The organism is Pseudoclavibacter sp. CFCC 13796 (assembly GCF_008831185.1).
GTDB lineage: Bacteria > Actinomycetota > Actinomycetes > Actinomycetales > Microbacteriaceae > Pseudoclavibacter_A.
The window spans coordinates 1-115343 of the sequence record NZ_WBKD01000002.1 but is presented as its reverse complement, the minus strand read 5'-3'; the positions used below and the strand labels follow the sequence as shown (position 1 = coordinate 115343).

At 65.3% G+C, this 115343-nt stretch carries 105 protein-coding genes, 2 pseudogenes and 1 riboswitch (1 of these 108 running past the window's edge); of the genes and pseudogenes, 74 read left to right on the top strand and 33 right to left on the bottom strand.

The window, feature by feature from the left end; all coding sequences use genetic code 11:
• From otsB to F8O07_RS09475, 6 genes are all read left to right on the top strand, one after another.
• Window positions 1-419, top strand: partial view of a trehalose-phosphatase gene (otsB, locus tag F8O07_RS09500; RefSeq protein WP_158031964.1) — the 3' portion only. 367 nt of this gene lie to the left of the window's left edge; only the last 419 of its 786 coding nucleotides appear in the window; the start codon falls outside the window, past its left edge; it ends in the stop codon at window positions 417-419.
• 267 nt (window positions 420-686) lie between these two features.
• Window positions 687-2471, top strand: coding sequence for an acetolactate synthase large subunit (locus F8O07_RS09495; RefSeq protein ID WP_225733271.1), 1785 nt, complete (start codon window positions 687-689; stop codon window positions 2469-2471).
• Window positions 2472-2475: 4 nt separating this feature from the next.
• A complete protein-coding gene (ilvN, locus tag F8O07_RS09490; RefSeq protein WP_158031962.1) occupies window positions 2476-2985 on the top strand; it encodes an acetolactate synthase small subunit in 510 nt (169 codons plus the stop codon).
• Window positions 2986-3061: 76 nt separating this feature from the next.
• On the top strand, window positions 3062-4102 hold the full coding sequence (gene ilvC / locus F8O07_RS09485; protein ID WP_158031961.1) for a ketol-acid reductoisomerase: 1041 nt from the start codon (window positions 3062-3064) through the stop codon (window positions 4100-4102).
• A gap of 237 nt (window positions 4103-4339) precedes the next feature.
• Complete coding sequence (locus tag F8O07_RS09480) at window positions 4340-4807, top strand: hypothetical protein (protein ID WP_158031960.1); 468 nt, start codon at window positions 4340-4342, stop codon at window positions 4805-4807.
• On the top strand, window positions 4804-5319 hold the full coding sequence (locus F8O07_RS09475) for a hypothetical protein (protein ID WP_158031959.1): 516 nt from the start codon (window positions 4804-4806) through the stop codon (window positions 5317-5319). Before F8O07_RS09480 ends, F8O07_RS09475 begins: the two co-directional genes overlap by 4 nt.
• A 26-nt stretch (window positions 5320-5345) precedes the next feature.
• On the opposite strand, the gene F8O07_RS09470 is transcribed toward F8O07_RS09475, so the two are convergent.
• A complete protein-coding gene (locus F8O07_RS09470; protein ID WP_158031958.1) occupies window positions 5346-5648 on the bottom strand; it encodes a rhodanese-like domain-containing protein in 303 nt (100 codons plus the stop codon).
• Window positions 5649-5799: 151 nt separating this feature from the next.
• Between F8O07_RS09470 and F8O07_RS09465 the strand changes: the two genes are divergently transcribed.
• The 3 genes from F8O07_RS09465 (at window position 5800) to F8O07_RS09455 (ending at window position 9028) form a co-directional block, all read left to right on the top strand.
• Complete coding sequence (locus F8O07_RS09465; RefSeq protein ID WP_225733270.1) at window positions 5800-6846, top strand: 3-isopropylmalate dehydrogenase; 1047 nt, start codon at window positions 5800-5802, stop codon at window positions 6844-6846.
• Window positions 6847-7062: 216 nt separating this feature from the next.
• Window positions 7063-8166 carry a branched-chain amino acid aminotransferase gene (locus tag F8O07_RS09460; protein WP_225732976.1) on the top strand — a complete coding sequence of 368 codons (1104 nt, stop codon included), beginning with the start codon at window positions 7063-7065 and terminating at the stop codon, window positions 8164-8166.
• A 91-nt stretch (window positions 8167-8257) separates the two neighbouring features.
• Window positions 8258-9028: a fumarylacetoacetate hydrolase family protein gene (locus F8O07_RS09455; protein ID WP_158031956.1), complete on the top strand. Its 771-nt coding sequence runs from the start codon at window positions 8258-8260 to the stop codon at window positions 9026-9028.
• Between the two features lie 33 nt (window positions 9029-9061).
• Here the strand turns inward: F8O07_RS09455 and F8O07_RS09450 are convergent, their stop codons facing one another.
• The gene (locus tag F8O07_RS09450) at window positions 9062-10525 is read right to left on the bottom strand and encodes a glutamyl-tRNA reductase (protein WP_158031955.1); all 1464 of its coding nucleotides are present in this window, start codon (window positions 10523-10525) and stop codon (window positions 9062-9064) included.
• A 64-nt stretch (window positions 10526-10589) separates the two neighbouring features.
• Between F8O07_RS09450 and hemE the strand changes: the two genes are divergently transcribed.
• From hemE to hemL, 6 genes are all read left to right on the top strand, one after another.
• Entirely contained in the window at window positions 10590-11702 is a 1113-nt protein-coding gene (gene hemE / locus F8O07_RS09445) for a uroporphyrinogen decarboxylase (RefSeq protein WP_158031954.1), read from the top strand.
• The gene (locus F8O07_RS09440; RefSeq protein ID WP_158031953.1) at window positions 11681-13261 is read left to right on the top strand and encodes a protoporphyrinogen/coproporphyrinogen oxidase; all 1581 of its coding nucleotides are present in this window, start codon (window positions 11681-11683) and stop codon (window positions 13259-13261) included. The genes hemE and F8O07_RS09440 overlap by 22 nt, the downstream gene beginning before the upstream one ends.
• Window positions 13258-14271, top strand: coding sequence for a hydroxymethylbilane synthase (gene hemC / locus F8O07_RS09435; protein ID WP_158031952.1), 1014 nt, complete (start codon window positions 13258-13260; stop codon window positions 14269-14271). The genes F8O07_RS09440 and hemC overlap by 4 nt, the downstream gene beginning before the upstream one ends.
• Window positions 14268-15209, top strand: coding sequence for a uroporphyrinogen-III synthase (locus F8O07_RS09430; RefSeq protein WP_158031951.1), 942 nt, complete (start codon window positions 14268-14270; stop codon window positions 15207-15209). The genes hemC and F8O07_RS09430 overlap by 4 nt, the downstream gene beginning before the upstream one ends.
• Before the next feature lie 9 nt (window positions 15210-15218).
• A complete protein-coding gene (gene hemB / locus F8O07_RS09425; protein WP_158031950.1) occupies window positions 15219-16304 on the top strand; it encodes a porphobilinogen synthase in 1086 nt (361 codons plus the stop codon).
• Window positions 16305-16458: 154 nt separating this feature from the next.
• Window positions 16459-17811 carry a glutamate-1-semialdehyde 2,1-aminomutase gene (gene hemL, locus F8O07_RS09420; protein ID WP_158031949.1) on the top strand — a complete coding sequence of 451 codons (1353 nt, stop codon included), beginning with the start codon at window positions 16459-16461 and terminating at the stop codon, window positions 17809-17811.
• A 583-nt stretch (window positions 17812-18394) separates the two neighbouring features.
• On the opposite strand, the gene glpX is transcribed toward hemL, so the two are convergent.
• Both glpX and F8O07_RS09410 read right to left on the bottom strand, forming a co-directional pair.
• A complete protein-coding gene (gene glpX, locus F8O07_RS09415; RefSeq protein ID WP_192496746.1) occupies window positions 18395-19369 on the bottom strand; it encodes a class II fructose-bisphosphatase in 975 nt (324 codons plus the stop codon).
• A gap of 101 nt (window positions 19370-19470) precedes the next feature.
• Entirely contained in the window at window positions 19471-21099 is a 1629-nt protein-coding gene (locus F8O07_RS09410; RefSeq protein WP_158031948.1) for a plasmid pRiA4b ORF-3 family protein, read from the bottom strand.
• Between the two features lie 181 nt (window positions 21100-21280).
• Between F8O07_RS09410 and cmtR the strand changes: the two genes are divergently transcribed.
• The gene (cmtR, locus tag F8O07_RS09405) at window positions 21281-21613 is read left to right on the top strand and encodes a Cd(II)/Pb(II)-sensing metalloregulatory transcriptional regulator CmtR (protein WP_158031947.1); all 333 of its coding nucleotides are present in this window, start codon (window positions 21281-21283) and stop codon (window positions 21611-21613) included.
• Window positions 21613-22308, top strand: a complete 696-nt coding sequence (locus F8O07_RS09400) for a cation transporter (protein ID WP_158031946.1) — start codon at window positions 21613-21615, stop codon at window positions 22306-22308. Before cmtR ends, F8O07_RS09400 begins: the two co-directional genes overlap by 1 nt.
• A gap of 79 nt (window positions 22309-22387) precedes the next feature.
• On the opposite strand, the gene F8O07_RS09395 is transcribed toward F8O07_RS09400, so the two are convergent.
• A complete protein-coding gene (locus F8O07_RS09395; protein WP_158031945.1) occupies window positions 22388-24040 on the bottom strand; it encodes an ABC-F family ATP-binding cassette domain-containing protein in 1653 nt (550 codons plus the stop codon).
• Window positions 24041-24303: 263 nt separating this feature from the next.
• Complete coding sequence (locus F8O07_RS09390) at window positions 24304-25113, bottom strand: hypothetical protein (protein WP_158031944.1); 810 nt, start codon at window positions 25111-25113, stop codon at window positions 24304-24306.
• Between the two features lie 11 nt (window positions 25114-25124).
• Window positions 25125-25239, bottom strand: a riboswitch (SAM riboswitch).
• 162 nt (window positions 25240-25401) lie between these two features.
• On the opposite strand from F8O07_RS09390, the pseudogene rhuM reads away from it, so the two are divergent.
• Window positions 25402-25719, top strand: a pseudogene (gene rhuM / locus F8O07_RS10750) (RhuM family protein); the annotation flags it as partial.
• Between the two features lie 25 nt (window positions 25720-25744).
• On the opposite strand, the gene F8O07_RS09380 reads toward rhuM, so the two are convergent.
• A complete protein-coding gene (locus F8O07_RS09380; protein WP_158031943.1) occupies window positions 25745-26632 on the bottom strand; it encodes an NUDIX hydrolase in 888 nt (295 codons plus the stop codon).
• 127 nt (window positions 26633-26759) lie between these two features.
• On the opposite strand from F8O07_RS09380, the gene F8O07_RS09375 reads away from it, so the two are divergent.
• Window positions 26760-27764: an SPFH domain-containing protein gene (locus F8O07_RS09375; protein WP_158031942.1), complete on the top strand. Its 1005-nt coding sequence runs from the start codon at window positions 26760-26762 to the stop codon at window positions 27762-27764.
• 5 nt (window positions 27765-27769) lie between these two features.
• Window positions 27770-28675, top strand: a complete 906-nt coding sequence (locus F8O07_RS09370) for a hypothetical protein (RefSeq protein ID WP_158031941.1) — start codon at window positions 27770-27772, stop codon at window positions 28673-28675.
• A gap of 6 nt (window positions 28676-28681) precedes the next feature.
• Here the strand turns inward: F8O07_RS09370 and F8O07_RS09365 are convergent, their stop codons facing one another.
• Window positions 28682-29179 carry a MarR family winged helix-turn-helix transcriptional regulator gene (locus F8O07_RS09365; RefSeq protein WP_225733268.1) on the bottom strand — a complete coding sequence of 166 codons (498 nt, stop codon included), beginning with the start codon at window positions 29177-29179 and terminating at the stop codon, window positions 28682-28684.
• A 548-nt stretch (window positions 29180-29727) separates the two neighbouring features.
• Between F8O07_RS09365 and dld the strand changes: the two genes are divergently transcribed.
• On the top strand, window positions 29728-31443 hold the full coding sequence (gene dld / locus F8O07_RS09360; RefSeq protein ID WP_158031940.1) for a D-lactate dehydrogenase: 1716 nt from the start codon (window positions 29728-29730) through the stop codon (window positions 31441-31443).
• 115 nt (window positions 31444-31558) lie between these two features.
• On the opposite strand, the gene F8O07_RS09355 is transcribed toward dld, so the two are convergent.
• A complete protein-coding gene (locus F8O07_RS09355) occupies window positions 31559-33163 on the bottom strand; it encodes a flavin-containing monooxygenase (RefSeq protein ID WP_158031939.1) in 1605 nt (534 codons plus the stop codon).
• Between the two features lie 54 nt (window positions 33164-33217).
• Window positions 33218-34063 (bottom strand): alpha/beta fold hydrolase, encoded by an 846-nt coding sequence (locus tag F8O07_RS09350; protein WP_192496745.1) that lies wholly within the window; start codon window positions 34061-34063, stop codon window positions 33218-33220.
• A 183-nt stretch (window positions 34064-34246) separates the two neighbouring features.
• Between F8O07_RS09350 and F8O07_RS09345 the strand changes: the two genes are divergently transcribed.
• The 5 genes from F8O07_RS09345 (at window position 34247) to F8O07_RS09325 (ending at window position 41001) form a co-directional block, all read left to right on the top strand.
• Entirely contained in the window at window positions 34247-35026 is a 780-nt protein-coding gene (locus tag F8O07_RS09345) for an IclR family transcriptional regulator (protein ID WP_158031937.1), read from the top strand.
• A gap of 75 nt (window positions 35027-35101) precedes the next feature.
• Window positions 35102-35431, top strand: a complete 330-nt coding sequence (locus F8O07_RS09340; protein WP_158031936.1) for a nucleotide pyrophosphohydrolase — start codon at window positions 35102-35104, stop codon at window positions 35429-35431.
• On the top strand, window positions 35418-37214 hold the full coding sequence (locus F8O07_RS09335) for a DUF2075 domain-containing protein (protein ID WP_158031935.1): 1797 nt from the start codon (window positions 35418-35420) through the stop codon (window positions 37212-37214). The genes F8O07_RS09340 and F8O07_RS09335 overlap by 14 nt, the downstream gene beginning before the upstream one ends.
• Window positions 37215-37428: 214 nt before the next feature.
• Window positions 37429-37968, top strand: coding sequence for a (deoxy)nucleoside triphosphate pyrophosphohydrolase (locus F8O07_RS09330; protein ID WP_318655796.1), 540 nt, complete (start codon window positions 37429-37431; stop codon window positions 37966-37968).
• Between the two features lie 9 nt (window positions 37969-37977).
• Window positions 37978-41001 (top strand): DEAD/DEAH box helicase, encoded by a 3024-nt coding sequence (locus F8O07_RS09325; protein WP_158031933.1) that lies wholly within the window; start codon window positions 37978-37980, stop codon window positions 40999-41001.
• Window positions 41002-41063: 62 nt separating this feature from the next.
• Here the strand turns inward: F8O07_RS09325 and F8O07_RS09320 are convergent, their stop codons facing one another.
• A complete protein-coding gene (locus F8O07_RS09320; protein WP_158031932.1) occupies window positions 41064-41462 on the bottom strand; it encodes a rhodanese-like domain-containing protein in 399 nt (132 codons plus the stop codon).
• 257 nt (window positions 41463-41719) lie between these two features.
• Here F8O07_RS09320 and F8O07_RS09315 point away from each other — a divergent pair, with 257 nt between their 5' ends.
• The 5 genes from F8O07_RS09315 to F8O07_RS09295 all read left to right on the top strand — a co-directional run bounded on the left by F8O07_RS09315 (window position 41720) and on the right by F8O07_RS09295 (window position 47904).
• The gene (locus F8O07_RS09315) at window positions 41720-43312 is read left to right on the top strand and encodes an ABC transporter substrate-binding protein (protein ID WP_158031931.1); all 1593 of its coding nucleotides are present in this window, start codon (window positions 41720-41722) and stop codon (window positions 43310-43312) included.
• A gap of 97 nt (window positions 43313-43409) precedes the next feature.
• Entirely contained in the window at window positions 43410-44357 is a 948-nt protein-coding gene (locus tag F8O07_RS09310) for an ABC transporter permease (protein WP_192496744.1), read from the top strand.
• On the top strand, window positions 44354-45205 hold the full coding sequence (locus tag F8O07_RS09305) for an ABC transporter permease (RefSeq protein WP_158031929.1): 852 nt from the start codon (window positions 44354-44356) through the stop codon (window positions 45203-45205). Before F8O07_RS09310 ends, F8O07_RS09305 begins: the two co-directional genes overlap by 4 nt.
• Before the next feature lie 23 nt (window positions 45206-45228).
• Entirely contained in the window at window positions 45229-45981 is a 753-nt protein-coding gene (locus tag F8O07_RS09300; RefSeq protein ID WP_158031928.1) for an SDR family oxidoreductase, read from the top strand.
• A 66-nt stretch (window positions 45982-46047) separates the two neighbouring features.
• Window positions 46048-47904 (top strand): FAD/NAD(P)-binding protein, encoded by a 1857-nt coding sequence (locus tag F8O07_RS09295; protein WP_158031927.1) that lies wholly within the window; start codon window positions 46048-46050, stop codon window positions 47902-47904.
• On the opposite strand, the gene F8O07_RS09290 is transcribed toward F8O07_RS09295, so the two are convergent.
• The 4 genes and pseudogenes from F8O07_RS09290 to F8O07_RS09280 all read right to left on the bottom strand — a co-directional run bounded on the left by F8O07_RS09290 (window position 47856) and on the right by F8O07_RS09280 (window position 51267).
• A complete protein-coding gene (locus tag F8O07_RS09290) occupies window positions 47856-49457 on the bottom strand; it encodes a dipeptide ABC transporter ATP-binding protein (protein ID WP_225733289.1) in 1602 nt (533 codons plus the stop codon). The two genes, F8O07_RS09295 and F8O07_RS09290, sit on opposite strands and share 49 nt — an antisense overlap.
• Before the next feature lie 45 nt (window positions 49458-49502).
• Entirely contained in the window at window positions 49503-49904 is a 402-nt protein-coding gene (locus F8O07_RS10745) for an FCD domain-containing protein (protein WP_225733288.1), read from the bottom strand.
• A 159-nt stretch (window positions 49905-50063) separates the two neighbouring features.
• A pseudogene (locus F8O07_RS10740) lies at window positions 50064-50327 on the bottom strand (FadR/GntR family transcriptional regulator); the annotation flags it as partial.
• Between the two features lie 331 nt (window positions 50328-50658).
• On the bottom strand, window positions 50659-51267 hold the full coding sequence (locus tag F8O07_RS09280) for a dihydrofolate reductase family protein (protein WP_158031924.1): 609 nt from the start codon (window positions 51265-51267) through the stop codon (window positions 50659-50661).
• Window positions 51268-51391: 124 nt separating this feature from the next.
• Here F8O07_RS09280 and F8O07_RS09275 point away from each other — a divergent pair, with 124 nt between their 5' ends.
• On the top strand, window positions 51392-52192 hold the full coding sequence (locus F8O07_RS09275) for a hypothetical protein (RefSeq protein ID WP_158031923.1): 801 nt from the start codon (window positions 51392-51394) through the stop codon (window positions 52190-52192).
• 360 nt (window positions 52193-52552) lie between these two features.
• Here F8O07_RS09275 and F8O07_RS09270 read toward each other — a convergent pair whose 3' ends face one another.
• Complete coding sequence (locus F8O07_RS09270) at window positions 52553-53557, bottom strand: LacI family DNA-binding transcriptional regulator (RefSeq protein ID WP_158031922.1); 1005 nt, start codon at window positions 53555-53557, stop codon at window positions 52553-52555.
• A 159-nt stretch (window positions 53558-53716) separates the two neighbouring features.
• Here F8O07_RS09270 and F8O07_RS09265 point away from each other — a divergent pair, with 159 nt between their 5' ends.
• The 3 genes from F8O07_RS09265 to F8O07_RS09255 all read left to right on the top strand — a co-directional run bounded on the left by F8O07_RS09265 (window position 53717) and on the right by F8O07_RS09255 (window position 56364).
• Complete coding sequence (locus F8O07_RS09265; RefSeq protein ID WP_158031921.1) at window positions 53717-55057, top strand: NCS2 family permease; 1341 nt, start codon at window positions 53717-53719, stop codon at window positions 55055-55057.
• A 14-nt stretch (window positions 55058-55071) separates the two neighbouring features.
• Window positions 55072-56067 carry an adenosine deaminase family protein gene (locus F8O07_RS09260; protein WP_158031920.1) on the top strand — a complete coding sequence of 332 codons (996 nt, stop codon included), beginning with the start codon at window positions 55072-55074 and terminating at the stop codon, window positions 56065-56067.
• Window positions 56068-56244: 177 nt separating this feature from the next.
• The gene (locus F8O07_RS09255) at window positions 56245-56364 is read left to right on the top strand and encodes a DivIVA domain-containing protein (RefSeq protein ID WP_158031919.1); all 120 of its coding nucleotides are present in this window, start codon (window positions 56245-56247) and stop codon (window positions 56362-56364) included.
• A 17-nt stretch (window positions 56365-56381) separates the two neighbouring features.
• Here the strand turns inward: F8O07_RS09255 and F8O07_RS09250 are convergent, their stop codons facing one another.
• On the bottom strand, window positions 56382-56735 hold the full coding sequence (locus F8O07_RS09250) for a YchJ family protein (protein ID WP_225733267.1): 354 nt from the start codon (window positions 56733-56735) through the stop codon (window positions 56382-56384).
• A gap of 71 nt (window positions 56736-56806) precedes the next feature.
• On the opposite strand from F8O07_RS09250, the gene F8O07_RS09245 reads away from it, so the two are divergent.
• The 3 genes from F8O07_RS09245 to F8O07_RS09235 all read left to right on the top strand — a co-directional run bounded on the left by F8O07_RS09245 (window position 56807) and on the right by F8O07_RS09235 (window position 61752).
• A complete protein-coding gene (locus F8O07_RS09245; RefSeq protein ID WP_225733266.1) occupies window positions 56807-57619 on the top strand; it encodes a fructosamine kinase family protein in 813 nt (270 codons plus the stop codon).
• 569 nt (window positions 57620-58188) lie between these two features.
• Window positions 58189-58419 (top strand): SCO4848 family membrane protein, encoded by a 231-nt coding sequence (locus F8O07_RS09240; protein WP_158031918.1) that lies wholly within the window; start codon window positions 58189-58191, stop codon window positions 58417-58419.
• Window positions 58420-58431: 12 nt separating this feature from the next.
• Window positions 58432-61752, top strand: coding sequence for a DEAD/DEAH box helicase family protein (locus F8O07_RS09235; RefSeq protein ID WP_158031917.1), 3321 nt, complete (start codon window positions 58432-58434; stop codon window positions 61750-61752).
• A 36-nt stretch (window positions 61753-61788) separates the two neighbouring features.
• Here F8O07_RS09235 and F8O07_RS09230 read toward each other — a convergent pair whose 3' ends face one another.
• On the bottom strand, window positions 61789-63222 hold the full coding sequence (locus tag F8O07_RS09230; protein ID WP_158031916.1) for an MFS transporter: 1434 nt from the start codon (window positions 63220-63222) through the stop codon (window positions 61789-61791).
• Window positions 63223-63409: 187 nt separating this feature from the next.
• Between F8O07_RS09230 and typA the strand changes: the two genes are divergently transcribed.
• Entirely contained in the window at window positions 63410-65317 is a 1908-nt protein-coding gene (gene typA / locus F8O07_RS09225) for a translational GTPase TypA (protein WP_158031915.1), read from the top strand.
• A gap of 537 nt (window positions 65318-65854) precedes the next feature.
• Here the strand turns inward: typA and F8O07_RS09215 are convergent.
• From F8O07_RS09215 to F8O07_RS09200, 4 genes are all read right to left on the bottom strand, one after another.
• Window positions 65855-67141 (bottom strand): citrate synthase, encoded by a 1287-nt coding sequence (locus tag F8O07_RS09215; protein ID WP_192496742.1) that lies wholly within the window; start codon window positions 67139-67141, stop codon window positions 65855-65857.
• A gap of 318 nt (window positions 67142-67459) precedes the next feature.
• Window positions 67460-68566, bottom strand: a complete 1107-nt coding sequence (gene dapC / locus F8O07_RS09210; protein ID WP_158031913.1) for a succinyldiaminopimelate transaminase — start codon at window positions 68564-68566, stop codon at window positions 67460-67462.
• A gap of 3 nt (window positions 68567-68569) precedes the next feature.
• Complete coding sequence (fdxA, locus tag F8O07_RS09205) at window positions 68570-68896, bottom strand: ferredoxin (protein ID WP_158031912.1); 327 nt, start codon at window positions 68894-68896, stop codon at window positions 68570-68572.
• Window positions 68897-69012: 116 nt separating this feature from the next.
• Window positions 69013-70368 carry a PIG-L family deacetylase gene (locus F8O07_RS09200; protein WP_192496741.1) on the bottom strand — a complete coding sequence of 452 codons (1356 nt, stop codon included), beginning with the start codon at window positions 70366-70368 and terminating at the stop codon, window positions 69013-69015.
• A 350-nt stretch (window positions 70369-70718) separates the two neighbouring features.
• On the opposite strand from F8O07_RS09200, the gene efeU reads away from it, so the two are divergent.
• From efeU to efeB, 3 genes are all read left to right on the top strand, one after another.
• On the top strand, window positions 70719-72350 hold the full coding sequence (efeU, locus tag F8O07_RS09195; RefSeq protein ID WP_192496740.1) for an iron uptake transporter permease EfeU: 1632 nt from the start codon (window positions 70719-70721) through the stop codon (window positions 72348-72350).
• A 71-nt stretch (window positions 72351-72421) separates the two neighbouring features.
• Window positions 72422-73645 carry an iron uptake system protein EfeO gene (gene efeO, locus F8O07_RS09190; protein ID WP_158031909.1) on the top strand — a complete coding sequence of 408 codons (1224 nt, stop codon included), beginning with the start codon at window positions 72422-72424 and terminating at the stop codon, window positions 73643-73645.
• Window positions 73646-73839: 194 nt separating this feature from the next.
• Complete coding sequence (gene efeB / locus F8O07_RS09185; RefSeq protein WP_158031908.1) at window positions 73840-75186, top strand: iron uptake transporter deferrochelatase/peroxidase subunit; 1347 nt, start codon at window positions 73840-73842, stop codon at window positions 75184-75186.
• Here the strand turns inward: efeB and F8O07_RS09180 are convergent.
• A complete protein-coding gene (locus F8O07_RS09180) occupies window positions 75165-76058 on the bottom strand; it encodes a PHP domain-containing protein (RefSeq protein WP_158031907.1) in 894 nt (297 codons plus the stop codon). The two genes, efeB and F8O07_RS09180, sit on opposite strands and share 22 nt — an antisense overlap.
• A 92-nt stretch (window positions 76059-76150) precedes the next feature.
• Between F8O07_RS09180 and F8O07_RS09175 the strand changes: the two genes are divergently transcribed.
• The gene (locus F8O07_RS09175; protein ID WP_158031906.1) at window positions 76151-77614 is read left to right on the top strand and encodes an aminopeptidase P family protein; all 1464 of its coding nucleotides are present in this window, start codon (window positions 76151-76153) and stop codon (window positions 77612-77614) included.
• Between the two features lie 78 nt (window positions 77615-77692).
• On the opposite strand, the gene F8O07_RS09170 is transcribed toward F8O07_RS09175, so the two are convergent.
• Window positions 77693-78223 (bottom strand): general stress protein, encoded by a 531-nt coding sequence (locus F8O07_RS09170; RefSeq protein ID WP_158031905.1) that lies wholly within the window; start codon window positions 78221-78223, stop codon window positions 77693-77695.
• Between the two features lie 65 nt (window positions 78224-78288).
• Between F8O07_RS09170 and F8O07_RS09165 the strand changes: the two genes are divergently transcribed.
• The 3 genes from F8O07_RS09165 to F8O07_RS09155 are packed head-to-tail and all read left to right on the top strand — an operon-like array spanning window position 78289 to window position 81324.
• Window positions 78289-79557 (top strand): magnesium transporter MgtE N-terminal domain-containing protein, encoded by a 1269-nt coding sequence (locus F8O07_RS09165; protein WP_158031904.1) that lies wholly within the window; start codon window positions 78289-78291, stop codon window positions 79555-79557.
• The gene (locus tag F8O07_RS09160) at window positions 79535-80197 is read left to right on the top strand and encodes a DUF1003 domain-containing protein (protein ID WP_158031903.1); all 663 of its coding nucleotides are present in this window, start codon (window positions 79535-79537) and stop codon (window positions 80195-80197) included. The genes F8O07_RS09165 and F8O07_RS09160 overlap by 23 nt, the downstream gene beginning before the upstream one ends.
• The gene (locus tag F8O07_RS09155) at window positions 80197-81324 is read left to right on the top strand and encodes an Mrp/NBP35 family ATP-binding protein (protein WP_158031902.1); all 1128 of its coding nucleotides are present in this window, start codon (window positions 80197-80199) and stop codon (window positions 81322-81324) included. Before F8O07_RS09160 ends, F8O07_RS09155 begins: the two co-directional genes overlap by 1 nt.
• A 104-nt stretch (window positions 81325-81428) precedes the next feature.
• Here F8O07_RS09155 and F8O07_RS09150 read toward each other — a convergent pair whose 3' ends face one another.
• Entirely contained in the window at window positions 81429-81821 is a 393-nt protein-coding gene (locus F8O07_RS09150; RefSeq protein WP_225733265.1) for a twin-arginine translocase TatA/TatE family subunit, read from the bottom strand.
• A gap of 55 nt (window positions 81822-81876) precedes the next feature.
• Here F8O07_RS09150 and F8O07_RS09145 point away from each other — a divergent pair, with 55 nt between their 5' ends.
• Entirely contained in the window at window positions 81877-82509 is a 633-nt protein-coding gene (locus F8O07_RS09145) for an O-methyltransferase (protein WP_158031901.1), read from the top strand.
• Between the two features lie 53 nt (window positions 82510-82562).
• Here the strand turns inward: F8O07_RS09145 and F8O07_RS09140 are convergent, their stop codons facing one another.
• The 3 genes from F8O07_RS09140 to dapE all read right to left on the bottom strand — a co-directional run bounded on the left by F8O07_RS09140 (window position 82563) and on the right by dapE (window position 84927).
• Window positions 82563-82730, bottom strand: a complete 168-nt coding sequence (locus tag F8O07_RS09140) for a DUF3117 domain-containing protein (protein ID WP_158031900.1) — start codon at window positions 82728-82730, stop codon at window positions 82563-82565.
• A gap of 140 nt (window positions 82731-82870) precedes the next feature.
• Window positions 82871-83749, bottom strand: a complete 879-nt coding sequence (locus F8O07_RS09135) for an Ltp family lipoprotein (protein ID WP_158032138.1) — start codon at window positions 83747-83749, stop codon at window positions 82871-82873.
• Between the two features lie 95 nt (window positions 83750-83844).
• The gene (gene dapE, locus F8O07_RS09130) at window positions 83845-84927 is read right to left on the bottom strand and encodes a succinyl-diaminopimelate desuccinylase (RefSeq protein WP_158031899.1); all 1083 of its coding nucleotides are present in this window, start codon (window positions 84925-84927) and stop codon (window positions 83845-83847) included.
• Window positions 84928-84962: 35 nt separating this feature from the next.
• Between dapE and dapD the strand changes: the two genes are divergently transcribed.
• From dapD to F8O07_RS09115, 3 genes are all read left to right on the top strand, one after another.
• The gene (gene dapD, locus F8O07_RS09125) at window positions 84963-85940 is read left to right on the top strand and encodes a 2,3,4,5-tetrahydropyridine-2,6-dicarboxylate N-succinyltransferase (RefSeq protein ID WP_158031898.1); all 978 of its coding nucleotides are present in this window, start codon (window positions 84963-84965) and stop codon (window positions 85938-85940) included.
• Window positions 85937-86623, top strand: coding sequence for a TenA family protein (locus F8O07_RS09120; RefSeq protein WP_158031897.1), 687 nt, complete (start codon window positions 85937-85939; stop codon window positions 86621-86623). The genes dapD and F8O07_RS09120 overlap by 4 nt, the downstream gene beginning before the upstream one ends.
• Before the next feature lie 92 nt (window positions 86624-86715).
• Entirely contained in the window at window positions 86716-87021 is a 306-nt protein-coding gene (locus F8O07_RS09115; RefSeq protein WP_158031896.1) for an MTH1187 family thiamine-binding protein, read from the top strand.
• 47 nt (window positions 87022-87068) lie between these two features.
• Here the strand turns inward: F8O07_RS09115 and F8O07_RS09110 are convergent, their stop codons facing one another.
• The 3 genes from F8O07_RS09110 to F8O07_RS09100 form a co-directional block, all read right to left on the bottom strand.
• Window positions 87069-87377 (bottom strand): antibiotic biosynthesis monooxygenase family protein, encoded by a 309-nt coding sequence (locus tag F8O07_RS09110; protein WP_158031895.1) that lies wholly within the window; start codon window positions 87375-87377, stop codon window positions 87069-87071.
• A 72-nt stretch (window positions 87378-87449) separates the two neighbouring features.
• Window positions 87450-89129 carry an AMP-binding protein gene (locus F8O07_RS09105; RefSeq protein WP_158031894.1) on the bottom strand — a complete coding sequence of 560 codons (1680 nt, stop codon included), beginning with the start codon at window positions 89127-89129 and terminating at the stop codon, window positions 87450-87452.
• Between the two features lie 70 nt (window positions 89130-89199).
• Window positions 89200-89811: a class I SAM-dependent methyltransferase gene (locus tag F8O07_RS09100; RefSeq protein ID WP_158031893.1), complete on the bottom strand. Its 612-nt coding sequence runs from the start codon at window positions 89809-89811 to the stop codon at window positions 89200-89202.
• Between the two features lie 28 nt (window positions 89812-89839).
• On the opposite strand from F8O07_RS09100, the gene hflX reads away from it, so the two are divergent.
• On the top strand, window positions 89840-91366 hold the full coding sequence (hflX, locus tag F8O07_RS09095) for a GTPase HflX (protein WP_158031892.1): 1527 nt from the start codon (window positions 89840-89842) through the stop codon (window positions 91364-91366).
• A gap of 9 nt (window positions 91367-91375) precedes the next feature.
• Here the strand turns inward: hflX and lexA are convergent, their stop codons facing one another.
• Window positions 91376-92077: a transcriptional repressor LexA gene (lexA, locus tag F8O07_RS09090; protein ID WP_158031891.1), complete on the bottom strand. Its 702-nt coding sequence runs from the start codon at window positions 92075-92077 to the stop codon at window positions 91376-91378.
• A 186-nt stretch (window positions 92078-92263) separates the two neighbouring features.
• On the opposite strand from lexA, the gene F8O07_RS09085 reads away from it, so the two are divergent.
• The 6 genes from F8O07_RS09085 to F8O07_RS09060 all read left to right on the top strand — a co-directional run bounded on the left by F8O07_RS09085 (window position 92264) and on the right by F8O07_RS09060 (window position 96734).
• Window positions 92264-92614 carry a LysM peptidoglycan-binding domain-containing protein gene (locus F8O07_RS09085; RefSeq protein WP_158031890.1) on the top strand — a complete coding sequence of 117 codons (351 nt, stop codon included), beginning with the start codon at window positions 92264-92266 and terminating at the stop codon, window positions 92612-92614.
• 96 nt (window positions 92615-92710) lie between these two features.
• Window positions 92711-93802 (top strand): histidinol-phosphate transaminase, encoded by a 1092-nt coding sequence (locus F8O07_RS09080; RefSeq protein WP_158031889.1) that lies wholly within the window; start codon window positions 92711-92713, stop codon window positions 93800-93802.
• 67 nt (window positions 93803-93869) lie between these two features.
• Window positions 93870-94478, top strand: coding sequence for an imidazoleglycerol-phosphate dehydratase HisB (gene hisB / locus F8O07_RS09075; protein ID WP_158031888.1), 609 nt, complete (start codon window positions 93870-93872; stop codon window positions 94476-94478).
• Window positions 94475-95125 carry an imidazole glycerol phosphate synthase subunit HisH gene (hisH, locus tag F8O07_RS09070; RefSeq protein ID WP_158031887.1) on the top strand — a complete coding sequence of 217 codons (651 nt, stop codon included), beginning with the start codon at window positions 94475-94477 and terminating at the stop codon, window positions 95123-95125. Before hisB ends, hisH begins: the two co-directional genes overlap by 4 nt.
• Window positions 95126-95192: 67 nt before the next feature.
• Window positions 95193-95945 carry a bifunctional 1-(5-phosphoribosyl)-5-((5-phosphoribosylamino)methylideneamino)imidazole-4-carboxamide isomerase/phosphoribosylanthranilate isomerase PriA gene (gene priA / locus F8O07_RS09065; RefSeq protein ID WP_158031886.1) on the top strand — a complete coding sequence of 251 codons (753 nt, stop codon included), beginning with the start codon at window positions 95193-95195 and terminating at the stop codon, window positions 95943-95945.
• 9 nt (window positions 95946-95954) lie between these two features.
• Entirely contained in the window at window positions 95955-96734 is a 780-nt protein-coding gene (locus tag F8O07_RS09060) for an SseB family protein (protein ID WP_158031885.1), read from the top strand.
• A gap of 18 nt (window positions 96735-96752) precedes the next feature.
• Here F8O07_RS09060 and F8O07_RS09055 read toward each other — a convergent pair whose 3' ends face one another.
• Window positions 96753-97100, bottom strand: a complete 348-nt coding sequence (locus tag F8O07_RS09055) for a DUF1844 domain-containing protein (RefSeq protein WP_158032137.1) — start codon at window positions 97098-97100, stop codon at window positions 96753-96755.
• A gap of 342 nt (window positions 97101-97442) precedes the next feature.
• On the opposite strand from F8O07_RS09055, the gene infC reads away from it, so the two are divergent.
• The 17 genes from infC (at window position 97443) to tyrS (ending at window position 115009) form a co-directional block, all read left to right on the top strand.
• The gene (gene infC, locus F8O07_RS09050) at window positions 97443-98087 is read left to right on the top strand and encodes a translation initiation factor IF-3 (protein WP_158032136.1); all 645 of its coding nucleotides are present in this window, start codon (window positions 97443-97445) and stop codon (window positions 98085-98087) included.
• A 39-nt stretch (window positions 98088-98126) separates the two neighbouring features.
• The gene (rpmI, locus tag F8O07_RS09045; protein WP_158031884.1) at window positions 98127-98321 is read left to right on the top strand and encodes a 50S ribosomal protein L35; all 195 of its coding nucleotides are present in this window, start codon (window positions 98127-98129) and stop codon (window positions 98319-98321) included.
• A gap of 31 nt (window positions 98322-98352) precedes the next feature.
• Entirely contained in the window at window positions 98353-98733 is a 381-nt protein-coding gene (gene rplT / locus F8O07_RS09040) for a 50S ribosomal protein L20 (protein WP_158031883.1), read from the top strand.
• A gap of 2 nt (window positions 98734-98735) precedes the next feature.
• Window positions 98736-99539, top strand: coding sequence for a TrmH family RNA methyltransferase (locus F8O07_RS09035; RefSeq protein ID WP_158031882.1), 804 nt, complete (start codon window positions 98736-98738; stop codon window positions 99537-99539).
• A 163-nt stretch (window positions 99540-99702) separates the two neighbouring features.
• The gene (locus F8O07_RS09030; RefSeq protein ID WP_158031881.1) at window positions 99703-100482 is read left to right on the top strand and encodes an amino acid ABC transporter ATP-binding protein; all 780 of its coding nucleotides are present in this window, start codon (window positions 99703-99705) and stop codon (window positions 100480-100482) included.
• Between the two features lie 36 nt (window positions 100483-100518).
• A complete protein-coding gene (locus F8O07_RS09025) occupies window positions 100519-101394 on the top strand; it encodes a glutamate ABC transporter substrate-binding protein (RefSeq protein WP_192496739.1) in 876 nt (291 codons plus the stop codon).
• A gap of 126 nt (window positions 101395-101520) precedes the next feature.
• Window positions 101521-102168: an amino acid ABC transporter permease gene (locus F8O07_RS09020; protein ID WP_158031880.1), complete on the top strand. Its 648-nt coding sequence runs from the start codon at window positions 101521-101523 to the stop codon at window positions 102166-102168.
• On the top strand, window positions 102165-102980 hold the full coding sequence (locus tag F8O07_RS09015) for an amino acid ABC transporter permease (RefSeq protein WP_158031879.1): 816 nt from the start codon (window positions 102165-102167) through the stop codon (window positions 102978-102980). Before F8O07_RS09020 ends, F8O07_RS09015 begins: the two co-directional genes overlap by 4 nt.
• Before the next feature lie 146 nt (window positions 102981-103126).
• On the top strand, window positions 103127-104167 hold the full coding sequence (pheS, locus tag F8O07_RS09010) for a phenylalanine--tRNA ligase subunit alpha (RefSeq protein ID WP_158031878.1): 1041 nt from the start codon (window positions 103127-103129) through the stop codon (window positions 104165-104167).
• Window positions 104167-106689, top strand: a complete 2523-nt coding sequence (gene pheT / locus F8O07_RS09005; RefSeq protein WP_158031877.1) for a phenylalanine--tRNA ligase subunit beta — start codon at window positions 104167-104169, stop codon at window positions 106687-106689. Before pheS ends, pheT begins: the two co-directional genes overlap by 1 nt.
• A 15-nt stretch (window positions 106690-106704) precedes the next feature.
• On the top strand, window positions 106705-107769 hold the full coding sequence (gene argC, locus F8O07_RS09000) for an N-acetyl-gamma-glutamyl-phosphate reductase (protein ID WP_158031876.1): 1065 nt from the start codon (window positions 106705-106707) through the stop codon (window positions 107767-107769).
• Window positions 107766-108920: a bifunctional glutamate N-acetyltransferase/amino-acid acetyltransferase ArgJ gene (argJ, locus tag F8O07_RS08995; RefSeq protein ID WP_158031875.1), complete on the top strand. Its 1155-nt coding sequence runs from the start codon at window positions 107766-107768 to the stop codon at window positions 108918-108920. The genes argC and argJ overlap by 4 nt, the downstream gene beginning before the upstream one ends.
• 1 nt (window position 108921) lies before the next feature.
• On the top strand, window positions 108922-109878 hold the full coding sequence (gene argB, locus F8O07_RS08990) for an acetylglutamate kinase (RefSeq protein WP_158031874.1): 957 nt from the start codon (window positions 108922-108924) through the stop codon (window positions 109876-109878).
• Window positions 109879-109984: 106 nt separating this feature from the next.
• Window positions 109985-111160 (top strand): acetylornithine transaminase, encoded by a 1176-nt coding sequence (locus tag F8O07_RS08985; protein WP_158031873.1) that lies wholly within the window; start codon window positions 109985-109987, stop codon window positions 111158-111160.
• Complete coding sequence (gene argF, locus F8O07_RS08980; protein WP_158031872.1) at window positions 111157-112077, top strand: ornithine carbamoyltransferase; 921 nt, start codon at window positions 111157-111159, stop codon at window positions 112075-112077. Before F8O07_RS08985 ends, argF begins: the two co-directional genes overlap by 4 nt.
• 168 nt (window positions 112078-112245) lie before the next feature.
• A complete protein-coding gene (gene argH / locus F8O07_RS08975) occupies window positions 112246-113682 on the top strand; it encodes an argininosuccinate lyase (RefSeq protein ID WP_158031871.1) in 1437 nt (478 codons plus the stop codon).
• A gap of 7 nt (window positions 113683-113689) precedes the next feature.
• Window positions 113690-115009, top strand: coding sequence for a tyrosine--tRNA ligase (gene tyrS, locus F8O07_RS08970; RefSeq protein ID WP_225733264.1), 1320 nt, complete (start codon window positions 113690-113692; stop codon window positions 115007-115009).
• The last annotated feature ends 334 nt before the right edge of the window (window positions 115010-115343 follow it).

Sequence of the window (115343 nt, the reverse complement as noted above, 5' to 3'; positions counted from 1 at the left end):
GCGTGCACGGCGCCTGGGTCGAGCACAAGCCAGTCGGCGCGGTGCTGCACACCCGCAGCGTCGGCCGTGCAGAAGCCGAACGACTGCAGCGGCTGGCCCGTGAGCGAGTCGCCGCAGAGCTTCCCGTCGCACGTGTGCTCACCGGCCATGACGTGCTCGAGTTCTCGCTGCGCGAGACCAACAAAGGCGACGCGATCGAGCAGCTGCGCGCGCACACCGGCGCAACCGTCGTCTTCTACGCTGGCGACGACCGCACCGACGAAGACGTGTTCCGAGTGCTGCACGACGGCGACGTCGGCGTACACGTGGGCGAGGGACGAACAGCTGCCGAGTTCACCGTGGCGGGCCCTCGGGCGCTTGCGGGCGTGCTGCTCACCATGGCCTCGAGAAGACGACGGTACCTCGCCCTTGCCCGGTGACCGTTGCGGTGCGAACGACCCCACTGCGTGTGCTAGCGTTGAATGTCGCAGGCCTGATCGATGCAACCCATCTGATCGGCCGCTGAGACAGATCGCGTCGCCGAACCATGGCAGACGCTCTGAACAGGGGTGCACCGCAGAGACGATACGCTCGCAGGCTCATCGCGCAGCTCGCCCCTGCGTCCCCTTCCCGATGAACTCGGGTTCTTCTTCTGACTTGCCGCACGATGGCGACAACCAATGAATCATGATCGAGGAATGACAGGCATGGCTCCCACACCGAAACCGACACCCACCGTGCAAGAGCGCGATCTCACCGGGGCAGAGATTCTCATCGCCTCGCTGAAGAAGCTCGGTGTCACCGACGTGTTCGGGCTGCCCGGCGGCGCCATTCTGCCGACCTACGACCCGCTGATGGACGCCAAGGGGCTGCGGCACTACCTCGTGCGTCATGAGCAGGGTGCCGGGCATGCGGCCGAAGGGTACGCCACGGCCGGTCAGACGGTCGGCGTGTGTCTGGCGACCTCAGGGCCCGGTGCCACCAACCTGGTGACCGCGATCGGCGACGCCTATATGGATTCCGTGCCGATGATCGCGATCACGGGTCAGGTCTTCTCTGCACTGATCGGCACCGACGCGTTCCAAGAGGCCGACATCGTCGGCATCACGATGCCCATCACCAAGCACGCCTTCCTCGTGCGCAGCGCAGACGAGGTCGCACCGGCGCTCGCTGCGGCGTACGAGATCGCCAGCACAGGTCGCCCTGGCCCGGTGCTCGTCGACATCAGCAAAGACGCCCAGCAGGGGCTCGCCGACTTCAGCTGGCCGCCGCAGATCACCCTGCCCGGCTACCACCCGGCGACGCAGCCGCACGGCCGCCAGGTGCAGGCAGCGGCGCAGCTGCTCGCGAACGCCCAGCGCCCCGTGCTCTACGTCGGCGGCGGCGTCATCCGCAGCGGAGCATCCGCCGAACTCACAGCGCTCGCAGAGGCCACCCATGCGCCGGTCGTGACCACGCTGATGGCCCGCGGTGCGTTTCCCGACTCGCACCCGCAGAACCTCGGCATGCCCGGCATGCACGGCACTGTGCCTGCTGTGCTCGCCCTGCAGCAGGCCGACCTCATCGTCAGTCTCGGTGCTCGCTTCGACGACCGCGTCACGGGCAACGCCAAGACCTTCGCGCCGCTGGCCAAGGTCGTGCACGTCGACATCGACCCGGCCGAGATCTCGAAGATCAGGCACGCCGATGTGCCGATCGTCGGCGATCTGCGTCAGGTGCTCGACCAGCTCGTGCCCGAGTACGAGGCCGAGACCTCGGAGCAGGCCCCCGATCTCACACATTGGTGGGAGCATCTCAACAAGCTGCGCGAAGACTACCCGCTCGGCTTCACCCAGCCCACCGACGGTCTGATCGCGCCGCAGCACGTCATTCAGCGCATCGGCGAGCTCACCGGACCAGAGGCCGTCTACGCCGTGGGCGTCGGCCAGCACCAGATGTGGGCCGCACAGTTCATCAAGTACGAGCGCCCGAACTCGTTCCTCAACTCGGGCGGCGCCGGCACCATGGGATACGGCGTGCCCGCAGCGATGGGTGCGAAGGTGGCACAGCCCGACCGAGTGGTCTGGGCGATCGACGGCGACGGCTGCTTCCAGATGACCAATCAGGAGCTCGCGACCTGTGTGCTCGAGGGCATCCCCATCAAGGTGGCGATCATCAACAACTCGTCGCTGGGCATGGTCAAACAGTGGCAGTCGCTGTTCTACGACAAGCGCTTCTCGAACACCGAGCTGCACACCGGTCACGGCTCAGAACGAGTGCCCGACTTCGTCAAGCTCGCCGAGGCGTACGGCTGTGCTGCGCGCCGCGTCGAGAGCGAAGACGAGGTGGATGCTGCGATCGAGTGGGCGCTGTCGGTCGACGACCGGCCCGTGGTGATCGACTTCGTGGTCTCGGCCGACGCCATGGTGTGGCCGATGGTGCCGCAGGGAGTCAGCAACGACTTCATCCAGTACGCGAAAGACGAGTCACCGGCATTCGAAGGCGAGGAGTGATCTGATGAGCAAGCATGTGCTCTCAATGCTGGTCGAGGACACCCCCGGCCTGCTGACCCGAGTCGCGGGGCTCTTCGCCCGGCGTGCGTTCAACATCGACTCGCTCGCCGTGGGGCAGTGCGAGGTCGAGGGGTTCTCGCGTATGACCGTGGTCGTGAACGTCGAGCGTCAGCCGCTCGAACAGGTGACCAAGCAGCTGAACAAGCTGGTGAACGTGATCAAGATCGTCGAGCTCGAAGACGAGACCTCGGTGCTTCGCGAGCACATGTTGGTGAAGGTCAAGGCCGATCCCGGCACCCGCTCGCAGATCGTCGAGATCGTCGAGCTCTTCCGCGCCCGCATCGTCGACGTCAGCCAGGACGCCGTCGTCGTCGAGGTGACCGGCGACGCCGCGAAGAACCGCGCACTGCTCAAACTGCTCGAACAGTACGGCATCCGCGAGCTGGTGCAGTCCGGCCTGCTTGCGATCTCGCGCGGCCCCCGGTCGATGACCGACCGCGTCACCCGTGGCTGACCCCGGCCACCCTCGGGCAGTGACCCGACAGACTCACCTTCCGACCGCATCCACACAACAGAAATGGAGTAACACCATGGCAGCAGAGATCTTCTATGACGACGATGCCGATCTGACCATCATCCAGGGCAAGAAAGTCGCCGTCATCGGCTTCGGCTCACAGGGCCACGCGCATGCGCTGAACCTTCGTGACTCGGGCGTCGAGGTGAAGGTCGCCCTGCGTGAGGGCTCAGAGACGCGCTCTCGCGTCGAGGAGCTCGGCTTCGAGGTGCTCGACAACGCAGAGGCGACCAAGTGGGCCGACCTCATCGTCGTGCTCGCTCCCGACCAGTACCAGGCCGACATCTACAAGAACGAGATCGAGCCGAACCTCTCAGAGGGCAAGACCCTGCTCTTCGCTCACGGCTTCAACGTGCGCTTCGGCTACATTCAGGCGCCGAAGGGCGTCGACGTCGTCATGATCGCCCCGAAGGGCCCGGGACACACCGTGCGTCGCGAGTACGAAGCCGGTCGTGGCGTGCCGATCCTGGTCGCCGTCGAGAACGACGAGTCGGGCAAGGCCTTCGAGACCGCCCTCTCATACGGCAAGGGCATCGGCGGCACCAGAGCAGGCGCCATCAAGACCACGTTCAAAGAAGAGACCGAGTCTGACCTCTTCGGCGAGCAGGCTGTGCTCTGCGGCGGACTGTCGAAGCTCATCCAGAGCGGCTTCGAGACCCTGACCGAGGCCGGCTACCAGCCCGAGATCGCGTATTTCGAGGTCTGCCACGAGATGAAGCTCATCGTCGACCTGATCAACGAGGGCGGCATCGCCAAGATGCGCTGGTCGATCTCTGACACCGCCGAGTACGGCGACTACGTGTCGGGCCCGCGCGTCATCGACGCCAGCGTCAAGGAGCACATGAAAGAGGTGCTCGCCGACATTCAGTCGGGTGCCTTCGCCGAGCGTTTCATGGCCGACCAGGCGGCTGGCGCTCCGGAGTTCAAGAAGTTCCGCGCCGAGGGCCAGGAGCACCCGATCGAGGCGACCGGCAAGGGACTGCGCAAGCTGTTCTCGTGGTCGAACGCCGAGATCGACGCCGACTACGTCGAGGGACAGGTCGACCGCCACGCCTGATCCGCGCTGCTCACCATGTGACCTCCTCCGCGTACAGATGAGGTGACGCAGACCCTGAGGGCCGTCCGAACTCGTTTCGGGCGGCCCTCAGTCGTCTCTGCAGACGTGGTCGTCTCGGGCGCAGTGGCAGCTCGACCGTGCAGTGCCACGGATCGGTATCATTGAGGGCGGACGCTCGGGCAGATCACGCCCGACAAGATGACGTTCGCACAACCGGAGATGGCGAGGCCTGACAGCATGGGTGACAAAGAACGCGACGGCACCGACGACGAGGCGCTCGTCTGGGAGTCAGACCGGCTCGACACGTCGGCCGTCGTCCCGGGAGGCCGATCGACAGAGTATGACGAGGTGCCGGTGGTCGAAGAAGACCGCAGCGCACTCGCCGCGATCGACCAGCTGCCCTCCGGCGTGCTCGTCGGATACGGCGCGATTCTCGGCGTCTTTCTCGTCTACACGATCTCGTGGGTGACGATTCTGCTCAAGCGCCTCTCGACCCCGCCGCAGCCTCTGCTCGACGGCATCGACCGCGCGCAGATGCTGCTGGGTCTCGCCGGCCCCGCTCTGTGGGTCGTGTTCGCCTTCTTCTTCGTGCGCGGCCGCCGCTGGTACTGGCAGACGCTCTGGCTGGTGCTGGGGCTGGTGCTGCTGGCACCGTGGCCCTGGATCATCACACTGATCACCGCGAGCAACGGAGGCGCACAGTGAACACCGGCGACGAACTGAACGAGACGAGTGGTGCGAGCATGAACCGCAGCAGCGCTGACCACGTCGACACCGCTGTGCTCGGCGATGACGTCCAGCAGCTCGGCGGGCAGTCGAACGCCGATCATGCTGGGGCCGCAGCCGAACAGCCGGGCGGTCTGAGCATCCGCGTCTCAGACGCACTCTGGGGTGTGCTGGCGGCGGTGCTCTTCGCCTACCCTGTGTGGCAGGCGTTCGCGTTCGCATTCGCGAACTCAGACACCGGCTGGCAGGCCGTCTTCGGCGGGCTCGGCTGGGTCAGATGGACGCTGCTGCTGGTCGGCCTCGTCATGCCGCTCGCGCTGCTGGCCGCGTCGTGGTGGATCACTCGTGGGATGACCTGGTGGCGTCGTCTGCTGGCCTATGCGACCGGGTGGGCGATCGTGCCGCTGATCATGATCTCGGTGCAGCAGCTGGTGATGGCCAACCCGCAGGTCAACGACATCGTGCTCTCGCACCTGCTCTTCGGCGACTGAGCCGAAGCGGCTGAGGTGAGCCTCGCTCAGTCGACGGGCAGGCCCTCTGAGGCCCAGGCGAATGTGCCGCCGCTGACGTTCGCGGCGGCGACGCCCTGCTGATCGAGCCAGAGCGCGGCCTGCTGTGAGCGTCCGCCCGCCTGACAGATGATCAGCAGATCTTCGGCGTCGGGCACGTCGCCCAGACGCGACTGCAGCTCGGAGAGCGGGATGTTCACCGCGCCCGTCGCATGGCCCGCAGCGAATTCGTCGGTCTCGCGCACATCGAGAATGACGGCGCCGGCCTGCTGCCGTTCGAGTGCCTGCTGCGGGGTGATCTGCTCGACCATGGTGACTCCTCGTGTGCGAATCCGCGCGTCGCGCGCCGATTCAGTGATCTGTCTTTTCTGACACTGTACCTGCGCTGCCGCTAGGCTGGAACACGTCATGCCCGGAGGCGCTGCAGCGCCCTGTTCGCGGGTCAATGCTGAGGAGGAAACGGTGAGCACACAGATCGATCTCGGAGTCATCGCCGGTGACGGCATCGGGCCAGAGGTGGTCGCCGAGGGGCTCAAAGTGCTCACCGCGGTCGCCGCCGCAGACGGGTTCGCCTTCGCCACGACTGACTACGATCTGGGCGCACGCCGCTATGAGCGCACCGGCGAGGTGCTCGCCGACGAGACTCTGGACGAGCTGCGTCAGCACGACGCACTGCTGCTCGGCGCCGTCGGCGATCCGCGCCGTGTGCCCGCCGGCGTGCTCGAGCGCGGCCTGCTGCTCAGGCTGCGCTTCGCGTTCGACCAGTACGTCAACCTGCGCCCGGTCGAGCTCTTCCCGGGTGTGCGCTCGCCGCTCTCGAGCCCCGGCGACATCGACTTCGTGGTCGTGCGCGAGGGCACAGAGGGGCTCTACACGGGCAACGGGGGAGCGCTCCGGGTGGGCACGGAGCACGAGGTCGCCACCGAGGTCTCGGTGAACACGGCGTTCGGTGCGGCACGGGTGATCCGCTACGCGTTCGAGACGGCGGCGAAGCGCCCGCGTCATCACGTCACGCTCGTGCACAAGAAGAACGTGCTCGTGAACGCCGGCGGCATGTGGCAGCGTCTGGTCGACGAGATCGCCGCCGAGTTCCCCGACGTGACCCACGACTATCTGCACGTCGATGCTGCCACGATCTTCCTGACGACCGACCCCGCACGCTTCGACGTGATCGTCACCGACAACCTGTTCGGCGACATCCTCACCGACCTCGCTGCCGCGGTCACCGGCGGCATCGGGCTGGCGGCGTCGGCCAACATCAACGCCGACGGCACCGCACCCAGCATGTTCGAACCCATTCACGGCTCTGCGCCCGACATCGCCGGCCAGCAGAAGGCCGACCCGACCGCAGCGATCCTGTCAGTCGCCCTCATGCTGCAGACGCAGGGGCATGCCGACTCGGCCGCTCGCATCGTCGAGGCGGTACGGGCCGACACCGCGTCGCGGGCGGATACGGTGCGTTCGACTGCCGAGATCGGCGACGCGATCGTCGCGCGACTGCGCGCCTGACCACATGCACGCCCGACCGAACCGCCAGGCCGCGGTCCGACTGATCTGGGCGAGCGTACCGCGGCCTGGCGCCATGCGCGGTACGATAGAGAGCGCGGCGTCGAGGCCGCCTCGCGCGACACGATCGCGCCCCATGTGCGCCCCGCGCTCCACCATCCCCGAGCTGGCAGCTGCACCACGACAAGAACTCTGTAGACCTCTCTGAGGAAGGACGAAATGACCGAGACGAACGCGATGACTTTCGCGAAGCACCTGACCACGAACCCCACCGATGCGGCGAAGCGCAGCGAGATTCTGAAAGATCCGGGGTTCGGCGTGAACTTCTCGGATCATATGGTCACCATCGACTACAGCCAGGACAAGGGCTGGCATGATGCGCAGGTGCTGCCGTACGGGCCGCTCTCGGTCGATCCGGCGGCGAGCGTCTTCCACTATGCGCAGGAGATCTTCGAGGGGCTGAAAGGGTTTCGCCACGACGACGGCAGCGTGTGGACGTTCCGTCCCGACCGCAACGCCCACCGCTTTCAGCGCTCGGCCGAGCGCCTGGCACTGCCGCAGCTGCCGGTCGACACCTTCGTGCAGTCGCTGAAGGAGCTCGTCGAGGTCGACGCCGACTGGGTGCCCGACGCTGAGGGCGAGAAGAGCCTGTATCTGCGCCCGTTCATGATCGCCACCGAGGTGTTCCTCGGCGTGCACTCGGCGCATGAGGTCAAGTACGTGCTGATCGCCAGTCCGGCGGGGCCGTACTTCAAAGACGGCGTCAAGCCTGTCAACATCTGGCTGTCGACCGACTTCTCGCGCGCGGCCCTGGGCGGTACGGGCGAGGCCAAGTGCGGCGGCAACTACGCCGCCAGCCTGGAGCCGCAGGAAGAGGCCTACCGCAACGGCTGCTCGCAGGTGCTCTTCCTCGACGCCGAGACGCACACCAACGTCGACGAGCTGGGCGGCATGAACATCATGTTCGTGACCAAGGACGGCCGCCTGGTCACGCCGAAGCTCACCGGATCGATTCTGCACGGTGTGACTCGCGAGTCGGTGCTGCAGCTCGCCGAAGAGGAGTTCGGTCTGAAGACTGAAGAGACCTCGGTGTCGCTCGACTGGTGGCGCGACGGCGTGGCTTCGGGCGAGATCACCGAGATCTTCGCCTGCGGCACCGCAGCGGTCATCAACCCGCTCGCCGAGCTGCGCAGCCCGGACTTCACGATCGCAGCCCCGGCCGAGACCGCTGGCAAGATCACTTCGGGGCTGCGCAAGGCACTCACCGACATCCAGTTCGGCCGCGTCGAAGACAAGCGCGGCTGGCTGACGCGTCTGGCCTGAGCCGTTCAAGAGTCAGTCTCTCATCCGAAGGCGGCGGCACTCGTGCGAACTGCGCAGGTGTCGCCGCCTGACTTGACCAATGGAGTGAAGCATGAAGATCGCACGTTTCAGCCACGAAGGCGCTGACCCGGCATTCGGAATCATTGACGGGGACGAAATCGTCGTCCTCAGCGGAGACCCGATGTTCGCCGGCTACGACACGACGGGCGATCGCGTTCCGCTTGCCGAGGCGCACCTGCTCGCCCCGGTCATCCCTCGTTCGAAGGTCATCGCGGTGGGGCGCAACTATGCTGCGCACGCGGCCGAGAAGGGCAACGCGGTGCCGACGCATCCGCTGCTCTTCTTCAAGCCGAACACCTCGGTGGTCGGCCCGGGCGACCCGATCGTGATTCCGGAGTTCGCCGGAACCGTCGAGCCCGAGGCAGAGCTGGCGATCGTGATCGGCAGGGTCGTGAAGAACCTGCCACGCGAGCACTGGCAGAAGGCGGTGTTCGGCTACACGCTGGGCAACGACGTCAGTGCGCGCACGCTGCAGCAGGGCGACGGGCAGTGGGCTCGGGCAAAGGGAATGGACACGTTCTGCCCGCTGGGCCCCGTGATCGAGACCGAGCTGGATCCGGCGGCAGTGACGGTGACCTCGTCGATCAACGGCGAGGCTGCGCAGTCGGGCGAGACGAAAGACTTCATCTTCGATGTGCCGACCCTGCTGGAGTTCATCAGCCAGGCGTTCACTCTTCTGCCGGGCGATGTGATTCTGACGGGAACGCCTGCGGGCGTGCGGCCGATCGTGCCCGGAGACAGCGTGACAGTCGCGGCCACGGGCATCGGCGAACTCACGAACCCGGTGCGCGCTGCACTGTGAGGTGCGGCGGTCTGCAGGCCGCCTTCTGCCGACTCAGCTCACCGAGCGCAGCGAGCCATCGTCATCGGCACGATGCGTGTGCGGCCCCAACAGCTCATGCGCGATCGGGCAGCGGCCGCAGGTCTCGGCGTCTTCGTCAGGCATGTCGACCTGGATGCCGTAGAGCGCTTCGAGCGCATCGACGAAATCGTGCGGACGATCTTCGGCCGCCAGCTCGCGCGAACGCTGCATCGACGTGTTCAGCAGCACCCCCACCAGGTGGTGCAGAGCCTTCTCAGTGTTCGCCTGGCTCGGCTCATGGCGTCGTGACCGTTCGATCTCGGCATCGAGTTTGTCGAAGAACATCGCCTTCAGCTGGGCGAGGCCGCGGCCCACACGCTGCTGATTGCGCTGCTGGTGGAAGCTCTGTGCAGCCTCGTCGACGAGCGAACGTGCGTCGTCGCTTGATCTCAGCTCGCTCAGCGGCGCATGCAGCTTGATCGTCTCGAGATCGAGCAGCTCCACCTCGGGCAGGTCGGTGACGTCGACGGCCACGTTGCGCGGCATACCGAGGTCGATGACGAGCTGGCGCGCGGGCAGGTTCGGCACTGCTGTGACCGAACTGACGGAGCCGTGATCGAAAGGGCACCCGGTGGCGTCCGCGTCGCTGCCTGCCGCCTCGACGGCGGCCCGCGACACCCCGGTGTGGGCGGCCTCGGTGCGGCTGGCGCGCAGGAGTGCGGCGTCGATCACCGTGTGCGGCGACGTCGTGCAGGTGACGATCAGGTCGGCGCAGGCGAGCTCGTGGGTGAGGCGCTCTGGCCTCACCGCGCGCAGTTCGCGCATCTCGGCGAAGTGCTCGGCGCGGCCGCTGGCCGAGTGCACGGCGATGTCTGTGACCCCGCGGGTCTTCAGCGCGGCGACGGTGACGCGTGCGTACTGTCCGGTGCCGACCAGCAGCACGCGCAGCCTCGACCAGTCCACGATGCGGCTGTCGCTGAGGTCGAGCGCCAGCTGCACGATCGAACGGCCCATGCGGCCGAGCTTGGTCTGATTCTTCACCTCGCGCGAGGTCTTCGCTGCGGTCTGGAACAGTCGCTCAAGGTCAGAGGTCGTGGTGCCGATCTCGCGAGCGTGTTCGAGCGCGTTGGCGACTTGGCCAGAGATCTCTGTCTCTCCGACGACCAGCGACTCGAGCCCGGCAGTCACCGAGAACAGATGTTGGGCGGCGGCATCGCCGACATAGACCGCACTGCCGGTCTTCAGATCTTCGTATTCGACACCGGTGTGCGCACAGACCGCCTGCCAGGCGGCCACCACCGCGAGACGGGGATCGGACCCTTCGGGCTGGCGCACATCGAGGTACGCCTCGAAGCGGTTGCAGGTGGCGACGACGACGGCGCCACTGAAGAACTCGTTTCGAGACGTGAGGGTGCGCGCAGCGTCAGCGGCGCCGGAAAGTCCCTCGAGCAGGGAGAACGGCGCGTTTTTATGACTGGACGACACGCAGAGAAGCACGTCTGACATTCTAGGCGTTTGGTGTCAATTCTCTAAATCGTCAGATGTTTGCGAGAATGGGGTCGTGAGTCTTTCTGCCGCACATCCCCTGAACCCGGTTTCTCCGGCATCGAACCCCCCGAAGTCCACGGCTGACTCGGCCCTGGTGCGCGCTCTGCGGGGCGAGCCGGTCGACCACGTGCCGGTGTGGTTCATGCGACAGGCGGGTCGGTCGCTGCCTGAGTATCGCTCGGTGCGCGAGGGCATCGCAATGCTCGACTCCTGCCTGCGGCCCGATCTCGCCGCCGAGATCACCCTGCAGCCGGTGCGTCGCCATCATGTGGATGCCGCGGTCTTCTTCTCTGACATCGTCGTTCCGCTGAAGCTGGCCGGGGTCGATGTCGACATCGTTGCGGGGCGGGGTCCCGTCTTCGGCTCGCCGGTGCTCACCGCGGCCGATGTGGATGCACTGCCCGAGCTCACCGCCGATCAGCTTGCCCCGATCGCCGAGGCCGTGCGGCTCACTGTCGCCGAACTGGGCGACACTCCGCTGATCGGCTTCGCGGGTGCGCCCTTCACTCTCGCTGCCTATCTGGTCGAAGGCGGCCCGTCGAAAGACCATCTGGCCGCGCGCACGCTCATGTTCGCCGAACCCGAGGTCTGGGATCGTCTCGTGATGAAGATGGCCGACTACTCGGCGGCGTTCCTGCGCGCGCAGGTGCTTGCCGGCGCCTCGACCGTGCAGCTCTTCGACTCGTGGGTCGGGTCGCTGGCACCGACCGTCTACCGTGCTCATGTGCGCCCGGCATCCGCTCGCGTGCTCGCCAGCGTCGCCGATCTGCGCACTGCCGACGGACGCGGCGTGCCGCGCATCCACTTCGGTCTCGCCGGGCCTGAGCTGCTCTGCGACCTGCGCGATGCGGGCGCTGACGCAGTGGGCGTCGACTATCGCACCGAACTCGCCGACGCGATCAACCGTCTGGGCGTCGACGTGCCCGTGCAGGGCAATCTCGACCCGGCGCTGCTGGGCGCCCCGGCCGCCGTGCGCGAAGCAGCGGCCGATCGTATTCTGCGGGCCGGGCAGCGAGCCGCCGGGCATGTGTTCAACCTCGGTCACGGTGTGCCTCCGGCGACCGACCCCGACGTGCTCACACGCCTCGTCGCACACGTGCACGCATGGGAGGCGACCGAGCGGTGACCGACGAACGCGACGCTGAGCTCGACGCCGACCTGCTGGTCGTCGGCGGCGGCATCGCCGGGCTGGTCAGCGCCTGGACGGCTGCTGAGGCCGGGCGGCGTGTGACGGTGCTCGAGGCCGCAGACCACGTGGGCGGGCCGGTTGCGTCGCACGTGCTCGCCGGCCTTGAGATGGACGCCGGCACCGAATCGTTCGCGACCCGCGGGGGCCGGGTCGAACCGCTGCTGGCCGAGCTCGGGCTGGCCGACCGGGTGGTCGAGCCGAACCCGGTGGGTGCGTGGGTCGGGTACCGCTATCAGGGGCGCTTCGCCGCAAGTCGTCTGCCGCGCACGGGCATGCTGGGCATTCCGGGCGATCTCGACGAACACGGCACAGCATACGGCGAGCTCGTCGAAGCCATTGGGGTCGAGGGGGCTCGTGCTGCTCGACATGATCTGACCCTGCCGCCGGCCGTGGGCGTCGACGCGACCGATCCCGGTGCGACGACCCTCGGCGCATTGGTCGAGGCGCGCATGGGCAGTGCGGTGATCGATCGTCTTGTGGCGCCGGTCGCCGGCGGCATCTACTCGGGCGACCCCTATGAGATGCCTGTCGAGTCGGTTGCGCACGGCCTGCTCTCAGCGCTCGTCGAGGTCGGAACGCTCAGCGGCGCGGTGCGGCATCTGCAGGCGCAACGGGCTCCGGGGTCCGCTGTGCGCGGCCTCGTCGGGGGCATGCACACGCTGACCGATCGACTGCGCGACCGCATCGTTGCGGCCGGTGGTCGCATCCTGCTGCACCGAGAGGTCGATCGCATCGAACGCACGGCCGAAGGATGGCGCGTGCGGGTCGCTGCGGTCGGAGACCGCCCGAGCAGCGGGTCGCCGATGTCTCCGGGTGCGTGCCATCCCGGCTCACAGACATGTCACACCGCATCCCAGCTCGTGCTGGCGACCACGGCCGACCCTGCCCTGCGGCTGCTCGAGCTCTCAGAGGCGGGCTCGTGGACGCCTCCTGCCGCAGTCGCCCTCGTCACGCTCGTCGTCGACGATGCGCGACTCGACCTCGAACCGCGCGGCACCGGAATGCTCGTCACCGCAGATGCGCCTGATGTGCAGGCGAAGGCGATGACCCACGCCTCGGCCAAATGGCGCTGGATCGCCGACGCGGCAGCATCTGCCCACCCCGGCCGCCACGTGCTGCGACTGAGCTACGGCCGCGCGGGGCAGCCGAGCACGATGACCGACGACGAGCTGTGCGCACAGGCCGTTCGCGACGTGCGCGTGCTCACCGACGTCGACATCGCCGATCGGGCTGTGGCGGCGACGGCGGTGCATCGCTGGCTGAACGTGCAGCCGAGTGCTCGGGCTGATGAGATCCGGCAGACGGTGGATGCCGCAGCCGCGAACCTCGGAGACCTCGCGGTGGTCGGGTCGTGGCGTTCGGGAACCGGCCTCGCTTCGGTGCTTCCGTACGCTCGTGAACAGACACTGAGACTGCTGGCTCGCCACGATCGCCCTCGAAACGGCGCATCGGGTGCGAGCACAGCAGACACAACATATGAAGAGGTGGCAAAGTGACAGGCACGACCATTCGTCTCGGCACACGAGGGTCTCGACTGGCGGTGGCGCAGTCGCAGCTGGTCGCCGACGCGCTCGAAGAGGCGACCGGACGTTCCGTCGAGCTCGTGCAGGTGGTCACCCACGGCGATGTGTCCAAGGCATCGCTTGCGCAGATCGGCGGCGTCGGCGTCTTCGCGACCGCCCTGCGGCAGGGGCTCGCCGCCGGCGACTACGACGTGGTCGTGCACTCGTGCAAAGACCTGCCCACCGCGCAGGAGCAGCACCTCGACATCGCCGCGATGCCCGAGCGAGCTGATTCGCGCGACGTGATCGTGACCCGTGGCGGTGAGGGCCTGAGCGGTCTCGTGCAGGGTGCTCGGGTGGGCACCGGGTCGACACGTCGTCAGGCGCAGCTGCGCCGGGCACGCCCCGATGTCGAGATCGTCGACATTCGTGGCAACATCGACAGCCGCATCGGTCGGGTCTACGACGATCTGGACGGCGTCGTGCTGGCCGCCGCGGGGCTGGAACGGCTGCCCTCGGCGGCCGCCCACCACCACGAGGCTCTGCCCGTCGACACCTGGGTTCCCGCACCGGCGCAGGGCGTGCTCGCCGTCGAGACGAGGCAGGGAGAAGGCAGCCTGGTCGCGACCCTCGACCATGCGCCGACGCGTCTTGCTGCGACGCTCGAGCGTGCTGTGCTCGGCGGCCTCGGCAGCGGATGCGCCGCTCCGGTCGGCGTGCACGCGATCGTCGCGTCTGACCTGCGGTCGGTCGAGCTGCATGCCCGCGTCTATGACCTGTATGACGCGCAGCACGACGTCGCCGTCGACGAGGTTCTCGAACTCGGGAAGATGCTCGGCGCGGGTGCTGCACACGGCGCCCGGCAGCTCAGTGCAGCTGGTGCGGCCGACGCAGCGGCGATCGAGGCGTGGACCGCTGTGGAAGGCGAACGCGTCGCGCAGCAGCTGATCGCCGAAGGCGCCGCCCGAATCATCGCAGCGGCAGACGCACGGAGGTCGGAGTGACCGACGGCGCAGCTGTCAGCGCCGACGCACACGAGGCTGCCAGCGCAGGGCTGCGCGGATGGCGTGTGCTTGTGCCTCGCGGCGGGCCAGGCGGTGAGCGCATCGCTGCTGAGGTCGCCGCTCGGGGAGGGGAGCCTGTCGTCGCGCCGTTGATCCGAAGCATTCCGCCAGCAGACGCCTCGAAGCTCGAAGAGGTGGTCGAGCGTCTGCAGTCGGGAGACTACGCCTGGCTTGTGCTCACCAGTCAGCGCACGGTCGATGCCCTCGCCGACTGCGGTCTGACGTTCTCAGCGCCTGCCGGCACGCCGGGCTTCAGCACCGCGTGCGTGGGCGCCACGACGGCCGCAGCTGCGGAGGAGCGGCTCGGACTCAGCCCAGATCTGCTCCCGCAGAAGCAGAGTGCGCACGGCCTGCTCGACGTCTTTCCACGACCTGACCACGCTCGTGCCCGGCTTCTGCTGCCGCACTCGGCGCAGGCACATGACTCGCTCGAACGGGGGCTGCGCGCGCTCGGATGGCAGGTCGACACCGTCGACGCCTACCGCACCATCGGCATCGCACTGTCGCAGCACGCCATCGAAGACGTGCGCCGCGGAGCGATCGACGCCGTGCTCGTCACCAGCGGCACGGTGGCGCAGCAGGTCGCCATCCAGTTCGGAGCATCCGCCGCGCAGACCGTGCTCGTCTCGATCGGAGAGCAGACGACGAACGACGCCGAGACACTCGGCCTCAACGTCGCGGCGACGGCGCGCGAGCACAGCATCCCCGGTCTGCTCGACGCCCTCGCCGAGGTCGCCGCAGGCCGCCGTCGCACCGGCGCGGCCACCACCATTTCGCGTGCACCCAGCATGCGCGCACCCAGCATGCGCGCACCCGGCGCTGCGTCGGTGCACGCCGCACCTGCACGCACAACAGACATCACAGACGACAACCACTGAGGAGTCAGCATGAACGACAGCACATCTCACGACATCAGCTCTGCCCGGGGCCTGCCCGCCGGAGGATCCCACGTTCCCGGTGATCCCGGGGCCCCAGCGCTCGCGGCCTTCCCGCGTGTGCGTCCTCGGCGTCTGCGCCAGTCGCCGGCCGTGCGCCGCATGGTGCGCGAGACCCGCATCGAGCCGTCGCAGCTGATTCTGCCGCTGTTCGTTCGCGAAGACGCCACCGAGCCGGTGCCGATCTCGGCACTGCCCGGCCAGGAGCAGCACACCATCGACTCGCTGCGTCGCATCGCCGCCCGTGCTGCTGAGGCCGGCATCGGCGGCGTGAATCTGTTCGGCATTCCGGCGCACCTCGACGCCGTCGGGTCGCAGGCGGATGCCGCAGACGGCATCGTGCAGCGCGGCGTGCGTGCGATGGTCGAAGAGGTCGGCGATGCGATCGTGATCCAGACCGACCTGTGCCTCGACGAGTTCACCGACCACGGCCACTGCGGCGTGCTCGATGCGCAGGGTCGCGTCGACAACGACGCCACGCTGGAGCGCTACGGCGCGATGGCGCTGGCTCAGGCCGAGGCTGGTTCGCACATGCTCGCGCCGAGCGGCATGATGGACGGCCAGATCGGCTACCTGCGCGACGTGCTCGACGCCAACGGCTACCAGGACGTCATGCTGCTCGCCTACGCGGCGAAGTACGCGTCTGGGTTCTACGGGCCGTTCCGTGAGGCCGTCGACTCGCAGCTCAAAGGCGATCGTCGCACCTACCAGCAGGATCCCGCGAACGGTCGCGAAGGCGTGCGCGAGGCTCAGCTCGACATCGCCGAGGGGGCCGACGTGGTGATGGTGAAGCCGGCTGCGTCGTTCCTCGACGTGCTCTACCGGGTGTCGCAGATCAGTCCGGTGCCGGTCTGGGCCTACCAGGTCTCGGGCGAGTACGCTTCGATCGAGGCCGCCGCCGCGAACGGCTGGCTCGATCGCGAACGGGTGATCGACGAGTCGGTCACCGGCATCTTCCGCGCCGGGGCAGAGGCCCTGCTGACCTACTGGGCGCTCGAGGTCGCCGACCGTCTGAAACACGGCAGCTTCGGGGAGTGAACCTGCCGCTGCGCGCCCAGTCGGTTCGGGTGCGCACCGTCTGCGCGGTCTGCGCGCGGGGTGCAGCCGACCACACGACCACGTGGGCAACAGGCGGACGCGAGCGGCGCATCCGCAGAAATGACTTCATCACAATCGAGAGGTGACACAGAACATGACTACGAACGCAGAGCTGTTCGAGCGCAGTGAGCGCATCATTCCGGGCGGTGTCGACTCGCCGGTGCGGGCCTTCGGATCGGTCGGCGGCGTGCCCAACTTCATCGCCAGCGCCTCGGGTGCGCACGTGCGCGACGTCGAGGGAAACGAATTCGTCGACCTCGTCGGGTCGTGGGGGCCGGCGCTGCTCGGCCACGCGCAGCCTGAGGTCGTGGCTGCGGTGCAGGCCGCCGCAGCTCGGGGGCTGTCGTTCGGAGCTCCGACCGAAGGCGAGGCCGAGCTGGCCGAGGTCGTCGCGCAGCGTGTGCGTCGCGGCGGGGTCGCCCCCGTCGAGCGGCTGCGCTTCGTGTCGACTGGCACCGAGGCGACCATGACCGCCATTCGACTCATGCGCGGGGCAACCGGCCGCGACCTCATCGTGAAGTTCGCCGGTCTGTACCACGGCCACAGCGACTCGCTGCTGGTGGATGCCGGGTCGGGTCTTGCGACGTTCGGCCTGCCCGCCTCTGCTGGCGTGACGGCGGCGGTCAGCGCGCAGACGATCGTGCTGCCGTACAACGACATCGAGGCCGTGCGTGCGCTCTTCGCCGAGCGCGGTGACGAGATCGCCGGCGTGATTGTCGAAGCCGCTGCGGCGAACATGGGCATCGTGCCGCCGCTGCCCGGCTTCAACGCCGAGCTGATCGAGGTCGCTCATGCTCATGGCGCGCTGGTGACGCTCGACGAGGTGCTGACCGGATTCCGCGTGAGCGACGCCGGCTGGTGGGGGTTCGAGAACGCCGATGCGGCCGAGCCGTACCGTCCCGACCTGATGACCTTCGGCAAAGTCATCGGCGGCGGCATGCCGATCGCTGCCGTGGGTGGCGCAGAAGAGTACATGAACCTGCTCGCGCCGCTCGGCCCGGTGTATCAGGCCGGAACGCTGTCAGGCAATCCGCTGGCGATCGCCGGCGGGCTCGCCACGCTGCGGCTCGCAGACGCCTCGGTCTACGAACGAGTGAACGCTGCCTCTGAGGCGCTGCAGGGGGCGGTGTCCGAGGCGTTGGATGCTGCCGGCGTCGCGCATCGCATCCAGCGTGCGGGGTCATTGTTCTCGATCGCGTTCGGTGCGCACGACGGTGCTCTGGTGAACTACGACAAGGTCAAGGCGAGCGAGACGTGGCGGTATGCGCCGTTCTTCCACGCGCTGCTCGACGGGGGAGTCGCGGCACCGCCGTCGGCGTTCGAGGCGTGGTTCGTCTCGGCCGCTCATGACCAGAGCGTGATCGACCGCATTGCCGAGGTGCTGCCTGCCGCCGCTCGTGCGGCAGCCGCTGCCGAGCGCCCCGCGACTCCGCCGATCGGCGGGTAGCGGCGGCAGTCCTGGCGCTGGCAAGCCGTCCCGTCACTGGGGTACCCGGCACAGTGACGTCAAGCAGACGAAGACACTTCGGTGAAGCCACCTGCTCAGCCAGGAGCAGATTGAGCTGAGGCGGGAGACGGCAAGAGGCTTCTGGCATTTCCGCAGTGCCGGAAGCCTCTTCTGCGTTGTGCTCAGTGCACTTTCGCAGTTCCTAGGCCAGCCCACGCCCCCGGTTCACCATCCCTCTTGCGCGCCCAGTCTGTGTTCAGTGCACTTTCTCATTGGCCAGGCCGGTTCGTGCTCGCTGCACCACACGTTCTGCCCGTCCTGCCGGTACAAGCCTGCATCGATCCATGGCAAATGCTGTCCCAGCCCATCGAGTCATGCCAAGTTCCATGTCTCGATGGTTGTTGAGGTCATTTGCCATGTCTCGATGGTTTTTGAGGTCATTTGCCATGTCTCGATGGGTGGCGACGTCATTTCCCATGTCTGGGTGCGGCGTGACGGGCATCTGTGAGAGACAGAGATGGGGCCGCCGAACGAATCGGCGACCCCATCGAATTCAGCGGCTCGGCTCAATCGAGCAGAGCGATCACGCCCACTTCGAGGCGAGGTGATCGGCCTCGATCCAGCGCACGGTGCCCGACTTCGAGCGCAGCACGATGCTCTGCGTGTGGATGTAGCCGTTGCGCGGCCCCTTCACGCCCTTCAGCAGCACGCCATCGGTCACGCCCGTGCCGACGAAGTAGGTGTTGTCGCTGGCGACCAGCTCGGAATCGGTGTAGATCTTGTCGATGTCGAGACCTGCGTCGATGCCGCGCTGGCGCTCGGCGTCATCCTTCGGCGCCAGACGCCCCTGCATGACGCCCTTGAACGCCTTGATCGCCGCTGCGGTGATCACGCCTTCGGGGCTGCCGCCGCGGCCGAGCAGCATGTCGGCGTCGCCCCAGGGACTTGCCGCGTTGATGCCGCCGACGACGTCGCCGTCGAGAATCAGGTTGGTCTTCGCCCCGACCGAGCGAATGCGCTCGATGAGCTCTTCGTGACGCGGGCGGTCGAGCACGATGACGGTCATCTCGCTGACGGGCTTGCCGAGTGCCTTGGCCAGCTCGCGGATGTTCTCTTCAGGGGTCATCTCGAGCGAGACGACGCCTTCGCCGATCGAGCTGGTGACGATCTTGTCCATGTAGAACACCGTCGAGGCGTCAAGCATGCTGCCGCGGTCGGCGACGGCCATGATCGACACGGCGTTGGGGCGGCCAGCCGCAGTCTGCGTCGTACCGTCGATCGGGTCGACTGCGATGTCGGCCTGAACGCCGGTGCCGTCACCCACGTGCTCTCCGTTGAAGAGCATCGGCGCGCGATCTTTCTCGCCCTCGCCGATCACCACGACGCCGTCGAATGCAACCGTGTGCAGGAACTGGCGCATGGCGTTGACAGCGGCCCCGTCGGCCTCGTTCTTCTGGCCACGGCCGACCCACACCGACCCGCGGATCGCTGCGGCCTCAGTGGCACGCACCAGCTCCAACGCAAGGTTGCGGTCGGGCTGCTGAGACTGTTCAGTCATCTGAAAACTCCTAAAAGCTGCCGACCGCATTTCGATCGGCGCGTCAGCCTCCATCTTACCCGGTACCGGTGACAACGGCGGCTGAACGCGGAGTGCCGAAATCACCCGCGCAGCAGCTCGGCCGCGAGCGCCGCGGCAGCCGGAGAGATGCGGCTGTGTCCGACCGGCTCCGCTCGCGAGGCGAGGCGCTTCTCTCGGGTCTCGCGAACATCCCCGAGATTGGCGAACAAGGTGACGTAGCTGCTCACGTCGGCATACAGCGCCGACTCGTCGACGCCGCCGCCGCTTGCCGTGCGCCAGCCGAACGCGGTCATCTCGGCGGCGATCAGACGCATCTCGGGCTCGCGGCCCTCGGCGGCGACGTGCAGCAGGTAGAGCAGCCGGATGAACTCTCGCGGATCGTCCAGAGTCTCGGCGCCCAGCCGTGCGCGCAACGCGGTGACGAAGACCGCCGCATCGGTGCGGGCCTGGCGACCGGCGCGCGACAGCAGAAGCTGCCCGCCGCGCACGTAGAGCAGCCCGAGCCGCTGCAGCAGCGCACGCAGGTTTGCGACCGGCGGGGTCGAATCCTCGCGTGTGGCGCTGCCTGGCCAGCCGTCGCACGAGGGCAGCAGCTGCGCGACGGCCGACACGATGTGCGGGCGCAGCCGCCCGGCCTCGGTGAGCTCGGCCCCGTCGTCGCCGATCAGGTCAAGCACGGCCATGATCGGTGCGAACGCTGCGGCGAACGGGGGGTCGAGCTGCGCGTCATCGGTGGATGCCGCGCCCGCGCCCGCCGCGCCATCGTGCGCCCGCAGCAGGCCGTCGACGATCTGCGCGCGATGCAGAGTCTCTTCGGCGATCGACGCCGGTGCCAGCCGCACGAGTCGCTGCACCGCAGCGCCCAGGTGCTCGAGCCGTCGAGCTGCCAACAGCTCGATCGACGCATTCACCTCGGCGACCGAGAACCGGTCTGGGGCGAGCTCGGCGAATGCCGACGGGTCACCCGCCGTGACCAGCCCCCGCGTGTTCTCAAGCGGGGCGGCCCGGCGGCCGTCGACACAGGTTGCGGCAGGGGCATCCGCAGTCGACGCCCCCGGTGCCTCAGAGAGTTCGACGACACGCTCGAGACGCAGCGTCACCTGCCAGTGATCGCCGTAGTCATAGACGTAGAACAGTCGGTCGCCCGGCTGCTGCAGGGCCTCGTCGAGGTGCACTGAGGCCTCGGGTGTGCCTTCGGCGTCGCCCTCTTCGAGGTCGTACTCGCAGATGAAGGGCTCGACGCCTTGGCTGAGTGGCGACCCGCCGAGCGCGAAGCGATGCAGATGCGTGTCTTGCCAGGCGAACGCGGCCTGCAGAATCTGGTGCACCTGATCGAGCGTGAGGTCGCTGCGCAGATCGAGACGGCGCCAGATCTGCCGTTCATGGGGCGTGGGCTGCGTGGCTGAGGTCGCCTTAACGCTGTTGGCAACGGTCGCGTCGGGTGAGGTATCGATGTCGAGGTCGAGATCAACGCGGATGCGCAGCATCGCCGGTCGCGCAAGTCGAGGCCGGCGAAGGCTCGGGCGCTGTTCGGTGAGTTCGGACAATATGGTGTCGGGCTGCGGTGCATCGATCGCGTTGAGCAGCTGCAGGGCCTCTTCCGCAGAGAACTGACCGACGAGCGCGGCGAACCGCTGCTGCAGATCGCGGTCGCTGCGGTCTGGATCGTTCTCTTTGTCTGGGCCGTTCTCTGCGTCTGCGGCGGTCATGCGCACAGCCTACGGGCTGAGCGCCTCGCACGCGAGGGGGGACAGACACCGTTGCTGCGCAGCGGGCGTCTTGTCGGAACGGCCGCTCTGGTGCGTGGTCAGCGGCGCCAACACTGTGACACGGAATCCAGGTGTCAGCACGAGGATTGCAACAGGTCAGCATTCGCTGTATGGTCAGCATGTGCTGACCATTGCATCTCGGATTGAAGTCATGAATCGGCTGGGACGTGCGATGGCCGATCCCACCCGGTCACGCATCCTGCTGTCGCTGATGCGCAAGCCGGGATATCCGGCTCGCCTGGCGCACGACTTGGGGCTCACCCGAACAAACGTCTCGAACCATCTCACCTGTCTGCGTGGCTGCGGCATCGTGGTGGCCGAACCAGAGGGTCGGCGCACCCGCTACGAGATAGCCGACCCCCATCTCTCAGCGGCGCTCGACGCCCTGATCGACGTCACTCTTGCAGTCGACGAGGGTGTGCCCTGCATCGACGAATGCAGGCGAGCGCTGTGATGACACTTCTGACTCGCGAACGTTCGGCTGTTCTGCGCAGGCGCATCAGAGGCATCGTGGCCATAACCATCGTCTGGAATGTCATCGAAGCGGTGATCTCGTTGCTCGCCGGTCATGCGGCATCGTCGGCCGCACTGATCGGTTTCGGCCTCGACTCGGTCGTAGAGGTGCTCTCAGCAGCCGCGATCGCCTGGCAGTTCGCTTCGCCGACTCCTGAACGTCGGGAACGTACCGCTCTGCGTGTCATTGCGTTCTCGTTCTTCGGGCTTGCGCTCTACATCACGGCAGATGCGCTGCTCACGCTGTTCGGCGTGCAGCAGCCGGAGCACTCGCCGGTTGGCATCGTCATCGCAGGGCTCAGCCTCGTTGTGATGCCCGTGCTGAGCTGGTTTGAACGGCGCACAGGCCGGGAACTCGGGTCTGCTTCGGCCGTTGCCGACTCGAAGCAGACTCTCATCTGCACGTACCTCTCTGCAGCAGTGCTGGTCGGCCTGTTGCTGAACAGCCTGCTGGGCTGGGGATGGGCTGATTCGGTCGCTGCGCTGGCCATCGCCGTGTTTGCCGTTCGCGAGGGCATCGAGGCATGGCGGGGTGACGCCTGCTGCGCCTCATCGGCGGCGACTGCGATCGCTGCAGACGAAACGGAGGACGAACGTCACGACGACTGCTGCGCGCCGCACGGTGCACCGCACTGAGTGGCGATCGATTGAACGGGAGAACGACGAAGCGGCCCTGACGGCTGCACTCGCACCCGATACCTGCGTGACTCGCGCATCAGCACTGGGTCAGGACGCCTGCGCTGTCGAGCCGCAACTCGACGTCGAGGCGCAGGCGTTCGAGAAACGCCCGATCGTGGCTCACCACGATCACCGCACCGCGGTATGCGTCGAGTGCTTCGACCAGTCGGTCGACACTCGCCATATCCAGACTGTTCGTCGGTTCGTCGAGCACCAGCGCCTGCACTGCCGGAGTCGCCAGCAGCACCTGGGCCAATGCCACACGGAAACGCTCGCCGCCGGAGAGCGAGACGACCGGAGCATCCGCCATACGGCCACGCAGCAGCAGCCGAGCGAGCTGATTGCGCAGTTCGCGGTCGCCCAAGCCCGGAGCGAAGCGTGCCACGTTCTGCACCACGCTCTCGTCGTCGTGCAGCGAGGCGAGCTGCTGCGAGAGGTATCCGACGTGATCGACGAAGAGCTTGCCGTGCGCCGTCTTCGCTCGGGCACCGCCAGGCTTCGCTGCGGCGACGTCGGCCTGACCGCAGAGCATCGCACCCAGCAGCGTCGACTTGCCGACGCCATTCGGGCCGGTGAGAGCGACGCGCTCCGGGCCCTGCACCACGAACTCACGCCCGTCGGCGCCGGTCAGGCACGCGACGCGGCGGCCCACCGGCACGTCGGGGTCGGGCAGCTCGATCACGATGTGCTCGTTGTCGCGCACACGAGACTCGGCATCGTCGACGGCACGCTGTGCGGCATTCACTCGATCGTCGAGCGTGCCGCGGCGGGCCGCCTGCGACTTCTCGGCCGAATTGCGCCGGTCGTTGACCACGGCTTTGACGAACTTGCGATTCACGGCGTCTTTGCGCCCCTGCCGCGCGGAGTGCGCAATGCGCTGCTCGGCCTGCGTGCGCTGCCGGCGTTCGGCCTTCAGCTCCTGCTCGGCCGACCGCAGCGCCTGTTCGGCGGCCTGCTGCTCGTTGGTGATCTGAGCCTCGTACGCGCTGAACGCCCCGCCGTACAGGGTGATGCGCCCATCGCGCAGCTCGGCGATCGCATCGACATGCTCGAGCAGCTGGCGGTCGTGACTGACCACGATGAGGGCGCCGCGCCATCCGTCGATCAGACGATAGACCTGCTGGCGCGCGTCGGTGTCGAGATTGTTGGTGGGCTCGTCGAGCAGAGCGATGTCAGCTCGGGAGCGCTGTACCGCGAGCTGCACGCCGACGATCGCAGCGAGCATCGCCTCGCCGCCCGACAGCGTGTCGACAGTGCGGTCGAGTCCAAGATCGACGCCGACCGCGGCGAGGGCGGCGCTCGACCGCGCCTCGATATCCCAGTCGTCGCCGATGCGTTCGAAGATCTCGGGGTCGACGCCGCCGCGCTCCACGGCAGCGATCGCGTCGAGCACCGCGCGCACACCGAGCAGCTCGGCGACCGTCTGGTCGGGATCGAACCGTTGGGGCAGGCACGCGACGACGCCCGAACGCGTGATTCGGCCATCCGTCGGCTGCAGGCGACCGGCGAGCAGCGCGAGAGCGGTCGACTTGCCGGCGCCGTTGTCACCGATGAGGCCGGTGCGGCCGGTCGGGAACGCGGCGGTCACGTGCGTGAGGATGCTGCGGCCGTCGGGCCAGGCGAAGCTCGCGTCGTGCAGCGCGATGGAGGATGCGGGCGTAGAGGTACTAGGGGAGTGGTGGGTTGGCAAAATGGTCTCCAGAGTGTCAGAGGATGCTGACACGAGACCGCGCGACAGTCGGCGCAAGGGTCGGTCAGCGATGGATGCTGGAACCGAATGCCCTCAACCTGATGCCTTTGCGCTTCATCTCTTCTCACAGCGGCCGTGTGCCGCAGAGATGCTGGGAGCAACGATAGTTGAGCGGTGGCGTGCGGGCAAGGTCGCGCGGGCAGAGTCCGTCTGGTGTCGGCTCTGCCCGCGCATGGCCTCTTCTCAGCGCGCCGACGGGCCGATCAACAGAGTCGCGGCTCGTGGTCGATGACGCGACGTGGTGACCGAGTCACCGCACCGTCCATCCATTCGACGACCCAGTCGTCGTCGGCGCTGAAGTGCAGCATATGCACATTCGCACGCACCGTCGGCATAGCCATGCCGCGGTCGGTCGGTCGCGCCGGGGTGATGAACCTCGTGTCTGACGTGGTCAGCAGCCGGTCCATCTGCGGCCAGTTCCAACCGGGAAAGTGCTCGGTGACGTAGCGCTCAGTCATGCCTCGACTGAGCGGAACAGGATGGTCGAAGCGAATGAGCGCTCCCAGAGCACTCCGGTCAAGGCGGAAGGGCATGGCATGTGCGGCCTCCCGGTCGGCCTCTGTGGCGGCGTCATCAAGCTGTGGCTCACCTGACGCGTCGGTGACGGCGTGCTGGGTGCGAAACTGAACTCCGGTCTCGCCATCGTCGGCGAGCGCAAGCCCCGCTGCGAGGCGCAACGTCTCAAGCTGTGCGACGATGCGGTCGTTCTGCCTGTCGATGAAGGCCTGCGCAGACTGGCTGCTGAGCGATTCGGCGGATGCCGGACTCGCCTCGTCTGGCCCGGTGCTTCCGCCAGCGCGGGTGAGATCGGTCGACCCGACCACTTTGTTTCTATTCATCACCGTCACCCGCAGGAGTTCGGCTCCGGTGAGCTGATCCAGACGTGCAGCGATGATCAGCGGAGCCTGAGACCAGCGCACGCCAAGTCGGATTCGTGCCACACGGGGCGTGGCGTCGTGGTGGCTCTGCTCGCGGTCGCCGGGCAGGTTCGGGGAATCGGTGTCTTTGCACATGATATGCCTTCCATCAGAGCTTGCGCGCGACGTCTGTCACGTGCCCGTTCTTCTCCTGGGGCACCCGGAAAGATGGATCGGGTTGCCGTGCGGCCAGCCAGGTACTGTCAGCCACAACTCTTGAACGTGGGTCAAGACTACCGGTACCCGACGACTGCCGTGTGTCAGGCGGTTCGATCCAGATTCTGTGAAGCCGCTTTCGGCGCGGTGCGTCTGGAGGTCAGACTCGAAGGCGAGGCAGTTGTTGCAGGTTTTGCAACAACTGCCTGAGATGGCAAGACCTACAGCGTCGCTCTCTGCAACCTTGACATGGATATTTCGGTTGGCTATCGAGTGAAATCTCATGAAGGCGTGCGCTTTCGGCGCTGGGCAACCTTGGTACTGCGGGATTATCTGCTCATCGGTGTGGCGATTGATCGTCAACGCCTCGAACGGCTCGGCAAGGTCGTGCAGATTCTCAGCCGCTCGACCGATGAGCTTGCGTCGGGTATGGGCTGCTGTATCGAGATTCAGGCATCGCGATCATTGACAATGGGGCACTTGCCGCGCTCACACTTCTCGTCGCGAACTCTGACCCGCGAGAGAAAGAACTGCTGGTGCACCTGATCATCAGAGTGATCACCGGTGAAAACTAGTGCGAGCGCATCAGCGGCGGGTTCAGCACACCATCCGTGACGTCGGTGCCCGGCGCCAGTCGATAGAGGGCGGCCGGGCGGCCCACTGCCTGCGCGCGTGATGAACCGGTTGCCTCAAGAAATCCGGGTGTTCCGACCGCCTTGCGATGAAAGTTGCGAGCATCGATCGATGCACCCCAGACGGCCTCGTACACCTCGCGCAGCTCGGCGATCGTGAACTCGGGCGGGCAGAAGGCCGTCGCCAAGGGGGAGTATTCGATCTTCGCTCTCGCACGTTCGACCCCGTCGGCGAGAATCCGTGCATGGTCGAAAGCCAGCTGAGCGCCGTCATCGCCCAGCACATCCGCCAGATCATGCCACGCGACTTCAGCGGCGTCGCCGCCCGCGCTCGGCACATCGAATGCCGGAGCGAGCGCGAGGTACGCGACCGACAGCACCGGCCCGCGTGGGTCGCGATGCAGCGGGCCGTAGGTGCGCAGCTGCTCGAGATGTCCGTTGGCACGCCCACTGTCATGTCCACTGAGGTGCGCGCTCGCGTGCTGACCTGTCGGTGCGTCAGAGGTGGGAGTCTGCACAATCAGCGCACTCGGCTGTACGCCTGTTTCTTCTTCGAGCTCACGTCGCGCGGCGTCTTCAAGGGATTCGCCGGCGAGCACGAAACCGCCCGGCAGCGCCCAGCATCCTCGAAACGGGTCGAGCATGCGTTCGACCAGCAGCACCTGCAGACGTTGGTTGTGCACGGTCAGCGCCACGACATCCACGGTGACGGCGATGTCGGCGGCAGTGCGGGGAATCGCTGCCGAATCGGTCTCACCGCGGCAGTCAGCTCGGACGTCGGTGTGAGTACCAGCCGCGTCGTCAGCATCATGACGAGTTCTGCTCATTGCCCGATGGCGCGGGATCTCCTTGGCGAACATACCCACAGCATAGCACTTATCGTCATCTTGACATTTACTCGAAGTTGCGGTTATCGTCAGACTGACATAAACAACCGTAACGAAGGAGCACACCATGGCAACCATCAAGAGGCTTCCCGGCGTCCGCCGCTTTCTCGGCACCCCGACCGGCTATGTCGTCCACCTTCGCAAGGGCCAGCTGACGCACGAAGGCGTTGGGCAGGCGTTCTGGTTCTCACCCGCGACCTCGGTGCTCAGCGAGGTGCCCTCAGACGACCAAGAGCTGCCGCTCATGTTTCACGCCATCACCGCCGATCACCAGGACGTCACCGTGCAGGCCAACGTGACCTTCGGTTTCGTCGACCCGGTCACGGTGTCGCAGCGCCTCGACTTCGGCATCTTTCCGGCGAAGGCGGATGCCACCTCGACCGGCCTGCAGCAGGTCACCACGATCGTGGGGCAGGTCGCACGCAGCATCGCTGTCGACCACCTGGCCACGATGTCGCTGCAGAACGCTCTGCGCACTGGGATCAGCGAGGTGCGTGCCGCCTTGGTTGGTGGCCTGCAGGCCGATACTCGACTGCAGAGCACCGGTCTCGCCGTGCTCGGCGTGCACGTGCTGGCGATTCGGCCCGAGGCCGATGTGGAGGTGGCGCTGCAGACGCCGGTGCGCGAGCAGCTGCAGGCCGAAGCCGATCGCGCGACCTACGAACGGCGAGCTCTCGCCGTCGAGCGTGAGCGTGCAATCTCAGAGAACGAGCTGGCGAGCAGCATCGAGCTGGCCACCCGACGCGAACAGCTGGTGGTGCAGGAGGGCGCCAACGCTCGTCGGCAGGCGGAAGAGGCTGCGACGGCTGCACTCGTCGAGACTCGAGCGGCGTCTGAACGACGCGAGATCGACGCGGCATCCCGGGCGCAAGAGGTGAGTGTCGTCGGTGCGGCCGAGGCCGAGCGCGAGACAGCGAAGCTCGCCGCCTACCGCGACGTCGATCAGCAGACCCTGATGGCGCTGGCGCTGCGAGAACTGGTCGGCTCTGGTGCGCTGCCGAAGATCGACAATCTGACGATCACGCCTGATCTGCTCACCAATGTGCTGAGCGCCTTCACCGGAAGGCGGTGAGTGCCATGCGCAGCAGAGCGGTCGTCGTCTACCGGCGCACCGAGCTCGATGAACTGCTCGATCGCCACGGCACTCGGGGGCAGGCCGAGTTCTTTCTGCGCACCCGTGGTCGCACGCTCGACGAGGTGCAGCGCCGCCACGACGCGGCTGCGGCGGCGCGCGCGGCAGTCGCGGGCGGGCTGCCCGAAGGGTGGGCGCTTGCCGAGGTCGAGCGTGAGGATCTCAGCCGCTTTCTGGTGGCACCTGAGGATGTCATGGTCGTCGTCGGTCAGGACGGTCTCGTTGCGAACGTGGCCAAGTATCTCGACGGGCAGCTGGTGATCGGGGTCGATCCGGAGCCCGGTGTCAACAGCGGGGTGTTGGTGCGGCACTCGGCTGACGAGGCGCTGAGGCTGCTGCGGGCACCGGAATCGGCCGCGGTGTCCGGGCTCACCACCGTCGAGGCGAGACTTGACGACGGCCAGAGTCTCTGCGCCCTGAACGAGGTGTTCGTCGGGCACCCGTCACACCAGTCGGCCAGATACCTGCTGCAGGTGGGGGAGTACAGTGAGCGGCAGTCGTCTTCTGGGGTTATCGTCGGCACCGGCACCGGGGCGACCGGGTGGTGCGCGTCCATTGCACACGACCGCGGAGGCAGACGCCTGCCTGCGCCGAACGACGCGAGTCTCGCCTGGTTTGTGCGTGAGGCCTGGCCGTCACCGGCGACCGGAGCGAACCTCATCGAGGGGATGCTGGGCGGATCGGCCAGCCCGGGTGCCGTCGCTGGAGGCGCCGCCGAGCTGGTCGTCACCGTCGAATCTGATCGGCTCGTCGTCTTCGGCGACGGCATCGAGAGCGATCGGCTCACCGCGAGTTGGGGGCAGGAGATTCGCGTCGGTGTCGGTGGGCGCAGGCTGCGGCTCGCCCTGTGAGGCGGGTCAGGTGCGCAGAGCGGCGACGAGCAGAGTTGCGGCATCTCTGACCTGCTCGACCTGCTCGGGCGCCAGACGCAGCCGTTCGAGCATTCGCCTCGGCACCAGCTTCGCCTGCGCACGCAGAGCCCGGCCCTCAGGCGTCAGCAGAAGTCGCCGGCGCCGGTCGTCACGCGGGTCTGGCTCTCGCGTGACCAATCCCTGCGCTTCGAGGCGACGAACCAGGCCGGTGAGTGTCGCAGTCTCCATGCTGAGTATGACCGAGAGCTCCGTCGCAGTGAGCGGGCTCTCGGATGCACCCTCGTCGTGGTCATGCTGCCAGAGCGCCAGCATGACGAGGTACTGCGGATGGGTGAGACCCATTGGCGAGAGGACGTGCCGGTACTCCTGAACCAGCAGTCGGGCGGCGACAGTGACGGGGAAGCAGAGCTGTGCTTCCAGACGAAGGAGTTCGTCGTCAGAGAGCGCGTCGTCGTGCGCCGTGGGAGCATTCGATGTGTTCACGATGACGGAGTCTCGTCGCGCGGATGTACCTGCCCAGGCTGAGCCGTGGAGGTTCTGCGCCTGACCTCTTCGAGGGCACGCACATCATCGGGTGAGAGGGGAGAGACCGCCGGCGGGCCGATGAATCTCAGCAGGAACCGTGTCCACTTGCTGTCATTGGGACGGCCCTGAGAGAGAGTGCGCTTGCGTGGCTCGGCGGGAATGTCATCTGGCATGGTTGTTAGTGTACTGACAGTCAGCACACATGCGACTTTGTCTGCGAGGGGTCTTCGCTCAAGGAGTGCGCCCAGAGAGAAGAAGGGCATTCAATGGTCGTGCGACACGCGCGAACTTGCATACAACATGTATCTCACAGAAATACCTCCGTGCCCGCCTATGGTCTGGCCACAAGGCATATAGAGTGCCCGGACAGCCGCCGCCCCTGCTTGACAGCCCATGCTCAGGGCCGGAAGATTGCTAGTGGCCGTACCACGATGCACGGCAACACTCCCCTGCAATGACGCGTCGAAAGCGTCATGCGGGAGCAACTATCGACAGAAAGAATTGAGATGACTCCCTCTCAAGAGACAACGGGCGCAGAACACCAGGCGATCGGTGCCTTTAAGAGCATCGTTGGTGCCGAGAACGTGCTGACGTCAGAACGCGCCACCATGCCGTTCAGCAAGGGCTACCGTTTCGGCGGCGGCCCCATCTTCGCAGTGCTGCGACCGACCACGCTGGTTCAGATGTGGAAGGCGCTGCAGGTCTGCGTCGACAACAACTTCATCGTCATCCCGCAGGCGTCGAACACCGGTCTGACGGGCGGATCGGGCCCGGGTTTCCAGCCCTACGACCGGCCGATCGTCGTCATCTCGACTCACCGCATCAACGACGTGTACCTCATCAACGACGCTCGCGAGGCCATCTCGCTCGCTGGCACCCCGCTGACGCACCTGACCGAAGAGCTCGCCAAGCACAACCGTGAGCCGCACTCGGTGATCGGTTCGACATCCATCGGCGCCTCGGTCATCGGCGGCATCTCGAACAACTCGGGCGGCAGCCAGATTCGCAAGGGCCCGGCCTTCACCCGCGAGGCGATCTTCGCCCGGGTGAACGAGCAGGGCAAGGTCGAGCTGGTCAACCACCTCGGCATCTCGCTCGGCGACGATCCCGAGGTCGCCCTCGACCGTCTGCAGCGCGGCGACTGGTCGCCCGCAGACGTCACTCCGGCACCCGCTGACACCAGCGAGACCGAGTACGCCGAGCACCTGCGCAAGATCGAGCCGACCCCGGCCCGCTACAACGCGAACCCCGAGTACCTCTTCGAGGCGTCGGGCTCAGCCGGCAAGCTCATGGTCTTCGCCGTGCGCACACGCACCTTCCCGCTCGAAGTGAACCCCACCATGTTCTACATCGGCACCAACAGCACGCACGAGCTCGAAGAGATTCGCCGCATGTTCCTCGAGGCCGACATGCCGCTGCCCATCTCGGGTGAGTACATGGGCCGCAGCGCCTTCGACCTGGCCGAGAAATACGGCAAAGACACCTATGTGTTCCTGAAGTTCATGAGCGCCGGCCTGCAGACCCGCATGTTCTCGTTCAAGACCTGGGCAAACGGTGTCTTCGGCAAGATCCCGGGCATCGGCCCGACCTTCGCCGACACCGTGTCACAGGTCGCGTTCGACCTGCTGCCGAACCAGCTGCCGAAGCGGCTGATGGAATACCGCAACCGCTTCGAGCACCACCTGCTGCTCACCGTGAGCGCCGACCAGAAGGTCGAGAGCGAGAAGATGCTCAAGGCGTTCTTCGCTGAGCCCGAGCACAAGGGTGACTTCTTCGTCTGCACCGCCGACGAAGAGAAGAGCGCTTCGCTGAACCGCTTCGGTGCGGCTAGCGCTGCGACTCGCTACGCCAACATGAAGCGCAAGCACATCGCAGGCCTGATTCCGATCGACGTGGCCCTGCGCCGCGACGACTGGGACTGGCTCGAGGTGCTGCCCAAGGAGATCGCCGATCAGCTCGAGGTGACTGCATACTACGGTCACTTCTTCTGCCACGTGATGCACCAGGACTACGTCGCCAAGAAGGGCGTCGACCCCGAGAAGCTGCACGACCAGATTCAGGAGCTGCTCGAGGCGCGCGGCGCGAAGCTGCCGGCCGAGCACAACTACGGGCGTCTGTACCACATGCCCGAGTCGATGGTGGAGCACTTCAAAGAGCTCGACCCGACGAACACTTTCAACGCAGGAATCGGCGGCACGTCGCCCAAGAAGAACTGGAAGTAATGTAGCGCGCTCAGCGGTGCGCTGCTGAGCGGTAGCGCGCTGCCTGACTCAAGAACCCGCCCGTGTGACTTCGGTCGCACGGGCGGGTTCTCTGCGTTTTCGGCGGATGCTGCTGTCAGACCAGAGCAGGGCGAGCGTCCGAGCTCGGTTGCGCCGGCAGCTCGGACGACTGCGCATTCACCAGCGGTCGCTCAGCGCCGTCGACGCCACGTGACAGAAAGCCCTCGCCGGTGAAATGACCGTTTCGTGCTCTGAAGTCATAGGCGTAGTCAGGCCAGATGAGAGTCAGCTTGCCCGAGCGAGAGTCGACATACCAGCTGTTGCAGCCACCGTCGAGCAGCCAGACACTCGTGGCTGCTCGCTCCTGAATACGGTCGACATACTCATCCTGTGCCATCTGCGTGGGCACCATCGTCCGAATCTGCTCCCGATCGGCCAAATCGAGTGCCTCCAGAATGTACTGAACCTGTGATTCGATGATGTAGACGATGGAGTTGTGCCCCAGCGAGGTGTTCGGGCCGTTGATGGCGAACAGATTGGGAAATCCAGCGACTGCGGTGGAGTCGAACGCCGACATGCCGGTCGTCCAATGGTCGGCGAGCGAACGGCCGTCGGCATTGAAGACGACATCGGCGAACGGCGGCTGTGCTGCCTCGAATCCTGTGGCGAGCACGATGGCATCGACTTCATGCCCCTCACCGCTGGCCCCGTACGCCACTGCACCGTCGACGTGGTCGAGCGCACTCGCCTCGAGAATGACGTTCTCTCGCGTGAACGCCGGGTAGTACTCGTTCGATGACAGCACGCGTTTGCAGCCTGGGATGTAGTGCGGGGTGAGTTTCGCAGCCAGCTCGTCGTCGGTGATCGCCTTGGCGATGTTGCCGAGAGCCTGGCTGCGCACCGCATCGAGTGCTGCGGGAACCGCGCGGCGTTGGGCATACGACGACTCCGCAAACCAGAAGATGTCGTCGCGTTCGCGCTGCATGGTCTCCGGAGCCCGGGCGAACATGCGACGCGTCGCGGCCGAGTACGGTTTCACGATGCGGGGGATCACCCAGGCCGGCGTGCGCTGGAAGACGACCAGCTCATCCACCGTCTTGGCCAGCTGCGGCACGATCTGAATCGACGATGCGCCGGTGCCGACGACCGCCACACGCTTGCCCGCGAGCTCGACGTCATGGTTCCAGCGTGCCGAATGGAACACCTCGCCAGGGAAGTCGGCAAGCCCGGGGATGTCTGGCAGCGCAGGGTCTGCCAGATGCCCGGTGCCGGTGATCAGGTAACGCCCGGTGAAGGTGCCGCGTGGTGTGGTGACCCTCCACAGCTCGGCTTCATGATCCCATCGAGCTTCGGTCATGGGCGCATTGAAACGGATGTGTGGGTACAGACCCTCTGACTGCGCGACACCGATGATGTAGCTCTCGATCTCGGCCTGGGTCGTATAGAAGCCGCTCCAGTTCGGGTTCATGGCGAACGAGAACGAGTAGAGGTGGCTCGGCACATCACACGCCGCGCCGGGATAGGTATTGTCATGCCAGGTGCCGCCGACTTCGGGGTTGCGCTCGATGATGATGAAATCGGTGCGCCCGTGTCGGCGCAGCTGGGCGCCCATGCCCAGCCCGGCAAACCCTGCGCCGACGATCAGCACCTCGGCATGTTCGTCGCGCACATCGGTGTCGGTGGTAGGGGTGTGAAAAACGTGATCGGTCGTGGTGTGCATTTGTGGCTCCTTTGCCGCAGATGAGAGGTGAGGTATGGGGATGCGCTGGTCGCGCTACGAGCGCGTCTCAGGAATGATCGTGCCAGCGGGGTACCGGTTGGGTTCGCGCAGAAACAGATCAGTGATCTCCATGAGCTCGGCCGGGCGCTCCATGAAGATGGCGTGGCCACTGGACACCGAGGTCAGCCGCGCGTCGTCGATGGCGCCGAGCAACTGCAGCTGATGATGGCGGGGCACCATGATGTCGTCGGTGCAGCTCACGATGAGTGTGCGCGCAGTGATCTCGCCGATCTCGTCGGTGATGTCGATGTCAGCGTTGAGAGCCATCTGGCGCCGCACGAATTCGCTGGTGCCGAGCGTCTTCAGTGCACCTTCGAGCATCTCGGGGGTGAACTGCTGAAAGAACGACCCAGAGAATCCGCAGAACGCCGTGTATCGGCGCAGTGCATCACGGTCGGAGCCGTAAAGCACCTGCCACACCTGGTTGCGCATGGTCTGCTGCAGGTCGGTGCGGAGCCACCCTGCCACCAGAATGAGGTGTTCGACACGTTTGCCCAAGCGTGCGGCAAGGGCTTCTGCGACGACTGACCCGAGTGAATATCCGAGGAGGTCGAAAGGCGTGCCGGGGCCGAGAGCCGCATCGGCGGCGGCACGCACTTGAGCGACAAGGACGTCCAGCGTGAGGGGCGTGCCCGAGTCTGGTTCGGCCCAGTCGACCCCGATGACCCGAGTGCGTGTGGCCATCATCGGAAAGAGATGGCCGAAGTGCGTGGCGATGTCACCGCCGGTGCCATGCACGAGAACCAATGGTCGGCCGCCGGCGACCTCGTCGGCCGAATCATGAAATGTGACTTCGACACCGTCGACTGAGACGGTGCGGGTGAGTGTGTGCTCGGTCAATGACATATCGCTCCTTTGCGACGGGTCTGAATAGTGGACTTCTTCATTGAAGGCCAAATCGTTGATCGTCAGTGTATAGCGGCAGAAAGCGCCACTGCAAGCCATTCGGTGCCGACCAAGCATCGGTGTACGCGTCTCAAAATCCATATAACGAACTCTATGAAAGCCGGTAGCCTGTGAAGCATGCATCCAACAGTTCATCCGCGGGGAGTGCTGCCGAGAGCAGCGGTATTGATCTCGCTGCTGGCAGAGGCAGGCTCTGATGGTCTGCGCTTGAGCGATCTGGTCAAGAACTCAGCACTTGCGCAGCCGACGGTGCACCGTTTGCTGGCCGATCTCGTCTCAGTAGGTGCCGTCGAGCGTACGAGTGGCAGAAAGTATGTGATTGGTTCGGCCTTGGAAGAGATCGGTCTTGGGCAGCCGACGCCCCAAGCATTGCAGCACATCGAGACGACCCGAACCATTCTGCAGTCTCTGGCTGATGAGGTTGGCGATACCGTCTACCTTGCGCTGCGCGGGTATTCGTCGCTGCAGTACCTGCTGCGTTGTGACGGAGACTCTCCGGTGCGGGTGTACTCGGTGGCTGTCGGTGAGGTCAAACCCTTGGCGAGCAGCTACGCTGGCGTCGCGCTGCTCGCAGGGCTCGCTCCCGGTGTGCGCCAACGTGAGATCGAACGCATTCTCGCCCAGATGCCTGAACGATGGTTGCCCCAGAACAGCAGCATCCAGCGCGAGAGGCTCGAGACGCTGATCGCACAGGTGCAGGGACAGGGGTGGTGCGGCGGCATTCCTGTCATTCCAGATGTAGATGGTGTCGCCTGCCCGGTGCCTCGACGAACGGGTGCGCCGGTGCTCGGCCTGACGATTTCGGCCGCAGCCTCGCGGCTGCCGCCCGAGCGCATCGCCATGCTTGGTGTGCGGCTCACCGAAGTGGCCGAAGAAGTCGCTGCTGTCGGCATGTGAGCCGGGCTCGAGGAACTCACCCGGCCAGGGCGCTATAGACCGGCCTCGGGAACGTTGCCAGTAGCATTGGTATTCATGGGGAGTACCGAGTTGATGCAGAAGCTGAGGGCATTCAGAGCTGAACGTGACTGGCAGCAGTTTCACACACCCGAGAACTTGGCGAAGAGCATCAGCATCGAGGCTGCTGAGTTGCTCGAGTGTTTCCAATGGTCGACAGATTCGGCAGATGCTGACCACGATGCCGTGCGCTGCGAGCTTGCCGACGTGCTGACCTACTGCCTCTATATGGCGGATGCGCTCGGCCTCGACCCAGACACGATCGTCGAAGAGAAGCTGCAGGTGACGGCCGAGAAGTACCCTGTCGAGAAGGCGAAGGGGCGCAGCACCAAATATGACCGACTTTGACATCGAGCGCATCGCGTTCGACATCGACGATGTCCAGACGCACGCCACGCTCAATGACAAACTGACGAACTGGCCGGTCGTCTATCTGATTGACGGCGCCAATGCCGAGACCAACCAGACGTCTCAAGCCAGACGGCGGCAACGCGCCCATGGCATCCACCGGCCGCGCATCTATGTCGGCGAGACCGGCAATGCGCTCGCCAGGATGCGGCAGCACCATGAGAACGAGGTCAAGCGTGATCTCGAGCAGGTGCGCGTGATCATCGACGAGACGTTCAACAAATCTGCCTGTCTCGACCTCGAATCCCAGCTGATTGGATGGTGCCAAGGAGACGGTACCTTCCAGGTGCTTAACCGCAATGCCGGGCTGGTCGATGCCGACTATTTCGACCGTGAGACGTATCGCAAGAGATTCCACGAGATTTTCGAACGGCTGCGCGACGAGGGCGTCTTTACGCACAGCATCCCCGAGATCGAGAACAGCGAGCTGTTCAAGCTGTCGCCGTTCAAGAGCCTGACTACTGATCAGTCTGTCGCGATCGAGCAGATTCTCGAGACGCTGAGCGCCGATCGCGCAGCACAGCGGGGCAGCACCATTGTGGTCCAGGGAGATCCTGGCACGGGGAAGACCATCGTTGCGATCTATCTGATCAAACTGCTGCGTGACATCGGCAACACGAGCGACGACGACCTGTTCGAGATGAACTCTCTGTTCTCTGACTTCTTCGCCGGCGAGCACCGCGAGGCGCTGCAGCACATGGATATCGGCATCGTGGTTCCGCAGCAGTCGTTGCGGGCATCGATGCGGCGAGTGTTCAAGAGCATTCCAAATATGCGCGAGGTCAAAGTCGTCACACCCTTCGACATCGGCAGCGGCGATGACCATTACGACCTGCTGCTGGTCGACGAGGCACATCGTCTGGGCCAGCGCGCGAACCAGTCGTCCGGTATGCAGAACAAGAAGTTCATCGACATCAATACGAAGCTCTTCGGCGAAGACGACCTGCACTACACACAGCTCGACTGGATACGTGCACGCAGCACAAACCAGATTCTGCTGGTCGACGCGGATCAGACCGTTCGGCCCGGCGACCTGCCGACATCGACGTTGCGGTCGGTGCTGGATGCTGCGCGCCGCGGTGATCGGCTGCTGCGGTTGACCTCGCAGCTGCGCGTCAAAGGCGGCAACGACTACATCGAGTATGTCGGCCGTCTTCTGAGTGATGAGCCGACTGCGCCGAAGAGCTTCGGTGACTCATACGATCTGCGTTTCTTCGATGATCTCGGCGAGATGCACGAAGAGATACGCAAACGGGATGCCGAGGTTGGGCTGTCACGTCTGGTCGCCGGTTTCGCGTGGCCGTGGAACAGTAAGAATGACAAGTCAGTGCCTGACATCGTCGAAGACGGTGTGCGTCTGCAGTGGAACTGGGCACAGACCGACTGGATCGCATCGCCGCATGCGATTGATCAGGTGGGGTCGATTCACACGGTACAGGGGTACGACCTGAACTATGCGGGTGTGATCATCGGTCGTGATCTGCAGCTTGACCGGAGTACCGGCAGGCTCATGTTCAGCCGGGACGACTACTACGACAAGAAGGGCAAAGAGAACAACGCACAGCTTGGGATCACCTACAGTGACGAAGAGCTGCTGAAGTTCGTGCGCAACATCTATCGAGTGCTGATGACTCGCGGCATGCTCGGAACGTATGTGTATGTGTGTGATGCGGAGCTCAAGGAGAGGCTCAAATCGTTGGTGCCTTCTCGCAAAGAACGATGAAATGGACGCGCAGCTGCGTGGGGTTGATGCGCAGTCAGAGGCATTGTAGAAGAGGTAACAGCTCCCTGACGCCATAGTCTGCGTGTGTGGTCGTGTGTACTTGGTGCAAAGTCATTCGCGGGGCTCAGCGACATGAAAATGCGTCATCTCTCGCAGCTGATCAAGACGGACGAAAGATCCTCTAGCCGCTGCGTGTAGGGATGACAAGGCAAGGCTGTATAGGCTTCCCCTATCCTGGTATTCGTGTGGTGTCCTGCAAAGAGAGGGACCCAGTGTAGACCAGCCCAGCCAGGAGGCAGCCATCAGTAAGGTCATCACCGTCGTCGGTGCCGCTATCGTCCAAAAGGGTCGCATCCTGTGTGCTCAGCGCGGGCCGGGGCGTGCACTCGAAGGCAAGTGGGAGTTTCCCGGCGGCAAGATCGAGGCGGGCGAGACCAGCGCCGAGGCGCTGATGCGCGAGATTCACGAAGAGCTGCGCTGCAGCATTCAGGTGGGGTCGCGGATAGAGACGACGACGTATGAGTACGACTTCGGCACGATCCAGCTGACCACGTACTACGCCGTGCTCACCGACGGACACCCGACGCTCACCGAACACTCGCACCTCACCTGGTTCGGCCAAGACCAGCTGGCCGACCTCGACTGGGCCCCGGCCGACATCCCCGCCGCAGAGGCGCTGCAGCAGGCCGACCTGCACGAGATCGAGGCGAGGCTGCAGGCGGGCGCCGCAGCATCCGCCGACAACGACGACTGACGCGACTTGATGTACCCAGACAACGAACTCAGCGCGCTGCAGGCCGGCCTGCAGCATGGGTTCGTCGACGCCGATCAGGTGACCACCACACGGCTGGCGCCGACGCTCATTGCCAACCGCGACGGCAACACCATGCTGCGCGCGCTGCGGCGCGAGCTGCGCATCGCAGACTCGTTCACGTTCTCAGTCGCGTTCGTGACTCCGGGTGCGATCGCGACGCTCAAGCAGGAGCTCATCGACTTCGAAGGTCGAGGCGTCATCATCACCTCTGACTACCTGCAGTTCAACAGTCCGCGGGCGTTTCGCGAGCTGCTCGCGCTGCCGAACATCACCACGTACATCTTCCAAGGTGATCGTGCGTCGAGTGCCCGGCGGCCGTTTCACGCCAAGGGCTACCTGTTCCGCCAGGGCGACATCACGACGGGCATCGTCGGCAGTTCGAACCTGACCCAAGCGGCGCTTGACGGCAACGTCGAATGGAACCTGCGCGTCTCAGCCCTGCACCACAGCGGCATCACGGCGATGCTCGACAGCGAACTCGAGGCGCAGCTGGCCGAGAGCATTCCGCTGACCGAATCGTGGGTCGACGAGTATGCGCGCACCTTCGTGCCCAAGCGAGTCGACGTCTTCTGGCCGGGCGATGCGCAGGTCGAGATCGAGCTGCCCGAAGCTGAGAATGCGCCCGATCAGACGCCGGCGCGGATGCCGGGGTCGGCGCCGTCGGTCAGGCCGGGGGAGCGAGCAGGGCAGGTCGTCGAACGTCTGCGACCCAACGCGATGCAGGCGCGTGCACTCGATGCGCTGCAGCGGCTGCGCGACGCGGGCGAGACTCGTGCCGTCGTCATCTCGGCGACCGGCACGGGCAAGACGCTGCTGTCTGCCTTCGACGTGCGTGCAGTGCACGAACACGAGTCTACGGGCTCCGGTCGCATGCTCTTCGTCGTGCATCGCGAACAGATTCTGCGCCGCGCGATGACCGAGTATCAGCAAGTGCTCGACGGTGACGCGCCAGATTTCGCCCTCTATGCCGGGCAGCACAAGAACGCTGCGGCCAGGTACGTCTTCGCCACAGTGCAGTCGCTGAACGCGGGTGACGCGTGGAGTCAGTTCGCGCCAGATGCCTTTGACTACATCGTGATCGACGAGGTGCATCGTTCTGCGGCGGGCAGCTACCAGCGCATCCTCGATCACTTCGCCCCGAAGTTCCTGCTCGGTATGACTGCCACGCCGGAGCGCACCGACGGCGCCGACATCTTTCGAGCGTTCGACTACAACACCGCCTACGAGATTCGCCTGAACGAGGCGCTCGAAACCGAGATGCTCTGCCCGTTCCACTATTACGGCGTCACCGAGTACCTCACGAACGCCGGCGAACTGAGCGACGATCCGAGCACATTGATACGCCTCGCTGACTCGGAGCGTGCGCACTACATCCTGCGTCAGATCGAGCTGCACGCTCAGGCCGGCATCGCCCCCAAAGGCATCATCTTTTGCAGTCGCAACGCCGAGGCCGCGGCGCTCGCAGCCGAGTTCAATACGCACACCCTGGGCGGTCGGCCGCTGCGCACGGCTGCCGTGAGCGGACGCGACAATCAGCAGCGCCGCGACGAGCTCGTGCTCGATCTGCGCGAGGGACGCCTTGACTATCTGCTCACCGTCGACATCTTCAACGAGGGCATCGACATTCCCGAGGTCAAGCAGATCATCATGCTGCGCCAAACGCAGTCGAGCATCGTGTTCGTGCAGCAGCTCGGTCGCGGGCTGCGCAAGGCGCCGGGCAAGGAGTACCTGGTGGTCGTCGACTTCATCGGCAACTATCAGAACAACTACATGATCCCGATCGCGCTCTTCGGCGACCGCTCACGCAATCGTGACGCCCTGCGCAAGCAGATGCGTCGGGCGATCAGCGAGGGCACACTCAGCGGGCTCTCGACGGTGAGCTTTGACAGAATCGCCGCCGAGCGGGTGCTCGCCTCAATCGACACCGCGCGCATCGATACCAAACGCCAGCTGCTCGACGCCTACCGCGAGCTGCGTGCACGTCAGGCTGAGCCGCCGCGGTTGGCTGACTTCGCCGAGGCCGGAGCGGTCGACCCAGTTGTGTTGGCGAACGGTTTCGAGAACTACGCTCGGCTGCTGACCGCGGCGCACGAAGAGGTGCCGGTGCTGCCGCCATGGCAGGATGCCGTGCTCACCTTCGTGACGAAAGAGTTGCTCAACGGGCGGCGGCGCGCCGAGCTCGTGGTGCTGCGTGACGCGCTCGCAAGGCTGCGCCATGATGCGGATGCGGTGGTCGACTTAGCCAACAGCGTTGCGGATTCGATGGGGCCCGGTGCGTCGGCACTACAAGCACGTTCCGTGGGGCGCGTGCTCGACCTCAGCTTCTTCACGCAGGCCGAACGCAAGAAGTACAGCAGCCAGCCGTTGGTGATCGACGGCAAGGCGACTGACGACCTGACTGACGCTTATCTGGCCAACGGATTCTTCGCATCCGTCTTGGACGACATGATCGCGACCGGGCTGCTCGTCAACGCTCAGCGATATGTGAGCAGCTCTGATCTCGTGGTGGGGCAGAAGTACGGGCGCAAAGATGCGCTGCGGGTGTTGAACTGGGCGTCGAACGAGGCGAGCACGGTGTACGGGTACAAGGTCGACCCGGTGACCGCCACCTGCCCGATCTTCGTGACCTATCACAAGAGTGATGAGATCGCCGAGACCACTCGGTACGAAGACGCGTTCGTCGACGAGCGCACGTTCACCTGGTTCTCGAAGAGTCGGCGCACGTTGGAGTCGAAGGATGTGCGCCAGATTCTCGGCGGTGAGATCGCGCTGCATCTGTTCGTGAAGAAGAGCGATGCCGAGGGCACCGATTTCTACTACCTGGGACGTGCCACGACCGCGGCGGCCGAAGCACAGCAGCTCACGATGCCAGCTGAGAAGGGTGAAGTGTCGGTGGTTCGCACGACGCTGCACCTCGAGCACGCGGTCGATGCGGGGTTGTACGACTTCTTGACGTTGGGCGCGGCGGGGTGAAGTCTGCGGGCATCAGAGCGAACGATATCCTCTGCTTCGGATGCCCGCAGAGGGGCACATCGTCAAACTTCAGACGTTGCGGGTGCAGGCGTCGTCGGCTTGCCCTCGACCAGCCAACGGGTGATGCCACCGGCAATCTGGTGCACATTCTGGTATCCGTACTCCTTGAGCTGGTCGACAACCGGGTCTGAACCGAATTCGCTGCCGCAGAACACGACGACGTCTTGATCGAGGTCGCCAGTCAGCTGAGCGATGCGCTCGTCAGAATCTGGATTCAGCACCTCGGCAGTGCGTGCCTTGTCGATGACAATTGCATCGTCGACGAGCCCCTGCTTACCGCGCGTGATCGGACCGCGCACGTCGATGAGCACAGCGCCATTCGCATGCCGCTCAACCGCCTCGTCAGGGGAGATGAGGTTACCGGGATTGTGGATTTTATGTTCTTCGGTGGCGTCAGTCATCGGGATACTTTCTGTTGTGAGCGCGTGCTGCTCCTGCGAGTCACGCTCGGCGATATTTGAGCACTCCTCGTGAGACACAAGCGAAACGAACCTCACGAGTTGAGTGAGCCTATTCAATGCCACTGAGATCTATTGGTCGGTTTTGTGACGAAATAATCCAACTCATTTGGTGCAGCATAAACCCGGCTGGTGGAATGAGCCGCGGCGCTTCGGCGCAAAGAACCGATTAGTACCCGATTTCCGAGGAAGTAGCATCCATGAACTCCAGCGTGACTCGTCGCGGTCTGCTTGCCCTAGCCGGCGTCGGTGTGACAGCACTCCTGCTCGCAGGCTGCGTCACTACAACGTCCACCAATGCATCCTCATCGTCAGACGGCGATCCAGTGCCCGGCGGCACTCTTGTGTATGGCACGAAGAGCGAGCCCGGCAACGGCGGCCTCGACCCGTTCTCGACGGCGGTGTACTCGAGTACGGCCATTCAGGCCCTGATTTATGACACTCTGCTCACCAAAGACAACGACGGCACGCTGCGACCGCTCATCGCCGAATCATGGACCACTAACGACGACAAAACCGAGTTCGTGTTCACCATCCGCGACGGAGCGACCTTCGCCGACGGTAGCCCGATCACGGTGGACGATGTCGCCTTCAGCTTCAACAAGGTGCGCGAATCAACACTGAGCAAGAAGAGCTACCTCACCGATCTGAAAGGGCTGACCACAGATGCGGCAGCCCGCACAGTCACGTTCACCTTCAATAAGTCAAACCCCGCCTTCTTGAACATCGTCTCTGATCGCAAGAGCTTCTTCATCGTCAGCCAGAACTGGTACGACACGACGAGCGAGCAGGACCGACAGAAGACCGCCAACGCATCCGGTGCCTTCAACCTCGACCATTGGACGCAGGGCGTCGAGGTCGTGCTGACGAAGAACTCGAAGTACTGGGATCAGCCCAAGCCTTACCTCGACGGCATCACCTTCAAGGTCGTCCCCGACGAGAACACCCTGCTCACACAGCTGCAGAGCGGCCAGATCGATGCTGGCTGGTTCTGGAACTCCACTCTCGCGCAACAGGGCAAAGACAGTGGTCTGACCCTGGGCGAGCTGCAGAGCACCAGCACTCGCGTGCTGTACTTGAACTCTGAGGGCGCATTCAACGATGTGCGCGTGCGCCAGGCGTTCTCGAAGGCCGTCGATCGCGACCAGCTGGCCAAGGTCGGCGCACAGGGGTTCGGTGAGGTGTCCTTCGTCACCGAACCTACCCAGATCGGTGTCGATGCGCCGAACGACAGCACGCCGAACTACCAGCGTGACGTCGAAGGGGCCAAGCAGCTGCTCGCCGAGGCCGGCCAGACCAACCCTACGATCAGCCTGGTGTATCAGGCCGACTCGAACGATAAGTCCACTTGGGAACTGCTGAAGCAGCAGGCTGCCGAGGCCGGCATCACCGTCGACCTCCAGCCGGTCGAGTACTCACGCATCCAAGCGGTATTCACCTCAGGTGCTCCGTTCTTCGGCGACATCATCGCCGTACAGAACGTCGGCCGCCCCGACGTGGCTGGCGACTTCAACCAGTGGGTGCCCGAGAGCGCGAACCTGAACGCGTTCAAGGGCAGCACCCAGACCGCGCGTCTGCAGGAGCTGTTCGGCCAGCTGACGTCTGAGTCCGATGATCAGAAGCGCCTGCAGGTGGCCAACGACCTGAACCAGGAGATCGCGGAGCAGTCGTTCATCGTCGTGGCCTATGCCACCCCGCTGTCTTACAGCCTATCGACGAGCAAGGTGCACGGTTACAGCCCCGATCCCTTCGATTCACGTACTTCTCTGCTGACCACATGGATTGGTCGCTGAACCGTCTGAACCCACCGCTGAGGCCTGAGGCTGGCCGCACGTCGAGATGGCTTGCTACCGACTCGGGCCTCGGCCCACGGCATCGCCGAGGAACTTCATGAAATACATCGTTCGCCGACTGGGCTCCAGTCTGGCCGTGCTGGTTCTACTCTCACTGCTGGCGTTCGGCATCGTGCGCCTCATGCCGGGCGACCCTGCCGCGGCATTCTTCGACAGTGACGGGCAGCCGTCCGCTGAAGACATCGCAGCGATTCATGCGAAGCTCGGCCTCGACAAGCCCTGGCCTGTGCAGTACCTGACCTGGATCGGGGGCATCCTTCGTGGTGACTTTGGCACCAGCATCTCGACGCCCTACAGCGTCAGCGAGCAGCTCGCCCAGCGACTGCCCGTCTCGCTTGAGCTTGCCGTCCTCGCCACTGTCCTCGCCTTCCTCATCGGCATTCCTGTGGGGGTCTGGGCAGCGCGTCACCGCGGTGGCCTCATCGACGGCGTGCTGCGCGTCGGCACATTCACCCTCATGTCGGTGCCGGCTTTCGTGCTCGGCGCCGTGTTGCTCATCGTCAACTCGGCCACGATCAAGCTCGTGCTCATCGGTTACCAGCCCTCGTCCGTGAATCCCGCTCTGCATCTGCAGATCATGTTCGTTCCGGCTCTGCTGCTCGGCCTGCAGGCCGCTGCGGTGCTCGCTCGCTACATTCGCGCCAGCATGGTCGACGAGTATGGGCAGGACTACGTGCGCACCTTGAGAGCGAAGGGGCTGAGCGACCGGCAGCTCAGCCGCCGACATGTGCTGCGCAACGGTCTGCTGCCGGTGACGACGGTCGGTGGTCTGGAGCTGGCCAACCTGGTCGGCGGAACCGTCGTCATCGAGCGTGTGTTCGCCTTGCCCGGCCTCGGCAGCCTGCTCGTGCAATCGATCTCCACCAACGACTACCCGACCATCCAGGCATCAATTCTGGTGATCGGCACCATTTACCTGCTCATCAACTTCGCCGTCGACATGCTGCATCCGGTGATCGATCCCCGATTGGCGGTGGCTGAATGACCACGACCGCTCAGCGTCCCCGCACGCGCACCCGACGTTTCGAGATCGGCTGGGAGGTTATCGTCGCAACTGTCATCATCGCCGTCATCGCGGTGGCCGGCCTGATCGTCTGGCTGCTGCCCGGCCTCGATTCCTACGCGACGACCGCCGATCCGTTCCTCAGCCCGTCGGCCCAGCACCTGTTAGGGACCGACAACATCGGCCGCGACAGCTTCACGCGACTTGCGTCGGCATCGCTCACCAGCCTCCTGATCTCGTTGAGTGCGACCGTGATCGCGGGCGTCATCGGGGTCACAGTCGGGTTCACCGCTGCCTATCTCGAAGGGCCGGTCGCGAGTGTGATCATGCGCTTCGTCGATGTCGGCCTGGCGATTCCCGGCATCCTGCTCGCGCTGACCATCCGCGTGATCCTAGGGGCGGGAACGCCCACGCTCATCCTTTCGCTCGGCGTGCTCTTCGCACCCAGCATCGCCCGAATCGCCTACGGGGCGGCCCATGAGATTCGTCACCGCGCCTATGTGCAGGCAGCCGAACTCGACAACGTGTCGGGGTTCACGATCGTCGTGCGACATCTACTGCCGAATGCGGCGACCCCCGTCTCGGTGCAGCTGGCAGCTACCGCGGCGGCGGCGGTCGCTCTTGAAGCTGCGCTGAGCTATCTCGGCCAGGGTATCCAGCCACCGAACCCTTCGATCGGACAGATGGTGCAGGAGTTCGGTCAGTACATTCAGTCGGCACCGCTGTTGTTCGTCGGCCCGATCATCTCGCTCGTCCTCATGTCGGTGGCGTGGAACCTGCTCAGCGACGGGCTGCGCCGCGGGGCCAACGCCAGGTCAATCCGCGAGTAACTCGTTTCAGAAAGGTCATTATCATGAGCACATCCGTTGAGGTCCTCACGCGTGTGACGCCCGAGCTGGTGCAGCGGCTGCGCGAGATCGACGACCCGGTGGCCGTCGTGACCGGCGCGAGCAGTGGCATCGGGCGATCCATCGCACTGAACCTCGCCGCAGACCATGCGGTGGTCGCGATCGCGCGCAGTACCGAACGGCTTGCTGCGCTGGCAGCCAATGCCGAAGCCGCGGGGCGTATCCTGCCGCTGTCGCTCGATCTGACGCCGGTTGATGCCCTGCAAGAGGCCGTGGCCGCGCTGCCCCGCGTTGACGTGCTCGTTCACGACGCGGCGATTTCTGAGCGCAGCACCCTCGAAGATGCCACCGTCGACGACTGGCAGCGAGCCCTGAGCACGAACGTCATCGCCCCGGCCGAGCTGACCCGCGCTCTGCTGCCGCAGATTCGTGCCGCCGAGGGCACTGTGGTGTTCATCAGCTCTGGCGCGGCACGGAGAGCGGTGCCCTATCTAACGATCTACTCTGCCTCGAAACACGCCCTGCTCGCGCTCGCAGATGGGCTGCGTCGGGAGGAGGCTGCGCACGGCGTTCGCGTGGCTACCGTCGCCCCAGGGCCGACAGAGACCCCGCTCGCGCACGTGAGAGATGACTATCCGGTGGTCGAGCCGCAGGATGCTCCATCGCGTCCCGAGTCGGTGGCCGCTGCCGTTCGTTTCGTCATCGAGGCCCCCGCAGATTCACAGTTCACCGAGCTCTGGGTGCGGCCGCGACGATAGTCGTCGACCCGCACGCTGAGCACAGCACGAGAGAAAGGCACGGGCCGTTCGGCCCAGGGTACAGATATGAGAGTAGCCATCATCGGCGGTGGCCCCCGCGGAACCTCAGTGATCGAGCGGCTCATCGCCCGAGCGAACGACCCGAATTTTGCGCTCACTCGACCCGCAAGAGATGACGGGCATGCGCCCGAGCTGCACATCGACATCTTCGACCCGTATCCGATCGGGGCCGGGCAGGTCTGGCGCAACGACCAGAGTCCATGGTTCATCAACAACACGAGTGCCCGCAACAACACGCTGTACACCGACGCCGATGTACCGCTCGACGGCGGCCCCGTCGTGACCGGCCCTTCGGTCGCCGAATGGGCCGAGCAGATCGCGCCTTCACTGCCACTTGCCGACGACCCCGACTTCGCCCGCGAACTGCGTGATGTGTACCCCTGGCAGAAGCCATCACGGCGCCTGCAGGGCGAGTACTTCCACTGGGTCTTCGAGCAGGTACGGGCACAGGCACCCGATTGGGTGCACATCACCACGCATCGCGCTACAGTCACCGACGTCAGGGGCACCGGCATCGATCCGCAGGTGGTGACCTACCTCCCCACTGATGCCGACCAAACGCAGACTCTGCTCGCCGACGTGGTCGTCTCGGCACAGGGGTTCGTGCCTGACCGTCTGGCCGATGACTCCGTCGACGGCACTGCGCTCCCTGCTCGCCTGGCCGCTGACCTGCCGCTCGAACGCATCCCGGCCGGTGCATCCGTTGCCGTATCCGGCCTCGGGGCGACGTTCTTCGATTTCATCGGCACCTTCTTTGAAGGGCGCGGCGGCCGTTTCGAGCCTGACGCCGAAGGCACGCTGATCTACCACCCCTCCGGTCGCGAACCACGCATTTTCGCAGGGTCGCGCTCAGGCCTCCCGCACCGCAGCCAGCGGCTCAACGGCCCTGACCAGTATGCGGCACCGAGTATCCCGCTGTTCGCCCCGGAGGCGACGGCGGCCCTCATCGAAGAGCACCGTAATCGCCATGACCTCACCTTCGTCGACGATCTTTGGCCGGCATTCTTGGTGCAGGCCGGGATGGTGTTCCGCACCCGTGCCGAGCACTTGGGCCTCGACGTCGATTTCGATTGGGAGCGTTTGGTCGACCCCACACTCGGCCGTGACTTCGCGAACGCCGACGAATGGAACGCCTTCATCGATGAGCATTTCATCCGGGAGTTCATCAGTCTGAGCGCCCCCGATGCGAGCCCCTGGACCGGCGTTCACCAGCTCGCCGGTCACCTTCGCGCACTGACCGAGCGTGCTCGCATCGCGGGGGTATTCACCTCCGAAGCCGAGCAGCGCTACATCGAGCGCGATCTGCTTCCTGCGGCGAACATTCTGGCCAGCGGGCCGCCGTCGTTCCGCTTCGAACGACTCGCGGCGTTGCGCCGTCAGGGATTTGTGCAGTTGATCGGCCCAGAACTTCGGGTACGCGCCGAAGACGACGGCTATACGGCGTGGTCACCACGTGTGGCCGGCAGTGAGGTGCATGCGCAGTACTGGCTCGCTGGCCATCAGGCGTGGGGCACACTCAGCAAGACCGAGGACGCCCTGCTGGCAGGGTGGCTTCAGCGTGGTGAGGCCACCCTCGCCCCACTCGGGTGGCCAGCAGATGCGCGCAATGTGCATTCGCTCGCCGTCACTCCGCAGAGGCTGCATCCGATCACCGAGGATGGCACGGTGCTCACCCAGCGCGTGGTCATCGGCTGCGTGGCTGGGCAGTATCAGCCCGGCGCGGGGCAGGCCGCAGTGCCGCACTCCGGCGGGTCCTTCCTTGCAGGCACCGACACCGCGGCCCAAGTTGTCTGGGAGAGATTGATCGATCAGCCTCATGCCGCTGAGAACGCCGGAATCGCCGAGAGCAATTCTCTGGTGTAGTCGCTGCGCGGCTCGGTGAAGACGCGCTCAGTGCTGCCTGAATCAACGACGCGGCCTTGGCGCATCACCGCAGTCTCGTGGGCGATGCGACGAGCGACCGCGAGATCGTGGGTGATGAAGAGGTAACTCACACCGAGGTCGGCCTGCAGCTGGGCGAGCAGATCGAGCACCTGGCGCTGCACGAGCACGTCGAGCGCAGAGATCGGCTCGTCACAGATCACGAGCTTCGGGTTGGTGATCAGCGCCCGGGCGATCGCCACGCGCTGTTTCTGCCCACCGCTGAGTTCACGTGGGATGCGGTCGGTATGTTCCGGGCTGAGACCGACGGCCGCGAGCGCCTCGGCGACCACCTCATCTGGCCTGCCACTGGTCTCGATGCCCAGGCTGCGCAGCGGTTCGAGTAGCGAAGCAGCAACTGATCGGGTCGGGTTCAGCGACGCGCCGGGGTCTTGGAACACTGCCCGCACATCACGACGATAGCGCGCACGATCAGTGCGAGAGGTGTTCTGAATGTTCGTGCCGTCGATCAGAACCTCGCCGCTCATCGGGCCGTGCAGCAGTTGCAACACGGCGCGGGTCACCGTGGTTTTGCCCGAACCGGATTCTCCGACGAGCGCCAGGGTCTTTCCTGGTGCGATGCTCAGTGAAACCTCCCGCAGTGCTGGCGCGGAGGCCCGCGGATACGTGTAGGTGAGGTCGCGCACATCGAGCAGTGCGGGGGCGGCACTCTCGACTGCGGATGCGGCTGTCACCTCGGCGACCGGCACCTGGGTGACCGGGACATCGGTCACCGCGGCGACGAGCGCCTTCGTGTACGCCTGCGTTGGGTGATTCAACACGGTCGATGACTCACCGGTCTCAACGACGACGCCGTCATGCAGCACAACCACCCGATGGGCGCGCTCGGCGGCCAGGCGCAGATCATGGGTGATCAGTAGGATCGCCGTGCCTGTCTCATTCTGAATGGTATGCAGCCGGTCGAGGATACGGCGCTGCACCGTCACGTCGAGTGCAGAGGTTGGTTCATCGGCGATGAGCAGTTTCGGAGCGTTGGCCGTGCCAATGGCGATGAGCACGCGCTGTCGCTGCCCGCCTGAGAGCTGGTGCGGATAGCGTTCGGCGAGTTCAGCAGGCTCGTTCAGCCCAGCATTCTCGAGTGCGGCGAGCGAACGCTCACGAGCTTCGTGTGATGAGATGCGCTGATGCAGCGTGATGACTTCTTCGACCTGACGGCCAGTACGGTAGAGCGGGTCGAGGTTGGACAGAGGATCTTGCGGGACCAACCCGAGGGCTGAGCCGCGCAACTGCCGCCACTGAGTCTCCGTGGCTGCAGACAGATTTTGACCATCGAGCTCAATGCCTCCACTACTGACGGTCAGCGTGCTCGGCAGCAGACCCAGAACGGCGTTCGCGAGGGTCGTTTTACCTGATCCCGAGGCACCGACAACAGCGAGGGTCTCCCCGTGAGCGATGCTTAGCGACACCCCTCGCAAAAGCTGCTGTTCGGGGTCGTGCGTAAGAGAGACAGAAAGATCGTTGACGTCGAGCACCATGAGAATCATCGTGGTGCAATGGTCGACTTTGTGCGAGTTGATCTGTCACAATTCGTTGCGCAGCACCCATTCGAGTGTGGCGAGGTGCAACCGCTCTGTCTCAACGGCATCATCGACCCTTCGCTCTTGCAGGGCATGGGCGATACGCAGATGGACGTCATTGTTGGTGGCACGGGTACAGGTGGTGGACGGAACCTGCTGGAGCAACTCTACGACCTGGCTCCAGACCTCAGCTGTGGGGTCCACCAGATGTTTGAGGCCGCTTAGACGCACGAGGGTGAGATGGAATCGAGCATCTTCGCTTCGGCAGAAGGCAACATCGGAGCCAGCGATCTGCCTTTGGTGTTCGTACAGAGCGGCGACTCGGTTGTCGAGGTCGTGTGCTGCTGCGAGCTGTATGATTGCACCGATCTGGACTACGCGCAGCGTCGACACCAGCTCGGCCACCTGATCGAGAAGTGGCGACTCTGCGAGATTTCGCTGGGTATCGTGGTCTTGAGTGCTCTGACTGAATGCGGGCTTTGGCCCGTGGCGAGCAGCCTTGGACGAGGCAGAATGTGGTGCGGCTCGCAGTTCTTGCGGAAGATCTTCGCAGACGAACGTGCCCCCGTACCGTCCCCGGCGAGTCTCGACGTATCCGAGCTGCGAAAGTGCACGAATGGCTTCGCGCAGAGTGTCTCGACTGACCCCCATGCTTTTGGCAAGCTCACGTTCCGGTGGGAACCGCTGACCGGGAGCTATTTCGCCACGTTCTACTACTGAGAGTATGCCGCGGATCACTGTGTCACGAGTCGGCTTGACTCGATCAAATGCGATGGCAAACGGCTCAACTGCTCGATGGAGTGCCCCAGCTCCCGGCACACTGGACATGAGACTCCCCTCAACGGCTGAGAACTCTCGTACCGACATGTGAGAGATTAGCCATTACTGTACTGACAACAATGTCAGATCGGTGGCCTGTGTGTCGACATGTTCCAGCGCGAGACACGACAGTAGGCAGACAGGATAGCTGCCATCTGTCCGCACCAAGAAGCCTTCGTAGACGAACGCACCTTCTCCTAGCTCTCAAAGGGCCAGCAGACAACGGAATCAAGAAGTGCGCGCCCGATTCGGGGCAGTGAGAACGCACTGGTTCTCGACCACTCGATCGATGCGGGCTGTACGACCTCTTGACGTTGGAGCTGCGGGGTGAAGTCTGGGGCTAGCCCGGCAATGTCTCGGGGCCAGCGGTCTCAGCAGTGTCACTGCCACCCTCCCGCCGCACCGCATACCTCAGCTCCGCGAAACGACCGATCTGGCGCGTGTCCATCAGCTCGAGTTCGCGCCAGCTCAGCGCTCGCGGCAGAAACGGTTTGCCTTGCGCGAGCGTCGCCGGTGCGATGGTGACGATGATCTCGTCGAGCGCCCCGGCATCGGCGAACTGCCCGGCCAACTCGCCGCCGCCCACCACCCAGATGTCGCGATCGCCTGCGGCCTCGGAGATCGCCGCGAGATGCCGCTCGACCTCGCCCGAGATCAGGCGGATGTCAGCGCCGGGAACGAGCGGGAGCTCGCGTGACGTGAACACGAAGGTCGGGCGCTCGCCGTAGAACTCCTGCCAGCGTTCCGGATGATTCAGCAGATCATTCTCGCGCAGCATCCACTCATAGGTTGCCGAGCCCTCGACCAGCACGCCGACACGTTCCATGAAGGCGTCGGCTGCGCCGAGTGCGTCATCCTGGGGCACTTGGAGCAGCCAGTCGAGCGAGTCGTCGGTCGACGCGAGAAATCCGTTGAGCGTCGAGGCAGCGTAATAAGTGATCTGGGGCATGGATCCATTCTGCTATATCAACACATACTCAGCGTCTGATAGATTCATCACCATGCGCGACGCTTTCAGCAGTTCGCACTAGGGGGTCGAATCCGTGCCAACGTCATCGCTCAAGCTGCCGAAGATGCTGTTACGCGGAGTCCTGTGTGTGCTTCCTCTATTGAGCGCCACAGCGCTGACCTTATATCTGAATGGAGCTACACAGCCAGCAGTCATCGTCGAGCTGTTTGCTGCTGACGTCATTTGGGTCTCTATCGTGACAATCTCTCTCGTCGTCAACCGACGTGGCTTGGGAATTATTTCAACCTGGAAGCTGATATTCGTTGACGCGATTCCCATTGTCGTCAGGCGTCTTGTAAGCAATGAGATCGCTGCCTTGCTGTCGGTGACACGAACGGCGCTCAGGCTTCCTGCGCGTGTACCCCGTCGAGCTTATGTTCTTAGGCCACCAAAGACAGGGGTGGTTCTTCCGATTTTTCTTGGCATGCTGGTCGTCGAGGGCGGTATCCTACATGTCGTATTCAGCCGATGGCCTGTCGCTCAAGCTGTTTTGGCCTTCTTGCATATTTACGCAGTTATCTTTGCGCTGGGGCTCTTGGCCCTTCCCAAGCAGTTCCCACACTATGTAGATGGTCAAACACTGATCTTGCGCTCGGGGCATCGTCTGGCAACGAAGTTCGACTTTTCTCAAGTTGAATCAGTGCAACAAGTCATGGACATCTCGACATTGACAGACTCGGTCGAAGGAGGAGTTGCGCGGTTCCCCGGACCAGATGGTTGTTCAATCGCGATCAGGCTGAAAGAGCCGGTAACCTGCAGCTTGACGGGCATCTTCCAGACGACGACTCAGGAGGTCACGGAAGTGCGGTTGGCAAGTCGTGATTCGGAGGCGGTGGAAGAGCTCCTACGCTTCACGCAAAAATAGGTGAACGTATTCTGTTCTAGCCGATTCGAGATCACCCGTGCGTAAGATACATTTGGCACGAACGAGCGGCAGCAGTGCAGTCCACACAACAAGATCGGCACGGCACTGCGTCTTGATCGACAAGCCACAGAGTTCCTGAGGCGGCTCAACAGCTTACGTATGAGCTGCGCCGGCCGACTGCACAGTTGGACGAGCTCGACGCAGACAAGCTGCATTTCGGCGAAGCCATCCGCGACTCCGATTCCTCACCAGCCGCGTCCACATCCTCACGCAGACTGACATCCCCTGACCTGCTGCGCTTGATCGAGCGGAGTCTCAGGACTCTTTCCCGCAAGGCGAGCGCTGGGGCTCTGCGGTGGTTCAGGCAGTGGCTCCCGTTACGAGCGTTGTCGGCAGCACACGATGCTGCGCCACAGAAGCGCCGGCATCTTCAGCCGACTGTGTGCGCTGCGTTCTGCGGCTTGCGGCAGCGAGCTCGACAAGCAGCTCTGCGGATGTGACGCCGACCTGATACATCGGCTGTCTGATCGCTGTCATAGCGGGCAGTCCGAGCCCGAGATCGACGAGGTCATCGACGGCCACGACCGCCAGCTCATCGGGCACTCGCACGCCGGCCTGCACTGCGGCAGAGACGATCCCGCTGCCTACGAGCGCGTTGTACGCAATGACTGCAGTCGCGCCGGTCGCCCGAATCTCAGGCAGGACCTTCGCGCCGGCCACGGCCTTCGGCGGCACGGGTCCCAGGCGGGTGACCGCAGCCGCATGCTGATCGAGGTGCTGACGAATGGTCGCGTATCGGGCGTCATCGTATCGCGAGCCCGCGGGGCCACCCAGGTAGACCAGATTGCGGTGCCCGCGCATGAGCAGCCATGAACAGAGCTCGGCGAGGCCGGCGTGCACGTCCACCGCGACCGAAGCAACGCCCGGTACCTGGGCGTTGATGGCGACCAGGGGCATGACCGCCGCATGCGCTGCGATCACTTCGTCGGCTGACCGCGGGCTCGCCGTGATCACCCCGTCAACACGGCCACGCAGACGTGTGAGTATGTGTGCTTCGCGTGCGGCCTCACCGTGAGAGTCGGCCACCAGCAGCTCGAATCCCGCTTGCTCCAGCGTCGCCTGCACCGCGGTGATGATAGGGCTGAAGTAGCTGTTCGAGAGGCTGGGTACGACAAGGCCGATGAGCCCGGTCAGGCCTGTGGCAAGAGCTCGTGCCGCACCATTCGGAACATAGCCGAGTTCGTCTGCCGCTCGGATGACCCGATCTGCTGTGGCCGGGCTGACCTTATCGGGTCGTGCGAACACACGTGAGACTGTGGCCGTCGAGACGCCTGCGTGCGTCGCGACATCGTGCAGCGTCACCATCGACAGGGCCCCTTTCACAGACAGCAGACCGTCAGCAGCGCTGCCCGTAGGAGTGCAGCGTCTGACCGCGCTATCATAGCCTCATCATAGTAATGCAAGCGCTTGCATTGCGGCTCGTTCTCTTGGCAGGCTCTGCCACGAGCCGCTCGAGGAGGATCCATGCCCGGTAACACCACGAAGACCTCGACGCCCGTTCGCAGACGGTCGCGGCCACTCTTTGACATCGTCGGGAACGGGTCGACCCCCGTTCGCGAACTGATCGCAGGCCTGAGCATGTTCCTGGCCACGGCATACACCGTCGTCGTGATTCCCGGCATGTTGGAAGACGCCGGGCTGCCCGTGGCCGCAATCACCACGTGCGTCATCACCGTGATCATTCTCGGCACGGCGGCTATGGGCGTCTTCGGCAACCTTCCGATGGTGCTGGCTCCTGGCTTGGGCGGCGTGTCTCTGGTGGCCTATACCCTCGTGCTTGACGGGCAGATCGAGTACCCGGTGGCCATGGGCATGGTGTTCTGGTCGGGCGTCGTGTTCCTGTTGCTCACCCTCTTCGGCATCCGCAGCCTGGTGACGCGCATCATACCTGCCTCGATTCGACTCGCCATCGGCCCGGCGATCGGCCTGTTCATCGCATTCGTCGGCTTTCGGTCAGCCGGGCTGGTGGTTCCGGGCAAGTCATCATTGAAGCTTGGTGATCTTGGCAGCCCGGCAGCTCTTCTGACGCTTGCCGCGGTCGTGGTGCTCATCGCCCTGGTCGCGCGCAGAGTTCCGGGCGCCTTCATCATCGTCATCGTCGCCGCCACCTTGGTGGGCATTCCTCTGGGACTCACTCAGCTGCACGGCTCCGCGTTTTCGCTGCCGCAGTTCGACGGCTCGCTGCTCTTCCACATCGACTTGGTCACGTCCCTATCGCCGCACTACCTGCCCTATCTCTTCGCCTTCTTCGCATCGGAGTTCTTCTCGACCACCGGTGTGATTATGACGGTCACCGATCATCTGGGCCGTGCGAAGCATCCGGGCAGCCCAGCACTGGTCGACCCGAAGCGGGCGTTTCTCGTCGACTCGTCGACGATCATCGGCGGTTCGCTCTTCGGCGCCCCGTCAGTCACCACATATGCAGAGTCGACTGCTGGTGCAGAGGCCGGCGGTCGCACGGGTGCGTCGTCACTCTGGACGGCAGCGTGCTTCTTGGTGCTGCTGTTCGCCACGCCGTTGGCTGCGGCGATTCCCGCTGCGGCCACCGCACCCGTTGTGATCGTGGTCGGGCTCAAAATCCTCTCAGGTTTTCGCCGCATCTCGACCGACGACCTCACCGAGCTGATTCCTGCCGCCATGGTGCTCGCATGCACGATCTTCTGGGGCAACTTCGGAACGGGCATCGCAGCCGGACTGCTGTGCTTCGTACTGGTCAAAGTGCTTGCCGGCAAGTGGCGTGACGTCCACCCCGGCATGTGGGTCATGGCTCCCTTCCTCGTCTACTTCTTCATCGCCGTCGCGTAGAAAAGAGCTCTCGAATGCCGTCTCTGATCGATCTGCACATCCACCTGCCCGGCACAGTGCGTGCCGCCACGCTGCAGGAGCTCGCCGACAAGAACAGCGTCGCGCTGCCCCTCCCGGCTGCCGACCTGTACCCACGCATCAATTCCGACCCGACCGAGGCCGAGAGATCACACGGACCATGGTTTCCGCTGCTGCGCGTCTACGAGCTGATCTCTGACAGCCTCCAGACACGTGAAGACTTCGCACGTGTCGTCTTCGAAGCGCTCGAAGACGGTCAGCGTGACAGCGACCTCTGCTATGCCGAGCTGGCGTTCAGCCCGTCAGTGCACATGCAGAACGGTGTCGCCTACGGCGAGATGGCAGCCGGTATCGCCGATGGGCTGTCGCGCGCTCGTAGCGAACTCGGAGTCGACGGGCGGGCGATCGCGGCGGTCAACCGCGAAGACACGGCAGCTGTCGCCGAACAGATGGTTCAGACAGTCATCGACAACCCCAGCGATGACATCGTCGGCATCGGACTCGACTTCTACGAGCTCGCAGGGCTTCCCGAGAAATTCGCCGCAGCCTTTCAGCTGGCCGGCCGCCACGGGCTGCACCGGACAGCTCATGCCGGAGAGCATGCACCGACCGCGGCGACGGTCGCGACCGCTCTTGACGTTCTGGGCTGCGATCGTATCGACCACGGCTATCAGATCCTGCGTGATCCCCAGTTGGTCGAACGGTGCGCCGAGCAGGGAACGATCTTCAACATCGCGTTCACGACGTCGCGACGAGCCCTGCTGCAGTGGCGCCGTGAGTCTGTTGCCGGAATGGTCGCCGGGGGGCTCCACGTGACGGTGAACTCCGATGACCCATCCCTCTTTCCGACGACGCTGCGGCGTGAGATGGAGATCGCCGCCGAGGTGATACCAGACAAAGATCAGAGCTGGCTGCTGAACAACTCCGTCAATGCGACGTTCCTCGATGCAGAGGGCAAGAGCGAGCTGCGCGCTCGGGTCTTCGGCGACTGATGGTTCGCCTTCGCGGGGGATGCGACCACAAGACGGCTGAGTTGCCCGGAGGCCAAGCTCACGGCGCACGTCTGTGGGCCCGGATCGCGTGCAAGGTCGGCCGAAACGCAGGCTGGGGTCGTCCTTGACGAGCCTCTGTGCGAGCAGGTCGAACGCGGCGAGCCGGCCACGAGCGTCATGACGGTAGACCGCCTGCGCAGCGCACGCTTTCCGGTCGTGCGCTTTCAGCTCGGCTATGCGCAGGATGCCGTAGACGACTTTCTCGACGACGTCGCGGCGCGCCTGCCCCACGGCTGAGACACCACCGGTCTGAGTCAGTCGCGCACCTCGCCGTCGAGGTAGACCCAGCGGCCCTGATCGCGCACGAAGCGCGAGCGTTCGTGCTGAATGCCGCGCTCGCCGCCAGCCATGTATGTGGCGCGAAACTCCACAATCCCCTCGGAGTCGTCGGGCTCGCCGGCGACTGTGTCGACGATCTGCAGCCCCCTCCATCGAACCTCGGGATCGAATCGTAGCTCAGCAGGCCTCGTGCGCGGGTGCCAGGAGGCGAGCAGCCAGGCGGCATCCTCCTGACGGAACGCCTCGAAACGCGACCTCATCAGCGCCTCGGCGGTCTCGGGCCACGCCTCGGGCGCGCTGGTCGACGGGGCAGAGGTCTCGTTCGTCACACCATGAGTCTACGATTGCACCGCGCCCACATATGCCCAGCCCGCACAGTCTCGCGTCGTAGACTCGCCACGTGCAAGATCTCGACATCTTTCTGAAGACTAAGCGGCCTGGCGACAATCTTCCGGGCGAAGCGGCGAGTCTGCGCTGGCTGGCCGAAGCCGAGCCTGATGGGGGAGTGCACATCGCCCGAGTCTTCCGCGTCGACGAGACCGAGCTCGCGATCGAGCGGGTGCACGAGACCATGCCGACTGCGGCATCCGCGCGAGCGTTCGGACGCGCCCTCGCACACACGCATGCCGCCGGGGCTCCGTGGTGGGGGTGCCCGCCGGACGACTGGGTGGGACCGTCGTGGGTCGGCCACTCCCACACCCCGCTCGTACTCGACGAGACGCAGGCGGCCCCGAACTGGGGCACGCTCTATGCCGACAGCCGCATCGAGGTGTTCGCCGAGCGTCTCAGCGACCGCGGAGACATCGACGCTGCCCAGCGTGCGGTGTTCGATCGGGTCTGCGACCGGCTGCGTGCCGGGGAGTTCGACGTCGTTCAGCCAGCGCTCGTGCGCGAAGCCGGCCACACAGTCGCCCGCAATCACGGAGACCTTTGGGGCGGCAACGTGATGTACGACGGCGGGCCGACCGGGGTGACGCTGATCGATCCGTATGCGCAGGGCGGGCACGCCGAGACCGATCTCGCGTCGCTCGCGGTCTTCGGTCTGCCCCTCCGTGCGGATGTCGTGGCCGCCTACGACGAGGTCTCACCGTTGGCAGACGGATGGCGTGAAAGAGTCGGTCTGCATGAACTGGCCATGATCATCATGCATGCGTACAAATACGCGGGCGGGTATATCGAAGCGGCTGTCACCCTGGCCCGACGCTACTGCTGAGTTCGGGTTGCGGGCTCTGTTCGCAGGTTCTGCGCTTTCGCAGCTGGGCTCATGTATCTGTTCTGCCGAGTGTGCAGAAGGTGTGGTCATCACCGGCTGATGGCCACAGAATCTGCGCATTCGAGGCTCGGACTGCATGCGACGGCTGGTGAGTGCGCAGAACCCGTCGACTTCGTTGCGCGAGTGAGTAGAACCTGTCGGCCTCCTTGTACGGGTGCGTAGAACCGACCGATCTCCAGCGCGAGTGCGTAGAACCTGTCGGCCTTCTGGCGTGAGTGTGCAGAATGTGTGGCCATGCGCGGCTGATAGTCGCTGGTTCTGTGCTTTCGCGGTTGGGGATGTCGGAGAGAGCTCGTGAGTGCAGAGAATGTGCTGCACTAGATCTTCTAGTGCGTAAAATATGTCGACTTCCTTGTGCAAGTGCGTAGAACCCGTCGACTTCGTTGCACGGGTACGCCCTGTCTGTTGTCTGTTGTCTGTTGTCTGTTGTCGGCTGACTGCTGACTGCTGACTGCGCAGCGAGCGTCTGAACCGGAGCTCGAATGAGGCGCAGCAACTAGGCTGTGTGCATGCTCATCTTCATCTCAGTGGTTTTGCTTGTCAATGCCTTCTTCAACGTGATCGTCTGGCCGCAGTTTCTGCGCCGTGTGTCGCAGGACAAGCGCGCTCGCGACGAGAACGGCAAGGCCACGAGCTTTCTGCGGGTGCACCAGATTCTCATCGCGATCGCCTTGACTCTCGCCGCAGTGAGTGCAGTCGCCGGGGTCATCGGTCTGGTGAGCGCCGCGACCGCTGCCTAAGGTGCGACAGCTGTGGAAAAGCGAAAGAAGAAGAGGCCTGCGAACAAGCGAGTCTCTGTCGCCGCACCGCAGAACGAACCGTCGTCTGCACACGCAGAACCTGTCAGAGGAGTGCGCGCCGACTCACAGCATCCGCTGAGCGCGTGGCAGTTCACCGGCACGCTGCGCACGTATCAGCGCGACATTCTGCAGCGCATCGAGGTGGGCAGCCACGAAAGCCTGCACATTGTCGCACCACCGGGTTCGGGCAAGACGCTCGTCGGGCTCTTGCTCGCCATGCGCGATGGTCGGCGTTCCGTCGTGTTCGCGCCGACAGTGACCATCCGTCAGCAGTGGGGGCGAACGGCGAGCGGTCTGGCGACCAGCGCCACAGACCAGACGGCGTCGCCCGATCCTGCGGTCTCCGAAGACCCGCAGCACCTCGGCGACCTCACCGCCTTGACCTATCAGATGGTCAGCACCGTCGCCGACTCGAATCCGTTCGACGACGTCGCAGCTGAGATGTGGGTCACAGAGCTCGTCGAAGGCGGGCGCACCGAGCACGATGCCCGCGCCTGGCTCTCTGCACTTGAGCAGAGCAACCCTCAGGCCTGGCGTGCAGGAGTGCGCCGCCGCGCAGCTCGGGCCCGCAAAGCCGAGATCGCAGACGACCCCGCCACGATCGAACGCGCGCTGCACCCGAACGCGGTCGCGCTGATCGACCGGCTCGTCGCGCATGGCGTGCGCACGATCATCCTTGACGAATGCCATCACCTGCTCGACCACTGGGCGTTGGTCATCCGCTGCCTCGTCGCGCGCATCCGAGCCACCGGCGACACTCCGCTGCTCATCGGGCTCACTGCGACGCTGCCCTCGAGCGAAGACCCGCACTACGCGAACTACGCACAGCTGCTCGGCGAAGTCGACTACGAAGTGCCGACTCCGGCGGTGATCCGCGAGGGCAACCTCGCACCGTCTCGCGACATCGTGTGGTTCACCGAGCCGACCCCCGACGAGCAGCGCTTTCTGCGGCGTCACGACGACGAGCTGCAGCAGCTGATCGCCGACACCCTCGGCACGGCCGACGGGCACGACTGGCTGATCTCGGTGCTGCAACCGCCCGTGGCCACTTCCGTGTCGTCTGTTTCTGAGTCGTCTGCTGCCGTGTCGCCTGCTGCCGTGTCGCCCGACCCCGAGGATGCCCCCGGCGCGTCCCTTGCAGCCTTCCGGCCGCCCGCCCTTGAGACCCAGGCGGCCAGAGACGCCGCCCTCGCACGGGCGTTCGACACCGACTTCGACCTCGCCCATGCGGCGGCCGTCATGCTCGCCGACCTCGATCCGAGGCATCCGCTGGTCGGTCGCCTGCCCGCTGGATCGACTGCCGCCCCGACCGCCGAAGACCGCTTCACCGTACTCGCGAGATACGCGCTGCAGCGGCTGCTGATCGACCCCGAGCGCGAAGGCGACTGGCGGCGGATGCGACGCGTGCTCTCCGACTTCGGCTGGCGGCTGACCGATCGCGGGCTGCGGCGCGGGCGAGACACCGTCGAGCAGGTGCTGGCCATGTCCGCGGCCAAAGATCAGGCGGCCGTCGACATCCTGCACGAGGAGCTGCGTCGCGACGGCGAGCTCGTGCGTGCCGTGGTGGTCACTGACTTCGCGACGCACGGGAACTCTCGTTCGCAGCGGCGTGCCTCGGGCGTCTCAGACGTCTCGGGCGGAGCGCACCAGCGCGGTGCCGCAGGAGGTGCGGCAGAGGGGTCGACGGGTTCGGCCCAGAGCGGCGCGCTGCGCGCCTTCGAGACCATCGCGGCAGATCCGATCATCGCCGAGCTGCACCCGGTGCTGGTCACCGGCCAGCATCTGCGAGCGAGGGCTGATCAGGCCGAGGCGCTCGCGGACGCCCTGTCTCAGCTGTGCGGAGCAGCCTGCACAGTGCGCGGCGGGGCAGAGGCCGAGCGCATGACCGGCACGAACACGGCCAGGGAGACCAGCGTGACGTCACAGGCGGGTGTGGCTGACGCATCCGTCGTCGACATCGTCACCGACGCCGGCGCGGCCACCATCATCGCGGGCCTCAACCGCCTGGTCACCGAGGGGCGTGTGCGTGTGCTCGTAGGCACTCGCGGCCTGCTCGGCGAAGGCTGGGACTGCCCTGCGATGAACACGCTCATCGATCTCACCGCGACCGCGACCTCGGCGGCGACGCAGCAGCTGCGCGGGCGAACGCTGCGGCTCGACCCTGCGTGGCCGGGCAAGGTCGCCCACAACTGGACGGTCACCTGTCTGCTGCCGGCACGGTCGAAGCTCGACGGCAGCTCTGAGCTCAGCCGGCTGAACCGCAAACACGAACACCTCTGGGGCGTCGATCTCGAGAGCGAACGTGAGATCGTCACCGGTCTCGCCCATGCGCTCACGATGGAGCAGGTCGCGCGGCTCAGTGTGCGGCTCGGTCAGGGTGGCGAAGCCGGCGGCACGACCCCAGGCGGTGTCAGACCCGAGGCAGCGGCCAAGCTCACCGAGCGCAGCCTTGCAGCCCTCGAACCGCGGCCCACGACCTGGAGACGCTGGGGCGTCGGCGAACCCTACGCCGACCAAGAGGGTCAGGCCGCCGTTCTCGGCGACGGGCGCTCCGTCGCGAATCTGCACGTGCCGACGCTGCTCGGCCTCACCGCAGTGCTCTGGGCCGTTGCCGTGCTGTTCGCCGTGCTCATGGGGCGAACGTTCTTCGGCTTCGGCCTGTCAGCGGGCAGCCTCATCGCTGCGCTCGTGTACCTCGTGGTCTGTGTCTGCGTGCTCTGGCGCCCGACGCTCGAGGCTGCCCGGCGCATTCGCTACCGGGCCCGTCCCGAGCAGGTCTACGTCGGCGCCCTGCAGTCGATAGCCGACACCTTCGCCGACGAGGGCACCACCGAGCGCATCGGCCGTGCCAACCTGACGGTGGTGGCCACACGCGACGAGAAGAGGCGACCCCTCTCGTGGACGCTCGGCGTCAACGGCGGCTCCGAGGCCGACCGCCGTCTCATCATGGATGCCGTCGGCGAGCTGTTCGGCCCGGTCGAACGCCCGCGATTCCTGCTGCGCATCGATCGTGGGCCGGTCACATTGGCCAGCGTTCTGACGGATGGCCCGCTCGCCCTGCTCGATCGCCTGCTGCCCGCCTCGACGCTGCTTGCGGTGCCGAAGGAAATCGGTCGGCGTGCAGAGACCGCGAAGCGCTTCGCAGATCGGTGGAGTCGCACCGTCGGGCCCTGCGAGCTGATCGAGGCGCGTGGCATCGAGGCCGCACCTCTGATGACCGAGGCGCGTCGAGGGCAGCGTCCGTCGCCGCAGCGACGTCGGGTGTGGAGCTGAACCCCGCTCCTCGGCGAGCAGCCTGAGCAGCGCCCTCTAGCGTGCGGTCTCGCGCCGCGTGCCGGGCATCGTCTGCCGCACTGCGAGCCAGGCAGCGACGGCGCCGACGGCGGCGAACGCCGCGAAGAAGAGGGTCAGCGAGCGTGCGCTGCCGGGAATCGTCGGCCCGCCGAGATTCACCAGCAGGCCGGCCAGCGCCGAACCGACCGTGTTCGCCAGCAGCTGCACCGTGTTCACCCCGGCTGAGGCCTTCTGCGATTCCACGGGGTCGTCCGTGCTGCGCAGTGCTGCGGCGGCCGTGTGCCCGAACGACGATCCGATGCCCACGCCCGCGACGAACAGCGCGGCGAACCACAGCGCGACCGTGCCGAGCCCGGCATCCGCGGGCTGCACCAGGGCGTAACCGGCCAGACCGACCGCAAGCAGCATCGGGCCGCCGACGCGCAGGGTCGCAACCCTGCCGTCAGACACGGCGCCTGAGGTGAGGATGCCGCCGAACGTCCAGCCCCACGAGATCATCGCGCCCAGAAAGCCGGCGACGAACGGCGACATCCCGGCGAGCTCCTGGCCGAAGAGCGGAACGAACGCCTCGACCGTCGAGGCGGCAGACAGGGCGGCGATCACGATGTAGATCCACCGCAGCGGCGAACCGCCCCGGTAGACGCTGTGCGGCAGCAGGGTGCGTGACCCGCTGCGTTCGACCAGCACGAACGCGACTGCCAGCGCTGCGGCGACGCCGAGAAGGGCGAGCACCTGCCGCTGCTCGGTGAAGACGACGGTGAGCGAAAGCGCCGCCGTGACTCCGGTGAGCAGCGTGAGCGAGACGATCGGCATGCGTTCGAGCTGTTCCGCGGATGCCGTGCGCGGCAGGGTGCGCAGCGCCAGGCCGGCTGCGACGAGCGCTCCGATCGCCAGCGGAGCGAACGCCCCGCGCCAGATGCCGAACTCGGCGAAGAGACCGCCGAGCATGGGGCCGACGAAGTTGCCGACGCCCCACATGGCCGAGAGTAGGGCGATAGCGCGCGTCCAGAGTCGGGGAGCGAGGGCCACGCGCATGACCGCATAGGCCAGACCGGTCAGCAGGCCGCCGGCGCAGCCCTGCACGAACCGGCCCGCCAGGAACATCGGCATGTTCGGTGCGATCATGCTGAGCACCAGGCCGGTGGCGAAGCCGAGGAACGCGACGAGGTACGCGCGGCGGGCGCCCCAGCCGGCCAGGGCACGACCGACGAAGAGCGAGGCGACCACCGAGGGCAGCAGAAACGCGGTCGACACCCACGCATAGAGCTCTTGGCCGCCGATGTCGGCGACGGCGCTCGGCAGCAGACTCGCGGTCAGATAGACGTTGGTGCCGTAGAGCGCGATTCCGCTGGCGAGCACGATGACGGCTGCTCGGCTCGGGGCGGCGAAGAGATCGCGCCAGGACGCTGCAGTCTTCGGGGTGGTGGATGCGGTGGGTTCGGTAGACATACAGGGCACAGAATACCGGGTGCAGGTGGCTGAAGGTTCGACGCCGTCAGAATGGCGTTCGCCATGTTCACGCGTGTGAACTAAGATAGATTGGCTCCTCGTTTCGTCTCGATGGAGCCCCGGCGGTTGCCGACCGCCGTCTGTTCCGTGCCCGACCTGGCACACACACATTTTGAGGATGAACCTGATGGCCCTAGTTTCACGCGAGGATCTTCGCAACGTCGCAATCGTGGCACACGTCGACCACGGCAAGACCACGCTGGTCGATGCGATGCTCCGCCAGACGAACTCGTTCGATTCGCATGCCGAGGTCGAAGACCGCGTCATGGACTCGAACGACCTCGAGCGTGAGAAGGGCATCACCATTCTCGCGAAGAACACCACGATCTTCTACAACGGCCCGGCAAGTGACGGCAAAGACATCACGATCAACGTGATCGACACCCCCGGTCACGCCGACTTCGGCGGCGAGGTCGAGCGCGGCCTGAGCATGGTCGACGGCGTCGTGCTTCTGGTGGATGCCTCTGAGGGGCCGCTGCCGCAGACGCGTTTCGTGCTGCGCAAAGCGCTGGCCGCCCGTCTGCCGGTCATCCTGGTCGTGAACAAGACCGACCGCCCCGACGCTCGCATCGAAGAGGTCGTCGAAGAGAGCCAGGATCTGCTGCTGAGCCTTGCGGGCGATCTCGAAGACGAGGTGCCCGACCTCGACGAGGATGCACTGCTCGACGTCCCGGTCATCTACGCGTCAGGTCGTGCCGGCCGTGCCAGCTGGAACCGGCCCACCGACGGAGAGCTGCCCGACAGCGACAACCTGGAGCCGCTGTTCGAAGCCATCATGAAGCACGTTCCGGCTCCGAAGTACGATGACGAGGCCCCGCTGCAGGCTCACGTCACCAACCTCGACGCCTCGCCGTTCCTCGGCCGTCTTGCCCTGCTGCGCATCTTCAGCGGCACGCTCACGAAGGGCCAGCAGGCGGCGCTGATCCGCAGCGATGGCTCGCAAGAGAACGTGAAGATCACCGAGCTGCTCAAGACGAAGGCCCTGACCCGTGTGCCAGGTGAGAGCGCCGGCCCGGGCGAGATCGTCGCAATCGCCGGCATCCCCGACATCACCATCGGCGAGACGGTGACCGATCCCGAGGATCCCCGCCCGCTGCCTCCGATCATCGTCGACGACCCCGCGATCTCGATGACGATCGGCATCAACACCTCGCCGCTGGCCGGCCGCGTCAAGGGCGCCAAAGTCACCGCACGTCTGGTCAAGGAGCGCCTGGAGCGCGAGCTCATCGGCAACGTCTCGATCAAGGTGCTGCCGACCGATCGCCCGGACACCTGGGAGGTGCAGGGCCGTGGAGAGCTGGCCCTGGCAATCCTCATCGAAGAGATGCGTCGTGAGGGCTACGAGCTCACCGCAGGCAAGCCGCAGGTGGTCACCAAAGAGATCGACGGCAAGACCTACGAGCCGACCGAGCAGCTGACCGTCGACGTGCCTGAGGAGTTCCTCGGTGCGGTCACGCAGCTGCTGGCCGCACGCAAGGGCCGCATGGAGAGCATGACGAATCACGGCAGCGGCTGGGTGCGCATGGAGTTCATCGTGCCGTCGCGTGGTCTGATCGGCTTCCGCACGCAGTTCCTGACTGACACCAAGGGCACCGGCATCGCGAACACGCTGGCCGCAGAGTACGAGCCCTGGGCCGGCCCGATCTCGACCCGTGTGAACGGATCGATCATCGCCGACCGCGCCGGTGTGGTGACCCCCTTCGCGATCACCAACCTGCAGGAGCGCATGTCGTTCTTCGTCAAGCCCACCGAAGAGGTCTATGAGGGCATGGTCATCGGCGAGAACTCGCGCGCCGAAGACATGGACGTCAACATCACCAAAGAGAAGAAGCTCACGAACATGCGTTCGGCGACCGCTGACACTTTCGAGTCGATGACGCCGAGCCGTGAGCTCACGCTTGAGGAGTGCCTTGAGTTCGCCCGCGAAGACGAGTGCGTCGAGGTGACTCCCGAGGCAATTCGCATCCGCAAGGTCTCACTTGACGCGAATGAGCGCGCCAAAGAGGCTTCGCGTCGTCGCAACGCCTCGAAGTAGGTCGCGCGGCGTCTACGCGGCGTAGCACTCGTTTTTCGGAGTGCCCGCGCCGCGGAGCGACATTCGTCTCAAGAGCGGGTGGTCAGTGGCAGCAATGCCCACTGACCACCCGCTCTTTCTGTGTGCCTGTGTGCCTTGTACCGCAGCAGATCACACCGCCGGAACTCAAACCAGCTCGACACGTCACCTCGACACGGTTGCCGGTAGTCACGGTTTGGCTTGCGCGGTCTGGGTCTGGTTGCCAGAGGTCACGATTTCGCTGGCATGTTCACGGTTTGGCTGGTGCGATCACGGTTTTGTCAGAATGCGTGTGATCTTAGCGGAAGTGTGCACGGGCTGGCGGAGCGGTGCTGTAGCAGCGGGTAGAAGGCGGACTGCAGAGTGCAGACGGCAGACGGCAGACGGCAGAAGGCAGAAGGCAGAAGGCAGAGTGCAGAGGGCAGAGGGCAGAGGGCAGAGGGCAGAAGGCACAAAGCAGACAGCAAAAAGCCCTGACCTCAGTGTGAGCTGGAGGCCAGGGCTTCAGAAAACCGACGGTCAGATGCCGGGATAGTTGCGCTCGACGTTGCCCATGTAGAGCTGATGCGGGCGACCGATCTTCGTGGTCGGGTCATCGTTCTGCTCGCGCCACTGCGCGATCCACCCGGGCAGACGCCCGATGGCGAACAGCACGGTGAAGAACTTCGTGGGGAAGCCCATCGCCTTGTAAATGACGCCGGTGTAGAAGTCGATGTTCGGGTACAGACGACGTGACTGGAAGTAGTCGTCTTTGAGCGCGATCTCTTCGAGCTCGGTGGCGATCTCGAGCAGCGGGTCGTGCACGCCCAGCTCGTTGAGCACTGACTCTGCCGAGGCCTTGACGATCTTGGCGCGCGGATCGTAGTTCTTGTAGACGCGGTGGCCGAAGCCCATCAGGCGGATGCCCGACTCTTTGTTCTTGACCTTCTCGACGAAGTCGCCGACGCTCATGCCCGACTCGCGGATCTGCTCCAACATGGTGAGCACAGCCTCGTTCGCTCCGCCGTGCAACGGCCCGAACAGGGCGTTGATGCCTGACGACACGCTGGCGAAGATGTTCGCCTGCGTCGAGCCGACGAGGCGAACGGTCGAGGTCGACGCGTTCTGCTCATGGTCGGCGTGCAGAATGAGCAGACGTTCGAGGGCACGGCTCACAACCGGGTTGACCTCGTACTCCTCAGTGGGCATGCCGAAGGTCAGACGCAGAAAGTTGTCGACGTAGCCGAGCTTGTTGTCGGGGTACATCAGCGGCTGACCCAGGCTGCGCTTGAGTGCATAGGCGGCGAGTACCGGCATCTTCGCGAGCAGACGCACCGACGAGACCTTGACCTGGTAGGCATCCTGCGTGTCGAGCGAATCCTGATAGAAGGTCGACAGTGCGCTTACCGCGCTGGCGAGCACCGACATCGGGTGCGCTTCTTTGGGAAAGACGTCGAAGTAGCGTTTGAAGTCTTCGTTCAGCATGTTGTGATGCATCACTCGGTACTCGAAGTCGGTCAGCTCTTCGGGCGTGGGCAGCTCTCCGTGGATCAGCAGCCAGGCGACCTCGAGAAAGCTGGAGTGCTCGGCAAGCTGCTCGATGGGATACCCACGGTAGCGCAGGATGCCTTCGTCACCGTCGATGAATGTGATGTTCGACTTGGTCGAGGCGGTGTTCACGAAACCGGGATCGAACGACGTCAGCCCCGTGTTCTTGGTGAGCTTTGTGAAGTCGATCGCATCGTGCCCCGCCGACGTCTCAAGGATGGGGAACTCGGTCTCACCGTTCGGATGAATCAGCTTCACAGTTTTGTTGCGGTCGCTCACTGCTGTCTCCCTTTACTGATGTGTGACGGCGTCACGGCGTTGTAGCACGGTCAAACGCAATCCTACGAGGTGCGGGTCAGTTCATGAAATCGAGCCCGGGATTCGCCGGTGGGTGTCGGAGAACCTCGCCAAAGACTGTCAGCCCAGCACAAGGCTCTCTGTATGAGAGGCACAAAGAGTGCGTGATATGAGCGGCGCGCAGAGCGCGTGCGACGGCGCACCGCGACGATCGAGTCTCGTGGGTTCGCTGGCTTCGCGGCAGTCGGGCGTCGATGCGATCGTGAGGCATCAGGCGGATGTGCCCGTACCGCCCGCAAGTCAGAGCGACAGGCGAGCCGCGGCGGTCTCGATCGCGGCATCGGTCGCCGTGAGCGCGAGACGCACATACCGCTCGCCGGCCGAACCATAGAAGTGGCCGGGGCCGCCGATGACACCCAGCTCAGCGAGTGCGCGCATGGTGTCCCAGCCGTCCTCGCCACGAGTGCCCCACAGGTAGAGGCCCGCAGTGCTGTCAGAGATCTGCAGGCCCCAGGTGCGTGCCGCAGGCAGCAGCAGTTCGCGACGCCGACGGTAGACAGTCTTCTGCGCCTGGACGTGTTCGTCGTCGTCCAATGCTGCGGTCATTGCGGCCTGGATCGGACGCGGCAGCGAGAGTCCGAACTGCTTGCGCAGGTTGACCAGTGACTGCACGAGCTTCGGGTCACCGGCGACGATGCCGGTACGGTAGCCTGCCATGTTGGACTGCTTGCTGAGGGAGTACATCGACAGCACGTTGTGCAGGTCGCCGTCGGTGACGGCGTCTTCCAGGATGCAGGGCACGTGCGCATCCCACGGGGCCTCCCAGCCCAGCTCGGCATAGCATTCGTCCTGCACGATGATCGCATCGAGCTCGCGGGCCCTCCCGACGGCTCGACGCAGCAGCTGCACGTCGTTCACTCGGCCGTCTGGGTTGCCGGGGGAGTTCAGCCAGATCAGACGAGTGCCAGCCGGCCATTCGTCGGGATCGTCGCTGCTCACCAGCCGCGCGCCTGTCGCATCCGCGCCGACCGCATAGGTGGGGTAGTGCACGACGGGCTGCACCACGACGTCATCTGGCCCCAGCCCGAGCCAGAGCGCGAGCTGTGCGATGAACTCTTTCGAGCCGATCGTGGGCATCACCGCGTCGGTGTCGAGCTCCACCCCGCGGCGGCGGCCGTACCAGCCAGCGATGGCCTCCCGAAGGGCCGGCGAACCCGCGGCGGTGCCGTAGCCCGGCGTGTCTGCGTGCTCGGCCAGAGCGCGCTGCACAAGGTCGGGAACCGGGTCGACAGGCGACCCGATCGAGAGATCGACGGGCCCGTCAGGATGCTGTGCGGCGCGTTCACGAATCGGCTTCAGCTGTTCCCAAGGGTAGGTCGGAGTCTGCGCGACGAGATTGCGTGGCATGCGTCAGTGGCCCTCACCCTGCGGCGGCAGATCGCGAACGGCGGGATGATCGTAGCCCGTTGGGCCGACTTTGGCAGCGCCGCCGGGCGAACCGAGCTCTTGGAAGAAGTCGACGTTGATGCGGTAGTAGTCAGACCATTCTTCGGGCAGGTCGTCTTCGTAGTAGATCGCCTCGACCGGGCAGACCGGTTCGCAGGCACCGCAGTCGACGCATTCGTCTGGGTGGATGTACAGGGTGCGATCGCCCTCGTAGATGCAGTCGACCGGGCACTCCTCGATGCAGGCGCGGTCTTTGACATCGACACAGGGCAGTGCGATGACATAGGTCACAGAATCAGCCTCCGAAAGTCTTGCCGCAAGTGTACCGCCAGGTGCTGCCGTCAGACGATGAGGATGTCCTCACCAGCTGCAGCGATCTGATGCCGACGGCCTGGTCGCTTTCGGCATCAGCTCGAATGGCTGCCGCTGCGGTGAGGCAGCGGAGCCACCGCGAGAACCGCGACGGCCAGCATGCCGCCGTAGAGCCAGATATAGCCGTTGACGCCGAGGCCGCTGATGATCACACCCTGCGTCGGCGGCGAGGCGGCGAACACGAACATGGTCACCCAGACGCCGACGGCATACCAAGCCGCCGACCAGCGGCCTGCGAGCTCGAGTCGCAGCGCCAGAGCGACGCCGAGCAGCGCGACCAGCGAGAAGACGAGACCGTAGGGAATCGTCGGCGAGGCCGAACCTGTCGGACGCCAGACGGCGTTGTGGCTGAAAGTGGTGATGAACGTGACCAGCACGCCGAGCAGAATGAGCAGAATCGGCGTGAGCACCGAGTGCACGATGCGTCGTCTGCCGGTCGTGACGGCCCCGGTCGGCGGGCTGTAATAGACCTCTGATCGGCCGCTTCTGATCGGCTCCCAGCCGTTGACCAGATCGCGCTGAGCGTCTGGCGACGCCGCGTAGGCGCGCCCGCCGATCTCGGTGAAGTACTCGAAGCCGGGAACCGGGCCGCCGGTGCCGTTCGAAAGAGCGTAGTAATCGCCTTCGACGATCAGCTGGGTGCGGTAGCACTGCATGGCCCGACGAATCTGATCGTGGAAGGGCCGCACATCGACACTGGTGTCGATCTGCCGGTCGGGCACCGTCACCTGTCGGCTGTGGGGCAGCGGCTCGAATCTGCTGTTGGCCCGAGTGCGTGCGGCGTCGCGCCGCACTGCGCTGCGCGGACGCTGCACCGCGAAGAGCGTCGACGGATGCCATGCCTCGTCGTCGAGATGGGCGGCGTCGAAAGCGCGCTGGGTCGCTCGATGCACCATGACATGGTCGGGGTGCCCGTAGCCGCCGATGGCGTTGTACGTGACGATCGCATGCGGCCGCACCTGTTGGATGACCGCCTGGATGTCTTCGGCGACCTGATCGAGGGGGGCGTTTGCCAAGGCGTTCTCAGGGGAGTCATCGGCAGGCTCGGCGACCCCGCCAGGCCCCCACTGCATGCCCGAGTCGCTGTAGCGATGCAGCGAGACGTCGGCGGGCTTGGCGTGCAGACCGCCGAGCCATCGATGGTCAGTGACCCCGAGCTGTCGCACCGCCTGGCTGAGTTCGGCCTCGCGTGCCGCTGAGAACTCGGGCTGATCGTGTTCGAGGTACTTCAGCGACTCGGGAATCACCTCGCCGAGCTCGCCGCGCGTCGCGGTGAGCACGGTGACCTGAGCGCCCTGGGCGGCATATGTGGCGATCGTGCCACCGCTCCAGAGTGTCTCGTCGTCGGGATGCGCGTGCACAAAGAGCACGCGTTTGGCGGAATTCTCCATGCCGACCATTGTGGCACCAGCCGCCGACACACGGACAGCGGCTCGCTGCCCACCGCGGCGAAACTGTCGTCGAAGGCCGGCTCTGCCGCGGAATCCGAATGCTGCGTCTTCCGTCGGGGCGCAGTCTCGCCGTTCGACCGCAGAGGCGGTCTATCTGCGTGAACGGCTGAGCGAGGGCCGCCAAGAGGCGTCGACAATCGCACAGAACCCGGTTGCGCGAGACAGACAAAAAAGTACGGCTTCCCGGAGCCAGAAATTCGGATTCCCGAATAGCGCTCAACCCCGTGTGTACGGTCACTCCCGGTGCTAGTGTCAGGCGAGTCCACACTTCATCTGATGATTGGAACGGTGTGTTTCTCGGCACGTTTTTGATCGGCCTGCGCGAGGGCCTCGAAGCCACGCTGATCGTCGGCATCATCGCTGCGTTCCTGCGCAAGAACGGCAAGCCGCTCAGGCCCCTGATCGTCGGCGTCACCGCTGCGGTGCTGCTCAGCATCGCCGTCGGCGTGCTGCTGCAGACCCTCTCCATGAATCTGCCTCAGGCCCAGCAGGAGGCCCTCGAGACCGTCATCGGGGCCATCGCCGTGGTCTTCGTCACGACGATGATTCTGTGGATGAACCACCACGCCAAAAGCATGAAGCGCGACCTCGAGCACGACGCCTCGAGCGCGCTGAACGCAGGCGGCGCCTACGCGCTTGCCGGAATGGCGTTTCTCGCCGTGGTCAAAGAAGGGTTCGAGACCGCTGTCTTTCTGCTTGCCGCCATTCAGGCCTCGCAGTCGAGCGAGGCCCTCGCGCTCGTCGGAGCGGCTGCCGGCATTCTCGTGGCCGTCGCGATCGGATTCGCGATCTATGTCGGCGGGCTGCGTCTGAACCTGCGCAAGTTCTTTCGCATCACCGGCATCTTCCTCGTCTTCATCGCCGCAGGTCTGGTGCTGAACGTCTTCCGCACCGCACACGAGGCAGGCTGGATCGTCATCGGGCAGCAGCAGATCGGCGACTTCTCGGCCTGGATGCCGAAGACCTCGGTGCTGGGCGCGGTCATCACCGGCATGTTCGGCATTCCGACCGATCCTCGTCTGATCGAGGTGCTCGCCTGGCTGGCCTATCTGCTGCCGGTACTGGTCATCTACTTCTGGCCCGACTCGCACACCGTGCCGCTGCACCGTCGGCTGCGGCTGAAGATGTGGCTGGCCGGTGGCGCCGTGGTGCTGGCGGCGGCGCTGTTCGCCCTGGTGCCTCGCGTGCACACGGATGCGATGGGAGACACGCTGCAGGCCCAGCGGCCTGGTACGGCACCGGGGGCGACCATCTCGGTTCGACTGACCGAGGTAAGCGCCGATCAGATCACTTTGGCCGTCGACGGGCAGGACGACGTGACACTGCACCATGTCTCTGACGGCGTCGTCGGAGGCGTGCAGCAGAGTCAGTGGGAGACCACGGTGTCGTCGCCGACGCCGAGCGATCTGCCGACGAACCCCACGGTCGCCGATCTGCAGCGACGCAACGGCGGTCGGCTGCCGTCTGGCCTGAACTTCGAGCGCACACCTGGGCCTTTCGAGGCGCAATGGAGCCAGCGGCAGACTTACAGCGCCCGCACGAGCGGCAGCACGCTGATCAACGCCGCGCAGAGCACCACGCTGAACGCGGTGCTGGCCGGCGGCGGCATCAGCGGAACCAAGACGGTCAGCGTCAGCGGCGGTCTGGGCGCAGGCTGGGTCGTCCCCGACGACGAGGTCGCTGCGGTGACCGATCGCCTCGTCGACGCACAGCAGCAGGCGGCCGAGCGTGCTCTGTGGTGGGGATGGCTTCCCGGCGTGCTGCTGTGCGTCGCCGCCGGTCTGCTGCTCTCGGGCGCGCTCGATCATCGTCGGGCCAAAGATCAGATCGCGGAAGACGCAGAGGCCGGAGTTCATCCTGCGCGGCAGGCCGGTGCTGAGGGTGACCACGCACCGGTCGAGACCGGCGCCGCTGCGAAGTGACGGTTTTCTCTGCGCTCCGTGCAGAGAATCAGAGAGCGGAGAGATCCGCGACAGTTGGAGGGAACACACAGATGAAGAAGCATCACACTCGGGTGCTCGTCGCCGGCGGCGTCGCCGTGCTGGCCGGAATCAGCCTGGCAGGGTGCTCGTCAAACGGCGGCGATGCGGCACAGTCGTCCGGCGGCGCCGCACAGGTCAATGTCACGCTCGCCAGTGACAACGGCAAAGACACCTGCAAGCTCGACACCACCGAGGCCGCTGCCGGCCCCGTGACCTTCACGGTCAAGAACGAGAGCGCGCCGGCGATCAGCGAAGTCGAGCTGCTGTTCAACCAGAAAATCATCGGCGAGAAAGAGAACCTCGCACCAGGCCTCGACCCGGTGAGCTTCACCTCGACGCTCGACGGCGGCAAATACCGCATCTACTGCCCTGGCGCAGACACCGAGTACGTCGATTTCACCGTGACCGGTGAGGCAGCCGCCGCTCCCAGCGGCTCGGCACAGGACGTCCTCAACGCCGGTGTGCCCGCGTACGGCAGCTACATCAAAGATCAGGTCGCCCAGTTGGACTCGACGGTCAAAGCCCTCGATGCGAAGGTGCAGGCCGGTGACGTCGAAGGCGCGAAGACCGCCTACGCCACTGCTCGCCCGTACTACGAGCGTGCTGAATCGGCCGTCGACGGGTTCCTCGTACCCGGAAACGAGAACCCCGAAGACAACGCTCAGAACCTCGACTACCTGATCGACATGCGCGAGTCGAACCTCGACGACGCAGCCGGCTGGCACGGCTTCCACGCCATCGAGCGCGACCTCTGGCAGGGCGGTGCGATCACTGCCGAGACCAAGACCCTCTCGACCGAGCTGGTCAAGAACGTCGACATTCTGAACACGCAGGTCATCCCGACCTTCACCGAAGGCCTGAAGCCCGAGGATCTCGCCAACGGCGCAGCCGACCTGCTCGAAGAGGTCTCGACCACGAAGATCACCGGCGAAGAAGAGGCCTACAGCCACATCGACCTCGTCGACTTCGCCGGCAACGTCGAGGGCGCACAGCAGGCGTACGCTTCGCTGCGCGACGGCCTCGACAAGATCGATCCCGACCTGGTGAAGACCATCGACCAGGAGTTCGAGAACGTGCAGAAGATGCTCGACGGCTACCGCGATCCGTCAGCGCTCGGCGGGTTCAAGACCTACGACGAGCAGCTGAAGGCGAGCGACTCTGAGAAGCTCACCAAGGGCATCCAGCCGCTGCACGACGCGCTGGCCTCGATCGCAGAGAAGGTCGCCACCGCGTAGTCTGCTGCCAGAGGTGCACCAGCACCGCTGAGCACAGCGTCGTCTGAGTCGCTCGAGCACAGACGACGACGGCCATACGTCCGAAAGATATCGAGTACGCGATGACGCGGGGCGCCGGCACTGAGCCGACGCCCCGCTCTCGCGCAGCAGGCAGTACAGCAGCACGCAAGATCGCAGCAGGGGAAGAACGACAGATGTCAGAGAAACAGTCAGAGAGCCACGAACCCGGCCACGAACTCGGCCACGCACCCGACGCAGGCGCTGAGGCGCAGGCGACGGGGGCATCCGCCGAAGAGGCGAAGCCACGAGCCGGAGTGAGCCGCCGTGCGCTGCTGACCGGCACCGGACTCGGCGTCGTGGGAGGTGCGCTCGCCGGAGGCGGCATCACCTGGGCCACGACGAACCAGGACGGCAAAGACACCATCGAGCTGCACGATTCGGTGCCGTTCTACGGGCAGGCGCATCCGGCAGGCGTGCAGACGCCGCCGCAGCGCTACCTGATGTTCATGACGTTCAATGTGAAGACGACTTCGAGGCAGCAGCTGCAGACGCTGCTGGCACGGTGGACGGCCGCCGCCGGCCTGCTGCAGAAGGGTGACGCCGTCGGGTCGGTCGAGCCGACCAGTGAGCAGGGCGTGCCCAAAGACACCGGCGAGGCCTACGGGCTGGCCCCGGCGAGCCTCACCGTCACGATCGGGCTCGGCCCGTCGCTGTTCGCACCCGGGCGCTTCGGGCTCGAGAACAAGCGACCCTCTCTGCTGGCCGATCTGCCGGCGCTGCCGAGCGACAACTTCGACCCGGCGCTCACCGGCGGTGACCTCAGCGTGCAGGCATGCGCCGACGACCCGCAGGTTGTGTACCACGCGGTGCGCAACCTCGCGCGCATCGGGCGCGGGCTGGTCGAGACGCACTGGACGCAGATGGGCTTCGGGCGCGCGTCGGCCGGGCCGGGGCAGCAGACGCCGCGCAACCTGATGGGGTTCAAAGACGGCACGCGCAACATCACCACCGACGACGACTACGAGAAGTTCGTCTGGAGCGACGGCGACGGCCAGGACTGGTTCGCCGGAGGCACCTATCAGGTCGTGCGCAAGATTCGTATGAGCATCGAGACTTGGGACGCCGACCGCATCGGCGATCAGCAGACGATCTTCGGGCGCACGAAGGGCGAGGGCGCTCCGCTGACCGGGTCGAAGGAGTTCGACGATCCGGACTTCGCCGCCACCGACGACCACGGGGAGCGCATCATCGATGTGACCTCGCACATTGCGCTGGCGGCGCACGAGAACAACGACGGGGTGAAGGTGCTGCGGCGGTCGTACAACTACACCGACGGGCTGAACCCGCATGCGCAGCTCGACGCCGGCCTCGTGTTCATCACGTACCAGAACGACCCCGAGCACTTCGCACGTCTGCAGCGGCGGCTCGGCGCGTCAGACCTGCTGAACGAGTACATCTCGCACATCGGGTCGGGCATCTTCGCGATTCCGCCCTCGCCGAAAGAGGGGCGCTACATCGGTCAGGAGCTCTTCGAAGGCTGAGTCGCTCGGCGCTGGGGCTGCAGCACCGGCACACCGGTCGCCTGCTCGACGATGCGCTCGAGCTGATCGGGCGGCGTCAGGTTCTCACCGAGTCGGTTCGGCTTGCCCGCACCGTGGTAGTCGCTCGAACCGGTGACGATGAGGTCGTAGGTGCGCGCGACCTGCATGAGGTGTGCGCGGAACTCCGGCGGATTGAGCCGGTGCCAGACCTCAAGACCGCCGAGCCCGGCGTCGGCCATCCGGTGCATGAGGTCGTCGTCGGGCCCGGCGCCGCGCCCGACCGTCGCCGGATGCGCGACCACTGGAACGCCGCCGGCCTCGCGAATTAGCGTGATCGCTTCGACCGGGTCGGGTGCGAAGTACGGCTCGTAGTAGCCGGCGCGCGGATGCAGCATGCGGTCGAAGGCCTGGGTGCGGTCTGCGACGATGCCGCGTTCGACCAGGGCGTCGGCGATGTGTGGGCGACCGATCGCCTTCGCCTCGCCTGACTGTGCGAGCACGTCGGCCCAGGTGACGGGGAAGTCTTTGGCCAGCCGGGCGACGATGCGTTCGGCGCGGTGCTCGCGGGAGTCCCGAATCTCTGCGGTCAGCTCGGTGAGCGCCCGGTTCGTCGGGTCGAACAGGTAGGCGAGCATGTGCATCGAGCCGCTGCGGGTGATCGTAGACAGCTCCATGCCTCGCACGAGGCCGATACCCGCCTGCTCGGCGGCGCAGGCGGCTTCATCCCAGCCGTCGGTGTTGTCATGGTCGGTGAGTCCCAGGCAGTCGAGGCCGGTGGCCGCGGCCTCGTCGATCAGCTCGGTCGGCGACTGCGTGCCGTCAGACACCCGAGAATGGGTGTGCAGGTCGATGCGAGTGAATGAGAGGGCCATGTCGTCATCGTACGTGAGCCGCTGCCTCGTATAGCCGACGTGCCTCTACGGCGCGTGAGATCGCCTGTTGACACCGGTGCGAGAATGAGAGCATGAGCGATTCAGCACAGAAGCCGGGTGAGGCGCGCTCGCGCACCCCGAAGAACGAGCACTTTCGCACCTACATCTCACAGGGCTGGGCAGATCGAGAGGCGCAGGTTCCCGGCACCGACGTCGTGGCCAGGTTCGCCGAGGATCGTCGCGATCGTCTGCATGCGATGCTTCCCGAACACACACTCGTGGTTCCCGCTGGCGACGTCAAAGTGCGCAGCAACGACACCGACTTCCGCTTTCGGCCGCACAGCGCCTTCACCCATCTGACGGGTTGGGGAGCAGGCGCGGTGCCGGGCGCCGTGCTCGTGCTGCCGCCGGTCGACAGCGATGGCGAGCCAGTGCTGCTCTTCCGCAAACCCGCCGGCCGAGACACCGACGAGTTCTATGCCGACCCCGCCATCGGCGAGTTCTGGAACGGGCCGCGGCCCGGTCTCGACGAGATCGCGGCTCGACTGGGCGTCAGCACGGCCGACATCCGCCAACTGCCTTCGGTCTTGGGAGCGCACAGCGGCCCAGTCTCCGTGATCGCCGGTGTCGATGCGAATGCAGACACCGCGGTCGACGACTTGGGGGAGCGTCACGACGTCGCTGGCGACAGCCTGCTCGAACGTGATGCGAGCGAACTGCGTCTGGTCAAAGACAGCTGGGAGATCGCGCAGATTCGCGAGGCGGTCGCGGCCTCCAAGGCGGGTTTCGACGACATCCTGCGACGGATGCCGGAGATCAGCGGGCACCCGCGAGGCGAACGTGTCGTGGAAGGGACGTTCTGGGCGCGCGCTCGCGAGCTCGGCAACGATGTCGGCTACGACACCATCGCTGCTGCGGGAGATCACGCGTGCTATCTGCACTGGACCGACAACGACGGCGCGGTGCAGGACGGCCAGCTGATTCTGATCGACGCGGGCGTCGAGGTCGACAGCCTGTATACGGCCGACGTCACTCGAACGGTTCCGGTGTCCGGGCGGTTCTCCGCACGACAGCGTGAGGTGTACGAGGCGGTGCGAGAGGCGGCCGATGCGGCGTTCGCGGTGGCTCGTCCCGGTGTGCGTTTTCGCGACGTGCACAATGCTGCGCTCGAAGTGATCGCTCGCAAGACCAGCGAATGGGGGCTGCTGCCGATTCCGCTGGAGCAGACGCTCGACACGGAATGGCAGCTGCATCGCCGATTCATGGTGCACGGCACCAGCCATCATTTGGGGCTCGACGTGCACGACTGCGCCCAGGCCCGTCGTGAGATGTATCAGGATGCTCTGCTCGAGCCCGGCATGGTGTTCACGATCGAACCGGGGCTGTACTTCCAGGCCGACGACCTGACGATTCCCGAGGACTTTCGCGGCATCGGGGTGCGCATCGAAGACGACGTGCTCGTGACCGACGACGGCGTGGAGTCGCTGACCGCCGCTTTCCCGCGCACGGCCGACGAGGTCGAGGAGTGGTGCGCGTCACCCGAGACGTCGGAGTGATCGGCGGAGCGGCGGCCTCTCGCACGTGCGTGCAGACAGGATTCTTCTCGTCTCACTCCTGCGCGGGAGGCACACGGCTCAGATCTGTGGTGCGCGCGGCGGGGTCGGATCCCCAAGCGACGGCGTGGTACCGAGGATGCGCTGGGCCTGCCCGGCGACCGACGGATCGGTGACCACCGCATACGCGCTCGCCACGACCGCGGTGGTCGACTGGTAGTTCTTGTAGCGGCGGGTCAGCGCATACGTCACGATGCCCGAGATGATGCCGAACCCGGCGCCCAGTGCGAGAGCGGCGAAGAGGTAGTTCATCCCGTTGTTCGGCGTCCAGATCAGCATGATCAGTCCGAGGAACAAGCCGAACCACAACCCGCTGACCAGCCCGCTGAGAGCCGCCTTCGGGTAGCTCAGTCCGGTGGTGATGTGCTCGATGCTGTGCAGGTCGTTGCCCACGACGCTCACCTTCTCGACGGGGAACTCTTTCTCGACCAGCTGGTCGACGGCGGCGACCGCTTCGCGATACGTCTTGTACTCCGCGACGGTCGTGCCAGTCGGAAGCGTCGGAAACATGTGCGGGTTGGTCTGCCCGGCAGAATTTAGTCCATTGCCCATGACCTCATTGTCGCACTCACGCCGGATTGTCGCACTGGGCTGGGTGCACGGCGTACCATTTGCGTGTGACGTCACCCAAGATCTTTGTCTCCCGCATCATCGGCAGCGGGGTGTTCGACCCTGCCGGTGACCGAGTGGGCCGCACACGTGACGTGGTCGTCACCTATCGCACCGTGGGGCCTCCTGTGGTCGTCGGCCTGTTGGTCGAGGTTCCCGGGCGCAGACGAGTCTTCCTGCGAATCGCTCGGGTCACCGGCATCGTCTCCGGGGCCATCATCACCACTGGGCTGATCAACCTGCGCCGCTTCGAGCAGCGCGCCGGTGAGACGCGCATCCTCGCTGAGATCTTCGGCCGAACCGTGCGCCTGCGCGATTCGCAGCAGACCGGACGCATCGAAGACGTCAGCATCGAGAAGCTGAGCACGGGTGAGTGGGTGATCGCCGACGCCTTCATGCGCAAGCCGAAGACGAACGCATCGCCGTTCTCGCGCGGCGAGACCGTGCTCGTGCCGTGGGATGAGACCGAAGAGATCCACCGTGAGGGCGTCGAACAGGACACCACCCACCTGCTCGCCTCGTTCCAAGAGCTGCAGGCCCCAGATCTGGCGAGCTCGCTGATGGAGCTGCCCGACCGTCGGCGTGAAGAGGTCATCGAGAACCTGTCGAACGAACGTCTCGCCGACGCGCTCGAAGAGCTTGGTCGCAACGACCAGGCCGAACTCGTGCGCACCATCGATGACATTCGTTTCGCCGAGGTGCTCGACCACATGCAGCCTGACGACGCCGCCGACCTCGTCGCCGAGATCGCTCCAGAGCGCAAAGAGAAGCTGCTGCAGCTGATGGAGCCCGAAGAGGCCTCTGACGTGCGTATGCTGCTGCGCTACGCCCCCGACACCGCCGGTGGTCTGATGACCACCGAGCCGGTGATCTGCTCTGCCGACACGACTGTGGCCGAGGGGCTGGCACTGATCCGCCGACATGAGATCGCACCCGCTCTGGCGGCCGCGATCTGGGTCACGCTGCCGCCCTACGAGGCGCCGACGGGTCGCTACATCGGCATGGTGCACTTTCAGCGGATGCTGCGGTATCCTCCGCATGAGCGTCTCGGCACCCTGGTCGACGACGACATCGAGCCGATGTCCCCTGAGACGTCGGCACTTGAGGTCGCGCGAAATCTTGCCGCGTACAATCTGACGTCGATTCCCGTCGTCGACGGCAACCGACGCCTGCTCGGCGTGGTGACTGTTGACGACGTACTGGACAACCTACTGCCTGAAGACTGGCGGCACCGAGTCGGGGAGGTGAACGATGATGGCGAAACAGCCGAGCAGTGATCACGGACTGTTGAACGCACCACAGGCACGTCGCGTGCGACTGTGGAAACGCAAGGATCCTGTCGAGTTCGGCAGCGCCGACACCTTCGGCCGGTTCACTGAGTCGTTCGCGCGTGCGATGGGCACGCCGGCCTTCCTGCTCGGCATGAGCGTGTTCATCATCCTCTGGATCACTTGGAACACGATCGGCCCCGAAGACCTGCGCTTCGACTCGGCGGCGATGGGGTACATCGCCCTGACGCTGGTGCTGAGTCTGCAGGCCTCGTACTCGGCTCCGCTCCTGCTTCTGGCGCAGAACCGCCAGGACGATCGCGACCGCGTGCAGATCGAGCAGGATCGCCAGCGAGCGGAACGCAACCTGGCCGACACCGAGTATCTGGCTCGTGAGGTGGTTGCGCTGCGTCTTGCCGTCAGCGAGCTCGCCAGCGAGCGGTTCGTGCGCGATGAGCTGCGCGAGCAGCTCGAAGATCTGACTGCCACCATCCAGGAGCTGCGCGGCGAGATGACACCGCGACAGGCGGGCGCGGGCATTGTCTCATCGGCCGCTGAGGCATCCGTCGGTGCTCACCGCGACGGTCACGCAGCGACGGCCGCACCTCTGAACCAGGCTGTCGACGGGCAGGCGCAGGAACAGCGCTGATGCTGCCCGATCAGACGTCGAAGCGCATCGACCCTGCTTTGGAGGCAGCGCTTTCGCGCGTGCACGATCCAGAGCTTCGTCGGCCGCTCGTCGACCTGGGCATGATCGAGCAGGCGACGCTCGTCGACGGTCGCGCTGAAGCGCTGGTGCGGCTCACGATCACGGGGTGCCCAGCCTCGCAGCGCATCGAGCATGACGTCATCGAAGCGCTCGAAAGCGTCGTGGGCACAGGCAACGCCAGTGTCACCCTCGAAGTCATGAGCGACGAGCAGCGGCGGGCTCTGCTCGCCTCATTGCGGCAGGGGCACCGCGGCAATCCCTTCGGCGAAGGCACCCTCACCCGGGTCATCGCGGTCACCAGCGGCAAGGGAGGCGTCGGCAAGTCGACCATCACCGCCAACCTTGCGGCCGACCTTGCGGCTCGGGGGCTCGACGTCGGGGTGCTCGACGCTGACGTCTACGGATTCTCGATTCCCGGCCAGCTCGGCATAACGACCGGCCCGACCAAGCTCGACGAGCTGATGCTGCCGCCGATCGGCCATGGGGTGAAGGCGATCTCGATCGGCATGTTCGTGGGGGCGGGCAAAGCCGTCTCGTGGCGTGGACCGATGCTGCAGCGCACGCTTCAGCAGTTTCTGACCGACGTGCACTTCGGCGATCTCGACGTGCTGCTGCTCGACCTGCCGCCGGGCACCGGCGACGTCGCGCTGACGGCCGGGCAGCTGCTGCCAAACGCCGAGGTGGTCGTCGTGACCACGCCCCAAGAGGCCGCCTCCGAGGTCGCCGTGCGAGCCGGACTGCTCGCTGGACAGCTGGGACAGAAAGTGGCTGGCGTCGTCGAGAACATGTCGTGGCTGCAGCAGGGCGATGAGCGCATCGAGGTCTTCGGCTCGGGCGGGGGTCGGCGTGCCGCCGACGAGCTCAGTCAAGATCTCGAACGCCCCGTGCCGCTGCTGGGGCAGATTCCGATGAGCATTCCGGTGCGTGCCGGCGCCGACATCGGGCAGCCGGTCGTGCTGACGGCTCCGGAAGACCCGGCGGCTCAGGCTCTGCACGCCCTGGCAACCAGGCTCGTCGAGCGACCTCGCGGCCTGCAGGGTCGGCAGCTGCCGCTTAGCGTCGGATGACGAGGGCGTGATTCTGTGCGCACGGGACAGGGCATCTCTTCTGGCACGACGAATGGCCAGTGCGCAGTGTGATCAGCATGCACGCCGACCACTGAATTGCGTGATCAGGTCGCGTCGTTGTCGAACGGTGCCGGTCGCTGATTGCGCTCGCGTTCGGCTCGCTCGCTCGCGACGAGCGCGGTGGCTGTGAGTGCGGTGGATGCGATGGCCCCGGTCGCCGCTCCGGCTGCGCCTGCGGCGGTTCTGATGGGCGGATCATCCTGCAGGGCCTCGGCGATGATGCGACGTGGATCGTACTGGCGTGGGTCGAGCTTCTTCCAGTCAAGGTCGTCGATGGCGCCGTCGGTCTCGTCTTTGACACGCTGCTTGGAACTCTCGAGAAACTCTTTGACCTTGCGCGTGCCACGACCGAGCATCTCTGCGTAGCGAGGCAGATTCGCCGGGCCGAGAATGAGCGCAGCAACCACCGCTACCAAGAGGATTTTCTCGAAACTCATTCCCACAGGTATTACAGTAGCCGAGTTGTTCCTATGCTTGCAGCAGGAGGTTGCCATGACATCAGCGGCGAACATCGCCAGGTACACGGCCGAATACCAGACCGAGCCTGAGACGATCGAACGCGCCCGAGCTGCGGCGCTCGAGTGGAATGTCGAGGCGGTCTCACCGATCGTCGGCGCACAGCTTGCACTGCTCAGCGGTGCTGTAGACGCCCGCAACATCGTCGAAGTGGGCACTGGAACAGGTGTCAGCGGTCTGTGGCTGCTGAAGGGCGCGCCAGAGGCTACGCTGACCACGATTGAGTCAGAGGTCGACTACCAGCAGTCGGCCAAACGCTCGTTCGCTCAGGCAGCCCTGCCAGGGTCGCATGTGCGCGCCATTCTGGGGCGTGCATCAGGAGTGCTGGAACGACTTGCCGACCGTTCGTACGATCTGGTGTTCATCGACGCCGACATCGCTTCGGCGCCCGCCTATGTCGCACACGGACTGCGGCTGGCACGACCGGGTGGGCTCATCGTCCTGGCCCACGCACTGGCTCATGGCCGAGTGGCCGATCCAGCGGCCCGGGATGCCGAGACGACTGGGCTGCGAGATCTCATCGAAGAGATCGGCAAGCGAGACCAGATTCGATCATCGCTGCTCCCGCTGGATGACGGCCTGCTGACTGTGGTGGCCCCAGCAAGCTAGAGGCCCCAGCAACTCAGAGACCCGAGCGAGCTAGAAACCCGGTCAAAACCGGTTCAGGCGACCACGTCGGCCAGAACGGAGTGCAGCTCTTTGGCCTCGTCTGGTGTGACGGAGACGACCAGTCGTCCGCCGCCTTCAAGTGGCACGCGTACCACGATGACCTTGCCCTCTCGGACGGCCTCCATCGGTCCGTCACCAGTGCGCGGTTTCATCGCTGCCATGGCATATACCTCTTTCTGAGCGATACGAGCGTGCTGCTTTGCACCACTCCAGTATCTCACGAGCGGTCGAAAAGGGGCAGGGCACACTTCGTCCCAGACCCTTCTGGACATCGATGAGTCTGGGACGAAGACGATGCACGCTAGAGTCCGGCGCTCTGGGCCCCGTGCTCGGCCTGGGCAGCCGTGAACCCGTCGAAGACCAACTGATCGACGAGTGACTTGTGCGAGAAGCCGGTGAGCTTCAGATAGTCGGCAGCTTTGCGCTCGGCCTGGGCATTCCAGTCGACGTTCAACGAGTCGACCGCGGCGGCGGCGTCGGCAGCCGAGAAGTGCTCGAACTCGAGCTGCTTGATGAGGCCATCTCGTGAGAAGCCGGTCAGATCGAGGTAGTTCTGCGCCTTTCGCGCGGCCTGTGTCTGAGACACTGAGCCCGCCGGAGGCTCGGGCGCACTCGTGGCCGGTGCGGCCTCAGGTGTGGCTTCGGTCTTGGGGGCAGCATCGGTCTGTGCCTCATTCGTGGGTGTGCTCGATGCGAATGGCTGCTGCGTTGCCGACGTGCCGACGCCCGTCGTGGTTGACGACAGCGTGGTGCCTGTGGTGGCACCCGAGGCTATGCCGAGTACGACGACCACGGCAGAGACGATCCAGGCGATGGTCGCCTGCTTGCCCTCCGGGCGCACTTTGAGCCCCTGTTTGTCAGTTGCGTTGCCGGTGAGGGTCAGAATGAGGTCGATCAGTGACCAGATGCCGAAGCCGCCGAGGGTGATGAGCTTCAGGATGCCGGTGCCGACTTTGCCGAGATAGAAGCGGTCGATGCCCAGAGAGCCTAAGAACAGGCTGAGCAGCCAGGTGGCCAGAAAGCTCTTCGGCGACTGGCCCTGCTGTGGAGCGCCGAACTGAGCATTCGGGTTTCGCTGCTGTGCCGTCCACCCGGTGCCGTCGAAGTATCGTTCTGCACCTGGCTGCTGCGGGTCGGGGTACCAACCTGCGGGAGGGGTACTCGGGGTGTTGTTGGTCATGTGGCCAAGCTCCAATCATCAATCGGCTGTGTGTTATCTGAGAATAACCACTCCCACCGACAGCCGAGTGTTCACTGAGCCTGGCGCACCCGGGGTCAGCGCAGCCAGGCGACCAGCGCATCCAGACAGCCCGGCACTTCGTCGACGCGCAGACGTTCGTCGTCGGCGTGCGCCAGCAGTGCGTCTCCGGGGCCGAAATTGACCGCGGGGATGCCGAGCGCACTGAAGCGGGAGACATCGGTCCAGCCGTATTTCGGCTTCGGTTCGCTGCCGACGGCCTCGACGAACTCCTTGGCGATCGGGGCGTCGAGCCCAGGGCGGGCCCCCGGCGACATATCGATGAACTCGATCTCGTAGCCGGCGAAGAGGTCGCGCATGCGCTGCTCTGCCTCGGCTGCGCTGCGGCTCGGTGCGAAGCGATAGTTGACGTGCACGGTGCACTCGTCGGGAATCACGTTGCCGGCGACACCTCCCGTGATGCCTACGGCGTTGAGACCCTCGCGGTAGGCAAGACCGTCGACCGTGATCGTCTCGGGCTCGAAGTCGCGCAGAATGTCGAGAATGCCGGCGGCGGCATGAATCGCATTCACCCCGACCCATGCGCGGGCGGAATGCGCGCGCCGGCCCCGAGTGTGCAGCAGGAAGCGGCACGTGCCGTTGCACCCGCCTTCGATCTCGCCACCGGTGGGCTCGCCGAGGATGGCGAAGTCGGCGGCCAGCCACTCAGGGTGCTCACGAGAGACTCGGCCCAGACCGTTGAGGTCGGCGGCGACCTCTTCGTTGTCGTAGAAGACATAGGTGATGTCGACGCTCGGGGCGGGCACACGACCCGCAACGGCCAGGAACACGGCGTCACCGGCCTTCATGTCGACGGTGCCACGACCGTTCAGCCAGGTGCCTTCGGCGTCAGTCGTGGTGGTGGTCGGCACGTTGTCCCGGATCGGCACGGTGTCGAGGTGCCCCGCCAGAAGCACTCGTCGGTCGCGTCCGAGGTGCGTGCGCGCCACAACGGTGTCGCCGTTGCGTAGCACCTCGAGGTCGGTCTGCGTGCGCAGCGCATGCTCGACCGCGTCGGCCAGCCGCCGTTCGTCACCCGACTCAGACGGAATGTCGCAGATGGCGCGGGTCAGGTCGATGACCGAGCCGGAGAGGTCGAGAGCGTCGGGCGAAGTGTTCATGGTCAACATGGTAGCGACGGGTACAATCTGTGCCTATGACTGACACCCCAGACAACGCACCCCGCATCGGATTCGGCACCGGCCTCGCCACGCTCACTGCGAAGGGCGATGTGCTGGACGTGTGGTTCCCGCTGCCCGAGCTGCTCGAGAGAGTTGAAGACGCGCCGGGCCAGCAGCCGGGGCTCGAGTCGCACTTTGCGGGGCTCGTCGAAGGCGATCAGGCGCGAGACGAGCTGCGTGAGGTCGAACGTCGGGTGATCTCAGTGGTCGTCGACCTGCAGCAGCCCGTCGAAGACACCGCTGACGCGTATCTGCGCCTGCACCTGCTGTCGCATCTGCTGGTGCAGCCCAACTCGATCAACCTCGACGGCATCTTCGGCCACCTGCCGAACAACGTCTGGACCAACCGCGGGCCGGTCGAGCCCGACACCTTCGACCGTCGCCGAGGGCAGCTGCGCGCGGCAGGCGTTGTTGCGCTGCTGGTCGACAAGTTCCCACGTCTGATCGACTACGTGAGTCCCAAGGGCGTGCGCATCGGAGACGGCGCTCGCGTGCGTCTGGGCGCACACCTCGCTCCGGGCACGACGGTCATGCACGAAGGCTTCGTCAACTTCAACGCCGGCACTCTCGGCGAGTCGATGGTCGAGGGGCGCATCTCGCAGGGCGTCGTGGTCGGCGACGGGTCGGACATCGGTGGCGGCGCATCCATCATGGGCACGCTCTCGGGCGGCGGTCGCGAGCGCGTGCGCATCGGCGAGCATGCGCTGCTCGGCGCGAATGCCGGCATCGGCATCTCGATCGGTGACGACAGCGTCGTCGAGGCAGGGCTCTACATCACGGCTGGCACCAAGGTCACGCTGCTTGGTGCAGGCGGCACACAGCGCGTCGTCAAGGCCGTTGAGCTGAGCGGCGAGAGCAACCTGCTGTTCCGTCGCAACTCGGTCACCGGTGCGGTCGAGGCGCTGCGTCGAAAGGGTCAGGGCATCGAGCTGAACCCGGAGCTGCACGCTTGAGTGCCGCGTTCAGCGACGAGGCCTGGACGCTCACGGCGGGGCTGCGTGCGCAGATCGACGAACTCGACTTTCTGCGCGAGCTCGGTGACGGCACGCTCGACATGGACGACTTCCTGTTCTATCTGCGGCAGGATTCGTTCTACCTGACGGGCTACGCCAAGGCGCTCGCCTTTGTGGCGACCCACGCGCCCGATCCGCAGAGCGCCGCTTTCTGGGCGGGCGCCGCAGCCGAAGCGAGCACCGGCGAGACCGAGCTGCACGAGACGCTGCTGCCGCACGGCCGTGCCGAAGAGGTGCGCGAGCCGCTGCAGGCGTCGCCCACCTCGCTCGGCTATACGTCGTACCTCGTCGCCACTGCCGCGACCGAGTCGTACGCCGTCGCCGCGGCTGCTCTGCTGCCGTGTTTCTGGGTGTATGCGGATGTCTCGGCTCGGCTGGCCGTGCACGCGCACGACGTGCTCGCGGCCGATCCGCAGCATCCGTTCGCGCAGTGGGTGGCCAACTATGACGGCGAGGATTTTCAGCACGCCGTGGCCGAAGCCCGCCGCTGGACGGATGCAGCAGCAGAGCAGGTCGGCGCCGACGAGCGCCAGCGCATGCTCGACGCATTCCTGATCGCCACGCGCTACGAGCTGCTGTTCTGGCGCACGGCGAAGCTCCGCGAGCGCTGGCCTGAGCACTGAGCCAGATGCACGGAGGCGCATGAGCTGAGACGGATGCACCGAGACACCGTGGGCACCGACTGAACGAGAACTGAGAGTCTGAGGAGGCAATCATGCTGTTGGCATTCTCTGTGGCGCCGTCGGGCACTGGCCGAGCCGATGCGTCGGTGCACGATGCGGTCGCCGCGGCTGTCAAGGTCGTGCGCGACTCTGGTCTGCCCAATCGCACCTCGTCGATGTTCACTGAGATCGAAGGCACCTGGGATGAGGTCTTCGACGTCGTGAAGCGTGCCACCGAGGCGGTCGAGCCGTTCGGGTCGCGGGTCTCGCTGGTGATCAAGGCGGATATCCGCCCAGGTCACACCGGCGAGATCACCGGCAAGCTCGAACGGCTCGAACAGGCCATCGACGAGCTCTGAGACGCCGCTGCGTACAGATCCGTCGCGGGAATGCCTCCCGGATCAGGTCAGATTTCTTCGAGGTCGACGACCTCGAACTCAAGCAGATGCGCCCCGGTGGCGACCGGCTTGTGGCCCTCGCCGTGAGCGTGCGCAGCATGGTTCGCACGGCTGTCGCGCCAGTGTTCGAAGTCCTCCTGCGTCGCCCACTGCGTCAGCACGAAGTAGCGATCCTCACCCGCGGTCGGGCGCAGCAGCTGGAAGCTCTCGAAGCCCGGCTGCCCGTCGACCGAGTGACGGCGAGCGGCGAAGCGGCGCTCCAGCTCGGCACCCTCGCCTTCGGGCACCTCAAGCGCATTGATGACGACGACTGACATGTTGTCTCCTTCTGTTGCGATTCTCGTTCCGAGGGGCTCAGGCGGCCCCACGGCAGTCGGCAGCGCCGACGATCAGGCCCGCTCTTTGAGCACGTAGCGCTGAACCTTCGCGCTCGCGGTTCGGGGCAGCTCGTCGACGAACTCGATCACCCGCGGATAGGCGTGCGCCGCGTAGCGGGTCTTGACCTCCTGCTGCAGTTCGTGAATGAGCGTCTCATCACCGGTGAAGCTCTGAGCGAGCACGATATAGGCCGCGACGACCTCGCCGCGCAGCTCGTCGGGCTTGCCGACGACCGCGACCTCGCGCACGGCCGGGTGCATGGCGAGCACGCTCTCGACGTCGAGCGGACTGATGCGATAGCCAGCAGCCAGAATGAGGTCGTCGTCGCGCGACACGAAGTGCAGCTGACCGTCGTCGCTCTGCCAGGCGAGGTCTCCGGTGAGGTACCAGCGGCCGTCGTCGGTGTAGCGCTCGGCGGTCTTCTGCGGCGCATCGTCATAACCCGGGAACCACCAGACCGGGCTCTCGGAGGGCGCGAAGGCGAGACGACCCACCTCGCCGGCCTTGGCCGGCCGGTCAGCATCCTGATCAAGGATCTCGCAGTGCCAGCCGGGCAGTGTCACACCCATCGAACCGGCCTGGGCCGGCAGCGAGATGCCCTCGCGCCAGGGCACCCCGATCAGCATGCCGTGCTCGGTCTGTCCGTAGTGATCGTGTGGCTCGGCTCCGAGCACATCGCGCGACCACTCGAGCACCTCAGGCGTCAGGGGCTCACCTGCAGACGACGCGCGGCGCAGGCGCACGGGCAGGTCGCTCTGCGGGTCGTTGCGCATGGCACGGAACATGGTGGGTGCTCCGCAGAAGTTGGTGACGCCGAACCGGCTGAGCACGTTCCAGGCCTGCTCGGCGGTGAATTTGTCGTGCGGCAGCAGGTTCGTGTGGCCCACGACCAGCGGCCCGAGCACCCCGAAGTAGAGCCCGTAGGCCCAGCCCGGGTCGGCGGCGTTCCAGAACACGTCGTCGGGCTGCAGATCGAGCCCGTTGACCATGTACGAGCGGAACGACACCAGTGCCTTCATCGGCAGCGGGACGCCCTTCGGCGCCCCGGTCGTGCCAGAGGTGTAGAGCAGCGCGAGCACGCCGTCACCGCCGATCGAAGCCGATTCGGTGAGGGGCTCGGCCGCTTCGACGAGCGGGCCGAAGACCGCGTCGTCGGCCCATTCCGGGTGCGCGGCTGCCGTCGTGTCGTCGTCGATCGGGTCGACGCGCAGGATGCTCCAGCTGCGCCCGTCTGCCGGCAGATCCTCGCTCGGGTCGAGCTTGTGTCGCTGGCTCGCGTCGGCCACGACCAAAGTGGCACGACCGGCGTTGACCCGCATGCCGATGGCCTGCGCCGCGAGGGCGGTGAAGAGGGGGATGTGTACGGCGCCGAGACGCCAGATGCCGAGCAGAATGCCGATGTAGTCGGCTGATCGAGCCATCATGACGCCGACGCGGGAGCCCTCAGTGACGCCGAGATCGGCGAGCACCCGAGCCGAGCGCTGCGAGAGCTCGTCGAGGTCGCCGAATGTGAGGTCGACGGCATTCCAGTCGGCGTCGACGGTGCGGAAGGCCACCGCATCGCGAGGATGCGTCCGCAGGAGCAGATCGATCGCGTTCGCCTCGGGTGCGTCGTAGACGGCACGCCAACGGGTGATCTCTTCGTCGATGAGCCGAGCGATCTCGGTGTCGGGCTGCTGCGCTTCGGTCATCTGGGCTCCAGTCTCGTCGTGCTTCTCAGGAAGGCGCACCGCCGTTGCTGCGCCCGGCAGACAGCCTACGTCAGGCGTCGCGCCGAATGTGGATCACACGGAATCCACGCGCAGTGGCTGCACGGCGCACTTCGAAGTCGCCGGGCAGCTCCTCGGCCAGCCAGCGCTGCAGCGAGTCAGCACCGAGCTGCTTGCCGACGACGAGCCAGGCTGTGCCGCCGGGAGCGAGCCGCGGCAGCCAGGTCAGCAGCAGCTCGTGCAGCGCCTGTTTGCCGATGCGGATCGGCGGATTCGCCCAGATGACGTCGAACTCAGCATCGTCGGGCACGCCGTCGGGAGAGGCGACGGTGATCCCCTCGAGACCGAGGCGATCGGCGTTGCGCGTGGTGGCATCCCTCGCCCGCTCGTTCACGTCGACCGCCCAGACCCGCAGATGCGGTGCACGCAGGGCAAGCGTCAGTGCGATCGGGCCCCAGCCGCACCCGATGTCGAGCGCCTGACCGGTCTGCGGCGGCTCGGGCACGTGATCGAGCAGGATGCGGGTGGCCTTGTCGAGCCCGTCAGGGGAGAACAGGCCACTGGCGACGGCCACTGTGCGTGTGCGACCATCGAGATCGACGTCGATGTCGCGCCAATGCGCGGCCACCTGTGGGTGTTCGGCGAAATAATGCTCTTGAGCCATGCGTTCAGGTTAGTGGAGGTACATATACATGACAGATTCCGGGCGCCCGTTGGACGAGCTGCTGCAAAGGATCGAGGCTCGTGAGCAGGCGACGGAGGCTCTCAGCCGAGAGATCGATTCGACCACTGTGAAGGTCGGCCATGCTCAGGCGCTGCAGTCTGAGGCGAGCGAGGCTCACGGTGGTGACGAGGAGCGATTCGAACGTGCGGCGCTGAAGCGCGTTGCAGGGCTCTCAACCGAACTCGAAGACGTCTCAGAGGTCGAGTACCGGCAGCTGCGGCTCGAGAACGTCGTGCTGATCGGTGTGTACACGCAGGGGAGTCTTGCCGATGCCGAGAACTCGCTTGCCGAGCTCGCCGCACTGGCAGAGACCGCCGGATCACGAGTGCTGGATGCGCTGCTGCAGCGCCGGCTGAACCCTGATCCGGGCACGTATCTTGGTCATGGCAAGGCCCATGAGCTGAAAGAGCTCGTCGCCGCGCTGGGGGCCGACACCGTCATCGCAGACACTGAGCTCGCCCCGAGCCAGCGGCGTGCGCTCGAAGACGTCGTGCGGGTGAAGGTCGTCGACCGCACCGCGCTGATCCTCGACATCTTCGCCCAGCACGCCAAGAGCCGAGAGGGCAAAGCCCAGGTCGAGCTCGCGCAGATGGAGTACATGCTGCCGCGCCTGCGAGGCTGGGGCGGGTCGCTGAGCCGTCAGGCCGGCGGCCGTGCTGCTGCCGGTGAGGGCATCGGCTCGCGTGGTCCGGGCGAGACGCAGATCGAGATGGATCGTCGGCGCATTCACACGCGCATGGCGAAGCTGCGCAAACAGATCAAGGCGATGGCTCCGGCCCGCGCCGCGAAGCGTGCGAACCGCGACCGTTTCGCGATTCCGTCGGTTGCCGTGGTCGGGTACACCAACGCGGGAAAGTCGTCGCTGGTCAATGCGATCACCGGTTCGGACGAACTCGTGCAGAACCAGCTGTTCGCGACTCTTGACTCGACCGTGCGTCGCAACACGACCGAAGACGGTCGGGTGTACACACTCAGCGACACAGTCGGCTTCGTGCGGCGTCTGCCGCACCAGCTCGTCGAGGCGTTCCGGTCGACGTTCGAAGAGGCAGCCGACGCAGATGTGCTCGTGCACGTCGTCGACGGCTCGCATCCCGATCCACAGGCGCAGATCGAAGCGGTGAGAACTGTGCTGACGGAGTCGGGACTGGAGGGGGCACGCGAGATTCTGGTCTTCAACAAGATCGACCTCGTCGACGACGAGCGTCGCATGGTGCTTCGTGCCATGGAACCCGAGGCCTCGATGGTCTCGACTCGCACCGGTGAGGGCATCGCCGACCTGGTGCGTCGCATCGAGACGGCGCTGCCCGACCCCGGCGTCGAAATCGATGTCGTGGTTCCCTACGACCGCGGCGACCTCGTTGCGCAGGCGCACGAGCACGGGCAGGTGCTGCACACCGAGTACCTGGACAAGGGCACACGGCTGCATGCGCGCGTCAGCCCGCAGCTGGCAGAGCAGATTGACGGGGTTGCCGTCACAGCTGCTGCCGTGCAGTGAGCGCCGCGATCACACAGAGCGCAGCACGGCGACGACTTTGCCGAGGATGACCGCGTGGTCACCGAGGATCGGCTCGTACTGGGTGTTCTGAGGGAGCAGCCAGGTGTGCCCGTCACGCTGACGGAACGTCTTCACCGTGGCCTCCTCTTCAAGCAGTGCGGCGACGATGTCACCGGCGACGGCGTCCTGCTGCTGCCTCACCACGACCCAGTCGCCGTCGCAGATTGCGGCGTCGATCATGGAGTCTCCGCGCACTTTGAGCAGAAAGAGCTCGCCCTGCCCGACCAGTTGTCTCGGCAGCGGAAAGACGTCGTCGATGTGCTGATCGGCGAGGATGGGGGAGCCCGCGGCGATCTGACCGACCAGTGGCACCATCGCGGTCTCTTCTGAGACGACCGCCAGTGCCTGCTGTGCCGGAGTCGACGGTGGTTCGGCGACGGCCGTCGGCTCCTGCTCGATGAGCACTTCGAGTGCGCGCGGTCGCTTCGGGTCGCGGCGGATGCAGCCGGCGAGTTCGAGCTGATTGAGCTGGTGGGTCACCGATGACAGGGACGAGAGACCGACTGCATCGCCGATCTCGCGCATGCTCGGCGGATACCCGCGGTCGCTGATCGACTCGGTGATGAATGCGAGGATGCTCTGCTGCTTCTTGCTGAGCCGTGAGCGGTCACCACGGCCTGACGTCGTCGACGTGTGCGGTCTCGTGGCCATATTTTCAGTCCTTCTGCGCGTGATGTCAGTGGGTCGTGGTGCACTGACTCAGGTGATGCCTATTCGAAACTTTATCCGAACGATGGGCATCTGACCAAAGATGTCTTCGAACAGGCGTGGCGTGGGTGGGTTGCCCAAACGCAGATTCGAAGATATATTCGAAAGACACGTTCGAAAGGACTTCTCATGGACGCGACCAACAACCTCTCCTCGGCACCCATCGTCAAGACGCGAGCACGTCTCACGCGTCGTGGCCGGCAGGTGCGGGCGCTGGCACTGGTGATGCTGCTGACCGCAGTGATTGTGGCGGCCATCTCATTCGGTACCCAGGCCTTCGCCGGTGACGACGAGCCGATCGAAGTCACCAGAGTGCAGGTCCAGCCCGGCGACACGCTCTGGGACATCGCACAGCTGTCCGCCCCGCGTCATGACGTGCGCGACGCCGTCGCCGAGATCCGCAGAGCGAACCACCTCGACGACGCCACGGTGCATCCTGGTGAACAGCTGATCATTCCCGCTCATCTGCTCGACGCCTGAACGACGAACTCGCCGATTGGATCGAGACCGGAGTCTTGATGACACCGTCCTGTCGGTTCGTCGTTTGTGCGAGAGTGCGCGCGTAGACTTGCGTCTGTGACCACTCTTGATGATCTTCCCCTTCGCGCAGAACTCGTCGGACAGCAGCCGTACGGCGCACCGCAGCTGCACGTGTCCATCGAACTCAATGTGAACGAGAACACCTTTGGACTTCCCTCAGAAGCCGTTCGCGACATCCAAGAGAGCGTCGCTGGTGTGGTCGCCGGTCTGAACCGCTACCCCGACCGAGAGTTCACCGCACTGCGCGAAGCCCTGGCCGGCTACCTCGGCCACGGTGTCACCCCAGAGCAGGTCTGGGCGGCAAACGGCTCGAACGAGGTGCTGCAGCAGGTGCTGCAGGCATTCGGTGGGCCAGGTCGGTCACTGCTGAGCTTCGTACCGACCTACTCGATGTACCCGCTGCTGGCAGCCGGAACACAGACGGCCTGGCTGCCGATTGATCGGCAGGCTGATTTCACTCTCACCCCAGATGCCGTTGCCACGGCAATCCGCGAGCACCGTCCAGATCTCGTGTTCATCTGCCGGCCCAACAACCCCACCGGCACTGGCGCCGCGCTCGAGGTGATCGAAGCCGCATACGCCGCAACTGATGGCATCGTGGTCGTCGACGAGGCCTATCAGGAGTTCAGCGGTTCCGATGCCGTGAGCGCACTCACACTGCTGCCGGGACGCCCACGTCTGGCGATCTCGCGCACCATGAGCAAGGCGTTCGCCTATGCGGGTGCGCGGGTCGGCTATCTCGCCGCAGATCCGGCGTTCGTCGACGCACTTCGGCTGGTGCGGCTGCCCTACCACCTCTCTGCGCTCACTCAGGCCGCGGCCGAAGCCGCACTGCGTCACGCGTCGGCGATGCTCGCCAACGTCGATCGCATCCGCGCGCAACGAGACCGCATCGAACAGCGAGTTGCCGAGCTCGGCTTCACGCCCTATCCCTCTGAGTCGAACTTCGTGCTGATCGGTGGCGTGGCAGACCCGAAAGACACCTTCACTCGTCTGCTCGCCGAGGGCATCATCGTTCGCGACAACGGTATTCCGCACACGCTGCGTGTCACCGCCGGAACCGAGAGCGAGACCAGCGCGTTCCTTGCCGCCTTCGAACGAATCGCCACGCCGGTCACCGCCGGTTAGACTAGGTGATCGTATTGCCTCCGGGCGGCTGATCGCCCTGGACGAGGGCAGTTGACAAGGGAGAGAGATGCCTGAATCATCGCGTCGAGCGACCGTGCGCAGAGAGACCTCTGAATCGTCAGTCCGCGTGACTGTCGATCTCGACGGCACCGGCACGTCGCACATCGAGACCGGGGTTCCCTTCTACAATCACATGCTCACGGCACTGAGCCGACACTCGCTCATCGACCTCGATATCGAGGCGACCGGCGACATCGACATCGATGTGCATCACACCGTCGAAGACACCGCTATCGTCTTGGGCGAGGCAGTGAAGCAGGCGTTGGGCGACAAACGGAGCATCACGCGCTACGGCGACGCCACGGTCCCGCTCGACGAGGCTCTGGCACAGGCCGTCGTCGACATCTCGGGGCGTCCGTACTTCGTGCACACCGGCGAGTCAGAGGCATTCACGATGCACCTGATCGGCGGTCACTTCACCGGTTCTCTCGTCGGTCACGCCGTAGAGTCGTTCGCCTTCCACGCGGGAATCACCATCCACCTGCGTGTGCTGGCCGGTCGCGACCCGCACCACATCGCCGAGACTGAGTTCAAAGCGGTCGCGCGCGCGCTGCGTGCTGCGGTGTCGCTCGATCCGCGCGTCACCGGAGTGCCCTCGACAAAGGGCGCCCTGTGAGTGCAAGACCCACGGTCGCCGTGCTCGACTACGGCAGCGGCAACGTACACTCAGCGGCGAAGGCACTCACGCAGGCAGGCGCCGATGTTCAGCTGACCCGGGACAAGGCCGCGGTGGGCGCCGCCGATGGACTGCTCGTGCCCGGTGTCGGTGCGTTCGGCGCCGTGATGGACCAGCTCAACGAAGTCGGCGCACCCCAGATGATCGAGCGGCGCCTCGCCGGCGGGCTTCCCGTGCTCGGCATCTGCGTCGGCATGCAGGTGATGTTTGACCATGGTGTCGAAGGCGAGACGGAGCATGACGGACTGGCTCAGTGGCCTGGTACCGTCAGTCGTCTGCAGGCTCCTGTGCTGCCGCACATGGGGTGGAACACCGTGCAGCCGGGGGAGAGCAGCCGTCTCTTCTCGGGCATTGAGAACGAGCGCTTCTACTTCGTGCACACCTTCGCGGCCAAACGCTGGACGCTGCAGACCGACCCGCCGTTTCCGCAGCCGGTCGTGACCACGGCATCCTACGGAGAGCCATTCTTGGCCGCGGTCGAGAACGGTGCCCTGTGCGCGACGCAGTTCCATCCTGAGAAGTCGGGGCGTGCAGGCATCAGACTGCTGCGCAACTGGCTGAGCACATTGCCGAACGTCGCCCACTGAGGTGTCGTGCACGAGACATCAGGTCACTCGGGGAGCCCTGTGACCGGTATGAATGAGGGAGAGACACATGAGTGAGGAAGATCTGGCCCAGCGCCCTGAACTGGTGCTGCTGCCTGCCGTCGACATCGCCGATGGAAAGGCCGTGCGCCTCACCCAGGGCGAGGCCGGCACTGAGAAGTCGTACGGCGACCCGACCGATGCGGCCCTTGACTGGGTTCGCCAAGGGGCAGACTGGATTCACCTGGTCGACCTTGACGCCGCCTTCGGTCGCGGTGAGAACCGCAAGGCGATTCGTCGCGTCATCAAGCAGGCCGGTCACGTCAACATCGAGCTCTCCGGCGGCATCCGCGACGATCGCTCTCTCGAGCAGGCGCTCAGCACCGGTGTCAAACGCGTGAATCTCGGCACCGCAGCGCTGGAGAACCCTGAGTGGGCTGCGAAAGTCATCGGTGAGTATGGCGAGGCGATCGCCGTCGGCCTCGACGTGCGTGGTACGACCCTCGCTGCGCGCGGGTGGACGAAAGACGGCGGCGACCTGTTCGAGGTTCTGGAACGTCTGGAAGAAGCCGGCTGTGCTCGCTACGTCGTCACCGATGTGTCGAAGGACGGGACGCTCAAAGGGCCGAATCTCGACCTGCTGAGCCAGGTGCTCGCTCGCACTGACAAGCCTGTTGTGGCCTCTGGCGGTGTTTCCTCCCTGGACGACGTCGCAGCGCTGCGCGATCTGATTCCGGCTGGCCTCGAGGGGGCGATCATCGGCAAGGCTCTCTACGCCGGTCGCTTCACCTTGGCCGAGGCCCTCGACATCGCTCGCGACTGAGGCGCGTCGATGACTGACAGCCGTGCATCCGGCGTGCCTGCTGACTCAGCCGGCACGCCATGGGCCGGGCGCCGATTCGAGGCCAATCGCTTCGCGACTGATGACGGCACTTCGCCGACGGCTTGGTTGGAGGCGGTGCGCAGGTTTCGCCTGGCCGAGATCAGCATCAGCGAGGTCATCGCGGTGCTGCACAAGACGAGGCTGCTGATTCCACTGGTCGCCGAGCTCGAATCCTCCGGCGTCGCAGAGAACGGGCTGCCGGTCGACAAATCTGCCGAGCTCGCAACAGTCACCGTTGCGACTCCTGACGGTCAGCGTGCGCTGCCCGTCTTCACCGCGGTGGATGCCATGCAGCAGTGGAACCCCGAGGCGCGGCCGGTGCCAGCCGAGGCTCCCAGGGTCGCGCTGGCAGCGGCGGGGGAGCACACCCCGCGTGTAGTGGTCGATCCCGGTGCCGAAAGTGAGTTCGTAGTGCGCTGGCCGGCTCTGGAAGCGCTGGCGACTGGCCGCGCGTGGACTCCGGCGATCGACGACCCGCGCGTACTGGAGGCGTTCATGCGTCCGGCCAGTGAGCTGCCCAGCATCAAATCGCTGGTTCTGACCCCGGGCGACCCGACCTCACAGCTGCGCGGTCCAGAGATTCTGGTGCAGCTCGAGATCATCGACGGTCTGGACGCTGCGGCGCTGAAAGAGATGTCGGACTGGCTCTCTGAGCAGTGGCGTGCCGACGAGACCATCATGGGCCAGGTGGACTCGATCGGGGTGCGCTTCGTGCGCACCCAGTACTGAACGCCGGGATGCTTTCGTTCAGTCCACTGGTCCTGTGAGCTTCTCACCCGGGCCCTCGCCACGGGCGTCGGGAATCAGTGACGCCTCGCGGAAGGCCAGCTGCAGGGTGCGCAGCCCGTCGCGCATGCTGCGGGCATGCAGGTTGCCGATCGCAGGCGCCGATGCGATGACCAGCCCGGCCAGCGCCTCAATGAGTTTGCGCGCCTCGTCGAGGTCTCGTTCCTGCTCTGGATCCTGAGCCAGCCCGATCTTCACGGCTGCGGCGCTCATGAGATGCACGGCTGCGGTCGAGATGACCTCGACGGCAGGAACGTCGCCGATATCGCGGGTCAGATCCTCCAGCGCTTCGCGCTCCCGAACATCCATCTCGCGCGCTCCGTCGGCCGTCGGTGACTCAGCCGCGTCGGCGCCGTCGCTGTGCAGACCGCTGGAACGCTCGCCCAGAATGTCGCCTTCGTGGATGCTTCGCTTGGTCATCTTCGCTCTTTCTCTCGTCTCCCCGGCACTCAGAACGGCAGGAGCGGCGCAAGTGCTCGCAGGAGGGCTCGGTCTCTGGTAGTATGGCTTGTGCTGTGCGTCTCGACGATGCTCAGCGCTGAGCTGAAGAGGAGTTCACACTCCCACCTACTGTAGTCGACCTCAACACAGACTGCCGGGTCCAAAGTGCTCAAGACGCGACTGCGCCTTGCTGCTTCTCTGACGTTCACCATGCCGTGCACGAGTAAGGAGCAGCCGATTAGCGAGCCGCGCATCAATGACCGTATCCGAGTTCCCGAAGTCCGCCTGGTCGGGCCCAAGGGAGAGCAGATCGGTGTCGTCTCCGTAGCCAAGGCACTGCACTTGGCGCGTGAGGCTGACCTCGACCTCGTCGAGGTCGCCCCGCATTCGAAGCCGCCGGTAGCCAAGCTCATGGACTACGGCAAGTTCAAGTACGAAGCCGCTCAGAAAGCGCGTGAGGCCCGTCGCAACCAGACGAACGCCCAGCTCAAAGAGATTCGCTTCCGCCTCAAGATCGACAGCCACGACTACGAGACCAAGAAGGGCCATGTGCTCAGGTTTCTCAAGAGTGGCGACAAGGTCAAGGTCATGATCATGTTCCGTGGTCGTGAGCAGTCTCGCCCCGAGTTCGGCTACAAGCTGCTCATGAAGCTCGCCGAAGAGCTCAAGGAGTACGCGACCATCGAGTTCAAGCCGCTGCAAGACGGTCGCAACATGACCATGGTGCTGGCGCCGATCCGCACCAAGGCTGAGATTAAGGCCGAGGCCGAGCGTGCTGCGAAACGCGAGGCGAAGGCCGCCGAAGTCGAGGCTGACGCTGAGAAGACCACGGCTGACGCAGAGAAGACCAACTGACCGATCCACCGGTCGGCAGATACGAAAGAGAAGAAGAAGATGCCAAAGCAGAAGACACATTCCGGTGCCAAGAAGCGTTTTCGCACCACCGGCAGCGGCAAGCTGTACCGCGAGCAGGCGAACAAGCGCCACCTGCTCGAGCACAAGTCGTCACGTCGCACCCGTCGCCTGAGCGCGGATGTCCCGGTCTCGGCCGCTGACACCAAGCAGGTCAAGCGACTGCTGGGCAAGTAAGAGCGAACCGGACTGAAGAGAGAGTACTGAAATGGCAAGAGTCAAGCGTTCCGTCAACGCCAAGAAGAAGCGTCGCGAGATCCTCGAGAAGGCAGAGGGCTACCGCGGTCAGCGGTCGCGCCTCTACCGCAAGGCGAAGGAGCAGGTCACTCATTCGTACACCTACGCCTTCCGTGACCGCCGTGCGAAGAAGGGGCAGTTCCGCCGCCTCTGGATCCAGCGCATCAACGCTGCGGCACGTGCGAACGGCATCACCTATAACCGTCTGATCCAGGGGCTGAACCTGGCCGGTGTCGAGGTCGACCGCCGCCTGCTCGCCGAGCTGGCCGTCACTGACGCCAAGACGTTCAGCAGCCTCGTCGAGACCGCAAAGCAGGCTCTGCCCACTGATGTGAACGCTCCTCAGGCCTGAACATGCTCAGCAGCGTTCACAACGAGCGCGTGAGATTCGCTGCCTCTTTGGCACGCAGAGACGCCCGGTCGAAGACCGGGCGTTTTCTGCTTGATGGGCCGCAGGCCGTGGCCGAGGCCATTCGGTGGCGCCCTCAGGTCGTCGAACAGGTCTATGTGGCAGAGAACGCCCTCGGGCGCCTCAGCGATCTGTCCGAATCTGCTCGCGCGGCTGGGCGGCCGGTCGAGACCGTCACAGAGCGTGTGCTCAAAGCGATGAGTGACACGGTGCATCCGCAGGGCGTCGTGGCGGTGGCCCGGCAGTTCCCGGTTCGCGCCGAAGACCTGTTCTCCGGAACCCCGAGACTCGTCGTGATCATGCATCACGTCTCAGACCCGGGAAACGCTGGCACCGTGCTGCGGGTGGCCGACGCAGTGGGCGCCGACGGAGTGGTGTTCACCGATCGCAGCGTCGACGTCTACAACCCGAAAGTGGTGCGTTCGACGACCGGGTCGCTCTTTCACCTGCCGGTGGCGGTCGGGGTCGATCTGGGCGAAGCAATGCGACTCGCACACGAGAGCGGCCTGCAGACCCTCGCGGCCGACATCAGCGGTGACGAGCTCGCATCTGATGAGGCGACGGCAGAGCTGCTGTCTCGGCCGACGGCATGGCTCTTCGGCAATGAGGCGCACGGTCTCGACGATGCCGAACTTGCCCTCGCCGACCGCGCCGTGCGACTGCCGATCTACGGTCAGGCAGAGTCGCTGAACCTGGCCATCGCCGCCAGCGTCTGCCTGTACCAGTCGGCGTTTCGCATGCACGCCTGAACGGCGCAGGAGTCGGCCCCTACGTGAGGTCGGCCGTCGGTGCAAGTCGAATAGGATTCGCCGGGTCGGTCTGCGATTGCTACTGTGTAGCCAGGTTTCACTCTTGTTACGAGAGTGTTACGCGGCAGTTCTTGCAATGAAGCGCTAACTACGATGGGGCACCATGACCACGAACGACACCGTCTCGATCCCGCAGATCCAGAGTGATGACCCCATTGTGGTCATTGACCACGTCGAAAAGCACTACGGTGAGCTGCACGTGCTGAACGATATCAACACGAACGTGGGCCGTGGCGAGGTCGTCGTCGTGATCGGCCCCTCCGGGTCAGGCAAATCGACGCTCTGTCGGGCGATCAACCGACTTGAGACGATTGACTCGGGCACAATCACCATCGACGGCAAGCCGCTGCCCTCCGAAGGAAAAGGCCTCGCACGCCTCCGTGCCGACGTCGGCATGGTCTTCCAGTCGTTCAACCTCTTCGCGCACAAGACGATCCTTGAGAACGTCACGCTCGGCCCCATCAAGGTGCGAGGTCTCAAGCGCAAAGAAGCCGAAGAACAGGCGATGGTTCTGCTCAAGCGTGTCGGTGTGGCGAACCAGGCCATGAAGTACCCCGCTCAGCTCTCAGGCGGCCAGCAGCAGCGCGTGGCCATCGCCCGCAGCTTGGCCATGAACCCCAAGCTCATTCTGCTCGACGAGCCGACCAGCGCGCTTGACCCCGAGATGATCAACGAGGTGCTCGACGTCATGGTCGAGCTGGCTCGCACCGGTATGACCATGGTGGTGGTCACACATGAGATGGGCTTCGCCCGCAAAGCGGCCAATCGCATCATCTTCATGGCCGACGGCCAGATCGTCGAAGAGGCCCGGCCAGAAGAGTTCTTCACGAATCCCAAAACCTCGAGAGCACGTGAGTTCCTCTCGAAGATCCTCACGCACTGAGTCGTGAGCTCAACCCGAAAGAATGGAGACCACCCCATGAGAATGAGGAAAGCGCTTTCAGGTGCAGCACTGCTGGCAGTCGGGGCGATCGCCCTCAGCGGATGCGCGTCAGGCGGTTCGACGACAGATTCCGCCAAGTTCCCGGTGGCAGAGAACGTCACGGTCGAGGGCAGCCCGACCTTCGACGCGATCAAGCAGCGCGGCAAAGTCGTCGTCGGTGTGAAAGACGACCAGCCTGGCTTGGGCTATCTTGACGCCGCAACAAACGAGCGCTCTGGGTTCGACATCGAAGTGGCACAGTGGATGGCCGCCTCGCTGGGCTTCGGTGCTGACAAGATCGAGTACAAGTCGATTCCGAGCGCCAACCGTGAGCAGTCGATCATTAATGGCGATATCGACTACTACGTGGGCACCTATTCGATCACTGACAAGCGCAAGCAGCAGATCGGCTTCGCCGGTCCGTACTTCGTGACCGGTCAGGGCCTGCTTGTCCGTTCGGACGACGACTCGATCAAGGGCCCCGATGATCTGGCAGGTAAGACCGTCTGCTCCGCAACCGGCTCGACGCCGATTCAGAACATTCGCGAGAACTACCCCGAGGCGAAGGTCACTGAATTCGACAAGTACTCGCAGTGCGTCGACGGGCTGAAGAACAAGCAGCTCGATGCCGTCACGACAGATGAGGCCATCCTGATCGGCTACGCCGCGCAGGATCCAGACTCGCTCAAAGTCGTTGGCGAACCCTTCACCACTGAGAAGTACGGCATCGGTCTGAGCAAGGACGACACCGCACTGCGCACGTTCTTCAACAAGACGCTCACCGACGGCGGCTCCACCTGGACAGAGATCTTCGACCGCACTCTGGGAGCGTCGGGCACGAAGGTCGAGCAGCCCAAGGTCGAAGCGTACTGATTCGCCGTCGACTCGCTCCGCTGAACGACGTGGCCGTCTGAGCCACTGGCCGGCGGGGCACGGAGTGCCGGGGAAATTCTCCCGGCACTCCGATCCTTCCCATCCGCATCGAACTGAGAGACGAACGTGAACACTCTGCTCGAAAACAGCGACCTGTTCCTCACCGGGTTTCGCAACACTCTGATTCTGTTCGCAGTGTCAGCGGTCTTCTCTCTGTTGCTCGGCGGCGTGGTCGGCGCCATGCGAGTGTCACCTGTCGGCCCGATGCGCGTGGTCGGCACGGTGTACGTGAACCTGGTGCGCAATACTCCACTCACTCTGCTCATGCTGTTCTTCGCATTGGGCTACCCGAAGCTGGGGCTGCCGACTCCTGGTTTCATGGCGTTGGCCATCATCTCCCTGAGCCTCTACACCGCAACCTACGTCGCAGAGGCCATCCGCTCCGGCATCAACACCGTTCCGGTCGGACAGGCCGAGGCCGCACGGTCGATCGGGCTGACCTTCGGGCAGACCATGTCGCAGGTCGTGCTGCCCCAGGCGATCCGAGCCGTCGTTCCTCCGCTGATCAGCGTGTTCATCGCTCTTCTGAAGAACACCACAGTGGCTGCGGGCTTCTCCGTCTTCGAGGCGGGCGCCATCCGCGCCTACGCCTCAGAGCGTGGTGAGAACGCCATGGTTGTGCTGCTCTGGGTCGCACTGATCTTCGTGGTGCTGGTAATGGGGCTTTCTCTGCTACAGCGAGTCCTCGAGAAGAAATGGAAGGTCAAGGCATGAGCACCTCCGTTCTCTATGACGCACCAGGCCCCAAGGCCCTGCGACGCAATCGCATTCTGGGCGTGGTCACGGTCATCGTCGTCATCGCCGTACTGGGCTTCGTGATCTCTCACCTGGCGACGAGTGGCCAGTTCGAGGCGAAGAAGTGGCAGCTGTTCACCTACCCCTTGGTGTGGCAGCGAGTCGGGCTCGCCCTCGTCTCCACGCTTTCTGCGTTTGCTCTCGCCGCGGTGCTCAGTCTCGTGCTCGGAGTGGTGCTCGCTGTCGGGCGACTCTCGGATCACGCCTGGGTGAGCCGTCCGGCCGCTTGGATCACCGAGCTGTTCCGGGCCGTTCCTCTGCTGATCCTGATGATGATCATCTACTACGGTCTGCCGACGATCGGTGTCACTTGGGTGAGCCCGTTCGTCGCGGTCGTCGCCGGCCTGACGATGTACAACGGCTCGGTTCTCGCCGAGGTGTTCCGCTCCGGCATCCAGGCACTGCCGAAGGGGCAGGCAGAGGCCGGCTACTCGATCGGCCTGCGCAAGGGGCAGGTCATGCGCATGATCCTGCTGCCGCAGGCGGTCAAGTCGATGATGCCAGTGATCATCTCGCAGCTGGTCGTCGTGCTCAAAGACACGGCACTTGGCTTCATCGTCACCTATGAAGAGCTGCTGTACGTCGCCAAGTTCTACGGGGCTCAGGCACAGTTCGACTATCCGATCATTCCGTCTGCCATCGTTATCGGTTCGATCTACATCGGTCTCTGCCTGCTGCTCAGCGGCTTCGCGGTTTGGCTGCAGCGCCGGCTGAGCCGAGCGCACCGCTGACCAGTACGCACCAGCTGAAGCGCGCATTCCGAGTGTGATGCGCAGACGTCGCTAGAATGGAGTGGTGCGCGCAGGCGCACCCTCCACTTCGACCGCGGCTGCACCACGTGCCGGCCGCCTCGCGAGGAACGTCACGGAACGGAATCATGTCTGATCACACTCCCATCACGGGCGAGATCGTCGACGGGCTCGTCGACGATGCTCTGCAAGCGATCGAGGCCGCGGCGACGACCGACGAACTGAAGCAGGTTCGAGCCGCACACAGCGGCGAAGGTTCGCCGCTGGCCACACTCAACCGATCGATCGGCGGCCTGCCGAAAGAGCAGAAAGCCCAGGCCGGCAAGCTCGTCGGTCAGGCACGCGGCCGAGTGAACAAGGCCTTCGCCACGCGCGAGAGCTCACTCGCCGCCGCTGAGAAAGCGGAGCGGCTCGCAGCCGACACCGTCGACATCACGGCCGCCGCCAGCATCCATCGCACCGGATCCCGCCACCCCCTCAACCTGCTCGTCGAGCAGGTCAGCGACGTCTTCGTCGGCATGGGGTGGGAGATCGCCGAAGGGCCCGAGATCGAGAACGAGTGGTTCAACTTCGACGCGCTGAACTTCGACGCCGACCACCCCGCTCGCGCAATGCAGGACACCTTCTTCGTCGAGCCGGTCGACCGGCATCTGCTGATGCGCACCCACACCTCTCCAGTGCAGGTGCGTTCGCTGCTGACACGCGACCTGCCCGTCTACGTTCTGGCTCCGGGGCAGGTGTACCGCACAGATGAGCTCGACTCGACGCATACTCCCGTGTTCCACCAGTTCGAGGGGCTCGCGGTCGACCGAGGGCTGACGATGGCCGATCTGCGCGGCACGCTCGAGCACATGGCGCGCATCATGTTCGGCGACGACGCACGCATTCGCCTGCGCCCCAGCTACTTTCCCTTCACCGAGCCCAGCGCCGAACTCGACGTCTGGTACCCGGGGGCCAAAGGCGGCCCGCAGTGGGTCGAATGGGGCGGCTGCGGCATGGTTCACCCCAACGTGCTGCGTGCGGCGGGCATCGATCCCGAGGCATACTCAGGCTTCGCGTTCGGCATGGGCGTCGAGCGCACGCTGCAGTTCCGCAACGATGTGAATGACATGCGTGACATGGTCGAAGGCGATGTGCGCTTCAGCGAGCAGTTCGGGGTGATTATCTGATGCGGGTTCCATTGAGCTGGCTCGGCGAGTTCGTCGAGCTGCAGAGTTCCGAACCGGATGCGGTGCTGGCCGCGCTGGTCAAAGTCGGGCTCGAAGAAGAAGACGTGCATGCGTTCGAAGTCAGCGGCCCGCTCGTCGTCGGCCAGGTGCTCGAGGCGACGCCCGAGCCTCAGACCAACGGCAAGACCATCAACTGGTGCAGTGTGCGTGTGGCCCCCGAAGGCCAGCAGGCTGCTGACGGCGGCGAGTCGGTGCGCGGCATCGTCTGCGGCGCGCACAACTTCGTGGTGGGTGACAAAGTCGTCGTGACGCTGCCCGGCAGCGTGCTGCCCGGTGACTTCCGCATCGCGGCGCGAAAGACGTACGGCCATGTCTCTGACGGCATGATGGCCAGCGCGCGCGAGCTCGGCCTGGGCGAAGACCACGACGGCATCATCGTGCTCGCCGATCTGGGGCTAGACCCCGAGGTCGGCACGCCGGCGATTCCGCTGCTCGGCCTGGACGACCGCGCGGTCGAGATCAATGTGACGCCTGATCGTGGCTACGCTTTCTCGATTCGCGGTGTGGCCCGCGAGTACGGTCACGCGTCCGGCGCGGCCTTCGTCGACCCGGTCGATCGGGTGGGCACACCCGTGCTCGCATCCGGCTTCTCGGCCGAGATCGACGACCGGCAGCCGATTCGGGGCGCGGCCGGCGTGCGCAGCTTTGTGACGCGCGTCGTCGACGGCGTCGACGCCAGCGCCCCGACGCCCCCGTGGATGCTGGAGAGGCTGACATTGGCCGGCATCCGGTCGATCTCGGTCATCGTCGACATCACCAACTACGTCATGCTCGAGACCGGGCAGCCGATCCACGGCTACGATCTCGACCGACTCGACGGCGGGCTGGTGGTGCGTCGCGCACAAGCCGGCGAGAAGCTGACCACGCTCGACGACAAAGAGCGCACCCTCGACCCTGAAGACCTGGTCATTGCCGATCATGCTCATGCCATCGGCCTGGCCGGCGTGATGGGTGGTGCGGCCACCGAGGTGAGCGAGACCACGAAGCGTGTGCTCGTCGAGGCTGCGGCGTTCGAGCCGGTCTCGATCGCCCGCACCGCCCGCCGACACAAACTGCCCAGTGAGGCTTCGAAGCGCTACGAGCGCGGAGTCGATCCCGCCATCGCCCCGGCGGCTGCGCAGCGCGTCGTCGACCTGCTGGTCGAACTCGCTGGCGGAACGGCCTCCGAGATCGGATCGGCCTACCTGCCCGAGCTGCCCAAGACGACGGTGCAGCTGCCGGTCGACGCTGCGGCCGCGCTGACCGGCATCGACGTCACCCGTGACGAAGTGGTGTCGATTCTGCGACAGATCGGTGCCCAGGTCGTTGACAACGGCGACGTGCTCGACGTCACGGCACCCACCTGGCGCCCTGACATCACCGAACAGGTCGACCTGATCGAAGAGGTCGCCCGCATCGCCGGCTACGAGCGCATTCCGGTGCGCCTGCCGGTGGCCCCTCCGGGGCACGGCTACACGGCTGCTCAGCAGACCCGTCGGCGGCTGGCCCGGCATCTCGCCGGTGCCGGCTACACCGAAGTCTTCAGCTATCCGTTCGTCTCTGCAGCGCAGAACGCGCTGTTCGAGTCGGCAGAGGTGGCGTCGGTCGCCCTGGCGAACCCGCTCGATGCCAAAGAGGGGCTTCTGCGTCGGCTCGTGCTGCCCGGTCTGCTCGAAGTGGCCCGGCGCAACATCAGCCGCGGGCTCACCGACCTGGCGATCGTGGAGCAGGAGCTGGTCTTCCGCCCCGAAGCAGGGCAGCAGACTGGGTCGCCGCAGCTGCCGATCGGCACGGCGCGTCCCGATGCGACCACGCTGCAGGCACTTTACGAGAGCCTGCCGCCACAGCCGCGGCACATCGCCGCAGTGCTCGCCGGCAACAGCATCGCGCATCAGCCCGGCACCAAGGCGCTGCCCGTCGACTGGCAGGAGGCCAGCGCGTTCGTGGCACAGGTGGGTCTCGCCTTCGGCGTCACGCTCAGCCTGCGTCAGGCTTCGCTCATCGGTCTGCATCCCGGGCGCGGTGGTGAGGTCGTCGCCTCGACGGCCGAGGGCGAGATCGTCGTGGGCTTCGCCGGCGAGCTGCATCCCGACCACATCGCCGCGATGAAGCTGCATGGGCGCATCGCCGTCGCCGAGATCGACATCGATGCCCTGCAGCGCATCGCCCCGACTCAGGTGCACGCCGCGCCGGTGCGTACGCAGACGGCGGCCACACAAGACCTCTCTCTGGTCGTGCCGCTCGACACTCCGGCGGCTCATGTGCGGGCTGCCGTCACCGAAGGCGCCGGCGACCTGCTCGAACACGTGCAGTTGGTCGACGACTATCGCGGAGACGGCGTCGGCGAGGGCGAGAAGTCGCTCACGTTCGCTCTGCGCTTCCGCGCGGCCGACCGCACACTGACCGCCGCAGAGGCGACCGAGGCGAAGGACGCCGCGGTCGCGCTGGCGGCCGAGCGCTTCGGTGCGCAGCTGCGGGCCTGACGTAAGGTGAATGCCATGTCGATCTCTGTAGCCGTCGCCGGAGCCAGCGGGTATGCGGGCGGAGAGCTGCTTCGGCTGCTCTCGTCGCACCCACAGCTCGAGGTGCGCACGGTCACCGCTCATTCGAACGCCGGGCAGCGCCTCGGTGACATCCACCCCCACCTGCACCGTCTCGGAGACCTCGTGCTCGCCGACACGAGTGCCGAGAACCTCGCGGGTCACGACGTGGTCTTCGTGGCCCTGCCGCACGGCAAGAGCGGCGAACTCACTGATCGGCTGCCCGACAACGTGGTCGTCGTCGACGCCGGGGCCGATCATCGGCTGATCGACGAAGACGACTGGAACCGCTTCTACGGCGGCGACTATCACGGGGCCTGGACCTATGGTCTGCCAGAGCTGCTCCGTGAAGGCGGCCGTCAGCGCGACTGGCTGCGCGGGGCGACTCGAATCGCCGCTCCGGGCTGCAACGTGAGCGCGATCAGCATCGGGCTGGCGCCCGCCGTCGCGGCAGGCCTGGTCGAGACCGACGACTTGGTCGCCGTGCTCGCGGTGGGTCCCTCCGGCGCCGGGCGTTCGCTGAAGCCGAACCTGCTCGCCAGCGAGATCCTCGGATCGGCCAGTGCGTACGCCGTCGGCGGCACCCATCGCCACATCCCCGAGATCCAGCAGGATCTGCGTTGGGCCGCCAGCGCTCCGGGCGAGATCTCGACGCAGGACATCCACATCTCATTCACCCCCGTGCTTGTGCCGATGGCCCGTGGAATCCTGGCCACCTCGACCGCACGGCTGTCTGCGGGCACCACGATCGGCGACCTGCGCGACGCCTACGAAGCCGCTTACGAAGACGAACGCTTCGTCGAACTGCTGCCCGCCGGCCGTTTTCCGGCGACCGCATCCGTGCTCGGCTCCAATGTCGCCTCGCTCGGCATCGCCGTCGACGAGGCCGCCGGGCGGCTCGTCGCCGTCTCAGCGCTCGACAACCTGGTGAAGGGCACCGCCGGTGCCGCCATTCAGTCTGCAAACATCGCCCTGGGCCTTGACGAGGCCGCCGGGCTGCCCATCGAAGGAGTCGCTCCGTGACCGTCACCACACCAGCAGGATTCGAGGCGGCCGGCGTGGCCGCCGGTATCAAAGCGAACGGACACCGCGATCTGGCGCTCGTCGTCAACCGCGGGCCGCGCTTCGATGCCGCTGCGGTGTTCACCACCAACCGATGCCAGGCGAACCCAGTGCGCTGGAGCCGTCAGGTCGCGGCCGACGGCCGCGTCGACGCGGTCGTGCTGAACTCCGGTGGTGCGAACTGCTACACCGGCGAGCAGGGCTTTCAGACGGCTCACGCGACAGCAGAGGCGGTCGCCGAACAGGTCGGCGTCTCGGCCGGCGACGTCGTCGTCTGCTCGACCGGCATCATCGGGCATCAGCTGCCGCTCGAGAAACTGGTCGGCGGCGTGAGCGCTGCCGCTGCCGAGCTCTCTGCAGACGGCGGCAGCCTGGCCGCCGAAGCCATCCTCACGACTGACACTGTGGCCAAAGAGGTCGCTGTGCGGCATCCCGACGGCTGGTCGATTGGCGGCATTGCCAAGGGGTCGGGCATGATCGCCCCGGGCATGGCCACCATGCTCGTCGTGGTCACCACCGATGCCGTGATCGAGGCCGCCGAACTGCAGCAGGCGCTCGACGAAGCCGTGCGACACACGTTCAACCGCCTCGACGTCGACGGCTGCATGTCGACCAACGACACGGTCACCCTGCTGAGCTCTGGCGCCTCGGGCGTCAGCCCTGAGCACGCGGAGTTCGTCGCCCGGCTGACCGAGGTCTGCGACGTGCTGGCCGCCAAGATCCAGGATGACGCCGAGGGCGCTTCGCACACCATCGACATCGAAGTGCAGCATGCAGCAGACGAGGATGACGCGATCGAGGTCGCCCGCGCCGTGGGACGCAGCAACCTCTTCAAGACCGCCATCGCAGGCAACGATCCGAACTGGGGACGGGTCCTCGCGGCTGTGGGCACGACTCAGGCCGCGTTCGACCCCTTCGACATCGACGTGACGATCAACGGCACCCGCATCTGCCATGCGGGCCAGCCCGATCGCGACCCCGCCACCGTCGACCTGACGTCTCGCGCCGTGCATGTGCTGATCGACCTGAAGTCAGGCGAGACGACAGGTATGGTGCGCACCAGCGATCTCACCCATGAGTACGTCGAGATCAACAGCGAATACGAGAGCTGATATGACTGAGCATCTCTCTCTGGCCGAAGACGCTGCGCTGGCCGAAGTCAAGACCGCCACGCTGATGGAGTCGCTGCCGTGGCTCCAGAAGTTTCACGGCGAGACCTTCGTGCTGAAGTTCGGCGGCAACGCGATGGCCGACCCAGCGCTGATCGACGCGTTCGCTCAGGATGTCGTCTATCTGAGCATGGTCGGCATTCGGCCCGTCGTGGTGCATGGCGGCGGCCCGCAGATCACGCAGATGCTGGAACGGCTCGGCATTCCCACCGAGTTCAGGGTCGGGTACCGCTACACCTCACCCGAAGCGATGGACGTCGTGCGCATGGTGCTCACCGGGCAGATCTCTCGCGATCTGGTCGGGCGCATCAACCATTACGGTCCGTTCGCCGTCGCCATCTCAGGCGAAGACGCCGGCCTGTTCACGGCCGAGCGCATCACGGGAAACGACCACGGCAGGTCTGTCGATCTGGGACTCGTCGGCGAGGTCGTCGGCGTGCAGCCGCAGATCGTGCGTGCACAGCTCGACGCCGGGCGTGTGCCGGTCGTCTCGTCGATCGCACCAGAGGGGGAGTGCGGCGCTCAGCCGCTGAACGTCAACGCCGATCGGGCCGCCTCGGCCCTCGCCGTGGCGCTCGGCGCAGCGAAGCTCGTGCTGCTGACGAACGTCGGGGGGCTCTACCGCGACTGGCCGGATCCCACCAGCCTGATCTCGCAGATGACGACCGATGAGCTCGAACAGATGCTGCCGAGCCTTGAGAGCGGCATGATCCCGAAGATGCGCGCCTGCCTTGACGCCGTGCGCGGCGGCGTTCCTCAGGCGCACGTGGTCGACGGGCGACGTCCGCACTCGGCGCTGCTCGAGATCTTCACCCAGTCGGGTATCGGAACGCTCGTCACCCCGGCGCCCGACGCGACAGCCCGCGCCGAGACGAACGACGCATCGGCCGAGCGACGATGATGCGGGACCGCCTCGACTGACCGGTCGTTCACGGCGGCCCCGACCATCGCATCCGCCCACCCATTGCGCAACGCACTCATTCACCGCACAGGAGCACATCACACACATGGCAGACTGGACCACTGACTATCAGGAGCATCTGCTTCCCGTCTTCGGCACCCCCGCACGCGAGCTCGACCATGGTCGAGGTGCATGGGTGTACGACGTCGACGGCAATCGGTATCTCGACTTCCTGGCCGGCATCGCCGTCTCGGCGCTCGGCCACGCCCACCCCGCACTCGTGCGCGCGATCAGCGAGCAGGCCGCTCGCATCATCCACGTCTCGAATCTGTTCACCTCACCGTCTCAGATCGGTCTCGCCGAAGACCTGCTGCGTGTCGCCGGCAACCCCGAGAACGGCCGCGTGTTCTTCGCCAACAGCGGCACCGAGGCGAACGAGGCGGCTTTCAAGATCGCTCGCGCCCATGCACGTCAGGGCGGCGGCACTCGCATTCTCGCGCTCGAGCACGCCTTTCACGGGCGCACTCTCGGTGCTCTCAGCGTGACGTGGAAGCACAAGCTGCGCGAGCGCTTCGAGCCGCTTGCGAGCGAGGTCGAGTTCATTCCGGCGACGCTCGACGCGCTCGACACCATCGACGACTCTGTGGCTGCGATCTTCGTCGAGCCAGTGCAGGGTGAGGCCGGTGTGCTGCCGCTTCCCGAAGGGTACCTGCAGAAGGCCCGGGAACTCACGACGCAGGCGAACGCACTGCTCATCGTCGACGAGGTGCAGACCGGCATGGGCCGCACCGGCAGCTGGTTCGCCTTCCAGCAGTCGGGCATCATGCCAGACGTCTTCACGCTGGCCAAGGGGCTCGGCGGCGGTGTGCCGATCGGTGCGACTGTCACCGTCGGAGCAGCCAGCGGCATCCTGCATGCCGGCGATCACGGTTCGACGTTCGGCGGCAACCCGCTGGCGACGACCGCGGGTCGCACGGTCATCAACTCGATCGAGAGCGAGGCCCTGCTCGACAACGTGCGACACCAGTCACAGCACCTGCGCGACCTGCTCCCGACGCTGCATCTCGTCACGGGTGTGCGCGGCATGGGGCTGTTGCTCGGCGTGCAGCTGGAGAAGCCGGTCGCTGCCGACCTTGTCGCGGCCGCCCTTGAAGAGGGGCTCATCATCAACGCACCCGATGCGCAGACCATCCGACTCGCACCGCCGCTGATCATCGGCGAGGCAGAGGTGCAGGAGTTCGGCGAACGGTGGACGAAAGCGACAGAGAGGCTCAGCGCATGACCAGGCATTTTCTTCGAGACGACGATCTGACTCCCGTCGAACAGGCCGAGGTGCTCGACCTCGCGGCCGCACTCAAAGCCGACCGTTTCTCTCAGCGCCCGCTTGAGGGCCCGCAGACGGTCGCCGTGTTCTTCGACAAGACGTCGACGCGCACCCGTGTGTCGTTCGCAACGGGCATCGCCGATCTCGGCGGCTCGCCGCTGATCGTCGAGTCGCAGTCGAGCCAGCTCGGCGGCAAGGAGTCGATCAGCGACACCGCACATGTGCTCGAGCGCATGGTCGCGGCGATCGTCTGGCGCACCTACGCACAGTCAGGCCTCGAAGAGATGGCCGCGAACAGCCGCGTCCCGGTCGTCAACGCTCTGTCGGACGACTTCCACCCGTGCCAGATTCTGGCCGACCTGCTCACGATTCGCGAGCACAAGGGCGCACTCAAGGGGCTGACGCTGACGTATGTCGGTGATGCGGCGAACAACATGTCGCACTCCTATCTGCTCGGCGGCGCGACCGCAGGCATGCACGTGCGCGTGGCCGGCCCGGAGGGGTATCTGCCCGACCCGCAGGTCGTGGCGGATGCCGAACGACGTGCCGCCGAGACAGGTGGGTCTGTCTGGGTCGGCACCGATCCGGCTGCTGCGGTCAAGGATTCGGACGTCGTGCTCACCGACACCTGGGTGTCGATGGGGCAGGAGTCCGAGAAGGCCGAACGCCAGCGACTGTTCACCGACTATCAAGTGAATGACGAGCTCTTTGGCCAGGCGGCTGACGACGCGATCTTCCTGCACTGCCTGCCGGCCTACCGGGGCTATGAGGTCTCGGCGTCGGTCATCGACGGCCCGCGCAGCGTGGTCTGGGACGAAGCTGAGAACCGTCTGCACGCGCAGAAGGCGCTGCTGGCCTGGCTGCTGCAGCACTGAGCAGCGCAGGCCCCGACAGCTGCACAGATCGACGAGCTCTGAACGGGCCGCGGCACATCCCCCTGCCGCGGCCCGTTCTGCGCATCCGGCGCGCGCCGCGGTGCACGGGCCCGACGAGACCTCTCACGTAGAATGAACACGGCCGCAGGCGCGGCATGAAGGAGCACAATGTCTGAACGCGCAGGAAAAGCCGGAGCACTCTGGGGAGGACGCTTCACCGACGGGCCGTCGCCGGCTCTCGCCGAGCTGAGCAGGTCGACACAGTTCGACTGGGTGCTCGCTCCCTATGACCTGGCAGGTTCGCACGCGCACGCGGCGGCCCTGCATCGGGCCGGCTATCTGACCGACGACGAGTACCGAGACATGATCGCAGCCCTCGACGAGCTCGGTCGTCGGGTGGCATCCGGCGCGTTCGCGGCCCAGCCAGAAGACGAAGACGTGCACTCCGCGCTCGAACGCGGCCTGATCGAGATCGCCGGGGGCGAGCTCGGCGGCAAGCTGCGTGCCGGTCGATCGCGCAACGATCAGATCGCGACTCTTGTGCGCATGTATGCCAAAGATCACGCCCGAACCATCGCAGGCCTGGTCGCCCACGTCGTCGACGCACTGCTCGAGCAGGCCGAGCGCCATATCGATTACCCGCTGCCCGGTCGTACGCATCTGCAGAGCGCTCAGCCCGTACTGCTCGGGCATCATCTGCTGGCGCACGTCTGGCCGCTGCTGCGCGACCTCGACCGACTTGCCGACTGGCGTGATCGTGCCGACGTGTCGCCCTACGGCTCGGGCGCGCTCGCAGGCAACACTCTGGGGCTCGATCCGCAGGCGGTTGCCGAAGACCTGGGGTTCACCTCGTCGGTGCAGAACTCGATCGACGGCACGGCCTCGCGCGACGTGGTCGCCGAGTTCTCGTTCATCCTCACGATGATCGGTATCAATCTGTCGCGCTTCGCCGAAGAGATCATCACTTGGAACACCGCTGAGTTCGACTTCGTGACTCTCGACGACGGTTACTCGACCGGCTCGTCGATCATGCCGCAGAAGAAGAACCCCGACATCGCCGAGCTCGCTCGTGGAAAGAGCGGCCGTCTCATCGGCGATCTGACCGGGCTGCTGGCGACGCTGAAAGCGCAGCCGCTGGCATACAACCGTGACCTGCAAGAAGACAAAGAGCCGATCTTCGACCAGGTGACGCAGCTCGAAGTGCTGCTGCCCGCCTACGCAGGCATGGTCGCAACGGCCCGTTTCAACACCGAGCGCATGGCCGAGGCCGCGCCCAAGGGATTCTCTCTGGCGACCGACGTCGCCGAGTGGCTCGTGAAGCGGGGTGTGCCCTTCCGCGACGCCCACGAGATCTCGGGCAAGCTGGTCGGATACTGCGAACAGCGTGGCATCGGTCTCGACGACCCCACCGACGCAGAGTACGCATCCGTGGATGCGCGGCTCACGCCCGGCGTGCGAGAGGTGCTGACCGTCGCCGGATCGGTGAACGCCCGCACCGGGCGCGGCGGCACCGCGGCGGTGAACGTGCGATCCCAGCTCGAAGAGGCACCGCGAACACTGAGTGAGACGCTGCGTCGTATCGGCGTCGCCGAGCAGCAGGCATAGACAGAAAGTGACTGAAACCGTGACGGACACCCCGACCGAACTCGCGCCGCAGCGCATCGACGAGTCATTCGACTCCATCGTCGACGAGCTCCAGTGGCGGGGGCTCATCTCAGTGAGCACCGATCTCGACGACCTGAGAGCATCTCTCGCCGCCGGCCCGATCCGCTATTACTGCGGGTTCGACCCCACTGCGGCGAGCCTGCACCTGGGCCACCTCGTGCAGCTGCTGCTGATGCGTCGCCTGCAGCTGGCCGGCAATACGCCGTATGCTCTGGTCGGCGGGGCGACGGGGCTCATAGGCGACCCGCGGCCAACCGCTGAGCGCACGCTGCATTCCCGCGAACAGGTCGGAGAGTGGGTCACACGCATCCAGCATCAGGTGTCGCGGTATCTCAGCGACGACGGTGCCAACGCGGTGCGCATCGTGAACAACCTCGACTGGACGGCTGAGCTGAGCGCGATCGACTTTCTGCGCGACATCGGCAAGAACTTCCGCGTCGGGGCAATGCTGTCGAAAGAGGCCGTCTCGAAGCGGCTCAACTCGGACGCCGGCATCAGCTACACCGAGTTCAGCTACCAGGTGCTGCAGGCCAATGACTTTCTCGAGCTGTTTCGTCGTGAGGGAGTCACCCTGCAGAGCGGCGGCCAGGATCAGTGGGGCAACCTCGTCGGCGGTGTCGATCTGATCAGGCGTGTCGAGAAGCAGTCGGTGCATGCGATGGGCACGCCGCTCATCACGAACTCCGACGGCACCAAGTTCGGCAAGAGCGAAGGCAACGCCATCTGGATCGATGCCGACCTGACCGCGCCGTACGCGTTCTACCAGTTCTGGCTGAACACCGACGACGCTGACGTGATCGCACGACTCAAGGTCTTCACGTTTCTGACTCGAGACGACATCGCGGAGTACGCACAGAAGGTCGCCGACGAGCCGTACAAGCGTGAGGCGCAGCGTCGCCTGGCGTTGGAGGTCACCGCGCTGGTGCATGGGCTGGACGCCACGCTTGCGGCGATCGACGCCTCGGCTGCGCTCTTCGGCAACGGCGACCTCACGACGCTCGACGAAGCCACGCTGATCGCCGCGCTGGCCGAGCTGCCCTCCGCGACCGTCGCACCGGACACCACGGTTGCTGCGGCACTGGTCGAGACAGAGCTGGTGAAGAGCCTGGGCGAAGCCCGACGTGCGATCTCTCAGGGAGGGGTCTCGGTCAACAACGAACGGGTCGCCGACCCAGAGGCCACCTTGGCAGACCAGTCGCTGCTGCACGGGCGCCATGCGGTGCTGCGACGCGGCAAGAAGACGCTGGCCAGCCTGACTGTGGCATAGACACGCAGCAGCACCCGGCCCGTCGCCGGTCGAAAGGGAGTCGTCACCACTGGTGGCGGCTCCCTTTTCGTCTTCAGGGCGTCTCTGGTCTGGTGAGGGGATAAGACCACCTGCTTGCAGGCGGCTGTGGCCCAAGTCGTTCCGAGAGCCCCGACTCGTGGGAGAGTGCCTGTGTGTGGGGGTTGGTGTTCGACACGCCCGGGTGGTTGGTGTGGTTTTGGGTGGTTGGTGGGGTGTGGGTATTGTTTCTTCTTGTCACCCCAAAGGTGCTGGGATCTGTAGGGTTCTGGGCCTCAAGCGGGGGCCGCTCATTGTGTTGCTGGGGCCGTTTGGT

Coding starts and splice junctions, on each gene's coding strand:
- F8O07_RS09495 (WP_225733271.1), top strand. CDS start 687: ATGGCTCCCACACCGAAACCGACACCCACCGTGCAAGAGCGCGATCTC.
- ilvN (WP_158031962.1), top strand. CDS start 2,476: ATGAGCAAGCATGTGCTCTCAATGCTGGTCGAGGACACCCCCGGCCTG.
- ilvC (WP_158031961.1), top strand. CDS start 3,062: ATGGCAGCAGAGATCTTCTATGACGACGATGCCGATCTGACCATCATC.
- F8O07_RS09480 (WP_158031960.1), top strand. CDS start 4,340: ATGGGTGACAAAGAACGCGACGGCACCGACGACGAGGCGCTCGTCTGG.
- F8O07_RS09470 (WP_158031958.1), bottom strand. CDS start 5,648: ATGGTCGAGCAGATCACCCCGCAGCAGGCACTCGAACGGCAGCAGGCC.
- F8O07_RS09460 (WP_225732976.1), top strand. CDS start 7,063: ATGACCGAGACGAACGCGATGACTTTCGCGAAGCACCTGACCACGAAC.
- F8O07_RS09455 (WP_158031956.1), top strand. CDS start 8,258: ATGAAGATCGCACGTTTCAGCCACGAAGGCGCTGACCCGGCATTCGGA.
- F8O07_RS09440 (WP_158031953.1), top strand. CDS start 11,681: ATGGGAGGCGACCGAGCGGTGACCGACGAACGCGACGCTGAGCTCGAC.
- hemB (WP_158031950.1), top strand. CDS start 15,219: ATGAACGACAGCACATCTCACGACATCAGCTCTGCCCGGGGCCTGCCC.
- hemL (WP_158031949.1), top strand. CDS start 16,459: ATGACTACGAACGCAGAGCTGTTCGAGCGCAGTGAGCGCATCATTCCG.
- glpX (WP_192496746.1), bottom strand. CDS start 19,369: ATGACTGAACAGTCTCAGCAGCCCGACCGCAACCTTGCGTTGGAGCTG.
- F8O07_RS09410 (WP_158031948.1), bottom strand. CDS start 21,099: ATGACCGCCGCAGACGCAGAGAACGGCCCAGACAAAGAGAACGATCCA.
- F8O07_RS09400 (WP_158031946.1), top strand. CDS start 21,613: ATGACACTTCTGACTCGCGAACGTTCGGCTGTTCTGCGCAGGCGCATC.
- F8O07_RS09390 (WP_158031944.1), bottom strand. CDS start 25,113: ATGTGCAAAGACACCGATTCCCCGAACCTGCCCGGCGACCGCGAGCAG.
- F8O07_RS09380 (WP_158031943.1), bottom strand. CDS start 26,632: ATGAGCAGAACTCGTCATGATGCTGACGACGCGGCTGGTACTCACACC.
- F8O07_RS09375 (WP_158031942.1), top strand. CDS start 26,760: ATGGCAACCATCAAGAGGCTTCCCGGCGTCCGCCGCTTTCTCGGCACC.
- F8O07_RS09370 (WP_158031941.1), top strand. CDS start 27,770: ATGCGCAGCAGAGCGGTCGTCGTCTACCGGCGCACCGAGCTCGATGAA.
- dld (WP_158031940.1), top strand. CDS start 29,728: ATGACTCCCTCTCAAGAGACAACGGGCGCAGAACACCAGGCGATCGGT.
- F8O07_RS09355 (WP_158031939.1), bottom strand. CDS start 33,163: ATGCACACCACGACCGATCACGTTTTTCACACCCCTACCACCGACACC.
- F8O07_RS09345 (WP_158031937.1), top strand. CDS start 34,247: ATGCATCCAACAGTTCATCCGCGGGGAGTGCTGCCGAGAGCAGCGGTA.
- F8O07_RS09340 (WP_158031936.1), top strand. CDS start 35,102: ATGGGGAGTACCGAGTTGATGCAGAAGCTGAGGGCATTCAGAGCTGAA.
- F8O07_RS09335 (WP_158031935.1), top strand. CDS start 35,418: ATGACCGACTTTGACATCGAGCGCATCGCGTTCGACATCGACGATGTC.
- F8O07_RS09325 (WP_158031933.1), top strand. CDS start 37,978: ATGTACCCAGACAACGAACTCAGCGCGCTGCAGGCCGGCCTGCAGCAT.
- F8O07_RS09320 (WP_158031932.1), bottom strand. CDS start 41,462: ATGACTGACGCCACCGAAGAACATAAAATCCACAATCCCGGTAACCTC.
- F8O07_RS09315 (WP_158031931.1), top strand. CDS start 41,720: ATGAACTCCAGCGTGACTCGTCGCGGTCTGCTTGCCCTAGCCGGCGTC.
- F8O07_RS09310 (WP_192496744.1), top strand. CDS start 43,410: ATGAAATACATCGTTCGCCGACTGGGCTCCAGTCTGGCCGTGCTGGTT.
- F8O07_RS09305 (WP_158031929.1), top strand. CDS start 44,354: ATGACCACGACCGCTCAGCGTCCCCGCACGCGCACCCGACGTTTCGAG.
- F8O07_RS09300 (WP_158031928.1), top strand. CDS start 45,229: ATGAGCACATCCGTTGAGGTCCTCACGCGTGTGACGCCCGAGCTGGTG.
- F8O07_RS09295 (WP_158031927.1), top strand. CDS start 46,048: ATGAGAGTAGCCATCATCGGCGGTGGCCCCCGCGGAACCTCAGTGATC.
- F8O07_RS09290 (WP_225733289.1), bottom strand. CDS start 49,457: ATGGTGCTCGACGTCAACGATCTTTCTGTCTCTCTTACGCACGACCCC.
- F8O07_RS09280 (WP_158031924.1), bottom strand. CDS start 51,267: ATGCCCCAGATCACTTATTACGCTGCCTCGACGCTCAACGGATTTCTC.
- F8O07_RS09275 (WP_158031923.1), top strand. CDS start 51,392: ATGCTGTTACGCGGAGTCCTGTGTGTGCTTCCTCTATTGAGCGCCACA.
- F8O07_RS09270 (WP_158031922.1), bottom strand. CDS start 53,557: ATGGTGACGCTGCACGATGTCGCGACGCACGCAGGCGTCTCGACGGCC.
- F8O07_RS09265 (WP_158031921.1), top strand. CDS start 53,717: ATGCCCGGTAACACCACGAAGACCTCGACGCCCGTTCGCAGACGGTCG.
- F8O07_RS09260 (WP_158031920.1), top strand. CDS start 55,072: ATGCCGTCTCTGATCGATCTGCACATCCACCTGCCCGGCACAGTGCGT.
- F8O07_RS09255 (WP_158031919.1), top strand. CDS start 56,245: ATGACGGTAGACCGCCTGCGCAGCGCACGCTTTCCGGTCGTGCGCTTT.
- F8O07_RS09240 (WP_158031918.1), top strand. CDS start 58,189: ATGCTCATCTTCATCTCAGTGGTTTTGCTTGTCAATGCCTTCTTCAAC.
- F8O07_RS09230 (WP_158031916.1), bottom strand. CDS start 63,222: ATGTCTACCGAACCCACCGCATCCACCACCCCGAAGACTGCAGCGTCC.
- typA (WP_158031915.1), top strand. CDS start 63,410: ATGGCCCTAGTTTCACGCGAGGATCTTCGCAACGTCGCAATCGTGGCA.
- dapC (WP_158031913.1), bottom strand. CDS start 68,566: ATGCCACGCAATCTCGTCGCGCAGACTCCGACCTACCCTTGGGAACAG.
- F8O07_RS09200 (WP_192496741.1), bottom strand. CDS start 70,368: ATGGAGAATTCCGCCAAACGCGTGCTCTTTGTGCACGCGCATCCCGAC.
- efeO (WP_158031909.1), top strand. CDS start 72,422: ATGAAGAAGCATCACACTCGGGTGCTCGTCGCCGGCGGCGTCGCCGTG.
- efeB (WP_158031908.1), top strand. CDS start 73,840: ATGTCAGAGAAACAGTCAGAGAGCCACGAACCCGGCCACGAACTCGGC.
- F8O07_RS09180 (WP_158031907.1), bottom strand. CDS start 76,058: ATGGCCCTCTCATTCACTCGCATCGACCTGCACACCCATTCTCGGGTG.
- F8O07_RS09175 (WP_158031906.1), top strand. CDS start 76,151: ATGAGCGATTCAGCACAGAAGCCGGGTGAGGCGCGCTCGCGCACCCCG.
- F8O07_RS09170 (WP_158031905.1), bottom strand. CDS start 78,223: ATGGGCAATGGACTAAATTCTGCCGGGCAGACCAACCCGCACATGTTT.
- F8O07_RS09160 (WP_158031903.1), top strand. CDS start 79,535: ATGGCGAAACAGCCGAGCAGTGATCACGGACTGTTGAACGCACCACAG.
- F8O07_RS09155 (WP_158031902.1), top strand. CDS start 80,197: ATGCTGCCCGATCAGACGTCGAAGCGCATCGACCCTGCTTTGGAGGCA.
- F8O07_RS09150 (WP_225733265.1), bottom strand. CDS start 81,821: ATGAGTTTCGAGAAAATCCTCTTGGTAGCGGTGGTTGCTGCGCTCATT.
- F8O07_RS09145 (WP_158031901.1), top strand. CDS start 81,877: ATGACATCAGCGGCGAACATCGCCAGGTACACGGCCGAATACCAGACC.
- F8O07_RS09140 (WP_158031900.1), bottom strand. CDS start 82,730: ATGGCAGCGATGAAACCGCGCACTGGTGACGGACCGATGGAGGCCGTC.
- F8O07_RS09135 (WP_158032138.1), bottom strand. CDS start 83,749: ATGACCAACAACACCCCGAGTACCCCTCCCGCAGGTTGGTACCCCGAC.
- dapE (WP_158031899.1), bottom strand. CDS start 84,927: ATGAACACTTCGCCCGACGCTCTCGACCTCTCCGGCTCGGTCATCGAC.
- dapD (WP_158031898.1), top strand. CDS start 84,963: ATGACTGACACCCCAGACAACGCACCCCGCATCGGATTCGGCACCGGC.
- F8O07_RS09115 (WP_158031896.1), top strand. CDS start 86,716: ATGCTGTTGGCATTCTCTGTGGCGCCGTCGGGCACTGGCCGAGCCGAT.
- F8O07_RS09110 (WP_158031895.1), bottom strand. CDS start 87,377: ATGTCAGTCGTCGTCATCAATGCGCTTGAGGTGCCCGAAGGCGAGGGT.
- F8O07_RS09105 (WP_158031894.1), bottom strand. CDS start 89,129: ATGACCGAAGCGCAGCAGCCCGACACCGAGATCGCTCGGCTCATCGAC.
- F8O07_RS09100 (WP_158031893.1), bottom strand. CDS start 89,811: ATGGCTCAAGAGCATTATTTCGCCGAACACCCACAGGTGGCCGCGCAT.
- hflX (WP_158031892.1), top strand. CDS start 89,840: ATGACAGATTCCGGGCGCCCGTTGGACGAGCTGCTGCAAAGGATCGAG.
- lexA (WP_158031891.1), bottom strand. CDS start 92,077: ATGGCCACGAGACCGCACACGTCGACGACGTCAGGCCGTGGTGACCGC.
- F8O07_RS09085 (WP_158031890.1), top strand. CDS start 92,264: ATGGACGCGACCAACAACCTCTCCTCGGCACCCATCGTCAAGACGCGA.
- hisB (WP_158031888.1), top strand. CDS start 93,870: ATGCCTGAATCATCGCGTCGAGCGACCGTGCGCAGAGAGACCTCTGAA.
- priA (WP_158031886.1), top strand. CDS start 95,193: ATGAGTGAGGAAGATCTGGCCCAGCGCCCTGAACTGGTGCTGCTGCCT.
- F8O07_RS09060 (WP_158031885.1), top strand. CDS start 95,955: ATGACTGACAGCCGTGCATCCGGCGTGCCTGCTGACTCAGCCGGCACG.
- F8O07_RS09055 (WP_158032137.1), bottom strand. CDS start 97,100: ATGGATGTTCGGGAGCGCGAAGCGCTGGAGGATCTGACCCGCGATATC.
- infC (WP_158032136.1), top strand. CDS start 97,443: ATGCCGTGCACGAGTAAGGAGCAGCCGATTAGCGAGCCGCGCATCAAT.
- rpmI (WP_158031884.1), top strand. CDS start 98,127: ATGCCAAAGCAGAAGACACATTCCGGTGCCAAGAAGCGTTTTCGCACC.
- rplT (WP_158031883.1), top strand. CDS start 98,353: ATGGCAAGAGTCAAGCGTTCCGTCAACGCCAAGAAGAAGCGTCGCGAG.
- F8O07_RS09035 (WP_158031882.1), top strand. CDS start 98,736: ATGCTCAGCAGCGTTCACAACGAGCGCGTGAGATTCGCTGCCTCTTTG.
- F8O07_RS09030 (WP_158031881.1), top strand. CDS start 99,703: ATGACCACGAACGACACCGTCTCGATCCCGCAGATCCAGAGTGATGAC.
- F8O07_RS09025 (WP_192496739.1), top strand. CDS start 100,519: ATGAGAATGAGGAAAGCGCTTTCAGGTGCAGCACTGCTGGCAGTCGGG.
- F8O07_RS09015 (WP_158031879.1), top strand. CDS start 102,165: ATGAGCACCTCCGTTCTCTATGACGCACCAGGCCCCAAGGCCCTGCGA.
- pheS (WP_158031878.1), top strand. CDS start 103,127: ATGTCTGATCACACTCCCATCACGGGCGAGATCGTCGACGGGCTCGTC.
- pheT (WP_158031877.1), top strand. CDS start 104,167: ATGCGGGTTCCATTGAGCTGGCTCGGCGAGTTCGTCGAGCTGCAGAGT.
- argC (WP_158031876.1), top strand. CDS start 106,705: ATGTCGATCTCTGTAGCCGTCGCCGGAGCCAGCGGGTATGCGGGCGGA.
- argB (WP_158031874.1), top strand. CDS start 108,922: ATGACTGAGCATCTCTCTCTGGCCGAAGACGCTGCGCTGGCCGAAGTC.
- F8O07_RS08985 (WP_158031873.1), top strand. CDS start 109,985: ATGGCAGACTGGACCACTGACTATCAGGAGCATCTGCTTCCCGTCTTC.
- argF (WP_158031872.1), top strand. CDS start 111,157: ATGACCAGGCATTTTCTTCGAGACGACGATCTGACTCCCGTCGAACAG.
- argH (WP_158031871.1), top strand. CDS start 112,246: ATGTCTGAACGCGCAGGAAAAGCCGGAGCACTCTGGGGAGGACGCTTC.